This window comes from Spirulina subsalsa PCC 9445, from assembly GCF_000314005.1.
Taxonomy (GTDB): Bacteria; Cyanobacteriota; Cyanobacteriia; order Cyanobacteriales; family Spirulinaceae; genus Spirulina_A; species Spirulina_A subsalsa.
On the sequence record NZ_JH980292.1, the window covers coordinates 2,153,098 to 2,268,440 of the forward strand.

Annotated in this window: 100 protein-coding genes, 1 tRNA gene and 2 pseudogenes (2 of these 103 only partly in view); 50 read left to right on the top strand and 53 right to left on the bottom strand. The window is 48.2% G+C overall.

Going from position 1 to position 115,343, the window contains the following annotated elements:
- Positions 1 to 809 carry the 3' portion of a tetratricopeptide repeat protein gene (locus SPI9445_RS0110035; RefSeq protein ID WP_017304615.1) on the top strand. 298 nt of this gene lie to the left of the window's left edge, so only the last 809 of its 1,107 coding nucleotides appear in the window; its start codon lies beyond the left edge, outside the window; the stop codon is at positions 807 to 809.
- Positions 810 to 972: 163 nt separating this feature from the next.
- Positions 973 to 1,818 carry a class I SAM-dependent methyltransferase gene (locus SPI9445_RS0110040; RefSeq protein ID WP_017304616.1) on the top strand — a complete coding sequence of 282 codons (846 nt, stop codon included), beginning with the start codon at positions 973 to 975 and terminating at the stop codon, positions 1,816 to 1,818.
- 122 nt (positions 1,819 to 1,940) lie between these two features.
- On the opposite strand, the gene SPI9445_RS0110045 is transcribed toward SPI9445_RS0110040, so the two are convergent.
- From SPI9445_RS0110045 to SPI9445_RS25090, 3 genes are all read right to left on the bottom strand, one after another.
- Positions 1,941 to 4,298, bottom strand: coding sequence for an ATP-dependent Clp protease ATP-binding subunit (locus SPI9445_RS0110045; RefSeq protein WP_017304617.1), 2,358 nt, complete (start codon positions 4,296 to 4,298; stop codon positions 1,941 to 1,943).
- 663 nt (positions 4,299 to 4,961) lie between these two features.
- A complete protein-coding gene (gene folE / locus SPI9445_RS0110050) occupies positions 4,962 to 5,684 on the bottom strand; it encodes a GTP cyclohydrolase I FolE (RefSeq protein WP_026079673.1) in 723 nt (240 codons plus the stop codon).
- A 675-nt stretch (positions 5,685 to 6,359) separates the two neighbouring features.
- Entirely contained in the window at positions 6,360 to 7,508 is a 1,149-nt protein-coding gene (locus SPI9445_RS25090) for a diguanylate cyclase domain-containing protein (RefSeq protein ID WP_017304619.1), read from the bottom strand.
- 542 nt (positions 7,509 to 8,050) lie between these two features.
- Between SPI9445_RS25090 and SPI9445_RS0110060 the strand changes: the two genes are divergently transcribed.
- From SPI9445_RS0110060 to thrB, 5 genes are all read left to right on the top strand, one after another.
- Positions 8,051 to 8,998 (top strand): RNA polymerase sigma factor, RpoD/SigA family, encoded by a 948-nt coding sequence (locus SPI9445_RS0110060; protein ID WP_017304620.1) that lies wholly within the window; start codon positions 8,051 to 8,053, stop codon positions 8,996 to 8,998.
- 583 nt (positions 8,999 to 9,581) lie between these two features.
- Positions 9,582 to 9,779, top strand: coding sequence for a cytochrome b6f subunit PetP (petP, locus tag SPI9445_RS0110065; protein ID WP_017304621.1), 198 nt, complete (start codon positions 9,582 to 9,584; stop codon positions 9,777 to 9,779).
- Between the two features lie 3 nt (positions 9,780 to 9,782).
- On the top strand, positions 9,783 to 10,880 hold the full coding sequence (locus SPI9445_RS0110070; RefSeq protein WP_017304622.1) for a Get3/ArsA fold putative tail anchor-mediating ATPase NosAFP: 1,098 nt from the start codon (positions 9,783 to 9,785) through the stop codon (positions 10,878 to 10,880).
- Positions 10,881 to 10,951: 71 nt separating this feature from the next.
- Positions 10,952 to 11,935, top strand: coding sequence for a chlorophyll synthase ChlG (chlG, locus tag SPI9445_RS0110075; protein WP_017304623.1), 984 nt, complete (start codon positions 10,952 to 10,954; stop codon positions 11,933 to 11,935).
- A gap of 63 nt (positions 11,936 to 11,998) precedes the next feature.
- Positions 11,999 to 12,934: a homoserine kinase gene (thrB, locus tag SPI9445_RS0110080; RefSeq protein WP_017304624.1), complete on the top strand. Its 936-nt coding sequence runs from the start codon at positions 11,999 to 12,001 to the stop codon at positions 12,932 to 12,934.
- Between the two features lie 13 nt (positions 12,935 to 12,947).
- On the opposite strand, the gene SPI9445_RS0110085 is transcribed toward thrB, so the two are convergent.
- A tRNA-Arg gene (locus SPI9445_RS0110085) sits at positions 12,948 to 13,020 on the bottom strand.
- A gap of 298 nt (positions 13,021 to 13,318) precedes the next feature.
- Here SPI9445_RS0110085 and SPI9445_RS0110090 point away from each other — a divergent pair.
- The 4 genes from SPI9445_RS0110090 to SPI9445_RS0110110 all read left to right on the top strand — a co-directional run bounded on the left by SPI9445_RS0110090 (position 13,319) and on the right by SPI9445_RS0110110 (position 17,125).
- Positions 13,319 to 13,981, top strand: coding sequence for an Npun_F0813 family protein (locus SPI9445_RS0110090; RefSeq protein WP_017304625.1), 663 nt, complete (start codon positions 13,319 to 13,321; stop codon positions 13,979 to 13,981).
- Positions 13,982 to 14,396: 415 nt separating this feature from the next.
- The gene (locus SPI9445_RS0110095) at positions 14,397 to 15,353 is read left to right on the top strand and encodes a hypothetical protein (protein ID WP_017304626.1); all 957 of its coding nucleotides are present in this window, start codon (positions 14,397 to 14,399) and stop codon (positions 15,351 to 15,353) included.
- A complete protein-coding gene (locus tag SPI9445_RS0110100) occupies positions 15,350 to 16,399 on the top strand; it encodes a helix-turn-helix domain-containing protein (RefSeq protein ID WP_017304627.1) in 1,050 nt (349 codons plus the stop codon). Before SPI9445_RS0110095 ends, SPI9445_RS0110100 begins: the two co-directional genes overlap by 4 nt.
- Before the next feature lie 432 nt (positions 16,400 to 16,831).
- Entirely contained in the window at positions 16,832 to 17,125 is a 294-nt protein-coding gene (locus SPI9445_RS0110110; RefSeq protein WP_017304629.1) for an RNA recognition motif domain-containing protein, read from the top strand.
- 453 nt (positions 17,126 to 17,578) lie between these two features.
- Here the strand turns inward: SPI9445_RS0110110 and SPI9445_RS0110115 are convergent, their stop codons facing one another.
- Positions 17,579 to 18,841, bottom strand: coding sequence for an FGGY-family carbohydrate kinase (locus tag SPI9445_RS0110115; RefSeq protein ID WP_026079676.1), 1,263 nt, complete (start codon positions 18,839 to 18,841; stop codon positions 17,579 to 17,581).
- A 103-nt stretch (positions 18,842 to 18,944) separates the two neighbouring features.
- Here SPI9445_RS0110115 and SPI9445_RS0110120 point away from each other — a divergent pair, with 103 nt between their 5' ends.
- The 3 genes from SPI9445_RS0110120 (at position 18,945) to SPI9445_RS0110130 (ending at position 22,614) form a co-directional block, all read left to right on the top strand.
- Positions 18,945 to 20,036 (top strand): sensor histidine kinase, encoded by a 1,092-nt coding sequence (locus SPI9445_RS0110120; protein ID WP_017304631.1) that lies wholly within the window; start codon positions 18,945 to 18,947, stop codon positions 20,034 to 20,036.
- Positions 20,037 to 20,062: 26 nt separating this feature from the next.
- A complete protein-coding gene (locus SPI9445_RS0110125; RefSeq protein ID WP_017304632.1) occupies positions 20,063 to 21,604 on the top strand; it encodes an FAD-dependent oxidoreductase in 1,542 nt (513 codons plus the stop codon).
- A 98-nt stretch (positions 21,605 to 21,702) separates the two neighbouring features.
- Positions 21,703 to 22,614: a pseudouridine synthase gene (locus SPI9445_RS0110130; RefSeq protein WP_017304633.1), complete on the top strand. Its 912-nt coding sequence runs from the start codon at positions 21,703 to 21,705 to the stop codon at positions 22,612 to 22,614.
- Positions 22,615 to 22,726: 112 nt separating this feature from the next.
- Here the strand turns inward: SPI9445_RS0110130 and SPI9445_RS30460 are convergent, their stop codons facing one another.
- The 3 genes from SPI9445_RS30460 to SPI9445_RS30465 all read right to left on the bottom strand — a co-directional run bounded on the left by SPI9445_RS30460 (position 22,727) and on the right by SPI9445_RS30465 (position 24,628).
- Entirely contained in the window at positions 22,727 to 22,891 is a 165-nt protein-coding gene (locus SPI9445_RS30460) for a hypothetical protein (RefSeq protein ID WP_164674504.1), read from the bottom strand.
- Between the two features lie 66 nt (positions 22,892 to 22,957).
- Positions 22,958 to 24,313, bottom strand: a complete 1,356-nt coding sequence (locus SPI9445_RS0110135) for an IS200/IS605 family accessory protein TnpB-related protein (RefSeq protein WP_017304634.1) — start codon at positions 24,311 to 24,313, stop codon at positions 22,958 to 22,960.
- Positions 24,314 to 24,490: 177 nt separating this feature from the next.
- Positions 24,491 to 24,628: a hypothetical protein gene (locus tag SPI9445_RS30465; protein ID WP_017304635.1), complete on the bottom strand. Its 138-nt coding sequence runs from the start codon at positions 24,626 to 24,628 to the stop codon at positions 24,491 to 24,493.
- Between the two features lie 59 nt (positions 24,629 to 24,687).
- Between SPI9445_RS30465 and SPI9445_RS0110145 the strand changes: the two genes are divergently transcribed.
- The 3 genes from SPI9445_RS0110145 to SPI9445_RS0110155 all read left to right on the top strand — a co-directional run bounded on the left by SPI9445_RS0110145 (position 24,688) and on the right by SPI9445_RS0110155 (position 28,338).
- Positions 24,688 to 25,845 (top strand): anhydro-N-acetylmuramic acid kinase, encoded by a 1,158-nt coding sequence (locus SPI9445_RS0110145; RefSeq protein ID WP_017304636.1) that lies wholly within the window; start codon positions 24,688 to 24,690, stop codon positions 25,843 to 25,845.
- A gap of 288 nt (positions 25,846 to 26,133) precedes the next feature.
- The gene (locus tag SPI9445_RS0110150; RefSeq protein WP_017304637.1) at positions 26,134 to 26,583 is read left to right on the top strand and encodes a hypothetical protein; all 450 of its coding nucleotides are present in this window, start codon (positions 26,134 to 26,136) and stop codon (positions 26,581 to 26,583) included.
- 216 nt (positions 26,584 to 26,799) lie between these two features.
- A complete protein-coding gene (locus SPI9445_RS0110155; protein ID WP_017304638.1) occupies positions 26,800 to 28,338 on the top strand; it encodes a serine/threonine protein kinase in 1,539 nt (512 codons plus the stop codon).
- 146 nt (positions 28,339 to 28,484) lie between these two features.
- Here the strand turns inward: SPI9445_RS0110155 and SPI9445_RS0110160 are convergent, their stop codons facing one another.
- Positions 28,485 to 28,958, bottom strand: coding sequence for a hypothetical protein (locus SPI9445_RS0110160; protein ID WP_017304639.1), 474 nt, complete (start codon positions 28,956 to 28,958; stop codon positions 28,485 to 28,487).
- Positions 28,959 to 28,972: 14 nt separating this feature from the next.
- Positions 28,973 to 30,316, bottom strand: a complete 1,344-nt coding sequence (locus SPI9445_RS0110165) for an AAA family ATPase (RefSeq protein ID WP_026079679.1) — start codon at positions 30,314 to 30,316, stop codon at positions 28,973 to 28,975.
- Positions 30,317 to 30,495: 179 nt separating this feature from the next.
- Here SPI9445_RS0110165 and SPI9445_RS0110170 point away from each other — a divergent pair, with 179 nt between their 5' ends.
- Positions 30,496 to 32,559: an S-layer homology domain-containing protein gene (locus SPI9445_RS0110170; protein ID WP_033374472.1), complete on the top strand. Its 2,064-nt coding sequence runs from the start codon at positions 30,496 to 30,498 to the stop codon at positions 32,557 to 32,559.
- Positions 32,560 to 32,702: 143 nt separating this feature from the next.
- Here the strand turns inward: SPI9445_RS0110170 and SPI9445_RS0110175 are convergent, their stop codons facing one another.
- On the bottom strand, positions 32,703 to 33,806 hold the full coding sequence (locus SPI9445_RS0110175) for a nucleotidyltransferase domain-containing protein (protein ID WP_017304642.1): 1,104 nt from the start codon (positions 33,804 to 33,806) through the stop codon (positions 32,703 to 32,705).
- Between the two features lie 210 nt (positions 33,807 to 34,016).
- Positions 34,017 to 35,180 carry a GuaB3 family IMP dehydrogenase-related protein gene (locus tag SPI9445_RS0110180; protein ID WP_017304643.1) on the bottom strand — a complete coding sequence of 388 codons (1,164 nt, stop codon included), beginning with the start codon at positions 35,178 to 35,180 and terminating at the stop codon, positions 34,017 to 34,019.
- A gap of 92 nt (positions 35,181 to 35,272) precedes the next feature.
- Between SPI9445_RS0110180 and SPI9445_RS0110185 the strand changes: the two genes are divergently transcribed.
- Positions 35,273 to 35,797: a pyroglutamyl-peptidase I family protein gene (locus SPI9445_RS0110185; protein ID WP_017304644.1), complete on the top strand. Its 525-nt coding sequence runs from the start codon at positions 35,273 to 35,275 to the stop codon at positions 35,795 to 35,797.
- A 34-nt stretch (positions 35,798 to 35,831) separates the two neighbouring features.
- Here SPI9445_RS0110185 and labA read toward each other — a convergent pair whose 3' ends face one another.
- The 3 genes from labA to SPI9445_RS0110200 form a co-directional block, all read right to left on the bottom strand.
- Positions 35,832 to 36,350, bottom strand: a complete 519-nt coding sequence (gene labA, locus SPI9445_RS0110190) for a low amplitude/bright protein LabA (RefSeq protein ID WP_017304645.1) — start codon at positions 36,348 to 36,350, stop codon at positions 35,832 to 35,834.
- 203 nt (positions 36,351 to 36,553) lie between these two features.
- Positions 36,554 to 37,375: a sulfurtransferase gene (locus SPI9445_RS0110195; RefSeq protein WP_017304646.1), complete on the bottom strand. Its 822-nt coding sequence runs from the start codon at positions 37,373 to 37,375 to the stop codon at positions 36,554 to 36,556.
- A 20-nt stretch (positions 37,376 to 37,395) separates the two neighbouring features.
- A complete protein-coding gene (locus SPI9445_RS0110200) occupies positions 37,396 to 37,878 on the bottom strand; it encodes an ATP-binding protein (protein WP_017304647.1) in 483 nt (160 codons plus the stop codon).
- 159 nt (positions 37,879 to 38,037) lie between these two features.
- On the opposite strand from SPI9445_RS0110200, the gene SPI9445_RS0110205 reads away from it, so the two are divergent.
- A complete protein-coding gene (locus SPI9445_RS0110205) occupies positions 38,038 to 39,174 on the top strand; it encodes a PP2C family protein-serine/threonine phosphatase (RefSeq protein WP_017304648.1) in 1,137 nt (378 codons plus the stop codon).
- Here SPI9445_RS0110205 and SPI9445_RS0110210 read toward each other — a convergent pair.
- Complete coding sequence (locus SPI9445_RS0110210) at positions 39,171 to 39,533, bottom strand: STAS domain-containing protein (protein WP_017304649.1); 363 nt, start codon at positions 39,531 to 39,533, stop codon at positions 39,171 to 39,173. The genes SPI9445_RS0110205 and SPI9445_RS0110210 overlap by 4 nt on opposite strands.
- Before the next feature lie 152 nt (positions 39,534 to 39,685).
- Between SPI9445_RS0110210 and crtO the strand changes: the two genes are divergently transcribed.
- A complete protein-coding gene (gene crtO / locus SPI9445_RS0110215; protein ID WP_017304650.1) occupies positions 39,686 to 41,368 on the top strand; it encodes a beta-carotene ketolase CrtO in 1,683 nt (560 codons plus the stop codon).
- 84 nt (positions 41,369 to 41,452) lie between these two features.
- On the opposite strand, the gene SPI9445_RS0110220 is transcribed toward crtO, so the two are convergent.
- The 4 genes from SPI9445_RS0110220 to tsaB form a co-directional block, all read right to left on the bottom strand.
- On the bottom strand, positions 41,453 to 42,406 hold the full coding sequence (locus SPI9445_RS0110220) for an MDR/zinc-dependent alcohol dehydrogenase-like family protein (RefSeq protein WP_026079682.1): 954 nt from the start codon (positions 42,404 to 42,406) through the stop codon (positions 41,453 to 41,455).
- Positions 42,407 to 42,473: 67 nt separating this feature from the next.
- Entirely contained in the window at positions 42,474 to 43,457 is a 984-nt protein-coding gene (locus SPI9445_RS0110225) for an NAD-dependent epimerase/dehydratase family protein (RefSeq protein ID WP_017304652.1), read from the bottom strand.
- 18 nt (positions 43,458 to 43,475) lie between these two features.
- Complete coding sequence (dacB, locus tag SPI9445_RS25095; RefSeq protein WP_017304653.1) at positions 43,476 to 44,888, bottom strand: D-alanyl-D-alanine carboxypeptidase/D-alanyl-D-alanine endopeptidase; 1,413 nt, start codon at positions 44,886 to 44,888, stop codon at positions 43,476 to 43,478.
- Between the two features lie 263 nt (positions 44,889 to 45,151).
- A complete protein-coding gene (gene tsaB / locus SPI9445_RS0110235) occupies positions 45,152 to 45,805 on the bottom strand; it encodes a tRNA (adenosine(37)-N6)-threonylcarbamoyltransferase complex dimerization subunit type 1 TsaB (RefSeq protein ID WP_033373991.1) in 654 nt (217 codons plus the stop codon).
- Positions 45,806 to 46,034: 229 nt separating this feature from the next.
- Here tsaB and hemL point away from each other — a divergent pair, with 229 nt between their 5' ends.
- The 3 genes from hemL (at position 46,035) to SPI9445_RS0110250 (ending at position 48,360) form a co-directional block, all read left to right on the top strand.
- Complete coding sequence (gene hemL, locus SPI9445_RS0110240) at positions 46,035 to 47,336, top strand: glutamate-1-semialdehyde 2,1-aminomutase (protein ID WP_026079684.1); 1,302 nt, start codon at positions 46,035 to 46,037, stop codon at positions 47,334 to 47,336.
- A gap of 284 nt (positions 47,337 to 47,620) precedes the next feature.
- A complete protein-coding gene (locus SPI9445_RS0110245) occupies positions 47,621 to 47,884 on the top strand; it encodes a UPF0175 family protein (RefSeq protein ID WP_017304657.1) in 264 nt (87 codons plus the stop codon).
- The gene (locus tag SPI9445_RS0110250) at positions 47,881 to 48,360 is read left to right on the top strand and encodes a PIN domain-containing protein (RefSeq protein WP_017304658.1); all 480 of its coding nucleotides are present in this window, start codon (positions 47,881 to 47,883) and stop codon (positions 48,358 to 48,360) included. Before SPI9445_RS0110245 ends, SPI9445_RS0110250 begins: the two co-directional genes overlap by 4 nt.
- A gap of 139 nt (positions 48,361 to 48,499) precedes the next feature.
- On the opposite strand, the gene SPI9445_RS25100 is transcribed toward SPI9445_RS0110250, so the two are convergent.
- The 5 genes from SPI9445_RS25100 to SPI9445_RS0110280 all read right to left on the bottom strand — a co-directional run bounded on the left by SPI9445_RS25100 (position 48,500) and on the right by SPI9445_RS0110280 (position 53,230).
- Positions 48,500 to 50,023: a tetratricopeptide repeat protein gene (locus tag SPI9445_RS25100; protein WP_017304659.1), complete on the bottom strand. Its 1,524-nt coding sequence runs from the start codon at positions 50,021 to 50,023 to the stop codon at positions 48,500 to 48,502.
- A gap of 348 nt (positions 50,024 to 50,371) precedes the next feature.
- Positions 50,372 to 50,602 carry a hypothetical protein gene (locus tag SPI9445_RS0110265; RefSeq protein WP_017304660.1) on the bottom strand — a complete coding sequence of 77 codons (231 nt, stop codon included), beginning with the start codon at positions 50,600 to 50,602 and terminating at the stop codon, positions 50,372 to 50,374.
- Between the two features lie 249 nt (positions 50,603 to 50,851).
- Positions 50,852 to 51,547: a class I SAM-dependent methyltransferase gene (locus SPI9445_RS0110270; protein ID WP_202803673.1), complete on the bottom strand. Its 696-nt coding sequence runs from the start codon at positions 51,545 to 51,547 to the stop codon at positions 50,852 to 50,854.
- Between the two features lie 182 nt (positions 51,548 to 51,729).
- Entirely contained in the window at positions 51,730 to 52,725 is a 996-nt protein-coding gene (bioU, locus tag SPI9445_RS0110275; RefSeq protein ID WP_017304662.1) for a (S)-8-amino-7-oxononanoate synthase BioU, read from the bottom strand.
- Positions 52,726 to 52,804: 79 nt separating this feature from the next.
- Positions 52,805 to 53,230 carry a hypothetical protein gene (locus tag SPI9445_RS0110280; RefSeq protein WP_026079685.1) on the bottom strand — a complete coding sequence of 142 codons (426 nt, stop codon included), beginning with the start codon at positions 53,228 to 53,230 and terminating at the stop codon, positions 52,805 to 52,807.
- A gap of 37 nt (positions 53,231 to 53,267) precedes the next feature.
- Between SPI9445_RS0110280 and SPI9445_RS30470 the strand changes: the two genes are divergently transcribed.
- Positions 53,268 to 53,489 (top strand): hypothetical protein, encoded by a 222-nt coding sequence (locus SPI9445_RS30470; RefSeq protein ID WP_164674505.1) that lies wholly within the window; start codon positions 53,268 to 53,270, stop codon positions 53,487 to 53,489.
- 114 nt (positions 53,490 to 53,603) lie between these two features.
- On the opposite strand, the gene SPI9445_RS0110285 is transcribed toward SPI9445_RS30470, so the two are convergent.
- From SPI9445_RS0110285 to SPI9445_RS0110300, 4 genes are all read right to left on the bottom strand, one after another.
- Entirely contained in the window at positions 53,604 to 54,326 is a 723-nt protein-coding gene (locus SPI9445_RS0110285; RefSeq protein ID WP_017304664.1) for a Uma2 family endonuclease, read from the bottom strand.
- A 105-nt stretch (positions 54,327 to 54,431) separates the two neighbouring features.
- A complete protein-coding gene (locus SPI9445_RS27520) occupies positions 54,432 to 55,868 on the bottom strand; it encodes a WD40 domain-containing protein (protein ID WP_017304665.1) in 1,437 nt (478 codons plus the stop codon).
- Between the two features lie 53 nt (positions 55,869 to 55,921).
- A complete protein-coding gene (locus SPI9445_RS0110295) occupies positions 55,922 to 58,033 on the bottom strand; it encodes a cation:proton antiporter domain-containing protein (RefSeq protein WP_017304666.1) in 2,112 nt (703 codons plus the stop codon).
- A gap of 149 nt (positions 58,034 to 58,182) precedes the next feature.
- A complete protein-coding gene (locus tag SPI9445_RS0110300) occupies positions 58,183 to 60,273 on the bottom strand; it encodes a SpoIIE family protein phosphatase (RefSeq protein WP_017304667.1) in 2,091 nt (696 codons plus the stop codon).
- Between the two features lie 92 nt (positions 60,274 to 60,365).
- Here SPI9445_RS0110300 and SPI9445_RS0110305 point away from each other — a divergent pair, with 92 nt between their 5' ends.
- Positions 60,366 to 60,893 carry a hypothetical protein gene (locus tag SPI9445_RS0110305; RefSeq protein ID WP_017304668.1) on the top strand — a complete coding sequence of 176 codons (528 nt, stop codon included), beginning with the start codon at positions 60,366 to 60,368 and terminating at the stop codon, positions 60,891 to 60,893.
- A gap of 134 nt (positions 60,894 to 61,027) precedes the next feature.
- Positions 61,028 to 62,020: a hypothetical protein gene (locus SPI9445_RS25110; RefSeq protein ID WP_017304669.1), complete on the top strand. Its 993-nt coding sequence runs from the start codon at positions 61,028 to 61,030 to the stop codon at positions 62,018 to 62,020.
- A gap of 7 nt (positions 62,021 to 62,027) precedes the next feature.
- Here SPI9445_RS25110 and SPI9445_RS0110315 read toward each other — a convergent pair whose 3' ends face one another.
- Positions 62,028 to 62,453 (bottom strand): hypothetical protein, encoded by a 426-nt coding sequence (locus SPI9445_RS0110315; RefSeq protein ID WP_017304670.1) that lies wholly within the window; start codon positions 62,451 to 62,453, stop codon positions 62,028 to 62,030.
- 262 nt (positions 62,454 to 62,715) lie between these two features.
- Between SPI9445_RS0110315 and SPI9445_RS0110320 the strand changes: the two genes are divergently transcribed.
- The 3 genes from SPI9445_RS0110320 (at position 62,716) to pckA (ending at position 69,169) form a co-directional block, all read left to right on the top strand.
- On the top strand, positions 62,716 to 64,404 hold the full coding sequence (locus SPI9445_RS0110320) for an NAD+ synthase (protein ID WP_017304671.1): 1,689 nt from the start codon (positions 62,716 to 62,718) through the stop codon (positions 64,402 to 64,404).
- A 47-nt stretch (positions 64,405 to 64,451) separates the two neighbouring features.
- On the top strand, positions 64,452 to 66,623 hold the full coding sequence (locus SPI9445_RS0110325; protein WP_052646668.1) for an APC family permease: 2,172 nt from the start codon (positions 64,452 to 64,454) through the stop codon (positions 66,621 to 66,623).
- An 854-nt stretch (positions 66,624 to 67,477) separates the two neighbouring features.
- On the top strand, positions 67,478 to 69,169 hold the full coding sequence (pckA, locus tag SPI9445_RS0110330) for a phosphoenolpyruvate carboxykinase (ATP) (RefSeq protein ID WP_017304673.1): 1,692 nt from the start codon (positions 67,478 to 67,480) through the stop codon (positions 69,167 to 69,169).
- Between the two features lie 149 nt (positions 69,170 to 69,318).
- Here the strand turns inward: pckA and nagB are convergent, their stop codons facing one another.
- Complete coding sequence (gene nagB, locus SPI9445_RS0110335; RefSeq protein WP_017304674.1) at positions 69,319 to 70,104, bottom strand: glucosamine-6-phosphate deaminase; 786 nt, start codon at positions 70,102 to 70,104, stop codon at positions 69,319 to 69,321.
- A gap of 29 nt (positions 70,105 to 70,133) precedes the next feature.
- Entirely contained in the window at positions 70,134 to 71,090 is a 957-nt protein-coding gene (locus SPI9445_RS0110340; RefSeq protein WP_017304675.1) for an ABC transporter permease, read from the bottom strand.
- 266 nt (positions 71,091 to 71,356) lie between these two features.
- Here SPI9445_RS0110340 and SPI9445_RS30475 point away from each other — a divergent pair, with 266 nt between their 5' ends.
- Together SPI9445_RS30475 and SPI9445_RS30905 are read left to right on the top strand one after the other, a co-directional pair.
- Complete coding sequence (locus SPI9445_RS30475) at positions 71,357 to 71,512, top strand: hypothetical protein (RefSeq protein ID WP_164674506.1); 156 nt, start codon at positions 71,357 to 71,359, stop codon at positions 71,510 to 71,512.
- 234 nt (positions 71,513 to 71,746) lie between these two features.
- Positions 71,747 to 72,280, top strand: a complete 534-nt coding sequence (locus tag SPI9445_RS30905) for a hypothetical protein (RefSeq protein WP_193379263.1) — start codon at positions 71,747 to 71,749, stop codon at positions 72,278 to 72,280.
- A 70-nt stretch (positions 72,281 to 72,350) separates the two neighbouring features.
- Here SPI9445_RS30905 and SPI9445_RS27525 read toward each other — a convergent pair whose 3' ends face one another.
- Positions 72,351 to 74,372, bottom strand: a complete 2,022-nt coding sequence (locus SPI9445_RS27525; protein WP_017304677.1) for an adenylate/guanylate cyclase domain-containing protein — start codon at positions 74,370 to 74,372, stop codon at positions 72,351 to 72,353.
- Between the two features lie 290 nt (positions 74,373 to 74,662).
- On the opposite strand from SPI9445_RS27525, the gene SPI9445_RS0110355 reads away from it, so the two are divergent.
- Positions 74,663 to 76,045 (top strand): hypothetical protein, encoded by a 1,383-nt coding sequence (locus SPI9445_RS0110355; RefSeq protein WP_017304678.1) that lies wholly within the window; start codon positions 74,663 to 74,665, stop codon positions 76,043 to 76,045.
- A 108-nt stretch (positions 76,046 to 76,153) separates the two neighbouring features.
- Here SPI9445_RS0110355 and SPI9445_RS0110360 read toward each other — a convergent pair whose 3' ends face one another.
- The gene (locus tag SPI9445_RS0110360; protein ID WP_017304679.1) at positions 76,154 to 77,752 is read right to left on the bottom strand and encodes a gamma-glutamyltransferase family protein; all 1,599 of its coding nucleotides are present in this window, start codon (positions 77,750 to 77,752) and stop codon (positions 76,154 to 76,156) included.
- Between the two features lie 438 nt (positions 77,753 to 78,190).
- Here SPI9445_RS0110360 and SPI9445_RS27530 point away from each other — a divergent pair, with 438 nt between their 5' ends.
- Complete coding sequence (locus tag SPI9445_RS27530; RefSeq protein WP_017304680.1) at positions 78,191 to 80,452, top strand: WD40 repeat domain-containing protein; 2,262 nt, start codon at positions 78,191 to 78,193, stop codon at positions 80,450 to 80,452.
- Between the two features lie 95 nt (positions 80,453 to 80,547).
- Here the strand turns inward: SPI9445_RS27530 and SPI9445_RS0110370 are convergent, their stop codons facing one another.
- The 3 genes from SPI9445_RS0110370 to SPI9445_RS31100 all read right to left on the bottom strand — a co-directional run bounded on the left by SPI9445_RS0110370 (position 80,548) and on the right by SPI9445_RS31100 (position 81,928).
- Positions 80,548 to 81,183: a peroxiredoxin gene (locus SPI9445_RS0110370; RefSeq protein WP_017304681.1), complete on the bottom strand. Its 636-nt coding sequence runs from the start codon at positions 81,181 to 81,183 to the stop codon at positions 80,548 to 80,550.
- 102 nt (positions 81,184 to 81,285) lie between these two features.
- Positions 81,286 to 81,468, bottom strand: coding sequence for a hypothetical protein (locus tag SPI9445_RS30480; RefSeq protein WP_164674507.1), 183 nt, complete (start codon positions 81,466 to 81,468; stop codon positions 81,286 to 81,288).
- 232 nt (positions 81,469 to 81,700) lie between these two features.
- Positions 81,701 to 81,928 (bottom strand): hypothetical protein, encoded by a 228-nt coding sequence (locus SPI9445_RS31100; RefSeq protein WP_017304683.1) that lies wholly within the window; start codon positions 81,926 to 81,928, stop codon positions 81,701 to 81,703.
- 221 nt (positions 81,929 to 82,149) lie between these two features.
- Here SPI9445_RS31100 and psbU point away from each other — a divergent pair, with 221 nt between their 5' ends.
- Complete coding sequence (gene psbU / locus SPI9445_RS0110385) at positions 82,150 to 82,563, top strand: photosystem II complex extrinsic protein PsbU (protein ID WP_017304684.1); 414 nt, start codon at positions 82,150 to 82,152, stop codon at positions 82,561 to 82,563.
- Positions 82,564 to 82,681: 118 nt separating this feature from the next.
- Here psbU and tnpA read toward each other — a convergent pair whose 3' ends face one another.
- Positions 82,682 to 83,083, bottom strand: a complete 402-nt coding sequence (gene tnpA / locus SPI9445_RS0110390) for an IS200/IS605 family transposase (RefSeq protein ID WP_026079686.1) — start codon at positions 83,081 to 83,083, stop codon at positions 82,682 to 82,684.
- Between the two features lie 51 nt (positions 83,084 to 83,134).
- Here tnpA and SPI9445_RS31640 point away from each other — a divergent pair, with 51 nt between their 5' ends.
- From SPI9445_RS31640 to SPI9445_RS25130, 3 genes are all read left to right on the top strand, one after another.
- On the top strand, positions 83,135 to 83,257 hold the full coding sequence (locus SPI9445_RS31640; RefSeq protein WP_272943235.1) for a hypothetical protein: 123 nt from the start codon (positions 83,135 to 83,137) through the stop codon (positions 83,255 to 83,257).
- Positions 83,241 to 84,908 carry an L-aspartate oxidase gene (nadB, locus tag SPI9445_RS0110395; RefSeq protein WP_017304686.1) on the top strand — a complete coding sequence of 556 codons (1,668 nt, stop codon included), beginning with the start codon at positions 83,241 to 83,243 and terminating at the stop codon, positions 84,906 to 84,908. The genes SPI9445_RS31640 and nadB overlap by 17 nt, the downstream gene beginning before the upstream one ends.
- A gap of 884 nt (positions 84,909 to 85,792) precedes the next feature.
- Positions 85,793 to 87,721, top strand: a complete 1,929-nt coding sequence (locus SPI9445_RS25130) for an adenylate/guanylate cyclase domain-containing protein (protein WP_017304688.1) — start codon at positions 85,793 to 85,795, stop codon at positions 87,719 to 87,721.
- Between the two features lie 3 nt (positions 87,722 to 87,724).
- Here the strand turns inward: SPI9445_RS25130 and SPI9445_RS0110410 are convergent, their stop codons facing one another.
- From SPI9445_RS0110410 to SPI9445_RS0110430, 5 genes and pseudogenes are all read right to left on the bottom strand, one after another.
- The gene (locus tag SPI9445_RS0110410; protein WP_017304689.1) at positions 87,725 to 89,071 is read right to left on the bottom strand and encodes a Mur ligase family protein; all 1,347 of its coding nucleotides are present in this window, start codon (positions 89,069 to 89,071) and stop codon (positions 87,725 to 87,727) included.
- Between the two features lie 197 nt (positions 89,072 to 89,268).
- A complete protein-coding gene (locus SPI9445_RS0110415) occupies positions 89,269 to 90,156 on the bottom strand; it encodes a methylenetetrahydrofolate reductase (RefSeq protein ID WP_026079687.1) in 888 nt (295 codons plus the stop codon).
- Between the two features lie 205 nt (positions 90,157 to 90,361).
- On the bottom strand, positions 90,362 to 91,954 hold the full coding sequence (gene murJ, locus SPI9445_RS0110420; protein ID WP_017304691.1) for a murein biosynthesis integral membrane protein MurJ: 1,593 nt from the start codon (positions 91,952 to 91,954) through the stop codon (positions 90,362 to 90,364).
- Between the two features lie 246 nt (positions 91,955 to 92,200).
- Positions 92,201 to 93,437, bottom strand: a pseudogene (locus tag SPI9445_RS26980) (RNA-guided endonuclease InsQ/TnpB family protein).
- 385 nt (positions 93,438 to 93,822) lie between these two features.
- Positions 93,823 to 94,278, bottom strand: a complete 456-nt coding sequence (locus SPI9445_RS0110430) for an RNA recognition motif domain-containing protein (RefSeq protein WP_017304692.1) — start codon at positions 94,276 to 94,278, stop codon at positions 93,823 to 93,825.
- 695 nt (positions 94,279 to 94,973) lie between these two features.
- On the opposite strand from SPI9445_RS0110430, the gene SPI9445_RS0110435 reads away from it, so the two are divergent.
- From SPI9445_RS0110435 to SPI9445_RS0110450, 3 genes are all read left to right on the top strand, one after another.
- Positions 94,974 to 95,168, top strand: a complete 195-nt coding sequence (locus SPI9445_RS0110435; RefSeq protein WP_017304693.1) for an NblA/ycf18 family protein — start codon at positions 94,974 to 94,976, stop codon at positions 95,166 to 95,168.
- A gap of 351 nt (positions 95,169 to 95,519) precedes the next feature.
- Complete coding sequence (locus SPI9445_RS0110445) at positions 95,520 to 96,398, top strand: universal stress protein (protein WP_017304695.1); 879 nt, start codon at positions 95,520 to 95,522, stop codon at positions 96,396 to 96,398.
- Positions 96,399 to 96,527: 129 nt separating this feature from the next.
- Entirely contained in the window at positions 96,528 to 97,847 is a 1,320-nt protein-coding gene (locus SPI9445_RS0110450; RefSeq protein WP_017304696.1) for a four-carbon acid sugar kinase family protein, read from the top strand.
- A 400-nt stretch (positions 97,848 to 98,247) separates the two neighbouring features.
- On the opposite strand, the gene SPI9445_RS0110455 is transcribed toward SPI9445_RS0110450, so the two are convergent.
- Positions 98,248 to 99,564: a TldD/PmbA family protein gene (locus SPI9445_RS0110455; RefSeq protein ID WP_017304697.1), complete on the bottom strand. Its 1,317-nt coding sequence runs from the start codon at positions 99,562 to 99,564 to the stop codon at positions 98,248 to 98,250.
- A gap of 9 nt (positions 99,565 to 99,573) precedes the next feature.
- A complete protein-coding gene (locus SPI9445_RS0110460; RefSeq protein ID WP_017304698.1) occupies positions 99,574 to 100,446 on the bottom strand; it encodes a Tab2/Atab2 family RNA-binding protein in 873 nt (290 codons plus the stop codon).
- 299 nt (positions 100,447 to 100,745) lie between these two features.
- Here SPI9445_RS0110460 and eno point away from each other — a divergent pair, with 299 nt between their 5' ends.
- The gene (gene eno / locus SPI9445_RS0110465; RefSeq protein WP_017304699.1) at positions 100,746 to 102,041 is read left to right on the top strand and encodes a phosphopyruvate hydratase; all 1,296 of its coding nucleotides are present in this window, start codon (positions 100,746 to 100,748) and stop codon (positions 102,039 to 102,041) included.
- Positions 102,042 to 102,234: 193 nt separating this feature from the next.
- Here the strand turns inward: eno and SPI9445_RS0110470 are convergent, their stop codons facing one another.
- The 4 genes from SPI9445_RS0110470 to SPI9445_RS25140 form a co-directional block, all read right to left on the bottom strand.
- The gene (locus tag SPI9445_RS0110470) at positions 102,235 to 102,546 is read right to left on the bottom strand and encodes a DUF6679 family protein (RefSeq protein ID WP_017304700.1); all 312 of its coding nucleotides are present in this window, start codon (positions 102,544 to 102,546) and stop codon (positions 102,235 to 102,237) included.
- 559 nt (positions 102,547 to 103,105) lie between these two features.
- Positions 103,106 to 103,990: an alpha/beta fold hydrolase gene (locus SPI9445_RS0110480; RefSeq protein WP_017304702.1), complete on the bottom strand. Its 885-nt coding sequence runs from the start codon at positions 103,988 to 103,990 to the stop codon at positions 103,106 to 103,108.
- A 328-nt stretch (positions 103,991 to 104,318) separates the two neighbouring features.
- The gene (locus SPI9445_RS0110485; protein WP_017304703.1) at positions 104,319 to 105,038 is read right to left on the bottom strand and encodes a hypothetical protein; all 720 of its coding nucleotides are present in this window, start codon (positions 105,036 to 105,038) and stop codon (positions 104,319 to 104,321) included.
- Between the two features lie 513 nt (positions 105,039 to 105,551).
- A complete protein-coding gene (locus SPI9445_RS25140) occupies positions 105,552 to 106,340 on the bottom strand; it encodes a hypothetical protein (RefSeq protein WP_017304704.1) in 789 nt (262 codons plus the stop codon).
- A 242-nt stretch (positions 106,341 to 106,582) separates the two neighbouring features.
- Between SPI9445_RS25140 and fabG the strand changes: the two genes are divergently transcribed.
- The 4 genes from fabG to SPI9445_RS0110510 all read left to right on the top strand — a co-directional run bounded on the left by fabG (position 106,583) and on the right by SPI9445_RS0110510 (position 108,891).
- Complete coding sequence (fabG, locus tag SPI9445_RS0110495) at positions 106,583 to 107,326, top strand: 3-oxoacyl-[acyl-carrier-protein] reductase (protein WP_017304705.1); 744 nt, start codon at positions 106,583 to 106,585, stop codon at positions 107,324 to 107,326.
- 283 nt (positions 107,327 to 107,609) lie between these two features.
- Positions 107,610 to 107,768: a hypothetical protein gene (locus SPI9445_RS30490; protein WP_017304706.1), complete on the top strand. Its 159-nt coding sequence runs from the start codon at positions 107,610 to 107,612 to the stop codon at positions 107,766 to 107,768.
- The gene (gene cysC, locus SPI9445_RS0110505) at positions 107,765 to 108,298 is read left to right on the top strand and encodes an adenylyl-sulfate kinase (RefSeq protein WP_017304707.1); all 534 of its coding nucleotides are present in this window, start codon (positions 107,765 to 107,767) and stop codon (positions 108,296 to 108,298) included. The genes SPI9445_RS30490 and cysC overlap by 4 nt, the downstream gene beginning before the upstream one ends.
- Positions 108,298 to 108,891 carry a hypothetical protein gene (locus SPI9445_RS0110510; RefSeq protein WP_017304708.1) on the top strand — a complete coding sequence of 198 codons (594 nt, stop codon included), beginning with the start codon at positions 108,298 to 108,300 and terminating at the stop codon, positions 108,889 to 108,891. The genes cysC and SPI9445_RS0110510 overlap by 1 nt, the downstream gene beginning before the upstream one ends.
- Before the next feature lie 58 nt (positions 108,892 to 108,949).
- Here SPI9445_RS0110510 and glgX read toward each other — a convergent pair whose 3' ends face one another.
- Positions 108,950 to 111,010, bottom strand: coding sequence for a glycogen debranching protein GlgX (glgX, locus tag SPI9445_RS0110515; protein ID WP_017304709.1), 2,061 nt, complete (start codon positions 111,008 to 111,010; stop codon positions 108,950 to 108,952).
- 378 nt (positions 111,011 to 111,388) lie between these two features.
- On the opposite strand from glgX, the gene grxC reads away from it, so the two are divergent.
- Together grxC and btpA are read left to right on the top strand one after the other, a co-directional pair.
- Entirely contained in the window at positions 111,389 to 111,649 is a 261-nt protein-coding gene (gene grxC, locus SPI9445_RS0110520; protein ID WP_017304710.1) for a glutaredoxin 3, read from the top strand.
- Between the two features lie 276 nt (positions 111,650 to 111,925).
- Positions 111,926 to 112,801: a photosystem I biogenesis protein BtpA gene (gene btpA, locus SPI9445_RS0110525; RefSeq protein ID WP_017304711.1), complete on the top strand. Its 876-nt coding sequence runs from the start codon at positions 111,926 to 111,928 to the stop codon at positions 112,799 to 112,801.
- Between the two features lie 261 nt (positions 112,802 to 113,062).
- Here the strand turns inward: btpA and SPI9445_RS0110530 are convergent, their stop codons facing one another.
- Together SPI9445_RS0110530 and SPI9445_RS32065 are read right to left on the bottom strand one after the other, a co-directional pair.
- Positions 113,063 to 113,338: a hypothetical protein gene (locus SPI9445_RS0110530; protein ID WP_202803675.1), complete on the bottom strand. Its 276-nt coding sequence runs from the start codon at positions 113,336 to 113,338 to the stop codon at positions 113,063 to 113,065.
- A gap of 700 nt (positions 113,339 to 114,038) precedes the next feature.
- Complete coding sequence (locus tag SPI9445_RS32065) at positions 114,039 to 114,179, bottom strand: Crp/Fnr family transcriptional regulator (protein WP_017304713.1); 141 nt, start codon at positions 114,177 to 114,179, stop codon at positions 114,039 to 114,041.
- 9 nt (positions 114,180 to 114,188) lie between these two features.
- On the opposite strand from SPI9445_RS32065, the gene SPI9445_RS30495 reads away from it, so the two are divergent.
- Both SPI9445_RS30495 and SPI9445_RS0110540 read left to right on the top strand, forming a co-directional pair.
- Positions 114,189 to 114,338, top strand: a complete 150-nt coding sequence (locus tag SPI9445_RS30495) for a hypothetical protein (protein WP_164674434.1) — start codon at positions 114,189 to 114,191, stop codon at positions 114,336 to 114,338.
- A 91-nt stretch (positions 114,339 to 114,429) separates the two neighbouring features.
- Entirely contained in the window at positions 114,430 to 114,804 is a 375-nt protein-coding gene (locus SPI9445_RS0110540; RefSeq protein WP_017304714.1) for a group I truncated hemoglobin, read from the top strand.
- Between the two features lie 272 nt (positions 114,805 to 115,076).
- Here SPI9445_RS0110540 and SPI9445_RS25145 read toward each other — a convergent pair.
- A pseudogene (locus SPI9445_RS25145) lies at positions 115,077 to 115,343 on the bottom strand (RloB family protein) (its annotated part continues 198 nt past the right edge of the window); the annotation flags it as partial.

Genomic DNA, 115,343 nt, shown 5'->3' on the forward strand with positions numbered 1-115,343 from the left:
ATAATTTGGGGGTGTTAATCCTCGAACCTGTCCCCTCGGAGTTAAAATCAACGGTGGCGGAATCCTTTGCCAAAATTATTAACACCGATGCCTACACCGCCCGTTTACAGATTCCCAGTCGTGGCTGGCGTTTATATCGCACGGGCTTAATTGGTGAACTGGAATACTATGCCGACTGTTTAAAAGCGTCTCAGATTCCCTGTTTTGCCCTCGCGTTGAATCGTTTGGATTTAATCCAAGTGTTCGAGGTCAATTATTTCCAAACGGTGGATCAATCGGTGGTGGTTCGTTGTCAAAATAAGGAGCAGCAGGAGGGGAATTTTACCTTTGATTGGTCCGAGGTGCGGCAACGAGTGGATGGGCGAATCCCTCTGTTTGAATCGGTGGTGGTGTTTGATGCCAGACGCAATCTAAAGCGGAAAACCCAAACTCAAGATTATGTCCCCTTTTGTGATCTCCATATTCCCAGTCGTCATTGTATTTTGAGATTCTGCGATCGCAATTATCAATTCCGCAAAGGGATTAATCTAGAAACTGCCCCAGAAACCACCCCCCATCATTCCCCGGAACAAGAAACCGTCAGCCACCACTGGAAACAACTGACCCGGTTTTTAGATCAACACCTCCCCGACATTCCCCTCTGGTCAGACTTCAGCACCTTTGCCGACAGTGCCACAGACTTCCGGGAAATGTTAGAGCGTGTTCCGTCCTATGTCAGACTAGAACGGCGACGACCCAGTGTGTGGGATGCCGCCTTCCAACTTTATAGTGGTTTGGTCTTTTGGCGCGATCGCCTGACCCCTCCCTAAAGGTTGTTGCACTGGGGAAAGAAAAGTGGGGTAGACCCTCCCCAAACTTACGATGCTCATGGTTTTTCCCTTAGCTTCCGTCTATCATACCAACACTTTGCAACAATTTGTTACAAAGTTCCTCAGTTTTCCTGTAAGAGCCAGAATTAATCAATAATGAGTCATGACCCCACCAAACATTAACCTCCCCTACTTCGATTTAATCCTTCAAGGCTTTGCCGACGGCGACCGTGATCTTGAGCAGGCTTTTGGTCGTCATGTTCACTGGGGGTATTGGGCAGATCCCAGTCATGCCCAGAACACAGCAGAGGATTTTTGTCAAGCGGCCGAACAACTCACCCACGAAATTTACACCGCCGCCCTAGTGCAGGACGGACAAAGCCTCTTAGATGCCGGATGTGGTTTCGGAGGGACTGTGGCAAGTATTAATGAGAACTTCCAAAACATGACGCTCACGGGGTTAAATATTGATGAGCGTCAGTTAGAACAAGCGCAACAAAAAGTGACCCCCCAAGGTAGCAATCAAATCCACTGGGTCGAAGGGAACGCTTGCCAACTGCCTTTTCCCGATGCTTCTTTTGACCGGGTGTTGGCTGTAGAATGTATTTTTCACTTCCCCGACCGAGGGCAATTTTTCCGGGAGGCCTTCCGGGTGTTAAAACCGGGGGGCTATTTAGCCCTATCGGATTTCGTGCCGCAAGCTTGGTTTGCGCCCTTGATTGCCTTACAACTCCAATTCCAAAACGGTGGCTTTTATGGGCGTTCTGATGCGACCTATGCTCTAGAAGACTATCAACGCTTGGCGGCTGAGGTGGGATTCCAGACCCATATTGAGCGGGATATTACAGGAAATACCCTCCCCACCTATGACTTTTTGCTCAAGTTTGGCGCTCGCAATGGTTATGACTGGTCACAGTTCCCCGCTTTTGCAGAAACCTTGACCATTGCCTTAGTGAGTCGTCTTTGGTTGGTGAAATATATGATTCTCGCCTATCAAAAGCCCATTTAGCTCAATGGGGAACAGGGAACGGGGAGCAGGGGGGCAGGGGAGAGGGGGAGTTGATAATTATTAACTATTCCCGACTCCCGACTCCCGACTCCCGACTCCCTAGCACCTATTCTTCCTCCAGACTACCCCACCGCTTGCAGGAGTCGTCCCCTTTGACTGGCGGATAGAACTGTCACCTGACCATCATCATCCACATCCGCGATGACCGTTTCTTTGGGCAGGAGTTGACCTGTGAGGATAGCTTCCGCCAGACTGTCCTCTAACAAGTTCATAATGGCACGACGGAGCGGCCTTGCGCCTTGGCTGGGATTGTAGCCGACGTTGGCGACTAAATCCTTAAAGGCTTCGGTGACTTGCAAGGGGAGGTCATGCTGTTCTAGGAGGCGATCGCACACTTCCTGTAATAAAATATCCGCAATCTGCTTGACCTCATCTTGGTTCAGTTGTCGGAAGACAATAATTTCATCTAAACGGTTGAGAAATTCTGGCCGGAAATAATTTTTCATTTCGTCCATGACCTTCGTCCGCAGTTGCTGATATTCTGCTTCGCTGTCGTTGTCGGTCAAGTCAAACCCTAAACCACTGCCGCCTTTTTCAATCACTTTTGACCCAATATTAGAAGTCATAATGATTAAAGTGTTTTTAAAGTCCACTACCCGGCCTTGAGAATCCGTTAAACGTCCCTCGTCCAACAATTGCAGCAGGACATTAAACACATCGGGATGAGCTTTTTCAATTTCGTCAAACAGAATCACGGTGTAGGGTTTCCGTCGCACCGCTTCGGTTAATTGTCCCCCTTCGTCATAGCCAATATAACCCGGAGGAGAACCAATCAGTTTCGAGATAGTATGGGATTCCATAAATTCCGACATATCCACCCGAATCATAGAATCTGGGTCGCCAAACAGGAATTTAGCTAAGGCTTTAGTGAGTTCGGTTTTCCCTACTCCCGTCGGTCCAGAGAAGACGAAACTAGCGATGGGGCGTTTGGGGTCTTTCATGCCCACTCTAGCCCGACGAATCGCCCGAGCAACGGCACTGACGGCATCATTTTGACCAATCAGGCGCTCGTGTAAGCGGGCTTCAAGGTGTAAGAGCATTTCGGACTCCGGCTGAGTCAGTTTATGGACCGGAACGCCAGTCCAAGAGGCGACAATTTCGGCAATTTCTTCCTCATTCACAATGGGGGTGGGTAAAGTGTGGGCTTCAGGGTGCAGTTTTTTCTCAATGGAGTCTCGCACATGAACCCGGGAGCCGGCTTCATCAATCAAATCAATGGCTTTGTCTGGGAGGAAGCGATCGCTAATATACCGATCGGAGAACTGGGCGGCCGCGACGAGGGCAGCATTGGAGATGGCGACTTTGTGGTGTTCTTCATAACGCGATCGCAAGCCAAACAAAATCTCAATCGTCTCACTCACCGAAGGCTCATCAATCGTCACAGGCTGAAAACGTCGTTCTAGAGCCGCATCCCGTTCAATGTGTTTGCGGTACTCATCTAGCGTCGTAGTCCCCAGACACTGCATTTCACCCCGAGCCAGGGCGGGTTTTAACATACTGGCCGCGTCCACACTGCCCCCAATTGCTCCAGCGCCCACTAAATTATGAATCTCATCAATCACTAGGATAATATTGCCCACCTGTTTCACTTCTTGAATGATGGACTTGAGCCGTTCCTCAAATTCACCCCGGAAGCGAGTCCCGGCAATCAGCGCCCCCATATCCAGGGCAATCACTTGTTTTCCCTGTACCAATTCCGGCACATCGTTGTTTACAATCCGTTGGGCGAGTCCTTCTGCGATCGCCGTTTTACCCACCCCCGGCTCTCCCACCAACACCGGGTTATTTTTCGTCCGTCTGCCCAAAATTTGAATCGTGCGTTCCAACTCCCGTTCTCGCCCTACCATAGGGTCTAATTTCCCCCCTTGGGCTAACTGGGTCAAGTTCGTGCTGAACTCCTCTAATTTAGGCTTAGACATCGGAGCCATGCCGCCAAAAATTGACCCCTCTTGCCGACTCCCCATTGAGGGAGCGCTAGAAGTCGCCGTTTCCCCTAAACGGCGGATAATTTCGGTGCGAATTTGCAGAGGATTAATCCCCAACTTCTCCAACACCTTAGCCGCTACACTATCTTGTTCTTTAACAATGGCCAGCAGTAAATGCTCCGTGCCGATGTAGGTATGTCCCAGTTGGCGCGCTTCCTCAAAGGACTGTTCAAAGACCTGTTTTGCCTTGGGAGTAAAAGGAATATTAGAGGGCGCATAGCCCGGGCCGCGACCAATCAAGCCGTCCACCGCCTGCCGAGCCTCTTTCAGAGTAATGCCTAGAGTTCTGAGAACTTGAGACGCAAGTGCGGTTCCTTCCCCAATCAGGCCGAGGAGCAACTGTTCTGTTCCCACCAGATTATGTCCGGTACGTCGGGCTTCTTCTTGGGCAAGCATCACAGCTTTAATGGCAGTGTCAATAAAATGTTCAAACATAATAGCGGCAGTGATTAATGGACGGTGGACTGACTACTGTTAACTTTCTTTCTCTACTCTATCGATTCAGGATACAACTTCCGTAGGGGTATATTCCGTACCCATTGGGGGGGGATCAACTAACAGTCAACCGGAATCCTGGCTGATCGATCTCAATAAGCATCTCAATAACTATCGATCTCAATTGGGTTAAGGCAGGACAGGCATCGGGGTTAATACACCAAAGCAATCTAGGCAACAATTCCAGAGGCTTCCGATCATTTCTCCTTAATTCTACAATTCCCCATTAACAACTACCAATGATCACCCATCAATTTCTATTATTTTCATTTTTCCCTTACTTACAGCTTTTTCACCAGTCACCTACCACATTCCCCTGACCCTAAATCCCCCTCCCAGAAAGCGAGAGAGACTTTCAGATCCGATCGGATTATTTCTGGACAGGCTGTAAGAGTGTAGCGGAAGGCCTTAGCTTTGAAATATTGTCCACCCAGACCCTAATAACTTAATCAAACATCAAATAATTTCATTAAGATTAATGAACTAAATGACCCAAATGAGACACTTTTTGAGTTTTGCCGATTCCTGACTGGGGAGCAGGGGAGAGGTAATAGGTAATGGAGAATACTAATCAACTCCCGACTCCCCTGTTCCCTGTAGTCCCTAAAAACTGGGTTGGTGACGAATTAAACTGAGGAACTCCTCACGAGTTTTTTGCTCCTCTTGGAAAACACCCACCATAGCACTGGTGACAGTCCAAGAACCCGGTTTTTGTACCCCGCGCATCACCATACACATATGACTCGCTTCCATAACTACAGCCACCCCTTGAGGATCTAAAATCTCTTGAATCGCTTCAGCCACTTGACGAGTTAACCGTTCTTGAACTTGTAAACGACGAGCATACATTTCCACAATGCGCGCCAATTTACTTAAACCCACTACCTTCTGATTAGGGATATAGGCGACGTGGATTTTCCCCATAAAAGGTAACATATGGTGTTCACATAAACTGAACACATCAATATCCCGCACTAAAACCATTTCGTTGTGTCCTTCGTCAAAAATTGCCCCATTGACGATGGTTTCTAAGGATTGGGTATATCCTTGAGTTAAAAACTGCATGGCTTCGGCTACCCGTTTGGGGGTCTTCAGCAACCCTTCTCGTTCGGGATCTTCTCCAACCCCTTCGAGAATTTTTTTCACAGCCTCCATCATTTCGGCTTTAGCTTCTTCTGTCACCGGACGAGGTTGGGCATTTTGACCGTTGTGAGTAGCTCGATCGGGACGACTCACGATCCCGGCGGGAGAATTCACAGAAAGGACTCCATTGCTTTTTACAGAAAGAGTTGAACCGTTGGAACCATTTGCGGCAGTAATTGTCATAACAGAATTAGGAAAGAAAATCCTTTAAATTGGAGAGGACAAGGTGAGGAAAGACTCCTCAAACGAACACAGTAAACCAATCACTCCTGCACTGAGAGCGTTTTAACCCAGAGTGTTGGGGAGTGGTGCTGGGGCGCGATTCTCGTGACGAGACGCTACGCGATTCCTAGGTCATGCTAGGAGAACGCCTGAGCTACGACTACTCACGGGTTTGTTACAGGTAGTCATAAGCCAACAATCTCCCCCCTGCGCAGAGACATTCGGTTTTTGGGATGATCCCTTGAGTTTGGGAAACTGAATCAAACCAGCGCACTACAATCACCCATTACTAGCCCTGTGAGATGAACTCATCGGATGGAAATTCATGGGTCTTGGGGAAAGTGCTGTTTATACACCACAGGCATGATCTGCATTCGAGTTAAACTCTCGGGTCTTGCCATGGGATGAACATTGAAAAAATGCTCAAAACTAAACTGAATGTAAATAAATTGTTACATTCGACAGTATACCATTTTCTAGGGCGCGTCTTAGGCATTCTCAGGAAGTAGATTCCGAACTTTCGCTCCCCATTTCTCCCCCCTCTTGCTACTTGACAAATAAGCCCGTTTGGGTGGCTGGGGAACAGGTCATCGTGATGAGTGAGTCGCAGTGGGGACTTTCTCCGCAAGCCCCAGTTCACGTTCCCCACTCTCGGCGTTTATCCAATAACATGGAAGGAGCAGCAACGAGGCGATCGCGTCCTTGAGCTTTAGCGCGGTACAACGCTTGATCCGCCGCCGTGATCAGGACTTCTGGTTGTTCTTGGGACGTAGGAATTAAAGAGGCAATCCCGAGGCTTAAACTCACATAGGGACTGACTGGGGACTCAGCATGGGGCAATTCTAAGGTTTTAATCTGCGATCGCATCAACTCCGCCACCTGAATCGCCCCCTCTAGAGGCGTATTAGGCAAAATCGCCACAAACTCCTCCCCCCCATAACGCGCCACCAAATCCCCCGGACGGTTCACACTAACCGCTAAAGCCCCCGCCACCTGTTGAAGACAAATATCCCCCGCCTGATGCCCATAATGGTCGTTATAACGTTTAAAATAGTCCACATCACACAAAATCAAGGATAAGGGCTGCCGTTCCCGCGCCATTCGTCGCCATTCATCCCCCAAAACTTGATCAAAACGGCGACGGTTCGCAATTTGGGTTAAACCGTCCATCGAAGCCATCCGTTCCAAAGCCGCCAAAGCCTGTTGACGCTCCGTAATATCCACCCCCACAATAAAAGCCGCTTGATTATTGTTGTATTTTTGCCCCACAATAAGATAGGATCGGGGTTCACCCCTTATAATTGAGGTAATTTCCTGAAACGCCTCCCGCTCAGACCCCTCAAAAAACTGGCAAATAAACTTATAAAACTCAGACCCCGTTCCCATAAAGCCAATATCACGACCGATAAAGTCTTCAGGGGTTAAGTTGAACATTTGAGCGAGGTTGCGGTTAACTCCTAAATAACGTAAATCCGAACTCACCCACGATACAATCCCCGGCACCGCGCCTAAAATGGCTTCGAGTTGATCCTTCGCCGTGCGTAGTTCCTCCTCCGCTTTAGCCCGTTCTGTTGCTTCGGCTAAAAGCTGTTCCGTCAGGCTCAACAGAGCCGCGTTTTTCGTCTCGATTTTCTGCAATAAATCCCGCTTGCTGTCTTGGGTTTCTGGTTGTGAAGCCGGGGGAATGTCCTCTAGCAGACTGTCTGCTTCCTCCGCGAGTTGGCACTCTAATTCTAAAACCCGTTGACGATGATATTGGAGTTCCTGGAGCAGTTGGGTTTTCATTGCAATTTCAGGATGGAACAAAATAAGAGCTTCTCAGTTACTGAGAGTTCAGACGGATTACCCCCTGTTTTGAGCCTTGCTTGATTCCTAATGTAACCCTTCCGCCTCCTTGTTTCCTCTGTTCTTTGTCGGATTGATGGAGATCAAGAAAAATCCGTGACGAATCTCTTAAGAAATGTTACAATACTTAACATAAATGTAAAAAATTGCCATCTGCGCAACAGTTTGTTTGGAAAGGCAGCCCCTAAACTTGTTTGTAAACGTTCGGAAAGTTAACTCTATGTTGCGGAGGAATGATACAATGAGGGTTTTTGAGTTTATTTGCTCCCCTCGAACAATCGAGTTGAATCGTCCTTACCCCCTTGGTTCAATCTGAATTTTAGCCGTCTGCGGTTAACCTGTGGTTCATGTCTCTGGGAATGTGTTCTGCCCTTAGACTCTCTCTCCTAGCTTAATCATCCTTCAACAAATTTCTTTAAGAAAACGGGGGAAAGGTCGAAGCCTGAACCCATTGGTTAAAATCTCTAGTCCCATTGTCAATCATGAAAACTGCTCTAGATCCCGTCCGTACCTACTTAAAAGAAATCGGCCGCGTGCCGCTCCTCACCCACGAGCAAGAGATTGTCTTAGCGAAACAAGTGCAAGCCGGGATTGCCTTGCAGAACTTGAAAGAGGAGTTAGACCAAGAGCGTGAGCAACCCCTCACCCTCAGTGAGTGGGCAACCGCCGCCCAATTAAGCGAGGCGGAACTTCAGCGCACCCTGACCTTGGGGGACGTGGCAAAACGGAAAATGGTAGAGGCTAACTTGCGTTTAGTGGTATCTGTAGCCAAGAAGTATATTAAGCGTAATTTAGACCTGTTGGATTTAATCCAAGAGGGCACCATTGGAATGCAGCGCGGGGTGGAGAAATTCGACCCGACTAAAGGGTATCGCTTCTCCACCTATGCCTACTGGTGGATTCGTCAGGCGATTACCCGGGCGATCGCCGAAAAAAGCCGCACCATCCGCCTACCCATTCACATCACCGAAAAACTGAACAAAATCAAAAAAACCCAGCGTCAACTGTCCCAACAATTCGGACGGGCGGCCACCATTGCCGAATTGAGCGAAGCCTTGGACTTAGACCCCAAACAAGTTCGAGAGTACCTCGAACGCTCCCGCCATCCCCTCTCCTTAGATTTGCGCGTCGGGGATAACCAAGACACCGAACTTGGGGATCTCCTAGAAGATACCGGAGCCTCCCCGGAAGACTTCGCCACCCATTCCGCCCTGCAAGTGGATCTAGAAAAACTGATGGCCGATCTCACCCCCCAACAGCGTGAAGTCTTGACCTTACGCTATGGGCTACGGGATGGACAACCTCTGACCTTGGCGAAAATTGGGACTCTCCTCAACATTAGCCGGGAAAGAGTCCGTCAACTGGAACGGGAGGCCTTGAATAAATTGCGCAAGCGGAAAGGTTCAGTGCAGGAATATCTAGCCAGTTAACTAGGACTTGCTGAATCAGTCTGCTCCGGGTGGAAAACAGGGAACGGGAAGGAACAGGGGGGAGTCGGAAAAAGGTAAGCCTTTTTGATTCTTTATCCCTAAAACCTTGCACTTTCTCGCTCCCAATCGGAAGTCCTAGTAACAGTGCTTAGAGTGATATTCAACAAGGTCTAACTAACTTGGCGGGAAGTCCCCCACCCTGCTCAACAGGGTGGGTATCGGGGTCAAGCTCCCTCCTTCATAAAGGAGGGAACTGGTCTGTTGTATCAAATTCTTGCGGGTTTCTCTCTGTCAAAAATACAAGCATTATCGGGAATGTCGGGGTTAGGATTATTAAACGAGCGGATGGTTACTATGTCCAATTCTGTCTTAACGTTGATATGCAGTTCGGTAAGGTACTGTTTGGCGAATTGGTCATGGATGAAACGAGTCACGGGGGATGAGGAAAGAGGGACGGGGGTATTTTATCAGATGGGTGATTGCCCTCCTTGGCAGGAGAATGAGTCCAGCTAGCCTGATGAATCCCGCAGTTTGCTAAACTGTGTAATGGTCTAATTACACAAGAATTGGAATTGGAGTAGGAATGGAAATCGGAACCAAGGTACAAGTTTGCCGACTCAGAGATCGGGTTGCTAAAGATATTGCCGATAAATTGGGGAAAACTGGGGTCGTCGAGGGCTACAAAATGACCGATGGGAATGGGGTCGGGGCTGTAGTGAAATTTGACGATCAAAGTTCAAGCTGGTTTTTTGAAGACGAACTGCGAGCAATTGATAACTAAGGCATGGCTCAAGTTTTAACATTTTTAGGGAAAGGGGGCAGTGGTCGCAGTACTGTTGCGATCGCCGCCGCCAAAAAACTCGCCGGAGAAGGAGTGCGGGTGCTATTGATTTCTAGTGATCCTAGCCCCGCCTTTGGCTTGATGTTAGGGGTAACATTAGAATGGGATCCCCTGAACATTGGCGCGAATCTCTGGACGGTTCAACTACAGGCCACCTACCTAATCGAGAAGGCCTGGGAAGAGGTGAAGCAACTAGAAGCGAAATATTTGCGATCGCCCACCTTAAAAAACGTCTACGGCCAAGAACTAAGCCTATTCCCCGGCATGGATACCGCCCTTTATCTCAATGCTATCCGGGAATATAACGCCAGTGGTCGTTATGACGTGATTGTTTATGACGGCTCCGGCGACCTAACCACCCTGCGGATGTTGGGCATTCCTGAAAATGCCAGTTGGTATTTTCGCCGCTTCCGCCAAGTCTTCCGCGAGTCCGACTTTGGCAAAGCCCTGTCCCCCTTCGTCCAGCCCGTCAGCGCGGCCTTATTTAACGTCAGTTGGTCCTTTGATGACTTTGCCGAACAACCCACCCAAGAAGTAACCTCTTTATTGGAACAGGGGAAAGCCGCCTTGAGCGATCCCAAACAGGTTTTAGCCTATTTAGTCACAACGGAACAAGCCAGTGCGATCGCCCAAGCCCAATACCTCTGGGGGAGCGCCCAACAGGTCGGCCTCTCCGTCGGCGGCGTAATTGCCAACACAGGCGGCAACACCGGAGACTTAGCCTCCCAATTTGCCCCCTTAACCGTCACTCCCCTACCGCGAACCACCGGGGATGACTGGCAAACCCTCATGGAAGCCTTACCCGCCCTGCAAAATCCCGCCAACGTCCCCCAACCCATTAGCGTTGATGTGTCAGGCCGTCAAGTGCGGGTTTTTCTGCCGGGATTTGACAAAAAACAAGTCAAACTGACCCAATACGGGCCAGAAATTACCATCGAAGCCGGGGATCAACGGCGGAATATCACCCTCCCCCATCCCCTAACCGGATGTCCCGTCAAAGGGGCCAAATTTCAAGATTCTTATTTAGTAATTTCGGTTTGATCGATGCCTCCGCTCAAACGGCCAGGCTTTAGACCTATTTTTTGCTCAAACATTCATCGATTGCTCCTGTCATGACAAACAACGAAGTTCAAGAAGTCCAAACCGACACCGGGTCTAAAACCCGGCAACTTTTAGGCATGAAAGGGGCGGCATCCGGAGAAACCAACATCTGGAAGATCCGCTTGCAGTTAATGAAACCCATCACTTGGATTCCCCTAATTTGGGGAGTCGTCTGTGGTGCCGCCTCATCTGGGGGGTATGTTTGGGGCCTAGAAGACCTGTTACAAGCCTTGACCTGTATGTTACTCTCAGGCCCCCTAATGGCAGGGTATACCCAAACCCTGAACGATTTCTATGATCGGGAAATTGATGCCATTAACGAACCCTATCGTCCCATTCCCTCGGGAGCGATTTCCGTTCCCCAAGTCGTGACCCAGATTTTAGTTCTACTCTTGAGTGGGTTAGGGATTAGCTATCTGTTGGATCTCTGGGCAGGCCATGAATTCCCGTCCATGCTTTGTTTAACCTTATTGGGAGCGTTTTTGGCCTATATCTACTCCGCCCCGCCCTTAAAGTTAAAACAAAACGGTTGGCTGGGGAACTATGCCCTAGGGTCAAGTTATATCGCCCTGCCTTGGTGTGCGGGTCATGCCCTCTTTGGTCAACTGAACTGGACCATCGTCTGGCTCACCTTGTTTTATAGTTTGGCCGGCCTAGGGATTGCCGTAGTGAACGACTTCAAAAGTGTAGAAGGCGATCGCCAACTGGGGTTAAAATCCCTCCCCGTCATGTTCGGCGTAGGAACAGCCGCTTGGATTTGTGTGCTAATGATTGACCTGTTTCAAGCCGGGGTAGCCGTTTATTTGATCGCCATTGGTCAAAACCTCTACGCCACCATTCTCCTCTTGTTAGTCATCCCTCAAATCACCTTCCAAGATATGTACTTTTTGCGTGACCCCCTGAAAAACGATGTGAAATATCAGGCCAGCGCTCAACCCTTCCTGGTCTTAGGAATGTTGGTCGTGGGACTCGCTTTAGGTCATTCGCCCCTTTGACAGACTCCCCCGCCCGGAAAGCGGGGGAAAACGTCCTCTTTTTGTTCAAACCCCCTATCCTCTATGCCACTCATTGCTTTTGCAACGGTTCCTGCAACCACAGCCAACTTGGGACCCGGTTTCGACTGTATTGGGGCTGCTTTAACCCTGTACAATCAATTTGATTTTGTTTTGGGCAGTGAATTCTCCTCAGAACCCTTGAAAATTAACGTCGTGGGTTCTCAGTCTAGCCAAGTCAGCACCGATAGCAGTAATTTGGTGTATCAGGCCTTCGCCAAATTTTACGAACAGTTGCAACAAACCCCGCCCCCGGTGGAAATTACCGTTAAACTGGGCGTTCCCTTAGCGCGGGGCTTAGGCAGTTCTGCCACGGCAATTGTGGCCGGATTATTGGGGGCCAATCAACTCGCCGGGACTCCCTTGAGTACCCGAGAAATTATTGAATTAGCGATCGCCATGGAAGGCCATCCTGATAACGTCGTCCCCGCCATCCAAGGGGGCTGTCGTCTCTCTGCCCGCCAAGACGATGGACAATGGCAAATCTGCGAAGTGACTTGGCATAACACGATCTTGCCCGTGGTCGCCGTCCCCAACTTCACCCTCTCCACCGAAGAAGCCCGTTCCGTCCTCCCCCTAGAAGTGAGTCGCCGTGATGCCATTTTCAACATCTCCCATTTTGGGCTGTTGATTAAAGGCCTAGAACGGGGGCGGGGGGATTGGCTAAAAACCGCCCTCAAAGACCGCATTCATCAACCCTACCGCCAGTTTCTCATCCCCGGTTATCAAGTCGTTGAACAAGCCGCTTTAGCTGCCGGAGCCTACGGCCTAGTCATCAGTGGTGCTGGCCCTACCCTCCTCGCTTTAGCCGATGTCCAAAACGCCAAAGCCGTCGCCACAGCCATGACCGAGGCTTGGAATTCCCAAGGCATCCCCGCTCAATCGCGGGTTTTAGCCTTAGATACTCAAGGCGCGAGAAGTAGCCGAGAAATGCGCCGTTGAACATAATCCAAAACGTCCCCGACAGGACTCGAACCTGTAGCCCACTGCTTAGAAGGCAGTTGCTCTATCCGTTGAGCTACGGGGACTCAGCAAAGCTTAACCATCATAGCATAAATTCCCCCGGATAGCCTGTCCCCTCAGTTACATTTGCGGTGACAGAGAAGGGGAGACAATCGAACCAAGGACAGAGAGAACAACCCATCGGGCAAGACTGGAAATGAAGCCTCACGATCAACTAAGATAGCGGTTAGGATGGGGTGAATAGCGAGTCAGCCAAGGGGCTAGAATGCAGAGAATAGGTCTGTCTAGTCTAGGCTCAACGGCTTATTCATCCCACCCCGAGGAACGCTCATTCGGGCCTGTCAGGAGTCACTTACTCATACTATGTTTATTCTCAAACGGCAGGATGTTGAACTCTCTAGCATTCAGCACCCCAAGCGAGATCAAAAAATCCCCATTTTGAAATATCAAGATCAAACCTTTCGCTTGATCAGGGTTTTTTCTGCGGAACAGGCGGATGAAGCGATTAGTTTTTGGAAGGATCTGACCGATAATCAGGGGAAATTTTGCGTCTTACTACAAGAAAGCGATCGCCATAGTGTTTGGGGACGAGTTCAACTTGACCAGCTATTGGCAGAAGGAGCTACCCTTGAGGTAGTGCCAGATAGTTATGCTCAAGCCTGTTTATTAATTTTGCAGGCCGTCTATTTTGATATTGAGGAACTCCTCGGGACTCGACAAGCGAAATTATTCCAAAAAGACCTAGCCGGAGCCTTAGACGGCAGGCAATTACCCCAGGCCAATTCAGAAAAAGCGATCGCCGCACTCCTCGAATGTGACCCCCTCAACACCAATCAACTCCCCCGTTGGGAGTCTCAACATTTGGTTTTTGTCCTGCAAGCGGTTCATGGACTCGGTAAGGCCTACTTCGGGAACACCAACTTTGCTCAAGAAGTAGAAGATATCTTACAAGACCTCCCCGAGGGAGAATGTGAACAGTTCCTCACCTGGTTAAAACAATCCCCCATCGGCAAAGATTGGGGCTGAAGAGGCAGCACCCCTCCCCAAAACCGCCAAAAATTAGGCTCGGTTAGAATCGAGGTCGCTTGTGTCCAGAAAACCTCTAGAATAGAAAGATAAAAATGGGCGTAATTTAGCCTAAACCTAGTTAAGGTGGCTAAATTCCCCACCCGTTTGTCCCGTCCGGGTCGGTTAACTAGGGTTTGCGGAAAAAGTCGGGGAGTCGGGAGTCAGGAATAGGCACTCGTGCCAGTTTTAGATGATCTGTTCCCAGATCCGGTGTTTCCTTGTTGGGGCTAGTGTCTGATGTTATTCAGCAAACCCCAACTAGACCAGCACCCCAAACGCTGGGGAAAAGAGCAAGAGGGAATAATCCCGAAGCCACAGGTTGACTCTTGTGCCAACAAGAGTTATTAGGAATCAAGTGCTAAGAGGGAGAGCTATGAGTAGCCCTGTAGAAAATACAGCAGAGTCAGAATCTTGGATTAAAGGGCAAACCGTTATTTATGGCGGCATAACTTGGGGAGTTTTATCACTCGCCCTGTTTCTCAGTGGGATATTTCTTCCAGACCTTGAAGATTCTATGGTTTATCTGGTAGGAACCTATATCGCTGAGTACGTCCCCTTTATTGCGGGTGTCGCCTTGTGTTATCGTAACTGGCGCAGCCCGAAAATTGCCAGTGGTCGCAATGTTTGGCTAGGCATTGGACTAGGAATTTTGTCTTATTTTATTGCTGACTTAATCTTTGGAATTTGGGAAATTTACTGGGGTTTAGATCCAGAAATTTCCCCAGCCGATTTCTTTTATATTGCTTTCTACCTCTGTGTGGGTGGGGGAATGGTGCTGGCCGTATTTTCCAGACGCTTAAACTTAGAACTCTGGCAATGGGTGACATTATCGATCATTGCGATCGCCGGAAGCGCCCTAGCTATCTGGATTGCTTTAGCAGAACCCGCCGCATCCGCCGAGATTCTCGCCTCCCCAATCACCTCAGATCTAGCCGCCGAAGAGGGTTTAACCCGCATTCCTCCCGAATGGCTGATGTCTTTGCAAGACTTCCTCTTGCAGTTTTCTAAGCCCGTAAACTTCTTTTATATTATTTGTGACGTAGCCCTGCTGATTGTTGCCGCCATGCTCCTATTAGCCTTTTGGGGCGGCACATTTTCCCAATCGTGGCGCATGATTGCCGCCGCCGCCTTCGCCAAATATTTGGCCGATATGTGGTTTAAGTATGCAGCCACTTTGCCCACAGAATACGCCAGTGGCGGTTTTCTTGAAGTATTCTTTGTTTTTAGTGGCATCTTATTTGCCATTGGTGCGGCTCTAGAATATGACATTTCCAGTCGCCCTCGAAAAAGTCGGCGCAGACGGGCTAACAGTAGCGGTGAAGTAGCATGAGTCCTAGAAAATTAACGGAATCCGATAAACAAGAAATCCTGACCCTGTACCGGATGCCCCAAGAAACAACCTCGACCTTGGCGGATCGGTTTCAGGTGAGTAGTTCCACCATTAGCCGCTTTCTCAAGAGTAATCTTGCAGAAGACGAGTATGAAGACTTGATTCAACAAAAGCGTTTGAGTCGAACGCCAACCGGGGCAGCCCAAGTCATGAGTTTATACGAACAACAACAGGATCCCGAGGATTCGGGAAACGAAGATAACCCGGAAAATCAGCCTTTCCCAAGCACTTCCGGGAATCAGGTCTTGAACGGAACAGAGGAACTGGACTCCGACCAAACCGAGGAAACCGATAAACCGTTGCGATCGCGCCCGATCCTCACCAAGAGCAAAACTGAAAGTTCATCGGAGCAACCCTCCGAGCGGTCACCCTATCAATTAGAGTTACTGGCAGAGCGCCCCTTAGAGAGTGACTTTGAGCAACCCCCCTCGGAATCCACCGAGCAACGGAAACCTAAACCCATCCCCAAAAAGAAAATAACGGTCGGTGCCGTCGTCTCAGAAGAAGATTACTTTGAACTCGACGACGAAGAAAACGATGTCCACACCCTAGAAGAAATGCTCGGGGAGGATATTGGTGATCTCGATGAAGATGATTTAGACGACTACGACGAGGAAGATTGGGATGAGGACGACGATGAACCCACCATTCCCCATGCTTACGGGGATAAGGTCAACGTGCTTCCCCTCTCTGAGGCCGCTTTCCCGAGAACTTGTTACCTCGTTATTGACCGTTCCGGGGAATTAATCACCCGTCCTCTAGAAGAATTTCGGGATTTGGGCAATATTCCCCTAGATGAAATACAACAGGAAACCTTGCCTGTCTTTGATAATCACCGGGTTGCGAGACGGTTTTCTAAGCGTTCTCAACGGGTGATTAAAGTTCCCGACAGCAGTTTATTCCAAAAAACCCAACCCCATTTACACGCTAAAGGGATCACGCGCTTATTATTGGATGGTCAAGTTTATTCTTTGGGCTTAAATTGACCAAAATTCAAGGGATACAAGCCCCGCCCTTCTAGGGCGGCTTCCTCTTGGCTAATTCTGTGGAATCCCTCCACAGGCCTCAAACTCCCTGACCCGCCGCCTATCCCTTGATAATTGATCACGATAGCCTGTTGCTTCTTGCCTCTTGCCTTGACAAGCAAGGACTATCCCCTCTAGCCCCCCCAATGAATTCAACATCTCTGTGAGGTATTATAAACAGGGCAATAAGTGAGCAAATCTTAAGCAGAAAAAAACTTATCCAGAAAACGACACTACCTAGAGCAGAAAGTGTTAGAATCAAGCTGAAGAATGAAGAAAGATCGGTAACAAGGTTTGTTTTCAGTATTGCTTGGTTTTGTCCGTAAGATATTGACAGTCTGTTTTCCGAAATCTTGGTTCTTTTGTACTTGTACCGGTTGAGGACAACACCCCATGTCAATTTATGTTGGTAATCTTGATTACAAAGTCACTTCTGAGGATTTAACGGAAGTTTTCGCGGAGTATGGCACAGTTAAGCGGGTTTATCTGCCTGTGAATCATGACACTGGCACCCTGCGCGGGTTCGGGTTTGTGGAAATGGAAACGGAAGCCGAAGAAGCTAAAGCCATTGAAGATTTAGATGGCGCTCAATGGATGGGACGAGAGCTTAAGGTGAACCAGGCGCGTCCTCGGGAAAATAATAACAAAGGGGGAGGACGGAATTTTCAGAAGCGGAGTCGCTACTAAATCAACCCCTCAGTGAAATGGCTTAACGCTTCTGGGGAGTCATTAAACTAGAAACAGACTCACCAGAAGCTATTTGTTGTGTTAATGGAGTAATGTATTTTGGCTAAACGTCGCAACTTGAAAAAAGAGAAAGCCTCTCGAAATCAATCTTACGCTCGACAGTTTCGGAAACACTCCTATCGTTCTTCTTCGAGAAATCAGCGTTTCTCTAGTCGTAATAGCACTAGCAATGGACAGAATGATGCTGAAACCAGCAATAGTTCTGATTCTTAAGTAGAGCGACTCTCGGAGTATTGCTCTTGTCTAATTGTGATAAAAAACTTGTGATGAAAAACTCCAACTCAGCGAATTTGAAAGTTGGAGTTTTTGTTTGTTTTGGGATGTAGGAGGAATTTATGAATTATTTACAGCAATGTTGCGTTGAAAGCCCCATCCCCTCGTGGGTGGGGAGCTTCAAGAAGCCCTATCTACTGTTCCCTGATAAGCTAATTGAGCCGTACCGTAGGCGGCCTCTGTTTGCTGGGAAGACTGGACAGGAACGCAGAGATGGCGCTGTCGAATGGTCGTCCATTGGGGGTTTCTTGCCCCACCTCCGGCTGTATAGACTTGAGTGAGGGGTGTTGCACCCAATTCCTTTAACCGTTGGTAGCCTTCCGCTTCAAGGCGTGCCATACTCTCTAGTAAGCCGTGGAGGAAAGTTACCGGATCATCGGGACGGGGACTGAGTTGGGGGGATAAATTGGGGTCATTGCGGGGGAAGCGATCGCCTTTCCTCAACAAAGGGTAATAGTGTAGAGGACTAGCCTGATGGGGGTTAATTTGCGCGCTGAGGCGGCTTAACTCGTCGGGAGAGAAAAAATGAGCTAAAACCGCTCCCCCGGTGTTAGATGCGCCTCCTGTGAGCCACAGAGAGCCTAAACGATGGGAATAGACACCTGATGCTGCTTGATCAACTTTCTGGGAACTGAGCAGCTTTAAGACGAGGGTAGAACCGAGGGAAGTCACAGCGTCACCCGGCCTAGTTGCCCCACTCGCAAGGAATGCTGCGATACTATCCGTCGTTCCGGCACAGATTTGACAGTCAGGGGGCAAGGAAAAGCGATCGCACCACTTCCTCTGAATTGACCCCACAGGGCGACCGGGTGACATAATACGAGGTAATAGCACCCCGAACGGAGAACAAGATAAAGCGGGGGGATAGGTGAGAGTTACCACGTCATATCCCAATTTAAGCGCGTTGTGATAATCACTGATGCCTAGTTTGCCGTGGAGTAAAAAAGCTAACCAGTCCGCTTGGTGGAGAAAATAGGCCCCCTGTGTAAAATAGGGCTGTTTTTGCCACCAGAGCAACTTCGCTAAACTGGACGTGGCACTATGGACAACGGGACAATAGGGTAACAGTTCTCGGACTCTATCAACTTCCCCCTTAGCTCGCGGATCATTGTATAATAAAGGCTCTGTAATGGGTACGCCTTGGGCATCACAGAGTAAAACGGTCGCCGATGTGCCGTTCAGTGCGATCGCCTGAATCTCCCGACAGTAAACTGGGGGAATCTCTGCCAGTAGTGCAATCAGGGTTTTCTGCCAAAGTTGGGGAAGTGCATCTTGACCCGAAAAAGTGATTTGAGCTTGATAGGCCATTGTCCCCGTTGCGTCAATTACACAGCTTCTTGCTCCTGACGTACCGAAATCAAGCCCCAAATATAAACCTTTCATACACTTTTCTCCTTTTCGCCCCCTTGTCACTCTACACTTTGAGGAAGAACCCCAATTCACTCAGGCTACTCCACTTTTGACCATACTCCTGCGGACAGGACTCATGGATATTCAATCCCACCAATTTATTTCTTTCTTTGAACCCGAACAAGCCCATGAACTCTGTGAAATTGCCATTATTGAGCAGTTTAAAGATCCCGCGATTATCTTTGAAGAAGGAGAAGTCCCGGACTTTTTATATTTAGTCCTAGAAGGGACAGTTCTGTTTCGGAAACAAACCCAAAACGGTCATTACCAAATCGTTGCTAGAGCCATCCCCAATGAGTTTTTTGGCGAATTCGGTATCTTGGACGGACAGCCCCGCAGCGCCCAAGCCGTTATTCAAGAAGAAGCGGTTTTAGCCAAAATTCCCCGCAGTATCCTGATGGAACTCCTCAATAATACTAAAAGTGGGGTAGTTTTAAAATTGTTTGGCTATGTGATCCATCGACTCCGCGTCACAACGGAAGAATACGTCAAACATCTGGCTCATAAAGAAAAAATGGTGTTAATGGGGGAAATGGTTAACACCATCATTCATGATTTTAAAAGTCCGTTAAGTGGGATTCATTTATCGAGTGGGATGATTCGAGAAATCCATGAGGACGAGGAAACTTTAGAATGGTGTGACTTGATTCAAGCTCAAGCTGAACGCATGACAGCCATGGCGGAGGAATTGTTAGACTTTGCCCGAGGGAGTGCCGTTTTAGAAAAGCGTCCGGTTAATCTTTTGCGAATGTTAGAACGGTTTGAGAAACTAAATCGAGTTTATTTAACTCAACAAAATGTGAAATTTACGGTTGAGAGTGAAGCCTATTTAGTGATAAAAGCTGATGAAAATAAGCTATTGCGCGTGATTCAGAATTTAGTCATTAATGCGGTTGAATCCTTCTGTCATCGTGGAGGACAAGTCCTGATTAAAACCATTGAAACTCCCACAGGGGTACAAATCCAGATCCAAGACAATGGTCCGGGGATTCCTGAATCTATTCGAGAAACCTTTTTCGAGTCTTTCGTGACTCATGGCAAAAAAGGAGGAACTGGATTAGGAACAGCCATTGCTAAATCTATTATTGAAGGTCATGGGGGAAATATTCATTTTGAATCGTCCCATGAAACAGGTACGATTTTCTTTATTGATTTACCTTGTAATTAATTTCGCGGTTTTTGTAGTACCTCATTATGGTATCCCTCACTGAACAAATTTTAGGTCAACATCCTGATTCCGTGTTACAACGTCTCCGTCAAGCGGATCAGGTTTGGCAGAAACTGCGCACTCAACCTGCTAAAATACCCCAATTTGTCAAGGAAAGTTCACAAAACTTAGGAAACCTCCATTGGGATGTTGTGGTGAGTGGGGGGACTTTAGGCATCTTAATCGCGGCATCCTTGCAACAAAGGGGGTTTCGGGTGGTGGTGTTGGAACGAGGGAAGTTGCGAGGCCGAGATCAGGAGTGGAATATTTCCCGTCAGGAATTGCTGAAGTTGCGGGAAATCGGGCTGTTGAGTGAGGAAGAGTTAGAAAATGCGATCGCCAGTGAATATAATCCTACCCGTGTCACCTTTCATCAAGGTATTGAAATCTGGGTGAATAATGTCCTAAATATTGGTGTAGATCCTGTTTATCTCCTCGAAACTGTTAAGCAAAAATTTTTAGCCGCCGGGGGGACTTTGTTAGAAAACACCCCGTTAAAAGGGGTAACAGTTCATCCCGATGGAGTGGCATTAGACACAGGAGAAACGCCCCTTTCTGCCCGTTTATTACTGGATGCAATGGGACATTTTTCTCCCATTGTTCAACAAGCGAGACAAGGGGAAAAACCCCAAGGAATTTGTTTAGTGGTGGGCAGTTGTGCCACCGGGTATTCTGAGAATACAACCGGGGATCTTATGGCATCTTTTACCCCCATAGATCATCAATGTCAATATTTTTGGGAAGCCTTTCCCGCTAAAGATGGACGCACTACCTATTTGTTCACTTATTTAGACGCAGATCCTCAACGGTTTAGTCTAGAATTCCTGATGGAGGAATATTTAAGACTGCTCCCTCAATACCAAAATATTGAACTCTCGCAACTAGAGTTTAAACGCTTTTTATTCGGTTTTTTCCCCGCTTATCGCAACAGTCCGATCACATTTCCCTGGTCTAGAATCCTCCCCATTGGAGATAGTAGCGGGGGGCAATCTCCTGTTAGCTTTGGAGGATTCGGCTCAATGGTGCGTCATCTCAAACGGCTCACGTTGGGCATAGAAGAAGCCTTAACGGTGGATTTATTGGATCAAAAATCCTTAGCACTTTTACAACCCTATCAGCCGAATATTATGGTGACATGGCTCTTTCAAAGAACCATGAGCGTTCAGGTGAATCAAGAAATTGACCCTAACCAAATTAATGGATTATTAACGGGTGTTTTTCAGGTGATGGATGAATTGGGAGAAGGAGTTTTAAAGCCGTTTTTACAAGATGTTGTCCGCTTTTCTGGCTTGGCGAAGACCTTACCCCGTGTTAATCCTAAATTTGTTTTACCGATTCTCCCTCAAGTGGGTTTAGGGTTATTGCTAGATTGGCTATTTCACTATATTAATCTCGCCCTTTATACCGCGTTTTATGCTCTCAGTTTGCCTCTAGAGCCTTGGGTTAAAAATTTATCCCCTCGGTGGCAATATTATTATCATCGCTGGCGGGATGGGTGGCAATATGGCGCAGGTTTGGATGAGGAATAGTGAAGTATTGAGGGGTTACTGTTTTGTTGGGTTGCGCTTCCTCTGCCGAACCTACAACTACAACTTACGGATGGAATTTGTCAATCAGGGGGGAGGGGATGCCCTTAAATTGCGGTTGGGTGTATCGGGATAGGGTTCGACCTGAATATGGGGGATGGTCGGTGTTAGATTACTATAGCCAACTCTATCGCCATTCTAGTCGGGAGGTTTGGGGCGATCGCATTACCCAAGGACAAATCCGCCTCAATGACCACCCCACCACCCCCCACACCCGCTTAAAACCCGGACAACTCCTCACCTACCACCGCCCCCCTTGGGTAGAACCCGCCGCCCCCCTCAACTTCACCCTCCTGGCCAGTGACCCAGATTTTCTCGTCGTCGCCAAACCCTCCGGTTTACCCGTCCTCCCCGGCGCTGGCTTTTTAGAACAAACCCTCTGGTTTCAACTCCAGCAACAATACCCAGAAATTGCCCCCATCCATCGCCTAGGACGCGGCACATCCGGGGTGATATTATGGGCGAGAACCCCCCAAGGACGGCAAAACCTCAGCCGTCAACTGCGACAAGGGCAAATGGTCAAAGAATACCGCGCCCTCGTCCCAGATTGGACCCACGGGGACTCCCTCACCATTACCCACCCCATCGGCAAAGTCCCCCACCCCACCCTCGGCACTGTCTACGCCGCTACACCAGAAGGAGGGATGAGGGCAGAAAGTCGGGTGCAATACCTAGGGAAACAGGAAACCGGGGTACTTTTAGGGGTCATTATTCCCACGGGTCGCCCCCACCAAATCCGGATTCATTTAGCCACTGTTGGTCATCCCTTAAAGGGAGATCCCTTGTATCAACCGGGAGGAGGCTTAAACCTGACCATTAACCCAGAAACCGGGACTTATGCCGTACCGGGAGATGGGGGTTATTGCTTGCACGCCCACCGTTTGAGCTTCTTTCATCCCCAAACGGGTGAACGTCTGACCTACCAAGCGCCTCCTCCGTCTTGGGTTTGCTGAATTAGGGAACAGGGAACAGGGAACGGGGAATAGGGGAGTAGGGAATAGGGAATAGGGGAGAGGGGGAGAGGGGGAGAGATAGTGGCTAGTGAATAGCCAAAACTCTTTTATTTTAGGGAACAGGGAACAGGGGGGGAGAGTTCCCGGACTCCCGATTCCCGACTCCCGACTCCCGACTCCCGATTCCCGATTCCCGGACTTTTTCAGCAAGTCCTAGACAATTTCTAAGCGTGGCGGTTAATCTCCGCTTGTAGCCATTCATCCACAGGCTGACCATCCTTGCGTTTTAACTCGATTTCCACATGAAGCTCACCCCACCTGCCTACGGCGAGGTGGGGGTGTCCTATGCTAATCCCGGACTCTTCTCAGTCCACAGATCACACAAACAAGCCCAGCTTCTAGGCGAACCTCCAGAACATTTGCTGGAAGGCTCCTCACTGTCCTTTCGGCGAGTGAGCTGAAGAATCCCTCTCGCGGCAATATTTTGACTCCCATTCAGGTCGCAGTTATACCGCTTCCCATTGGCAAACACCGCCAGAGCATAGTTTTTTGCGTCTCGCTTCACCATCCCAGACCCATCGTAAGCCAGTTTCGAGGTGTAGGCTGCCTTAACCTCCATCACATTTCCACCCCTTTCTTGCCACTTCATTTCCGTATAATCGCGGATTTTTGCCTTGAGCCAGCCATGAAACCGTTGGCGCAATGTTGAGCGTTTCCGCCCCCCCTTTGCCTTCCAACCCTTCAGGTTCTCAAAAACAATTGCCTCCGCGTTGAACGCACTGGCAATTTGGACAATCCGCTTAGAAACGATGTGACTGATCTGCTCATTGATGTTGGCGCATTGGCGATAGGTCTGGGCACAGAAGCCCTTGTGGAGCTTCCCTCCCTTTCCCATCGTCTTTCTTGCCCGCATAGCAACGGACTTAAGTCTTTGGTCTCGACGGTCTATGTCTCTGCCAGGGTGAATAAATTCACGATGGATTACAGTGCCGCCAAAGGTTACAACTGTGACTGTTGCGGTGGTGTTGATGCCCAAATCGACCGCCACAACATTTTTATCCGGGTTCCGTTTCTCTGGGACACAATCAAACGGAACGGAGAGATGACAAGCTCGGTTATTGAAGATTAGGGCAGGGGACAACATTTTGTTGCCTGGTATCCCATGGCGTTCCCGCAACCCGGTGATCTGCACCTTTGTCCAAATCCAGTCTGTTCCGGTAAATACTTTGATCTCAACGGCATGATAGCCATGGAGTTTGTAGCATTGACCCCTGTACAGAACTGGATAACAACCGGCTTCAGCATTGAGAATGGGGGGTTTTGCCTGCCGACGCTGACGCGATCGCCCACATTGCCATTCTCGATAACGGGTGATGTAGCTACTGACCTGCCCCATGGCAAAGCTGATGGCGGCTCGCCGATAGTAGCTGGGGAACTTGTAAAATATCCCATCGATGGACGGGTACTTGACCACAGGACGTTTAGCTGTTGCGTGGATTAAACGCTCTACCGCAGGGATTTGTTGCTGTGAGGATAAACCCCCTAACGCTGACCAATGGGTGAAGACAATGCCTACCACATATCGACAGAGCCGACGGTAAACTTTCACCGTTTCGCCAAACAGAACACGCTGTTGGGCGGTTGGGTTCAGTCTCCACTTATCGGTTCTGATGATTTTGGTGGGCTTCTTGACTTTCATTGGAGGATTATAACATAGTGACCCGGCATAATGGCCATCAAAAAGGTTGATGTATGGTAACTACGCTCAGGTCGTTCTCTCACAGTGTTGCGCTCATCAGTGTCATCTCTTCTGGTGGTGCTCCACTGTCTGTTCTCAAACAGTACATCGAGAATCAAGGCTATGACGACTAAGACCCTACCGCTCCTTGACCCCCACCTGCCTACGGCGACGTGGGGGAGTGCGTCGCTCTTTTTGTTCAACAAAAAAGGTTTGATTTTGCTCAAACATCCGAGTGATTTGCATTCGCAGGGTGTAGGGATTAATGGGGGACATCGCGAAAAGGGGAAAGAAGAACAATCCGATTATAATGGGGTATTTCCCCGAAACCCCCCATGAAAGTGATTGGCTTAATTAGCGGCACCTCCGTTGATGGCATTGATGCCGCCCTCGTAGACCTCACAGGCTCCGATTTCGACCTCAAGGTAGAATTCATCGCCGGAGCCACCTATCCCTACCCAGAAGACCTCAGAGCGCAAATTCTGACCGTTGCCGGAGGGGGGATGCTATCTATGACCCAGTGGGCTGCCCTCGATGATGCGATCGCCCTACAATTTGCCCAAGCCGCCCAAAACCTCCAACACCACCACAACACCAGCGCCGCCCTCATTGGCTCCCACGGTCAAACCGTCTTTCACCGCCCCCCCCAACACCCCCAAGCCGCCACCCCCCTCGGCTACACCCTCCAACTGGGACGGGGAGATGTGATCAGCTACTACACCCGCCTCCCCACCGTGAGCAACTTTCGCGCCGCCGACATCGCCGCCACCGGACAAGGCGCGCCCCTCGTCTCCCGCATTGATGCCTACCTCCTTAGCCACCCCCACCAAAAACGCTGTATCCAAAACCTCGGCGGCATCGGTAATGTTACTTATCTCCCCCCCCGAGAACAAACCCGTTGGGAAGAACAGATCATCGGCTGGGACACCGGCCCCGGCAACATCTTGATTGACCTAGCCGTGCAGCAACTCACCCAAGGGCAAAAAACCTATGATGCCGATGGCACCTGGGCCGCCCAAGGGACCCCTTGTTTAGAATTAGTCCAGCAATGGCTACAACAGGACTTTTTCCAACAACCTCCCCCCAAATCCACCGGACGGGAACTCTTCGGCCGCGACTACCTCCAACAGTGTTGGCAAGAGGCCCAAACCTACAGCCTCAGCGATGCCGACTGGTTAGCCACCCTCACCGAATTAACCGCCGCCTCCATTGCCCATAGTTATCAAAACTTTCTCCCCGCCGTACCTGATACGGTCTTAATTTGTGGGGGAGGCAGTCGAAATAGTTACCTCAAACAACGACTACAAGCCCATCTTGCCCCCACCCCCCTCCTGACCACCGACGAACTCGACCTAAACTCCGACTACAAAGAAGCGATCGCCTTTGCCATCCTCGCCTACTGGCGCTATGTTGCCCAATGCCCCGGCAACTTACCCAGCGTCACCGGAGCAAGTCAAGCCCTACCCCTCGGCGATATTCACCCTGTTTATTAACAGCCTGTGAACTGTCTACAATCAACGCCAAACTTTGATAAGATGGATAAGCACGGGTCAACTCGCAAGTTGTTCCTTGGCTCAGTGTTTAGGGTGTATCGCCTTCGCCGGAAAGTTTCCCACAGCATTCTGGTGGGCTGCCCTCTAAGCCAGATCCGATCTCTACACTTGGGAGCTTGCCCCATCCATGAAACATCCCATTCTCAACCCAGATCAGGGTCAATCTGAAGTGGGTCTAACTCAGAACACCGTCCCTCAATCTGACATCTCAAACTCAAGGATAAGACCGTGGCTCACACCTTTTTACTAGAGGAGGGGCGTTGGACTCTCCAAGGAAATTGGTTGGAGCGTGACAGCTTGCCAATTCCTTTGAAAGGAAAGACTATTATTGCTTGGAGCCAGGAAAATTGGTTCACTTGGGTGACAAAACTAATTTTTCCCGGTGGCGAGCGAGAAGAAATTGCATTTCAATATCGGGGTCGTCTAGAAGCTGGTGAACGTCAATATAATTTTGTTCTCCAGCAAAGTCTTTTAGGTCGAGTAGAAGGAGAAGGCTGGGTTGCACCAGAGTCCATTGTGCAGCGTTATATTGTCCTGAGTGATGATGATCGTCAACGGCGAAGTGGCTTTGAAACCCTCTATCGACTGGATGATAATACTTATTTCTTATCTAGTGGGATTATGACTGGGTATTCTTTAACCAGTACAATGGAGGCGATTTTACAGCGACAAGGTTAAGCCCTACCAATTGAGTGTTACCAATTGAGCGCTATAAATTAAGTGCCACAAATTGAGTGCAACGGTGCAGTATAAAAGATAAAGAATTCAAAAATGAACCCTGAAAATAAACAACTTGGTAAAGCCGTTATTTTGCCCGCCAGAATTCTAGGGACATTTCTGGATTCTTTGGAAGTTTGAGCAGACAATTCTGTTCTCCGGAATTGGAGCCGAGTCATGACGAAAGACCCGAAAAATGCTCGTATAGCATCAGACCCGAATCAAGGGCGCGTGCTTGCGAATCGCTATCGCCTCGTTGAATTAGCAGGGAAAGGCGCGATGGGCCATGTCTATCGTGCCGAGGATATGTTATTGGGCAATGTGACCGTAGCCGTTAAATTTTTGGCGCAAACGTTGCTTAACCAAAAAATGCGCGATCGCTTTGAACGAGAAGCGACCATTTGCGCACTCTTAGCCGAAAAAAGTATTCATATCGTTAGGGTGCGGGATTATGGAGTAGATGAACATGGTGTTCCCTACTATGTCATGGAATTTTTAGAAGGTGACAACCTCAGTGATATTATTAAAACACAAACCATCAACCTCCCCCGCTTTTTAAGCATTGTTCGGCAAATTTGTCTAGGGTTAGATTGCGCCCATAAAGGCATTGTTTTTAAAAAAGAACCCAGTCAAATTATCCACCGAGATATTAAACCGAGTAATATTTTATTGGTAGAAGATGTTACCCTAGGGGAATTAGTTAAAATTCTCGACTTTGGTATTGCAAAACTGGTAGAAGCCAATCGAGATCAGACCCATTCTTTCATGGGAACATTGGCCTATTGTTCTCCCGAACAAATGGAAGGGAAAGAACTAGACAACCGTTCCGATATTTACAGCTTCGGGGTCATGATGTACGAAATGTTAACCAAAGATATGCCCCTATTACCGGAAAATAATTCCTTTGGGGGCTGGTATCGAGCGCATCATGAATTCTCCCCCGTTCCCTTCCCCCACGACCTCAAACTCCCCGTAGAGTTAGAGAAACTGATCATGTCTTGTCTGGCCAAACACCCCCAAGAAAGACCCCAAAATATGGCGGACATCTTGCGGGTGATTGAACCCCTTGAAAAGAGATTTGAGAATAGGGGTTCTCCCAGTAGCAACCGGGTTAAAAGTTCCGAAGAAAAAGAGTCCCCCACGCAATCTTCTTTAGAGGATTTGTGTTTACAGATGCCTTGGCCAGAGAATAAACCCCGGCAAAAAATTGTTTTTCCCCGTTTATTGCGCACCAGTCAGGGGGTGTTTCCCACATTGTGGAGTATGTTAGATCGTCAGGACATTCTCAATCGTCGTTTTAGTACCCGTTACAATCAGTTTCTGTTTTTGACGGCACCCCATCCGATGTTGTTATGGATTACAGTGCTTTATAACCGGGAATTTGGCCCCCGTTGGCTACCTTGTTATTTAGACTTAAAAACCCCGATGGGGCAGCGCACAACTCGTTTATTGGGAGAATCGGGCAGTTATCGGCTATTATTTTTTGCCGTTGATGATCCGTCTAATAAGTGTCAGTATGTAATGCACTCGACAATTGATCCGGATCAGTGTAAGCGTTTGCTGCACTGGGCAAATAATAGTCACGGGATGAGGGGGAGTAATCAATCCGCCATGAGTAAAACCTTATTACGTCAAGAGTTTGAGAAGTTGAAACCGAAGATTTTAATTAAATTAGAGTCGGTGAATACGGATCATCTGGATAATTTACATTTGTAGGGAGTTAATTAGGGCTTGCTGAATAACTCTGTTCCGGGTGGGAAACAGGGAACAGGGAACAGGGGGGAGAGAGTCGGAAAAAGGCTAGCCTTTTTGATTCTTTCCCCCCAAGGTCAATCCTTAAAATGCAGCATCCAGATTCCCATTCAAGATTTTCGATGAGAACTGTAGCCTTGTAAATGCTGATCTAAAGACCAAATAAAAACCCGTTGATTAGGGATTTTTTCCCTTAACTTATACCATTCCTGAATAATCGATAGATCGGCCATTCCTGCCCCCTTCATGGCACTATCAGGAAACTTAGTGAGCCAGTCTTTAATCTCTTGTGTAGTTGGAACTTCGAGGACACGCCAAGGTGCATCCCCTGTAATGGCCATTTGTACTTGTTGCACAAAAGTCTCTGCAAGTTTGCGTCTTTTATTGCCGTCTAAATTTGCCCCCTTAGCGTTAGCAATATGATTTCCCGTTTCATAAATTACCGCCATTGGCAAGAGTAATTTAGTATTACTTTCTAGGTAAGCTTTTAACTCTTCCATCACCTGATCTCGATTTTCATTGCGCCGGGGAATATCGAGAATATTGCAAAAAATAGAAGTATCTACAATGGCAACATCTTGCATAGTTATCTCATCATTTAACTATTTAAACTCGCGAACCAATCCAGAGCTTTTTTCCGCTTTTCCTCAGCACCGGGATATTCTTTAACAAATCGTTCTAATATCCCTGTTGTCATTAAATGCCCCACAGTTCCTTGGGCAATTAATTCAGGATAATCTGGAATATTTTGTAACGTCACTAATTGACTTGAACCATCTGTAGGACTGCGATAACAAAAGACAGTATTAGGAATAGCAAAATCTGGAATGGCATCTAGTAATGCGGGGTTATGGGTGCTGATTAAAACTTTTAAATTGCGCTGCCCAGCCAGAAAAACAATTTTCTCTAACAGAGAGTTGACACGACTGGGATGTATACCATTGTCGATTTCTTCGATCACCACTAGACTTTTCTGAGGTGCAGAACAAAGAACAGCAACAATCGCTAAAACTCGCAGTGTTCCATCCGATAACATGGTGACATCATAGGCTGTTTCTTGTCCCCCAAAGGTTTCTATTAGTTGTAACATGACTTCTCCCCTGGGGGTTTCAATAAACTGAATATCCTTAATATTCTGTTCCGGTAGGCTACAAATGAACTCTAAAATCAGGTCTTTAAAATTAGCTGGAGACAGATTATTAGCTAAAATAAGATCATAAGGTTTGCTAAAAATATTATAAATAACGCCAGATAAATTTTCTCCATTCTCTGTTAACACTTTATCCGTTTTATGACTATAATTCCGCATTAAACTGGGTTCAGGTTGCAAAAAAATGATATTGTTTAATGTGTTGACATATTTTTGCGCGATTTTTGGGATTCTTTGACGACTTTCTTTGTTCTCTTCACGAAAGCGAATCTCGCTCAAAAGTTGGGTAAAAATAGCCATTTGACTACTACAAACAATCTTCGGTTTTTTTCCACCTCGGGCAAAATTATTATAGGCAACATAAACATCACTGCCCGCCCCTTGAGGGGGACTAATTATTTCATATAATGGTACGTTAGAACCTAAATCTCTAATGGATTCTTGTTCAATATATAGTTCTCCGTCAGGCGTTAAACTGACCTGAATTTCAAAAATCCCCCATGAATCGGGACAAGTAGCTGATTCGAGTTCACATTTTAAACTAAAAGGTTGAGAACGCTGATAAAAAAGATCCTCTACCTGACCCCGAAAGGGTTGTTTTGGGCGGGGATTGTTGGGGGAATTGATGAACCCTAGGCGTTCCCCTTGGGCGATTTTGGCTAAAAATCTTAAAGCCTCAATCAGGTTGCTTTTCCCAGAGGCATTGGCTCCAATTAAAACGGTTAATTCAGATAGTTGTAATCTGGCGGAACGATAACTTTTAAAGTTTTTTAGGGTAACGCTGTTAATCATAATTGGCACTTGCCCCCATTGCACTCCAGTCCCAGTTTAATCTTAACTCTTCAGGTTCTCTTGATCTTGAGGCCGTTAAGCAAAGTTCAGGACTCTTGATGTCGGTTTGACCTAGGTCTGGGAATGGTTGGAGTATGATGGGCAAAGGAAAAATTTTCCACCCCGACGAAAACTGCGTTATGACTACACTTTACGTCAACCCGGCAACGGGTCGAGATCAAGGCTCCGGCGCTCAAAATGCCCCGTTTAAAACGCTCACCTATGGCCTGACTCAGGCTGCTAAAAATACCATTATTCGCCTATCTCCGGGGACTTATGATGCCCAAAGTGGGGAAAAATTCCCCCTGATTATTCCCTCGGGGGTGATGGTGATTGGGCAGGAAAATCAACAGGGACAAGGGGTGATCCTCTCTGGGGGCGGGGTTTATCAAAGTCCCACGTTCCAACAACAAAATATTACGGTTTTACTCCAAGACCAAGCCCAGTTACGGGGGGTGACGGTGCGCAATGGTCGGGAGAAGGGGATCGGGATTTGGATTGAGTCTAGCGCTCCGACGGTGGCTCAAAATACGGTGACTCAATGCCCTCTGGCGGGTATTTTTATCACGGGCAACGCTAAACCTGTGATTCGGGATAATCGCTTGGTGGAAATGCCTGCGAGTGGGATTTTCCTGCGACGGAATGCGAAAGGGGAAATCCGCCGCAATGTCTGCGAAAAAACGGCCTATGGGATGACGGTGAGTGATGATAGTGCGCCGTTGTTGGCGGATAACCAGTTACGGGGAAATCGGGTGGGGATTTATCTGACTCATCGGGTGAAACCTGTGTTACGGCGCAATTTACTGGAGTTTAACGCGATGACGGGGTTGGTGGTGCGGGAACAGGCTAAACCGGATCTCGGCCATCCCCAAGACCCGGCCTTAAATATTTTGCGGGACAATGAACAGGGGGATTTGAGTAATGAAACGACTCAGACGCTGATTTCTGTGGGCAATCAGTTGAATCCTAGTCGGGTACAAGGTCGGGTGGATTTTGTGGCAGCCCAGGTGGCGACGGGGGGAATGGGGCCTTTGGCGTTTCGGGATTTAGAACAACATTGGGGGGCGGATTTTATCCGGGTGTTGGCGGCTAAGGATTGGGTGCGGGGGTTTGGGGATGGGACGTTTCGACCGGAGGGGAAGTTAACGCGGGCGGAATTTGCGGCGCTGTTGGCGAAATGTTTTGATCTGCCGCGTCAGTTGGGGACAAGGTTCACGTTTCCTGATGTGCCGGAGAGTTTTTGGGGGGCCCAGGCGATTGGGAAGGCGGCGGCGATGGGCTTTTTGGCGGGGTTTGGGGATGGGACGTTTCGACCTCAAGCGAATTTAACTCGGATTCAGGCGCTGGTGGCACTGGTGAATGGTTTGGGGCTGACGGGTGGGGCGTTGGATGGGTTGCTGTTATATCGCGATCGCGCCCAAATCCCCAGTTATGGCAGCCAAGCGGTGGCGATTGCCACTCAAAAGCGGCTGGTGGTCAATTATCCCGACCTCAAGGCCTTAAATCCCCAACGGGAGATCACCCGGGCGGAAGTGGCGGCTTTTCTCCATCAAGCGCTGGTGGTGACGGGGAACACAAGCGCCCTCTTTTCTCCCTACATTGTGGATGCGGATTTCTACCTCTCTTCTTTTACGGATATTGAGGGACATTGGGCGGAGGCGTTTATTCGACGCTTGGCGGGTTTGGATTGGATTAGTGGCTTTCCTGATGGCAGTTTCCGCCCCAATGCTCCCATTAGTCGCGCTCAATATGCGGCTTTGTTGGTGCGGGTGTTTAATCCTCAACCCATGCGCCCTGCTACCCAGTTTCTTGACCTCTTGCCGGATTATTGGGGATGGGGGGCGATTCAACAGGCCTATCAAGGAGGCTTTTTATCTGGGTTTCCCGATGGGACGTTTCATCCTGAACAACATTTACGCCGGGTGCATCTCTTGGTATCTTTAGTGAGCGGTTTGGGGCTACCTGGTGGGGATTTAAGTCTGCTGGAATGCTACGGGGATCAAGGGGAGATTCCGAGTTATGCGGGAAGTGCGATCGCCGCCGCCACCGAGGCCGGTTTTGTGGTCAACTACCCCCAAGTGACTCACCTAAACCCCAAACAGGAAGCCACCCGAGGGGAAGCGGTGGCGATGGTCTATCAAGCGCTGGTTTATCAAGGCAAGGTGAGTCCTATTGATTCTGAATATGTGGTTAGGGCTTGCTGAATCAAAGGGAGTCGGGAATTGGGAATCGGGAGTTGATTAGTATTCCCCATTACCTATTACTCAATCTTGACCAGTTAAGGCTCTCCGTTAGAAGTCAAGATTGCCTCTTGCCTCCCCATTTTCAGCAAGCCCCAATAATCAAATCAACAAAAGAGATTACGCTTTACATCCCGGGCGTGTTTAGCCATTAAGCGGAGTAAACGCAGGGGATAGTAGAGGGGAAAGAGAAGTGGGGGTAAATGAATGGATTCTAAATCCCGCTCATTAATGGGTAGAACCAGTTTGGCACAATACATGAGTTTTTTGAGCCATCCCGGTTGGAGTTGGAGGGGGAAATAGGCGCGTTCTAATAAACTCAATTGGGGGGGAGTGGGGGTGAGAAAGCGCTGGTAAATGGTTTGAGTGAGGGTGGGAATCATGCGATCGCACTCGATGGCCTCTTTGATCCCAACAGGTAGAGGCTGATGGAACAATAACTGAGTGAGAGATAACCCCAATAACACCATCCGTAAACAATCATAACTTGTGGCTCGTTGGAGCAATTCCCCCCCGTCCAAGTGGGGATACTTTTGCAGACAGTAGAAGACATCACACAGACGCTGTAATTCTAACCAACCATCTTTAGAGCCATTGACACATAACACGAGTAATAAATCTACGGGATCTAAGCTAGGTAGACAGCTTTTTCCGATGGTGTAGGGTTGACTACGACTTAATAAGTCGGCCACGGAAATTCGACAGGGGAAAAACGGCGGCAATAAATTCCAGTGTAAATCGAGGGGGGTTTGACTCTCAGGATGCAGCCAAACGTCCTCATAATTCGATTTAAGGCGTAAGACTTGTTGAGGAGGGGTGAGAACCTGTGCGGGGAAGAATCCAGCCTCTTGGAGCAATTTCTGGGCGATCGCAACCTCAGATTTTTCTACCAAAATATCAATATCGCTCACCTGTCGCAGTCCCAAATTCCCATACACTTGTGCCGCTAAAATCACCCCTTTAAAGGGAATCGCCCGGATATCCTGCGCCTGAAACTGCCCCATGATCTTTAATAAAATGGTGGTCAACAGGAAATTATTTTGCAAATTTTGCTGAAATTGTTGGCTTAAATGCGATCGCACCTCATCCCCCAATTTCTCCCATCCTCCCCCTTGCTTGATGTGCCAATAAAACAACGGTGTCACCCGATGCCATTGTGCCAACGCTAAGAGAACATCCCAATTCAGAGCAGCTTGGAGCAACTGTGTCACTCTCCCCTCAGTTTGTGGCAGGGTAGGGGTGCGAAGACAACACAACAGCAGTTCAATTTCCGGCGACATTGTATAGTGGATTGGCAGTTTTAGCAGGATAGGGGAGAGTCTTCACTTTAGCCCATAGCACTCAATCAGAGGCAATCAAACCGCGAAAAACGCCAATCTTATCGAGCAGATTGGCGTTTTTCCACAGTTCTTAACCCAGCATTATTTACCCATCCCTAACTGTTGAGCCTTTTGGTAAACTTTGCCTTCCGTCAATAGAGAAGGCGCAATCACCACCTCCACCTGCTGCATTTCCTTAAGATCCTTCGCCCCCAAGGTTCCCATACTGGTTTTCAGCGCCCCCAGTAAATTATGAGTCCCATCATCCAACTTGGCCGGCCCGGTCAGGATTTGGGCTAAAGTTCCCGTAGTCCCCACGTTAATCCGGGTCCCCCGAGGTAAAACCGGGCTAGGCGTTGCCATTCCCCAATGATACCCCCGCCCCGGAGCCTCAGCCGCCCGAGCAATAGGAGAACCAATCATCACCGCATCGGCACCACAGGCGATACATTTACAAACATCACCCCCGGTTACAATGCCCCCATCGGCAATCACAGGCACATAGCGCCCCGTTTCTTGGGCGAAAGCTTCCCGCGCCGCCGCACAGTCTGCCACGGCCGTTGCTTGGGGAACTCCTACCCCTAGCACCCCTCGGGAGGTACAAGCGGCACCCGGGCCAATGCCCACTAAAATGGCGGCCGCCCCTGCCTTCATCAAGTTAAGGGCTACATCATAGGTGACACAGTTTCCCAACACCACAGGCATGGGCATTTCTTGGCAAAACTGGATTAAATCCAAGGGAGTTACGGAATCCGGGGAGAGGTGCGCCGTGGAAACCACCGTCGCCTGAATAAACAATAAATCGGCCTGAGCTTGAGCCACCACAGAGCCATACTGAGCGGCCCCAGCCGGAGTTAAACTGACGGCGGCAATACCCCCTTGTGCCTTAATGTCCTGAATCCGTTGTTGAATCAGTTCCGGTTTAATCGGTTCTGCATACAGTTCCTGCATTAACCCCACAAACTCCTCTTTTCCCACCGAAGCGATGCGGTCTAGAATGGGGTTGGGGTCGGTGTAACGAGTTTGAATCCCTTCGAGGTTCAAAACTCCCATTGCTCCCAACTCTGTCAAGAGGGCTGCCATTTTCACGTCCACCACCCCATCCATCGCACTGGCCAGAATTGGAATTTCTCGCTCAATTCCGCCAATGGTGACACGAGTATCCGCCAAAATCGGATCTAGGGTGCGTTGCCCCGGTACTAGGGCAATTTCATCAATACCATAAGCACGTCGAGCCGTTTTTCCTCGACCAATTTGAATATCCACTCTATTTTTCCGCTCCCAAAGCTATTTATCTAGGCTATCAAATTTTGGGGGGCAATTTTCGAGAATCAATTATCATCTCCCCTTCCCCGGTCATGGCGCGTAAAATTTTGCTGACATCCTTTCAAACTTGGTTGCCTCATCAGGTGTCTAACTCCTCGGATGATTTATTGCAGAAAATCCAAGGGCATCCTCCCCAAAACCTAGAGTTGATCTATCTCCGACATCTCCCTGTTGATACCCACCGAGCCAGTCAACAAGTCCAGCAGGCGATCGCACAATATCAACCCCATTGTGTAGTCTGTTGTGGGATGGCGGAGTCTCGGGAGAATCTCACCCTAGAATCTCATGCCTGTTGGGGAACCGAACAATTTTTCACGACCCTCCCCTTAGAGTCTCTAATTGCCCCACTGACGGCTACAACGATTAGTCATGATGCGGGAAAATTTGTCTGTGAAGGGTTATATTTTCACGTTTTAGAGTATTTACACCGCACCCAGTCCTCTTGTGGGGGGGTGTTTGTTCATGTTCCCCGGCTCGCCCCTAAAAATGAAGCCAAAATAGTCCGAGATTTCCAGCACTTGTTAATGGGTTTATCGGGCTTGCTGAGTACAATTTGATACTAGAGGCAACAGGCTGTCATACTCTATCTCTTTAATAATCCATTTTTTCGATATCCTCACGAATATCATTTAAGTCAATATAACAATCCGTTGCATTGCGTAGTTCTCGGGCAATCATTCCCTCGGTAGAAACGACGGTAATATGAGTATTTTTCGATCTTAATAACTCAATTGCTCGCTCAAAATCACCATCTCCACTAAATAAGACAACCCGATTATACTGTTCGCAGGTGTTAAACATATCAACCACAATTTCTATATCTAAATTCGCTTTTTGAGAATAACGACCGGAGACATCATCATAATATTCCTTTAAAATTTTGGTGCGGACGGTATAGCCCAGGCTAATTAGGGCATCCCGAAAGCCTCGCTGATCTTGGGGATCTTTTAATCCGGTGTACCAAAACGCATTTACTAATGTCACATTATTGCGGTTTTTGAAATATTCTAAAACTCGTCTGGGGTCAAAGAACCAACCATTCTTTTGTTGAGCATAGAACATATTATTCCCGTCTACAAAAATAGACAGACGATTTTCTGTTAAACGCATAAAAATAAGACCTAATAAAAGGATTAGGAGATTAGAGTTTAGATTTTAGGGATAAGATAAACATTATACAGGAGAACTCTACCTGTGAAAAAAAACAGGAGAACCCTTCCCTAAAATGTTCCATCATAACGGACTGAATAAGGTCGATCTTAAGGGGATCGGGAAAGGGTTTAGTTGAGCGAATCTAATAAGAAGTTAAGAGGTTAGGGCAAGAGGTGATAAGAACACCAATCACTCCAGCCACCGACATAAAGTTTGGCGTTGGGAATACCCGCTAATTCTAACGATAAGAGATTCACACAAGCGGTAACTCCAGAACCACAGTAGACGATGATCTCCTGTTCAGTCCCGATAGTTTGCCAGCGTTGTTCTTGTTCTGCGAGGGGACGGAGATAGCCGTCCGTTGTACAAACATCTCGCCAAGGGAAGTTCATCGCACCAGGAATGTGACCCGCTTGGGGGTCAATGGGCTCCCGTTCTCCTCGATAGCGATCGCCTTCTCGTGAGTCAATTAAGGTGACAGTAGGCTGATCCTTGCGCTTGAGAAGCTCTTGATAGTCCACCACCCAATGGGGTTGAACTTGGGGGATAAACTCTCCGGTTTTGGCGGCCGGACCATCGGTCGTGACAGGATAGGACTGATTAACCCAACCCGACCATCCCCCATCAAGAATGGCGACTTGCTCATGACCAAAGTAGCGTAAAAGCCACCACAGACGGGCTGCAAAAGCCATTGCAGAATCGTCATAGGCAATGACCCACGTTTTCCCCCATTCGACCCCCATCGCGGCCATTTTGGCGGCAAAGGAGGCGGCATCAGGCAGGGGATGACGACCCCCATTTTCCCCGACTGGGGCTGATAAATCTAGATTTAGATCGAGATAATAAGCGCCAAGAATATGACTTTCTTGATATTGATTCCGCCCCAATTGGGGGTTTGCCAATTGGAATCGACAATCCGCGATCGCGATTTGTGGATTGTCCAATTGGTTCACCAACCACTCAGCAGAAACCACTGGATTCATAACGTATAACTCATAACAGTTTAACAGGTTTCCTCATCACAGGTTTCATTCGCCCTTGAATATTCTTTCACAATCAACAAGCAATTGCGCTGGTCTTCTGTGCGATTATATTCCAACACATCGGCGATTTTTTGTAAAATCGCCAAACCCCGCCCGCCTCCAGCATGGGTATTCATGGGGTCTGCTTGTTGCTGGAGATACTGCTGGAGAGAAAAGGGCGCGCCAGCATCCCAAATCCGTAGAATAATCTGTTGCTCATCAACCCTGACTTCAAGATCAATGGGGGTTTCTGGGGGTTTGTCCCGATGAGCATGACGAATAGCATTGGTCAGGCCTTCCGCTAAGGCGAGTTCGCACTGCAACCAATCTTTTTGCTCAATTTCAGGGAGATAAAGGGAGTTAAACCAGGCCAGAGTCCGCTTGAGGATTCTGAGTTCCGTGGGGACTTGACGATAAGCTTGTTTGAGAATAGTCAAGGGAAGCCTTTGGGTAAGCAGAAGCATTTCTAGTGTAGCTCAATACCTTCGTCCTTGTTCTGTTCCTTATACCCGTTAGGGTTGCTGGGAGAGTCTGTCAATTTCCTTGGTCAAGTCGCCAAAACTAACATAGGATTGCTATAAGAACCTGCTGTCGTCTAACGTTCCTGAACTGATCACCGTGCCATGACGCATATTCTAATCGTTGATGATGATCCTGCGATTCAACTCCTCCTCAAACGTACCTTAACGCGCCAAGGGTATGAAGTGACCGTAGCAGGAAACGGAGTCGAGGGACTGGCCAAAGCTCAAGAACTTTGTCCGGCGATGGTAATTTGTGATTGGGTCATGCCTCAGATGAATGGCCTTGAGGTTTGTCGTCATATTAAAGCCACGCCCCAACTTTCGACGACTTTTTTTATTTTGCTCACGTCTAAGGGATCTGTGGAAGACCGGGTAGAAGGTCTAGATGCTGGGGCTGATGATTTTCTTTGTAAACCGATTGAAATGTTTGAACTCAAGGCGCGCATTCGCTCTGGTTTGCGTCTCCATCAGTTAAGTAGTGATCTCCAACATCAAAAGCGCATTCTAGAGGCTGAATTAGCGGAAGCTGCTGAGTATGTATGTTCTATTCTGCCAGAACCTTTTTCCGATGGGGGTTTAGCGGTGGATGTGCGGTTTATTCCGTCCAGCCAGTTGGGGGGGGATAGTTTTGATTATTTTTGGCTGGATGAGGATCATTTAGCGGTGTATTTGTTGGATGTGTCAGGGCATGGTTTGCGGGCGGCCTTGCCCTCACTGGCCGTAATTAATTTACTGCGTTCTAAGGGGTTGATTCAGGTGAATTATCATCAGCCTAGTGAAGTTTTGCGTGGCCTGAATGATACCTTTCAAATGACCGCTCGCAATGATAAATACTTCACCATTTGGTATGGAGTTTATAATCGGCGATCGCAGCAGTTAATCTATGCCAGTGCCGGACATCCCCCAGCCCTTTTGCTCAGTGGCACAGCCCAAGGGGAAATTCTCGTACAAAAGCTCAAAACCCCCGGTTTTCCGGCCGGAATGTTCCCCGATGCGGAATACACCGATGCCACCTGTCCAATTGAACCAGACTCCTGTCTCTACATATTTAGCGACGGCATTTATGAGATTAACGCCCCCGATGGGACTTTGTGGGGCATCGACCACTTCATTGAGCAGTTGCAGTCTTACTTTACCCAGCCTGACCGGAATTTAGATTGGCTGATCGAAAAAATCAAACGGATGAATGCCCTCACCTATTTTGAGGATGATTTATCCTTGATGGAAATTAAATTCTAAGATAAAGAGCTTTCCTCTGAAGACGTAGCCGTGACCTGAGAATCCGCAATATCCTCATGGAAAGCGTCCCGATCCCCATAAATATGAAACACCCGATCCATACTGGTTAGCTCAAACAGCATCTTAATCTGTTCATTAATCGAACAGATAAATAGCTTTCGATTTTCAGCCCGCACGGTTTTCAACGCCAGAACGAGAGCCCCTAAGCCAGAGCTATCCATAAACGTAACATCCTTAAAATCAATCAAAATAATTTGAGCGCCATTTCTGACACTCTCATTGATTTCTTGGCGAAACTCGGCCACTTTGGTGCTATCCAAAATTCCAGACGGTTGAACAATTTTAATATTGGGACTCATAACTCCAGGGCAAATGGAAATTAGATCAGTTCTGATAGTATAGCCTGATCGTCTCTTTCCATCATCTCTGACCCCCCGAGGAATCCCCGATCCTCAAATCTTCCTGCTTCCATGATTTAATGAAAAGCGCAACCGTAGCGGGAAGTCAGGTCATGGAAACCTACGATGTGGTGATTATTGGGGCGGGTCATAATGGGCTAGTTTGTGCGGCCTATTTACTAAAAGCCGGGTATCGGGTGGTCTTGTTAGAAAAACGCCCGGTTCCAGGAGGGGCAGCCACTACCGAGGAAATCATGCCCAAAGAAGCACCGGGCTTTCAATTTAACCTTTGTGCTATTGACCATGAATTTATTCACCTAGGTCCGGTGGTGCAAGAATTAGAACTGACGAAGTACGGTTTAGAATACCTGCCCTGTGATCCCGTCGTCTTCTGTCCTCAAGCCAATGGGGATTATTTTCTCGCCCATCAGTCCGTCGAGGCCACCTGTCGAGAAATTGCGCGCTATAGTCACCATGACGCGGAACAGTACGCCGAGTTTACCCGCTATTGGCAACAACTAGCCCGGGCGATCGCACCCCTCTTTAACGCCCCCCCAATGGCCTTGTTAGAAATCGCCGGAAACTTCGACTCCGATAACTTTAAAGACCTGCGCGCCCTCCTCGGCTCCAAAAACAAAGTTCTTGACTTCATCCGTACCATGATCACCTCCCCCACTGACCTCCTCAACGAGTGGTTTGATCATGAAGTGGTGAAGGCCCCCCTTGCCCGTCTCGCCGCCGAAATCGGCGCGCCCCCCTCCCAGAAAGGCATCGCCGTAGGATCCATGATGATGGCCATGCGCCACGCCCCCGGAATGTCTCGCCCCAAAGGAGGAACAGGCGCACTGACGACCGCCCTCGTTAAGTTAGTCCTAGCCCTCGGGGGGAAAATCTACACAGACCAAGCGGTGGAGCGCCTACTCATCGACAACGGAAAGGCCGTCGGAGTCGCCGTGGCCACAGGCCAAGAATACCGCGCCACCCAGGGCGTTATTTCCAACATTGACGCCCAACGCCTCTTTCTCCAACTGATTGACCCACAAGACACGGACCCCCAACTGCGCCAACGCATCGCCCGCCGTATTGTAAATAATAATGAAACCATCCTCAAAATTGACTGCGCCCTCTCAGAAGCCCCCCGTTTTGAGGGCTATGGTCATCAAGACGACTACCTCATTGGTTCCATCCTGATTGCTGATTCTGTGGATCATGTAGAACAGGCGCACTCGCTCTGTTTATTCGGGGAAATTCCTGACCAAGACCCCTCCTTGTATGTGGTCTGTCCGACAGTTCTTGACCCCACTATGGCACCGGAAGGCCATCACACCCTCTGGATTGAATTCTTCGCCCCTTACCAGATTAGAAACGCGGCGGGGACGGGTTTAAATGGTACAGGCTGGACGGATAGCCTGAAAAACCAAGTGGCTGATCGGGTAATTGATAAACTGGCCACCTATGCCCCTAATTTAAAATCCTCTATCCTCGCCCGTCGGGTAGAGAGTCCGGCTGAACTCGGAGAACGTTTGGGGGCTTATAAGGGCAATTATTACCATTTGGACATGACGCTAGATCAGATGGTATTTTTACGACCTTTACCGGAGTTAGCAGACTATAAAACCCCCATTGAGGGCTTATATTTAACCGGAGCCGGCACCCATCCGGGAGGGTCTATTTCGGGGATGCCCGGCCGCAACTGCGCCCGCGTTTTCTTGGCACGTCAACAACCTTGGGGTCAAAAATTAGGAGATGTGCGGAATTCCTTACAGTCTTTTGTGCGAGCCACTTTGGGAATTTAAAAGTTAAAGGTTAAGCCCTTATCGAGGATTTTTTAATGATTTTGTGTGATCAAGAAACACCTCACCGTTCAATGCCAGTGTATCTCATTCCATGGTTAATAATACTTTTAAAGCCCCTTTTTGTTGGGCAGCATCAAAGGCGGCTAATCCCTCACTGAGAGGATAGCAGGTTTGGATTAAAGGCGTTGGATCAATAGCGGCTTTATCTAATAAATCAATGGCTTTAGCAAAAGGGCCACAACGAGAACCAATCAGGGTAATTTCATCCACCACTAACGCCGAAGCATTTATAGATAAATTACCCGCGTAGGTACTTTTTAAAACTAGCGTGCCTCTGGGTCTTAATCCCTTGAGTGCTAACTCAAAACCGCTCGGATTTCCCGTACATTCTACGGCAATATCAAAGCTTCTCTCTTGGACAATATCGGCAAAGCCTGTATGAATGCCTTGTTTCTCTAAATTTGCTAACTTAGACCGATGACGACCTACGACCGATAAATCACATCCCGTTAAAGCTAAGGTTTGACCAATCAATTGACCAAGCTTACCATCGCCAATCACTAACACTTTTTGACCGGGATGAATCGGAATTTGTTCTTGAATTTCTAAGGCCGCCGCGAGGGGTTCTATAAAGGTTGCAGCATCGGTTGAAATATGATCGGGGAGGGGATAGAGATTTTTATTTGGCAGGGTTAAATATTCGGCAAATGCCCCATTTCTGTTGACAATTCCTAACACGGTTCGCTTCTCGCAATGAGTAGGTTTGCCTTTTTGACAATATAAACATTCCCCACAGGAGGCGTTAATTTCGCCTACTACTCGTTTATGTTTTAAATGACCAAGGCCTTGTTCCACAATCCCTACAAATTCATGACCTAACACCCCCCGATAGGGATAATAACCCCGCAAGAGTTCTAAGTCTGTATTACAAATTCCGGCGCGTAAAACCCTTACTAGGGCTTCATCTCTACTGGGTTCGGGAAGGGGTAAATTAGATTTCAGTTCCAGTGTTTGGTTTTCTAGCCAAATGCCTTGCATCATTTTGGATCATCCTGTTTTTTGACACTCTCACCGCCCAGCTATGCTGTGGTGAGAGATTCTTGTTTCATTGAGCGCTGCTTTCTCGCCGTGAGGATGGCAGAAATTCTAGCAAGACATCCTCAACGGGGCGAGGTTGCCAGTTGAGGGCTTTTCTGGCTTTGCTGCTATCTACACGCACACAACGTTCATAAACGTAGTGTAATCGCTCCCGACCGATGGGGGGATTCCAGTTAAAAAGCTGTCCGAGGACTTCTAGAATAGAAGCAACGACCACAACGAGGGGTTTGGGGGCTTCTTGGGGGGTGGGGATGCCTGTAGCTTTACTCAAAAGGCGGAACATTTCCCGACTGGGGAGTTCTCCGGCGGAAATGATGTAATGTTCTCCTGTGGGGGCTTTTTCGGCGGCTAGAATCATGGCGGTGACGAGATCATCTACATGAACAATGCCTGTAATGCGATCGCCCCCTAACCAGAATTTTAACCGCTTTTTCAGGAACAGGTGAATCACTGGCCCAAAATGGGGATCGTCGGGGCCGAAAATCCCGGACGGCATGACACTAACGACGGGAAACCCTTGGCGGGCGGCTTCGTCTACCAGTTGCTGGGCGAGGTATTTGGTGCGGTCATAAGCGGAGGAAAAGCCCTCTTGTTGTCGTTGGAAGGTTTCGTTAATAATCTGACCTCGGGTGTCCCCATAGATGCCGATGGTGCTGCAATAAACCATTTTAGACACTCCGGCGGCTTGGGCGGCGGCCAACAGGGTGCGGGTGCCTTCTACGTTGACTCGTTCCATTTTCGCCCCGTCTACAATGCCCAGTTCAACATAGGCGGCGGTGTGGAAGACGGTATCGACTCCTTGCAGGGCGCGGTCAAGGGCGAGGCGATCGCCAATATCCCCATAAACCCACTCTACCTCAACTCCGGCCAAGCGTTCGAGGTTACTGGAAGCCCGCACATAGGCCACCACCTCCACCCCTCGCCCCACTAAGGCCTTGACGAGGTGAGAACCAGTAAATCCGTTTGCCCCTGTGACCAATGCTCGTTTCATGGTTGTTTTTGAGTCCCCCTAACAATCTTGTAAATCCCACAATAACAAGACGATCTCATCAATGGCGGCTCGTTGGCGACTAATCCCTTGTTCGGATTGATTCACCATGATACTAAAAACCACCGTTGAGCCATCGGGTTGATCCAAATACCCCGCGAGGGTAGAAACCCCGGTCATTGTCCCCGTTTTTGCCAAGAGAACCCCCGCTAAGGGCGTATCCTGAAAACGGCCCTGTAGGGTGCCACTCACCCCGGCCACAGGTAAGGATGCCCGAAAAACCTCACGGTGGGGCGTGGTTTCCATCCCTTGCAGGGTTTGGACTAGCCCCAAGGGACTCAGGAGATTGTGGCGAGATAACCCGGAACCATCCCGGAGTTGGTGGGTGTCTGCTTCTACCCCTAACTGACTTAGGGTGGTTGTTAAAGCCGCTAGACTGGACTCCTGACCCACCCCTAGACCCAAGGTATGAAGGAGGACTTCGGCATATAAATTATTGCTGGCTTGGTTCGTCTCTTGGATTAACTGAGATAAAGGGGGAGATTGCAATAAAAAGGTTTCTTTGCCTTTGTGTCGTTGGGGAGTCCGGTCAATCTCAGCCCGTTGGACGGTAATCCCTTCGGCCTGCAAACGTTGCTCAAACTGGGCGAGGAAATAGGCCCCAGGATCTCGTAGCGCCATCCGCCACTGTCGGGGGGCTGCATCCACCGGAAACCGCCCGCGAAAGGCTAAAACGGGTTCCCCTACCCGTCCGGTCATTTGCAGGCTGTAGGGAGTCTCTGGGGGGGCGCTGCGGGCTTGATTGTCAATCTCCCACTGGGCGAGGGCTAAAGCATCCTCGCTGGTAATGGCGACAGGTTGACCGGGTTGTTGGGGGGTGATGGTCAGGGGGAAGCTATTCTCATTGAGAATCAAGCTATTAACCACCGTGCCATAGTAAAAATAGAGGTCGGAAAATTCCCAAGTGGGATGGGTGGCTGGGGCGGGTAAATAGCCATCTTCAACAATCAGGTGGTCAATCTCTGTCACCCCACGTTCTCGCAAATATTGGGCGAAGGTTTGCAGGTCTTGGGGGGTGAGGGTGGGATCTCCTTTCCCCACGAGGCGTAAGGTTTGCAGACGGGGCGGCCGCCCGGTGATTTGGATGGGGGTGAGGATGGGATAGTCGGGGCCAAAATGGTGGAGGGCGGCGGCGGTGGTGAGGAGTTTGGCGCTGGAGGCGGGGTTAAAGTAGGCGGTTCCGTGGTGGTTGTAGAGGGGGGTGTTCTCGTTGAGGGCTTGAATGAGCAGCCCCCAGCGCGATCGCTCCCACTCAGGACGGTTGAGAATTGACCGAATGGCGGCGGGGAGTTCTGCACGGCACAGAGGGGCGGCTACAGTGGGCAGGGGGGCAAGAATGCTCAGGGTTGCGATTGCCGATAAAATCCATTTCATAACAGGGAACAGGGAACGGGGAACGGGGAACGGGGAACGGGGAGTTGGGAGAGGGGGAGAGGGGGGGAGGGGGAGACGAGGAATTAAGACCTATTACCTAGGGTCTGCTGAATAACACCAGATGCTAGGCTCAACAAGGGAACAGGGAACTCTTAACAGGGAACAGATCATCTAAAACTGGCACGATTGCCTATTCCCGACTCCCGACTCCCGACTCCCGATTCCCCAACTCTCGGACTTATTCAGCAAGCCCTACCTATTACCTATTCCCTGCCCTCAACAGGATGCTGTCCATAAAAAGGCAGGGTTTCTGACCAGTGGGGGCGCTTCCCTTGGTTATAGGCTAATCGGGCTAGGTTAAACACACTGATCACACTCTTTCCCGAGGGCTCCGCGATTTCGAGGAGGTGGTGAGGGTGGGGCAGTTGGGCGCGGGTTTCCTGCCATTGGGGGTGAGTCATGGCGACATCAGCCAGAAGGGTTTCTAAACCGGAGAGTAGGGGCTGATACACCGCTACAAAATACTGCTCTCGTCGGGCGACTTGTTGAACCGCGATGGGAGTATGGGGGGGAACTTCGCCCCGAATATCCCAAGCACTGGCTGCTAAACTAGAGACGGGGAACAGAGGGAGGTTTAACTGCTGGGCTAAGGTGCGCGCTGTTACCACCCCAATCCGAGTGCTAGTGAAACTGCCCGGCCCAATGGCCACCGCCAAAAAGGTTAAATCTGACCAAGTTTGAGGGGGGAGAAAGGATTGTAGAAACTCGTGGAGATGACTGGATAACTCCCGCCCCAAATCCCAGACCTGAAACCGGATTGGGGCCTGATGATCTAAAGATGCGATCGCCAATCCCAATTCCGACCCACAAGTATGGAGCGCCAAACCATACCCCACCTCAGAGGAAATACCCGACATTCTCAACATCCCCAATTCACCGCCCCCATTGTCGCAGATTCTCCCCCCGCCTTTGTTAACTTTTCTCTACAGTTTGGAGAGTCTGACCCCGCGTAGGATAATGAAAAAGTATCTGAACCGAGACATGGCGGATCTCAACGTTGGACAGAAGACCCCCTTTCCCAACTCAACCGAGGAATTTATCCCCGCCATGTCCCGTTTGACTGTTTGACTATGCAAGGAGAAAGTTTTGGTCGCAACTACACCATTGAAAACTACTAAATCAGAAGAAATTTTTGCCGCCGCTCAAAAACTCATGCCGGGGGGTGTGAGTTCCCCTGTTCGGGCTTTTAAATCCGTTGGAGGACAACCCATTGTTTTTGATCGGGTCAACGGGGCCTATGTTTGGGACGTGGACGGCAATCAATACATTGATTATGTCGGCACTTGGGGCCCCGCCATTTGTGGTCATGCCCACCCAGAAGTTTTAAGCGCCCTACAGGAGGCCTTAGTCAAAGGAACCAGCTTTGGCGCTCCCTGTGTCTTAGAAAATGTCCTCGCAGAAATGGTAATTGATGCCGTTCCCAGCATTGAAATGGTGCGTTTTGTCAATTCTGGCACCGAGGCCTGTATGTCCGTTCTGCGCTTAATGCGAGCCTTTACAGGACGGGAAAAAATCATCAAATTTGAGGGCTGTTATCACGGCCACGCGGATATGTTCTTAGTCAAGGCCGGATCCGGTGTCGCGACTTTGGGTTTACCCGACTCCCCCGGTGTCCCCAAAAGCACCACCAGCAGCACCCTAACGGCTCCCTACAATGACTTAGAAGCGGTGAAAGCCCTCTTTGCCGAAAACCCAGATCAAATTGCTGGGGTGATTTTAGAGCCTGTGGTGGGGAATTCGGGCTTTATTCCCCCGGATGCGGGCTTTTTGGAAGGATTGCGCCTAATTACCCAAGAAAATGGGGCGTTATTGGTCTTTGATGAGGTGATGACCGGGTTCCGCATTGCTTACGGGGGCGCACAGGAAAAATTCGGCGTAACTCCGGACTTAACGACGTTGGGTAAAGTGATTGGGGGCGGTTTACCTGTGGGGGCCTACGGTGGCCGCAAGGATATTATGTCTATGGTGGCTCCGGCGGGTCCGATGTACCAAGCGGGAACCCTTTCCGGGAATCCTTTAGCCATGACGGCCGGGATTAAAACCCTAGAGTTGCTGCAAAAACCGGGGGTTTATGAGCAGTTGGAACAGGTGACAAAAGGGTTGAGTGATGGATTAATGGCGATCGCGCAGGAAACCGGACACCCCGTTTATGGGGGCAGTATTAGCGCCATGTTTGGGTTATTCTTCACCGGAGATCCCGTCCACAATTATGAAGACGCGAAGAAATCCGATCTCAACAAATTTGCCCGTTTCCATCGGGGAATGTTAGAACAAGGGGTGTACCTTGCCCCCTCCCAATTTGAGGCCGGATTCACCTCTTTAGCCCACACTGAGGCCGACATTACCAAGACCTTAGAAGCGGCCAAGGTGGTGTTATCTAATCTGTAGCGCCCTAGGTGAATGGTTAGGCAACCCGGTTTCTGACCTCAAGCTAGAAACCGGGTTTTTAATCAGGGTTGGAGATACTTAGGGTCTGCTTAATATCCCTCTAAGCACTGTTAATAGGGTTTTCCGTTGGGAGCGAGAAACTGTAAAGTTTTAGGGATAAATAATAAAAAAGGCTCGCCTTTTTTTGACTCCCCTTCTTCCTCTTCCCTGTTCCCTGTTCCCTACCCCCACGAGTGGTCACTGAGCGTTAGTCGAAGTGTAGAGTTATTCAGCACGCCCTAATTATGCAAATCACGATTGAACTTCCCGACAACATCGCCAATCAATTACAATCGGTCAATATTTCCCGACGAGTTTTAGAACTTATCGCGGCGGATCACTATCGTCAGGGTCGTATTGGAGCCGCCGAAGTGCGACAAATCCTTAATTTTTCCTCTCGTTGGGAAACCTACGAATTTCTTAAGCAGGAAAAAGCCTATTTGCCCTATACTGAGGACGATTTAGAGCAGGATGTCCAAGCCATTCGCAATGTTTTGTCGAGGGAATGATTATTATCTCCAATACCTCCCCTATCAACTACCTAATTCTGATTGGGCAGATCGACTTACTGCTTAAATTGTTCCGGCAGATCATTATTCCCCAAGTCGTTTATAGCGAACTATCTGATCCGGAAGCCCCTAACCTTGTCCGAACTTGGATAACAACCCCACCCAGTTGGCTCAAAATTCAACCTCAATCTGTCAGCGAAGCTTCGGATACAATCATTAATTTGCTTGATCCCGGAGAACGTGCAGCTATCCTTTTAGCCCAAGAACTGAAAGCTAACTTGCTTTTACTGGACGACATGAAAGCGCGACGCACTGCGATAGACAGGGGTTTGAGGATTACGGGTATCCTCGGGATTTTGGATCAGGCAGCAACCCTAAAACTCATCGACCTACCTGTTGCCGTCCAAAACCTTCAAGCGACATCTTTTTGGGCATCTGACAGTTTGTTTCAAAAGTTATTAGACAAGCACAGTTAACCCCTCAATTGCGCACCCAGAGGTTGGAGATACTTATGAGAGGATGAACGCAACCCGGTTTCTTTTTCTTCACCCCAGAAACCCGGTTTCTTGGTGAACCAGCTGTAACACATTAATCAAGTCTGGCGGGACAAATCGCTCAGGGCAAGAGATCAGCAAGATTGGGGTCGAGTTGGATAGCCCGTTGGAAAGCAGCACTCGCTTCTTCTACTTTCCCTTGCTCTCTCAGGACAAGACCAAGATAGTAGTGAGCAACAGCGAAATTGGGGTCGAGTTGGATGGCTTGTTGGTAGGAGGCGATCGCGTCTTCTAGTTGTCCTTGGTAATACAGGATACCACCGAGACCGTAGTGAGCAAGAGCATAATTGGGGTCGAGTTGGATGGCTTGTTGTAAGGAGGCGATGGCTTCTTCTAGTTGTCCTTGACCAGATAGGGCACCACCGAGACCAATGTGAGCAGCAGCATTATTAGGGTCGAGTTGGATGGCTTGTTGGAAGGAGGCGATGGCCTCTGCTACTTCCCCTTGACCATATAGGGCATTACCGAGACCGATGTGAGCAGCAGCATTATTGGGGTCGAGTTGGATGGCTTGTTGGAAGGAGGCGATGGCCTCTGCTACTTTCCGTTGGTCATACAGGGCAAGACCGAGATTGTTGTGAGCAGCAGCATTATTGGGGTCAAGTTGGATGGCCTGTTGGTAGGAAACGATGGCTTTTGTTAGTCTCCCTTGACTATATAGGGCAAGACCAAGATTGTTGTGAGCCGCAGCATTATTGGGGTCGAGTTGGATGACCTGTTGGAAGGAGGCGATGGCTTCTTCTACTTTCCCTTGACCATATAGGGCAAGACCGAGATTGTTGTGAGCCGCAGCATTATTGGGGTTAAGTTGGATGACCTGTTGGAAGGAGGCGATGGCTTCTTCTACTTTCCCTTGGTCACTCAGGGCAAGACCGAGACCGATGTGAGCCGCAGCATTATTGAGGTCGAGTTGGATGACCCGTTGGAAGGAGGCGATCGCTTCGGCTACTTTCCCTTGGTCACTCAGGGCAAGACCGAGAAGGACGTGAGCAGGAGCATAATTAGGTGTTAGTTGGATAGACCGTTGGAAGGAGGCGATCGCTTCTTCTAGTTGTCCTTGCTCTCTCAGGGCAAGACCGAGAATGTAGTGAACAGGAGCATAATTGGGTTCAAGTTGGATAGCCCGTTGGAAGGAGGCGATCGCTTCTTTTACTTCCCCTTGTTCTCTCAGGGCAAGACCAAGAAGGACGTGAGCAGTAGCATAATTGGGTTCGAGTTGGATAGCCCGTTGGTAGGAGGCGATCGCTTCTGCTAGTTTCCCTTGGTCTCTCAGGGCATTACCGAGATTGCCGTGAGCCGCAGCTAAATTGGGGTCGAGTTGGATGGTCCGTTGGTAGGAGGCGATGGCTTCTGCTACTTTCCCTTGGTTATACAGAGCAAAACCGAGACTGTGGTGACCAAGAGCATTATTGGGGTCGAGTTGGATGGCTCTCCGGAAAATCCTTTCTGCTTCCGCATATCGCCCGTCCTCCCAAGCCACACGCCCCTGCTCAAAAAGTTGATCAAACGTCTGAGCGCTCACCCCTTGGGGGGCAACAAGTAAGGACACACTTAAAACCAGCGCGAGTAACTTGCGATTGACCATAGCAGGTTTCCTTTAGACCATCTTCTCCAGTTTAACCCACCTTTCCGGGGGTGGGATTAGGGATGGGTTGGTCTTAACGTCACCTTAAGCAACCGGGTTTTTTCTTCCTCACAATCCAGAAACCGGGTTTCTTCCATCCCCTCGTTTTTGGAGGTACTCATGAGAGGATGAAAGCAAGGTTTCTTTTTGAGGTCAGAAACCGGGTTTTTAATCGGGGGTGGAGATACTGATGAGAGGATGAACGCAACCCGGTTTCTTTTTGAGGGGTTGACGGTTTATCTCCTAATGGGGGTGTTGGATTGCGCCTTTCCTATGCCTAACCGACGAAACCGCCTCAATCGAGCCAATCTATTCAGCAATGGAGAAAAACGCTACTTTATCTCCATTGCGCACCCAGTCGGTCATATTTACCGTTTCCTCTGTTTGGTAGTCTGTAGGTGTACCAAACTCAGTTTCAATGGCTTTCATTTCCCGATGACTGACGCGAGGCAGGAGGGCTAACCAGAGGGTTAAGCGTTCTTCTCTTAAAACGGTGCGAATGGTATCACGAATCAGTTCTTTAAGGTCTTGTGTTTCCATTGTTTTGACTCGGTTTTAATAGTGCCATCATAACCCTAGCACCCTAGAAACCGGGTTTCTTCTATCCCCTCGTTTTTGGAGGTACTCATGAGAGGATGAAAGCAAGGTTTATTTTTGAGGTCAGAAACCGGGTTTTTAATCGGGGTTGGAGGTAATCATGAGAGGATGAACGCAACCCGGTTTCTTTTTGAGGGGTTGAGGGTTTACCTCCTGATGGGGGTGTTGGGGTGCGCCTTTCCTCTGCCTAACCTACGAATTGGGGGGTTTGGGTTTTGTTCCTTCAAGACAAATGCCATCTAGAAAACTTTCGGGATGTTCGACTTGCGCAAAACGATTGTCTGACCATTCCCCATACTGACGAATCTGCACATTTTTAAAGCCATGTTTCTCAAAAGCTGCACTTAATGAATCCCCGTCCCACATCCACTGATGGCGATAATTAGAAAAGATTTCTCGACAACGCACTAACAAACTTTTCCGAGTGCCTGTATGTCCCATTAATGAATCCTGCATCAGGTTAAATGACGCTTGGGCGGCTAAGTTGGGGTCTTTTTTTTGTTCAATATAAATCTTGACAAAATGCTCAATATTTGGTACAATAGCGCGAAATATTCCACCCGGTTTAAGATAGGAATAAATATGCTCCATTGCCACCGCAAAATCTAATAAAGCGAGGTGTTCTAAGACATGGGAAGCGTAGATTAAATCACAACTATTTTCAGGAATATTTAGACCTTGAATAATGTTGCCATACATCACTTCATCGGGCCACTGAGGGGCTTTGAGTAACTTGGCTAAAGGTTGACCAATGAGGGGGAGTTGTTTAATTCTCAGACTCGGAGAAGCGTCGAGATTTTGCCAACCTTGGGCTACCACCAAACCACAACCAACATTAAGACAAACCCCAGTATTTTCCATCTCAATTTTTCCCCTCAAATAATCCATAGTCCATAGTCCGTAGGTTCGGCACAGGAAGCGCAACCCAACAAAGTCGGGAGTCGGGAATCGGGAGTCGGGAGTCGGGAGTCGGGAGTCCGGGAACTCTCCCCCCTCTCCCCTGCTCCCCTGCTCCCCTGCTCCCCCTCTCCCCCTCCCCCCTTCCCGTTCCCCGTTCCCTCTTCCCTAAATCAACGCACAAACTGAGGCATGAGATCCGCTGCCGTCAATAAACCATAGAAACCCCGACGATGGAAATTCACCCCGGCCTTCAGATAGCCAAAAGCGGGACCGCAGACATTGGCCGCCATGCTGGTTTCATCCCCCAGCGTAAAGGTATGGGTGGAAATTTTGCCCTCAAAGGTGCGTCCTGTGACCTGAACATTGGTACTTAATGGCTTTTTGGGGTTGCGGGTATCCACCACACCGCCGACTGTGACTTGATGGCGATCGCAAATTCCCGCCAACTCCAACATAATGTCATCGGCGTGTTCCATATTCTCCAAGGCCAGAATCCCATTGGTTTCGTCCAACAACGCCGCCACCTCTTCATCACTCATCGCCTGGGCCTTGTCCACACTATAGCCCGGTAAATGGGCAATATCTTCCCGAATCGTAGCCCGGTAGGCCTCCCAGTTGGCAATCCCCACCCCAAAGGTAATTTTAACCCTGTGGATTTCGCTATAACTTTGAGCCGCTAACGTGGCCGCCGCCGTTAATAAGCCCGGAGTCGCCCCACAGCCCGTTAAATAGGTGATTCGGGCCCCTGCTAAGTCCTCCCGTAGCGTCAGGAGTTGTTCTACCGCGCTGGTGCGTTTAAGCGCATCCACCAACACCCCACGCCACCCCGACTGAATAAACTGTTGGGCGACTGAAGCCATAAAGGTATTGGGCAAATTCGGCAACGCCAGAAAATAACCATCCACTTGGGCATTTTCCAGTAAATCCTGAATACTTTGCTGGCTGAGGGTGCCATGAGGTTCTAAATAGCCTACAGTCCCTTGGGTTTGATAGACCGCACGACAGGCCTGGGGGTCCAACCCTGCCGGATTGTAAGCATAGCCTTTATGGTCGGCAACCGCCACCCATTCCATTTCTTGTTTCTGGGCTAAGATTGTAGCGGCTGCTTGCCCTAATCCTCCAAATCCTAAAACACCAACTCGGATTTTCCCTTGCACTGGGTTCATGCTGACTTTCTCCATCTCAACAGATTTCTATTATCTGCCTTTCTGGGTCGCGTCTTAACCCAAAAATGAATATTAACCCTCACGTGACATTATTCCAGAGTTCCAAAACCTGACGGCAAAACTGTTTCAGCTTATCGGCCACATCGGGAGAAGGGAGTGCCTGACCCACAAATTGCCAATTGTCCACTGTTGACAAACGCCACGCTTGACCTTGATGATTAAAGGCCGCCGTTTCCACACCAATCAAACGGTAACAGTCCTCAATGGGGTCTTGATGAAAGCGAATTTGGACTAAGATACTACGACCCTGAAAGCGGGGACTCCATCCGGGGAGGTGGAAGCCAATATCAATGGAGTCTGGGTCTACCCATTCTTGGGTGTCTGGGTCACTGTGCCAAGGTTTAAGATCGGCTTTAGCATCGGGAAATTGACTTTTAAACAGGTTGACAATGGCCGCGATTTTGCTGGCAACGGTTAAGCTAGTCGCTTGTTCAGATGCGTTCACTTTCACCTTCCTTGTGTTCGAGTTTCTCAGGAGTTTTTTGGTTTCTCTAGTTGTAGCGCAATGTTGCCAGAAGTCTCCCACTCTTTTAGGGGATAGGGAACGGGGAACGGGAGTCGGGAGTCGGGAGTCGGGAGTCGGGAGTCGGGAGTCGGGAGTCGGGGAGAGGGGAGCAGGGGAGCAGCGGTTCGACTTCGCTCACCGACCGGGGAGCAGGGGAGAATTTATAATTATTCCCTATCACCTATTCCCTATTCCCTAGGGCTTGCTGAATAAGTCCGAGAGTTGGGGAATCGGGAGTCGGGAAACGGAACGCTACGCTGTGAGGAAAGCGTAGCGTCTCGAAACAAGAATAGCGCGACTCGTCGGGAGGATGTCAAGACAATGTATTAGGATCAATGCCTAATTCTTGCAATTTTGCCATAGCACGCTCTAGTTTCTGTTGGGTTTGTTCTTCCCTTTCTCTGGCCTGCTCACGTTCAAGCCTTGCTTGATCTCGTTCAAGCCTTGCCTGCTCACGTTCTAGAATAAATTCCCCCGGCTCTTTAAAAGATTCGCCATCGGGATAGAATAGGCTTAACCCATCCTCAAATAACTCAAAGCGAATCTGTAATAGGGGAGAAGTCCAGGGCAAATGCAGAGGACTCACTAAGATAAAACCTTCCTCGGTGGTTTCGCGAGTATAGCCCCAAAAATCATAAGTTTCTGGGTCATAAAAATACATCTCTAGTACCCCATATTTTTCGTAAAACATCTGCTTGGCGACCATTTCTTTCATGGTGTTACTGGGGGAAAGAATTTCAAAAACAACTTGAGGGGCTATGTTGTCTTCTTCCCACTGTTTATAACTTCCTCGATCTCCCGGTGGACGACCGAATGCAACCATCGCATCGGGGGCTTGAGCGGGTGCTGGAGGTGTTTTCACCTGCACTGGATACCACAGTAAATCCCCCGCCACAAAAGCGACTTGCTCCCTTAATAAGTGCTTAAGATTGGTCACTAAACGCACAATCCAGCGATATTGTAGGGTATTTTCTGCCATAGGTTTACCGTCGGAATCAGGATAAAGAATTTCGGAGCGAATGGGTGCTTGAACCATGATTTTTAGGAGAATTTATAAGAATTCCGATAGATAAATTATAGCGAGGTTTGAATCTCTCACCATCTGCGAGGGCGCGAGGGGGAATCGTCGCCCTATTTCCTCCTACTGTTTAAACCACCAGATTTTAATAGTATGATCGGCGCTGCCACTGACAATGGTTCGACCTTCTGGATTAAACCCTACGGACAGAACCGAATCCTCATGACCTTCTAAAGTGTCCAATAATTGCCCCGTCTGACTATTCCAGACGCGAATGGTTCGATCTAAACTGCCACTGACAAGGCGCTTTTCGTCCTCACTCCAAGCTACTGCACAGACTTGATTCTCATGACCTCGCAGGAGTTGACGTTCTTGAGCGCGATCGCATCCCCACACCCGCAAGAGATCATCGGAGTCTGCCGTCACGAAATAACGCCCCGTTGGACTAAAGGCCACCGCTAAACTTTTAAATTCCTTACGCACTGCCCGCAATAAACGACCATTCATCAGGTAACGCAACTTGACTATCTTTTCCTGTCCCACCGTTGCTATAATTTGCCCATCGGGACTCACATCAACCCCTGTCACCACATTGGAATAGGCATCAATTTTGTACAATTCCCGCCCCGATTGGAGATGCCACAAGCGCACGGTTTGATCTGCCCCCCCACTCACTAAACGCTTGCCATCGGGATGGAAGGCCAGGGATAACACTGTGTCTCGGTGTCCCTTCCTCAGCCACCGTCCAAAGGCCTGTACTTCTCGCCCGGTGTGTAAATCCCACAGGCGAATGGTTGTATCTTCCCCCCCACTGGCAATATACCGCCCATCGGGACTCACGGCTACACAATAGACCCGACCACAACGGCTATCAATGCGGCGCAATTGTTGCCCTGTGCTTAATTGCCACAAACGCAGGGTTTCGTCGAAACTGCCACTGACAAATGTATAACCATCGGGACTTAAGGCGATCGCACTCACCACATCATCATGAAGGCGCAATGTCCCCGCACAGACCCACTGGGCTTGTTCATCCCTAGGAGTTACAGAACCCGCCTGATTCGCCCGAGGAGTGGCAGAATAGGCGGAAGATTGACCCGTTTTTTGCCGCAACTGGGCAACCTTGCGCAAATCCGCGTTCGCTTCCTGATCCCGTCCCAAAATAGAATAAACAAAACCCCGATATTTATAAGCCTCTATATAGTCAGCATCCAAAAAAATAGCCTGCTTAAAATCCACTAAGGCCTCTCGATACTGCTCATGTTTGGCTTTTTCTACCCCCTGTTGATAATAAAGGCGAGAGAGGGCTAGGTTCTGCTGTTTTTGATCCGATGCCGAAGGAGAGGGGGGGCCCGAAGTTTGGGAGCGAGCCTTAAGATATTCGTAGGCCTCATTAATCCGTTTAATCTGCTCTTCTGCCTGTTCTTGCTTTTCGGGAAAACCTGCAAACTGGTCAGGATGCCATTGTTTTACTAATTTCCGATAAGCGCGTTTCACCTCTTCCGGTGATGCCCCGGCCGGGATTTCTAAAATCTCATAGTAGGTGTGCAGATTAGTCATTCAATGAGCATGAAGCAAAAGTTGATACCTTATTAGTGTTCCTCATTCCCCCCCTAAGAATGAGGCTCTCCGAACATGACTAGAGAACAGGTTAATTCCTTAACCACCCGCGTTGCTACATTGCTGACGGTTAATCCCCCCGCCGTGCGACGACGAAATGACCGTAAAACAACCATATCAAAGGATTGCGCCATGCGTAGAATCACCTCGGCCGGATCTTCAGCAATCACCGTCTGAATATCAAACCCAACTGTCGGTCCGGCTTGGGATAAAATCTCAGACAGTTGCTGCTCAAATTGTTGGATTTGTTGCGCATCAGGGCCTTGAGTTAAGCCAAACACTTCCTGAACAAAAATATGTAGTAAGGTGACAGAGGCTTGATTTGCATTGGCAAAAAGTTGAGCAAAACGAATGGTTTGAATGGTCAGAGGGGTGATGCTCTTGACCGGAACTAGAATTCTATAGATATTACTTGGCTCTGTGAGAAGACGCATCGCCGCAACGGGACAGTGGGAAGACCAAAACACTTGATCTAATATTGTGCCGAATAATCTGGCTCGAATGCCTTGATTTTGACTCCACCCCATGACGACTAAATTGGCGTTCACTTCCCGGGCTGTGCGAGTAATGCCTTGGGCAACATCATCATCTATGCGCAATTGGGGGTAAGCGGTCACTCCCAAAATTTGAGCGGTGTTGGTGGCTTGATTCAGCATTTTCTGGGCTTTTTGTATGCCCACTTCTAACTGGGGATCATCCATGTGAACATGAGCAAGGGCGATGGAGAGGGGGACTAAATGCCCTGACTCATGACCCGCTAAAAAGGCTCCCATTTCCATTAAATATTTTTCGGTCAAGGGGTTATAAATGGGAACGACAATGGTAAAGGTTGAAGCGGATATAGCTTTGCTGGGATTAGCTGCTCCTAAGCCCCAATCGGCAAGACTTTCAGGGGTTAAAGTGGGTTGGGGAGGGCGAATTTTGGGGGCGAATTGGGCGGTGAGAATAGGACCGAAGAGGGATGTCACCAACATCAGGACAATCACGCTGTTGAGGACATTTTCTGTGATGAGGCGATCGCCTACTCCATTTATAGCCTGATAAGCGGCGAGGGCGGCCGCTAAGGTAGCCGCTACCTGTGGCATGGAGAGGGACCACATAGTAAAAAGTTCGGCTTTACTATAACCGTATCTTAATTTAGTCACCAAGGCCGCTAAAAATTTACTCCCGAGTAGAGCGAAAACAATACTCGCTGTTAATGCTAACCCTGAAGTTAAGGTAGAAACAAACGCCGGAACATTAATTAATAACCCCATTCCCACAAAGAAAAAGGGAATAAACATCGTACTGCCCAAAAATTCAACTTTCTCCTTAACCGGGCCCCGTCCCACCACATCATTCACCGCCAGTCCGGCTAAAAATGCCCCCACAATTTGCTCAACATTGACCAATTCTGCCCCCACACTCGCCAGAAATACTGCACTGAGTACAAAGAGAAACTGATTCCCTTCTGCATCACCTGTGCGGCGAAAATATTCTTTCCCTAACCAATCAAAGCCGAATAAGACAAACGCTGCATAAAGAGCTAAATTAACCAGTTGTAAAATTAACGTTTCTGCCGAGAAATCTCCCCCGTGAATGGACACACAAATAGCCAAAACTAATAAAGCGGAAATATCGGTGAAAATAGTCGCCCCAATTGTAATCGTTACCGCTTCATTTCTTACCACTCCTAGACGGTCTACAATGGGATAGCCTAACAGGGTATGAGAGGCTAATAATGAGCCGATTAACACCGAGCTATTCCAGCCAAAACCAAAGGCTCTACCTACTATTAGTCCTACTATTAAGGGAAACAAAAATGTAGCTAGCCCAAAGCTTAACGAACGGTTTCTCTTTTGACGAAAATCCTTGAGATCAATTTCTAAGCCAGCCACAAACATTAAATAAATTTTGCCAATATCTGATAGTAATTTAATCGTTTCATCACTGGGATTTAGAACCTGTAACCCATTTTGTCCTAATACAACCCCAGCCACTAATAACCCCACTAATCCGGGTAGGCGTATCCGCTCAAAAATGGGCGGAATCAGTAATACTACTAATACAAGGATGGTAAAAGAGACTAAAGGAGTGTCGGGGATTAAACTGAAAATGGATTCCATTGGATTCAAGTAGAAGCGGAGGATCTATAAAAAAATAGCTTGCTATTGGCAACCGTAATTTTGAGAGATTTATTGGGGGTTGCTGTCCCTCCACACAGCCTACAGACCGCCCTCTTTTTTTATTCTATCTAATCTCAGCATACAATCAATTAAGCTTCTTGTTTCAAAACTAATAGGGTGATATCATCAAAAATTTGCTGTTTGCCAATATGTCGCCGCACATCCTCAATCACAGCCTCCTTAATATCATGGGCTGAAGCTTGCCAATGTTGGGATATTATAGCACAAAGTTGGTCAAGTCCGTATTGCTTTTTATTAATATCTTTTGCTTCGGTAATGCCATCCGTATATAGCACAATACTATCCCCCGGTTCTAACTCGACAACGGTATGCTTGATAAAATCGGCAATATCATCATCTAAGCCTAACGGTAGCCCTAATTCTGTGGTATCAATTCGTTCAATTTCTCCCCCGTTTCTGATCACTAGGGTTTCTTCATGTTGACCGCTAATGCTGACGGTTTTATCACTATAATTCAATAAAACAAGGGTTAAGTTTTTGTCGGACTGCATCCGTTGTAAATTTTTGTATAAGGTGCGATTTAAAATATCTAAAAAACGCACATGATCCTGTTCTCGAATTTCTTTTAAAGTGCGGACAGCCGTCTGAGTCATTAACATTAAAATACCACTTTCTAACCCATGTCCGGTCACATCTCCCATACTAATGGTGACAACGCCATCAATTTCTAGAACATCGTAATAATCGCCGCCTACTTCATCGGCAGGTTCCATAAATCCGGCAATATCTAACCCATCAATGTTTAATTCTTCTGGTCGTGGTAGAATCATTTTTTGCATTTGTTGCAGCAGGTCTAATTCAGCGACCATGCGGAGATTTTCCGTTTTTAATTTTTCATTAAGTAGGTTAATTTCGGCGTTGGCTTGGACTAAATCAGCCGTGCGTTCTTCGACTTTCTTTTCTAGGGTATTAAAGGCTGTTTCTAACTGTCCGGCCATTGTATTAAAAGCTTTTGCTAAGGTAGCTAATTCCAAAATCCGTCGAGGTCGAATGGATTGTTTTAATTTTCCGGCCGCCATTTGTGCGGAGGCGGCGGTAATTTCTTCGATGGGTTGACTAATGCGACGGGCGGTAAGAAAACCGACGATTAAAGCGAGGAGAAAGGTGAGAAAACAAAGGAGAATTGTGTTGCGGTTGCTGGCGTGAATGTCCTCCATAAAATCGGCTTCTGGGATGATAACAACGACGAGCCAATCTAAACCTAGTTTATCTTGCCAGGGGGTGACGGAAACAAAGGCGGGTTCTTTACTGAGTTGGAGGAGGAAGTGCTGGGGGGTGTCAATGTTGGGGAAGTCTCCGAGGCGATCGCGTACTTTCATCGCTGTATCCCGCATCAGCCTATCTGGACTCTCTAAAATACTCAGCCGTTGTACTTCCCCGTCTACTTCCTTATAAGCGGCTTCTGGACTAGAACTGCCCACAATCATCCCATCTCGTTCAATAATAAAAATTCGACTGGAGGGACTCACGTTTAATTCCCCCAAAAAGTCGCTAATTTGAGATAAAATAAAATCGACTCCCACCACCCCGATTAACTCTTGCTCTTCGTTATAAACGGGGTAACTAGCGGCAATGGAAATAATATCCGGTCGATCTTCCCAAGCATAGATAGAACTCCAGAGGGGCTTTTCTGCTAACACAACGCTTTGATACCATTCATCCTCCTGAAAAGGGTATTCTTCACGGGCTAAAAATTCAGCCCGATTTCCTTGCTCATCAAGGGCATAGCGTTGATAAATAAAGTCATCCGCTTCTGTCATTTGTTCCGTATAAAGGGAGCCATTATCTTCTCGACCCACCCCAATAAATAATCCGGCTTCGTTACCGAAATTGATATAACTGAGATTGTCAAAAACCTTCATTTGTCGCCAAAAAAAGCGGGTGGTAATCTCAAGATCCTCGGGATTCAAAATCCCTAAGTCAATGGCCTGTAAGTTCATCTCATTGACTTGTCGTGGGATGTCTAAATAACTACTTAACTGTTCACTCACGCGATCGCTGGCTTGGGTACTCAATTCCGAGGCCAATTCTGTCACCGCTTTTTGTCCATTGCGGAAGGAAAGATAGCCGACAAGTCCCACGGTGGTGACGATTTGCAAAACAAAGGGGACAATCAATGTAGTCCGCAGGCGGAAGGTCGTCCGGTTGAGAAAGGTCATAATATAAGGGAGAACAGTAATCTTTTGTTTGCTTGTCTATACAGATGCACAGTCTTCCTGACAGCAATATAACCCGATGTTTTAGGATCTTTATGAATATTTTTCCCCTTTCCCCCCTAATTCGCCTAACCTTGCTCACGTTCTATGTGGCGCTGACGCTTCCTCTCCCCTTTCTGGCCGAAGCAACAGACGCACCTGTTCCCTCTTCTTGGCTGTGGGTGGCTTTAGGTCTGGGTTTCGTGGTGGTTTATGGGTTTTTGAGTGAACGGGTTATCGTGGATGAGGAGCAAATTCAAGTCACTTATCCCCGTTGGGTGCGGGGGGTGTGGCGTCGGGGGTGGATGTTGCGCTGGTCGGAGATTCAGGACTTAAAAATGCGCACGACTGGACAAGGGGGACTGGTGTATTATTTCACAACCCATCACCAAGAAAGGGCTTATTTATTACCAATGCGGGTGTTAGGATTTGCGCGGTTGGTGCGTATCGTGCAGGAGAAAACGGGGATTGATACCCAAGATATACGGCCTCTGGCTCAACCTTGGATGTATTTGATGCTGTTGGGTTGTGCGGTATTGTTGTTGGTGATGGATGGTTTGACGATTTTAACGGCTTTGGGTTAGCTCATCGTCGGGAGGCCCCTAAAAAGACATCTAGAGCCTCCCGTAGAAACAGGAAAGCCTCATAGTAATATGGGGAAGCCCGCACCGTACCCCTAGGGTCGGTGTCGGGAGGATGTCACAGAGCGGCCTCAGTGATGATACATTACCAAGTCTATGGTCTAGAATTATGTTCCGATGCCCCCATTCCGGGGGTTGCCCCTGTTACTTCAGTCCTTCTTCCTGAGAATTTAATTCCAGTGTCTTGGGGTCAACCTCTCCCCCAGGTGCTGAATCATCTTGCTCCGTGGTATGTGAGTCCTACTCAGGATTTAGCTGGCTTTCCCCTGTTAATGGTTTGGCGTTCCTCTCTCAAGGAATCGACCTCCTACCCCCCTGATTTTTTCCATTTCCGCTACAGTGAGGGGGTGGATTTTCTGGTGCAATGTCGCCCCAGTTGGCGGATTTGGACGACTTGGCAACCTCCCCTAACCCTAGAAGACGCAGCCACCTACTTATTGGGCCCTATTTTGGGTTTTATTTTGCGCCTCAAAGGGGTGATTTGTTTGCACGCCAGCGCTGTGGCTATTGGGAATCAGGCGATCGCATTTTTGGGCAGTAGTGGAGCGGGTAAGTCCACTACTGCCGCCGCTTTTGCCCAACAAGGTTATGGCATTTTGTCTGATGATGTCGTTGTCCTTACCCCCCAATTTTTAGTAGAACCTGCCTATCCCCGACTGCGTTTATGGTCGGAATCTGTTCAACACCTCTACGGTTCACCGGAACACTTACCCCGGATTGTACCCAGTCATCCTACTTGGCATAAACAATATTTAGACCTTACCCAACCCGGTTATCAATTTCAACCCAACCCTTTACCCTTAAAAGGTATTTATCACCTACAACCTCGAAGTGAAGAAGATCATGCACCTTACTTAACTACAGCTTCTTTGCGTAGTCATTTAATTTCCCTAGTTACAAATACTTATACCAACTATTTGTTAGATAAACCCCAACGGCAACAAGAATTTATTCTGCTCAATCGGCTATTAAAAACAACACCAGTGAAAAAAATCACTCCTCACCAACACCCTGAACGTCTTCCTCAACTCTTAGAGTTAATTCTGAGCGATTTAGCTGATCCCACTTAGAAAACCATTAATGGACCCGTTGGGCGAGTAATTGTTCTTCTAGTGCTGCAATCCGATGATAGGCTGCCGTTACTTGAGCCGTTAAACGCCGAATCTGCAACTCTGGCGCTAAATCTTGATCCGACAGATTATAGTCAGGTGGGATATCCCATCCTTCCTCATCTTTAAGAATATCTTTGTGCATCATTTCTAGGTTTTCTGACTCTTGAGGATTGGAGGGATAAACAGGCAGATCATTCCATGACCAAGGGGGAGATAATGCGTCAAAATCCCCGGAAAGCCGTTCATGGGGGGAGGTCACAGAACGAGGATTCACATGAGGATTCACATATTGATGCAATTGATGTAGTTGACGGGTTAATTGTTCTACCATTTGATAAAGGGCATCCACTTTATAGTTGAGTGTTAGCAGTTGTTGCTGTAGACCGTCCATAAATATTTTCTCTCTTAATTTCAGTCCTCTTGCTATAAAGTCCATCCTAGGTCTTGTCTGAGCCGTCGCTAAACTATATCCTGATTCATTTAAGAATTGTTGTAATTCTTGTTATGACTCCTTTTGGAGATAAATGTATTAAAAAATACATTGAAAAAATCCGTAAATAATGACCGAGAGGGAAAAATGCTATATTAGCTTTTGATCCCTGGGCTTTAACTCCGGTCTTTGCCTGCTTTTCCCGTTTTTTGAGCTATTCTTTATGAAAATTGCGATCGCCCAACTAAACCCCACCATTGGAGATTTATCCGGCAATGCCCAAACTATCCTACAAATGGCTCAAGTCGCAGCAAATCAAGGTGTTCGTCTCTTATTAACCCCAGAATTATCCCTCTGTGGCTATCCCCCCCGTGATTTACTCCTACGGCCCCAATTTATCACCGCTCTTGCGCAAAAACTGCTCGATCTAGCCTCAGAATTACCTCCCCAATTAGCGGTATTAGTTGGCACGGTGGAGGCGAATCCCTACGCTACCGAAAAGGGAGAAAAAAGTCTATTCAACAGTATGGCTCTCTTACAACATGGAAAAATAGAACGGGTGTTTCACAAGCGATTACTTCCCACCTATGATGTTTTTGACGAACACCGTTATTTTGCCTCCGGGGAAGAGGCCAATCTCTTTGTCCTGTATGGACACCGTACCCCGGAAACTCATCTCAAAATTGGGGTAACGATTTGTGAGGATCTCTGGAATGATGAGCAGTTTTGGGGAAAGCGCACCTATCAGGTTAATCCCCTTGAAGATCTAGCCAATGCACAAGTTGATCTCATTGTCAACCTTTCCGCATCTCCTTATACCCTCGGAAAACAAGGCTTGCGGGAGTCGATGTTAAAACATTGTGCCACTCGTTACGCCATTCCGATTATTTATGCCAATCAAGTGGGCGGTAATGACGATTTATTGTTTGATGGGTGTAGTGTAGCCATCAATCGTCAGGGTGAGGTAGTAACTCGGGCAGAGGCGTTTAGGACAGAGTTAGCGATCGCCGAATATGACTTAGAAACCCAAGATTTAACCCCCAGCACCATCCAGGCCTTTCCTTCCTGCACCGAGGCCGAAATTTGGGCAGCCTTAGTCCTTGGAGTCCGCGATTATGCCCGTAAATGTGGGTTTTCCAAAGCCGTGTTAGGGTTAAGTGGTGGCATTGACTCCGCCCTAGTCGCGGCGATCGCCGTCGAAGCCTTGGGAGCAGAAAACGTCCTCGGTGTTTTAATGCCCTCCCCCTACAGTTCCGATCACTCCATCAGCGATGCAGAACAATTAGTCCAGAACCTAGGCATTGAGAGCCAAACCCTCCCCATTGAACCCGCCATGAGTGCCTATGATCAACTCCTAGATCCCCTCTTTGCCGGAACAGAATTTGGCATTGCCGAGGAAAATATTCAATCTCGAATTCGGGGCAACTTATTAATGGCGATCGCCAACAAATTTGGCTATCTTCTCCTCTCCACAGGCAACAAATCAGAAATGGCCGTCGGCTATTGCACGCTCTACGGTGACATGAACGGCGGTTTAGCCGTCATCGCCGATGTCCCCAAAACCCGAGTCTATGCTCTGTGTCAATGGCTCAACCGCGAACAAATCTTGATCCCCCCCACCATCCTCACCAAAGCCCCCAGCGCCGAACTCAAACCCGGACAAACCGATCAAGACTCCCTCCCCCCCTACGAAATCCTAGATGATATCCTCGCCCGTCTCATCCATCATCACCAATCCCCTCAAGATATTATTGCCGCCGGACATTCCCCCCAAATCGTCCAAAAAGTCAGCCGTCTCGTCAATCGTGCCGAATTCAAACGCCGCCAAGCCCCCCCCGGACTAAAAATAACCGATCGCGCCTTTGGGACAGGTTGGAGAATGCCTATTGCCGTTGTTATCGGCAACTGGTGAACAACTCTGCCCACAACAAAACTGTCAATAATTGTTATTTGGAGATCATGACAAAATCATCTGGTTTGGGAACATTTGGCGGCGTTTACACCCCGTCGATTTTGACCATTTTGGGGGTGATTATGTACCTCCGCTTTGGTTGGGTGGTAGGGAATGTGGGCTTATTGGGAACCTTAGCCATTGTCACCCTCGCCACCTCTATCACCTTTTTAACCAGCCTGTCTGTGAGTGCGATCGCCACCGATCGAGTAGTGCGGGTAGGCGGAGCCTACTACATGATTAGTCGCTCCTTGGGGCTAGAAACCGGGGGAGCCGTGGGAATTCCCCTCTACTTCGCTCAAGCCCTCTCCGTTGCCCTCTATACCTTGGGGTTTGCCGAAAGTCTCACCCAAACCTTCCCCCACCTCAATCAAGTTTATATTGCCCTCATCACCACGATTGGGGTCGCCATCTTAGCCATCACCTCCGCCAATATCGCCATCCGAGCGCAATATTTCATTATGGCGGCGATCGCCCTTTCCCTGATTTCCTTCCTCTTCGGAAAGCCCATCGAACCCACCCACATTGAACTCTGGACCAACAAAGGAGAACCCTTCTGGGCTGTGTTTGCCGTCTTTTTCCCCGCCGTCACCGGAATCATGGCCGGAGTCAATATGTCCGGCGACCTACGAGAACCCACCAAAGCCATCCCCATCGGCACCCTCGCCGCCGTTGGCACCGGATACGCCATCTATATGATACTGCCCATCATCCTCGCCCTCCGTGCCGATGCCAGCACCCTACGGCAATATCCCCTAATTATGGAACAAATGGCACTCTGGGGCCCCGCCATCTTATTGGGAGTGTGGGGAGCCACCCTCAGCAGCGCCATCGGCAGTATTTTAGGCGCGCCCCGAGTCTTACAAGCCCTCGCCCGGGATGGAGTCCTCCCCCAGTGGATGGGGTTTCTGGGTCAAGGCAGCGGTCCAACCGATGAACCTAAAATCGGAACCGCCGTCACCTTAGTTGTTGCGATCGCCGCCGTCTCCATTGGCGACCTCAACCTCATCGCCCCCGTCCTCACCATGTTCTTCCTCACCACCTACCTCGTCCTCAACATCTCCGCCGCCATCGAAGGATTCCTTGATAGTCCCTCCTTCCGCCCCACCTTCCCCGTCCACTGGCTCTTCTCCCTCCTCGGCGCCCTAGGCTGTTTAATCGTCATGTTTTTGATTAACCCCATCGCCACCACCGTCGCCGCCATCATCGTCCTCGCCATCTACCTCTGGCTACAACAACGAGAACTCATCACCACCTGGGGCGACGTGCGACGAGGTTTATGGATGAACCTCCTCCGCGTCGGCCTCCTACAAGTAGGCCACACCGAAGACACCAAAAACTGGCGACCTCATATCCTCGTCCTCTCCGGCATCCCCCGCAAACGCTGGCCCCTCGTAGAACTCGCCGATGCCCTCACCCACAACCGAGGCCTCATCACCATCGCCAGCATCCTCCCCCCCGGCTCCCGGGACATGGGTCAACAAACCGACCTCGAATTAACCCTGCGCGACTACATCGAAAAACGCGGCGTTCAAGCCCTCGTGCGCATCATCACCGCCGACAATCCCTTTGCCGGGGCAGAACAATTAGTCGAAACCTACGGCCTCGGTGCCATCGTCCCCAACACCATTCTCCTCGGAGATAGCGAAGACCCCAACCGCCGAGCGCAATATTGCCAGATGATTCAAACCATCTACCGCGCCAAACGCAGCCTAATCATTTTCCGCGAAAATCCAGAACAGGGATTCGGACAACGAAAACGCCTTGATTTATGGTGGGGGGGGATGCAAGCTAACGGGAGCTTAATGTTGCTCTTAGGCTATCTTCTGCGCAGTCAAATTGACTGGCGCAACGCAGAAATCTACCTCAAATTAGTCGTCGGAGACACCCAAGCCGCCCAAGCCGCTCAAATCAACCTTACCCAAATGATTAAAGACCTGCGGATTCGAGCCATCCCCAAAGTGTTAGTCTCCAATGGTCGTTCTTTTGAGGAAATCCTACATCAATCCTCCGCCCAAGCCGATTTAGTCTTTCTCGGTATGGCCAAACCCAGAGACAACTTCGATTTTAAAACCTACTATGAAACCCTCCAACAGCGAGTTACCGGACTACCCACCACCCTCTTAGTGTTAGCCGCCCCCGATTTTCCCTTTGCCGAAGTTCTCACCGAAGGAAGTTAACATCCCTGAACCTCTCAAAAGTGAACTGAACAACTGGGGAAAGTCTGAAACATTTTTTAATTCTTTCCCCCAGATTTATGCCTTACAATTAAAATCTGGAAGGTGTTTTGAACCATTACTTCAATCCTTTGCTCACCCCCAAACGGTAAACACCGTGCAAACTGTAAACACCGCAATTTTAGGGCTTCTATCTGAATCACCTCGCTTCAGATCCCTTGTTTATGGTGCTTTTCTGAAGAAAAGATTAACTTTACTCGAAAAGACTTTTAAAACTTAGAAAAATTTGGTAGCCTAATTAACAAATGCACCGAGAGGTACCCAAGCAAGGTTGCCCAAGGAGAACTGACCTGAGTTAGTGCTAATGAGTTAAACTTCTTGAACTCATTTCCTAAAGTAGGTTTTCTGAACTTGAGTTTTCTGAACTAGGTTTCTGTAACTAGGTTTCCTAGAATCAATTCCCTAAATTTTCGTTTTTTTACGAAAGATTGCAGGATAATATTGCAGGGTAGATATTCCAGAATAAAGGTTATACCCACTTTTTCAGTCTATTGTCAAGTAACCCAAGCGTGGTTTAATACCCAAGTCTTAACCCTTGATTTTTGCCCTATCTTGTAATTCTATCTTGATAGATGGGGATCAAGTAAACGGATTAATCAAACAGCAAACTCAACGAAAAAGCCTGTTGACTCACACGCTAAATTCAAAGCCTCACTATTGGGTAGTGTTGGGGATTTTCAAAATGCAAGGTTTCAAGCATAAGCGGCAATAGCCAAACCGAAAAGGCAAAAGCTACAAGCGTAAATGCTACAAGCAATTGGTAGGGCAAAGCTCATTTATTGACTGGAGTGTTCATTATGACTCAACAAAGCAGTGCTTATCAAGACAAAAATGACTATCAAGAACTCGTGGTTGACAAATTGCTAGATAAGGATCTTGACGACACTGAATCTCTCAGCAATGAAGCAACCCCAACCTATGGTTTAGAGTCTTTAGGCATTAAAAACGTTCGCCACATCTACCGCAACCTTTCCATTCCTAAACTAATTGAACATACTTTAGCCCGAGGTCAAGGGGTTTTAGCCAGTAATGGCGCATTATGTGTTCAAACTGGGAAATATACAGGGCGTTCCCCTAACGACAAATTTATTGTAGAAGAACCGACTTCCAAAGAAGAAGTTCACTGGAATAAATTAAACGTGCCGATTTCAGAAGCTAACTTTGATCTGTTATATCGGCACGCTTTATCCTATGTACAAGGTCGGGATCTGTATATTTTTGATGGATTTGTGGGGGGAGATCCGAAACATCGCATGGGTGTGCGGATTATCAATGAATTACCTTCCCAAAACTTATTCTCCCATCAACTGTTCATTCGTCCGAGTGAAGAAGAATTAGCGCACCACAAAGCGGATTTCACCGTTTTGGCTGTTCCCGGATTAAAAGGCGATCCAGAAAATGATGGCGGGATTAACTCAGAAGCCTTTATTGTGGCACATTTGGGTAAAAAACTGATCATTGTGGGGGGGTCTTACTACGCTGGAGAAATCAAAAAATCCGTCTTCTCCTTAATGAACTACTTTATGACCAAGCAGGATGTATTACCGATGCACTGTTCCGCTAACATGGATGCAGAGGGCAATACAGCCTTATTCTTTGGTCTGTCGGGTACTGGGAAAACTACCCTATCGGCCGACCCGGAACGCCGCTTAATTGGGGATGATGAACATGGTTGGTCAAAAGATGGCATCTTCAACTTTGAAGGGGGATGTTACGCCAAAACCATTCGGTTATCCAAAGAAAATGAACCCCAAATTTGGGAAGCCATTCGCTTTGGGTCATTAATGGAAAACGTGGTGCTAGATTGGGCGGAACGGATGCCTGATTATGATGATGATAGCATCACAGAAAACGGACGGGTGGCTTATCCGATTGATTACATCCCCAATGCTGTAGTTCCCAGTGTGGGACAACATCCCAACACGGTTATTTTCTTAACGGCGGATGCGTTTGGTGTGCTGCCTCCGATTTCCCTGTTAACGAAAGAACAGGCGATGTATCATTTCATGTCTGGTTATACTAGCAAATTAGCCGGAACAGAACGGGGCATCACGGAACCCGAGGCTACTTTCTCCGCTTGTTTTGGTAAACCGTTCTTACCTCTTTCTGCCACAGTTTACGCTGAAATGTTGGGCGAACGTTTAGACCGTCACGGCACGAAAGTTTATCTGGTGAATACAGGTTGGTCTGGTGGGCCTTATGGTGTGGGTCAACGGTTTGCTATCAAACACACACGGGCAATGGTTTCTGCGGCGTTAAAAGGTCAATTAGACGATGTGAAGTTCAAACCGCACCCCATTTTCAAAGTGTTGATTCCTGAGTCTGTTCCGGGTGTACCTGCTGAGGTGTTAGATCCTAAGAGTACGTGGAATAATCCGGCGGCTTATGACCAACAAGCTAAGGATTTAGCCCGTCGGTTTGTGCAGAACTTCAAGCGCTTTGAAACAGCGCGGGAAGAAGTGATTGCGGCGGGGCCTTGTGCCGATTGAGCATCACCTTTGTGAGTGAGTGCGACCATGATTGATAATTAAGTGAAAGACTGAGTTACAGTATTTTCTGTAACTCGGTTTTTGTCATGGTTTTGGGTTTTTTATATAGGGTTTGCTGAATAAAACCAGTTTAAAGACTCGGGCTAAAATCATGAGGTCATTTCCGCCAACTCTTTGAAATATTTCACGGTTTTAACTTTCAATTCTAGCGTCGCATCTTCATCACAAACAATTAAGGCTTTGGGATGAATTTGCAAGGCAGAAATCGTCCACATATGATTCACACAGCCCTCTATGGCGTGTTGTAATGCCACCGCTTTATGATAGCCTTTGACTAAAACCATCACTTCTCGCGCCTCTAAGATTGTCCCTACCCCTACCGTTAACGCCCGTTTCGGTACTTGCTGGGGATCATCGCCAAAAAAGCGAGAATTGGCTAACAATGTACTATAGGTTAGTATCTTAACCCGGGTGCGAGACTCTAAAGAAGATCCCGGCTCATTAAAGGCAATATGACCGTCTTCTCCCACTCCACCGACAAATAATTCAATTCCTCCAAGGGCCTTAATTTTTTCCTCATAGTGGGTGCATTCTAGTTCTAAATCCTCCGCATTGCCGTTTAGAATATTGATTTGCGCTTGGGGAATGTCAATATGATTAAAAAAGTTTTGATACATATAAGAGTGATAACTTTGGGGATGATCTTCTGGTAAGCCTACATACTCATCCATATTAAACGTGATGACGTGGCGAAAACTGATCACGCCTTTTTGATACCATTTAATCAAGTTTTGATAGGTGCTGATGGGTGTTCCTCCTGTGGGTAAACCAAGGACAAAGGGACGTTCTGAACTAGGAGAAAACGCTAACATCTTTTTTTTAATATAATTAGCCGCCCAGATGCCGATATCTTGTTCACAAATCACCAGTTGCATTGTCCCCCCTTGATCTCTTGCTCCCAGAGTTAATAACGCACTCTTGGATCTAAGATACCATAGGTAAGATCGGCGATTAAATTAAAAATAACAATCAGAATGGCGTAAATAAATGTAATGGCCATAATGACTGGGGTATCACTGCGATAGATGGATTCAATCAATAAGGCTCCAATGCCGGGGACGCGAAACACTCGTTCTGTAATTAATGCTCCGGTGAAAACGGTGGGAATGTCTAGGGCGACTAAGGTAATAACAGGAATTAAGGCGTTGCGTAAAATGTGACGGTTTAAAATGATCCATTGTTGCAGTCCTTTGGCTTGGGCTGTACGGACATAATCTTGAGGTAATTGTTCTAAAATAGAAGCCCGTACAAAGCGCATTAATACGGCGGATTGATAGAGGGCAAGGACGGTTACAGGCATAATAGACTGTCTAATTTGCTCGATGAAGGTTGCCCAACTATTGACTTGTAATGTGCTGTTGTAGATGAAGGGAAACCATTTGAGATTAACACTAAAGATGATGATAAAGAGTAACCCGGTGAAAAAGGTGGGTAGGGAGAAGCCTAAAAACGAAAAGGTGGTGACAAGTTGATCTAAAAAGGAATAGCGTTTGAGGGCGGAAATAATGCCTAATGGCAGGGCTAATAGGACACTAATAATATAAGCGCTGCCGACGACCCACAGGGTTGTGGGCAGGCGTTGTAAGATGAGGTCTATGACGGGGCTGCGACTGGTGAAGGAATAGCCGAGGTCGCCTCTGAGAAACGCCCAAATCCATTTGAAATAACGGATGTAGATGGGTTGATCTAAACCAAGCGATCGCCTGATATTTTCCCGCACCTCTGCACTAATGGAAGGATTGGAGGCAAACTCTCCCATAGGATTCCCGGGGGCTAAAGCAAGAATCAAAAACACTACGGCACTAATAGCAATCAGTGTGGGAATTGAGAGGAGTAGGCGATTAATGAGATAGCGTGTCATGGGGTATAAGGTCACTCTGTCCACGCACTATATCACAGGGCATCTCAAGGCGGGCTGCACTATGGGAATTCTTTGACCGGGGGCAATTTCTGGGATCTGTCGCTTGGGTGCAGCAACAGGGCAATCTAACGCCTCACGCTATGCTTTTTATTCAAAACACTACAGCTTTCAATAAGTTTTATTGCTTTATTTTTGATATTGATAGAATTTTTATTAGAATTAGTAATCATTGCTTAATGCACATTAAAAGTTAAAGCTTCTCAGTTATGTTATCTCCCCAGACTGCCCCGAAAGTGTTCTGCCCTTGGTTGAGCGTCTCTGCACCCATTCCTCCCACCGGACACAGTGAATTTAAGTTGGTGGATGAGTGCGATCGCCCTTCATATTATTGGCTGCAATTCTTCCTATTTACTCTACTCTAGTCCAGCATTGGGCTGATCCTCTATTGGGGCAAGCTAATAATCGACCCAGATTTAACCTTTGGCTTCATCTGGATAGGAATCCTATGGATTGTCTACAAAAGGATTTTCTGGCCACTATTTCTCATCGCTTGCGGTATACCTTGGCATTGGCTTTGGAAGAGATCTCCTGCAAAAGCAAACATATACGCCTTTTCCGTTAACTTCAAAAGGCTGATCCTCTTCTTATGTCTCTTCGTGGCAGCGATAATCTTTGTCGCTGCAAACTATCGTTTTGATTTCCTGTGGTCAATTCTACAATGGTTAGTGAATCGTGACTGGATCCTGTGGTTAATTGCCGCAGAATTGGCTGATGTCACCTCTGTTCCTATGTGTAATTGGATTTGGCAGAAACAACAATCTCAGCGCAGCAAAAACAAAAGAGGGGGTAATATATCTCGTTTCCACTGTGCTGTTTGTGAAGAACCGATGCAAAAGGTCTTTGAACCGCAATTAATGCCCTTGCTCACCAATATTGAACGGGCGACTCATGGCCTTAACTCAGTGGTTTATGAGGGGTGGTGGTGTCCTCATTGTTATCCTCAACGTCGTCGGGACAGCATTCACTTGCGCGGTTATGCCCTGAAGCGACCTCGCAACGTGGAGAAATGTCCCAATAGTTATGGCGGTGGTGCTGGCGTGGGAGGTGGTAGTGGTAGTAGCGGCGGCGGGGGTGCGGGCGCAGGTTTTGGGGGGGGTGGTTGTAGTGGTGGCGGTTGTGGGGGGTGTTAAACCCAGAAGAGGGGTTAAACAACTGGGTTTAACCCATTAGACATCTCCCATCATTGGGCTGACTCGATGCTCAATTCAAGGCACAACGCTGTAAACAACGACTTAGAACGATATCCTCGGGACAGTGGGCGAGGAGTTGCTGTAAGATGGCATGGGCTTGAGTGTAATCCCCTTGATCAAACAATGCGATCGCCTGTTCAAATTCTGCCTTAGTCGCCGTCTTTTGCACCTGCAAGGATTCAGGATCACAATTGTACACCTCATAAATCCGAACAGCGTTTTTCTTGCCCTTGACGGTAATCTGCCCCAAATAACGAGTTAAGTAGCGATCGCACTCCTGCAACCCCAATAATGTACTCTCACTGACAATCACTTTCGCCCCAAACTGTTTCGTAGATTCTTCCAACCGAGAGGCTAAATTGACTGCATCAGCAATCACCGTCGTTTGTAAGCGTTCCTGTTCCCCAATCGTCCCTAACATCAAATTCCCCCGATGCAAACCAATGCCAATATTCACCCTCGGATACCCTTCCCCATGACCCATTTTATTAAATTCTTCCACTTGAAACTGCATCGCAATAGCCGCATTCAAGGCATTATTTGCATGATGGGGAAATAATGCCATCACCGCATCCCCAATGTATTTATCAATAAACCCCCCATTGTGCCGAATCACCGGACTCACATAACTGAGATAAGCATTTAAAAATTCAATATTTTTCTGAGGGGACATACTTTCAGAAATACTGGTAAAGGAGCGAATATCGGCGAATAAAACCGTCATATCTTCCTGAACTTGATCCCCCAAACCGACATAAATAATACTCTCTCGTTGGAGGAAATTCAGAAACTCATGGGGGACAAACCGTTTTAAGGCTAAATTGTAAGCTTTTAAGCGTTTTTGGGCTTCCACAAAACGCCATTCTAATAAGTAGGCAATGCAGCCAATAAAAAAGAGCATTCCCCAATAATAGAGTTGAAATTGTGCGCTCAAGGGCTTAAAGAAAACATAGGTGATAATGTCATAAATCATAGTCACCATTAAGACCATAAAACCTAGGGCAAAGATTCTCGCTTCTTGATTACCTTTGATAGCCGTTCTCAGGACGAGAAAGAGCAAAATTACGGCACTTGTCACTCCTAACAGTTGGGTGGGGTGGGAGGCGAGTTCCCAGAATCCTAGGAAGCCAAAAATCAAGGCAATGGGGGCATAACTTAGATGAATTTGCCATAAACGCCGAACAATGCCATAACGCCGTTGACCAAAAATATGTTCAAAAAATAGGCACAAACTGGGCGCGATAAGATGAAAAGCCGTGTGATGAATATAAGTCCAAAAAATACTATAATTTAAAAGTAAGCGAATAATTTGGGTTGGAGTAATCGTGTATACTCCAATAAGCAAGACAAACCAGCCGAAGGAAATATAATAGCTTTTAGTTGAGGTAAAAAGGGCAAAAAGAAGCGGCACTAAACCGCAAAAAATAAAAAGCAGACCTAGGGTAAATTGAACACTATCTTTTAAAATTAACGCCTTAAATAATTGGTCAGAGTTGCCAATTTTAATTAACGGATCATAGCCTAATGTAATACTTTTACCCGGAACATAAACTTGCAAATAAAGGATTTTTTGGGCAAAATCTGGGGGTAAAAACACTAGGGGAAATTTGCCCTCATTGGGGATTAACTCTCCCGTGGGGCTTAACTCGTCATAACTATAAATTAATTGACCGTTTAAATAGGCATTGAGGAGATGGGGGATAGTTTGAAAAGATAGGCTGGGGAACGACCAATCTCCGGGGGGAAGGGACACCGCTAACCATAGGATTTGGGTGTGGGGGGGAGGTTCTAAACGTTGGGGGAGGGTGAGGGGAGTCCAATTCCCTGGGGGAGATTCTAGCACCCAGAGGGGGAGATTTTCTGGGGTGTAGGGGGAGTTTCCCCAACGATAAAGCCAGTTTGTACTGAGGGGGGTGGGGGTGGGGGCGGCCTTCTCAAGGTGGTTGGTTTGGCTGAAACTGAGAAAGATGAACAATACTGCGAGGAGGGGCAAGAGGAATCGCAGGAAAGTCATCGGGGGCAGTAATTTCATAAATTAAGGCCGTCCCTTGTTGCGGGTGGAGTGTTAAACAAGATTGAGCCAGACACAAGGCAAAACTTGGGTGAGTGCTAGGTTATTATGGCACAACTCCTGATGCTACAGGAGTGATCTGGAGTGGGGACTGAGGACTTTTCTCCTCTTTTGTGGAGTGGGGAGGGGAGGGAACTTAAGGGGCTAACCTGAAGGGGTGCGCTAAAATTCTTGCAAAGATCCGTGGATAACCGACAAACTCCCATTAAACTTGTAGGAATATGGCTGAGGCACAATAAAGTTAAAGTCTGATGAGTAAGCCCACTCGGTTGACTTCCCGTTCAACGCTGGGGGATCTACCCTTACATTTTTTCCAGGTGAGTCCCAATACTCTTGGGCAATTTGTCGCGCAACAATTTCATCAGGAGCCTTGGCTACCGGGGGTGATTATTGCCGAGGAGGGGAGACTGTTGGGGATGATTTCCCGACGAAAGTTTAATGAGTGGATGAGTTCCCCCTATGGGCCTGATATTTTTTTAGAACGCCCCATTGAGGTGTTTTTAAGTATTAGTCAGCCCCAGAAGAGTTTTTTGTTGTTCCCGGAGGAGGAAAAGATTACTCGGGCGCTGGTGAAAGCCCTGGAACGGACGGCGGATAATGTTTATGAACCGTTAATTATTACTTCGCGGGATGCGGTGAATCCGGAGTTGGGGAATCATTTTTTGCTGGAATTTCAAACGCTGGTGCGCGCCCATTCGGAGATTACCCAGAATTCTATCCATGAGGCGAGTCAGCACCGTTTAGCGTTAAAACGTTCCTCGGAAAAGTTGGAACAACAGGAACAGAAGGTCAAAAAAATTAGCCAACTGCTGGAAAGTCAACAGGGTGCGATCGCAGAACATCAACAACTGGCGGCGAAACAGGCGGAATTAGAACAAGCTTTACAAGATGTCTCCCATCTGAATCAGCATTTACTCCAAATGAGCGCGACGGCAACACAGGAAGGAAAGGCGGCCTTTGGGGGGACTTTTGCCGGAATTAATCTGATTGTGGAAAATACCAATGATATTGTCGAGATTGGGCGCTTATTGAGTGAGGAACTTGATAAGATTTACACGACCTCTCACTTGATTAAGCGCATTAGTGAGCAGGTGTGGTATTTGTCGGTACAGGCGGCGATTGTGGCGAATCAGTCGGATACGGAAATTTCCCGCTTCAGTCAGATTACTAATGAGATTGGCAATATGGTTAATCATAGCCTAGAAGCCAGTCGGGAAATGAACCGGGTGGCCAGTGCCTTTACCGAAAAGTTAGCCAGTTTGACCACTTCAGCCCAAACCGGGTTAAAATCAGCGCGATCGCTCATTAAAAAAATTCAACGAGCGCAACAAGCCTTAGAAGACTTAGAAATGCTGATTGTCGAGGCCGGAGTGGATCTCACGAACTTTATACCCGATGACTTAGCCACGGAGATTTCCGATTTACCCGATTCAGGAGAAATGTTACTCGCCAGTTATACCGAAGGCGCCCAAACCTTAGCACAAAAAATCGCCCATACTGAAATCAGCCTTTCAGATTTAGGAACAATTCCCCAACACCCTGATTCTACCTTCCTCATCCAGAAAATCCAGCGCACCCTCAAGCGTCATCGGGATGCCATTTTGGAAGGGGATAGTTTTGATGATGGTGAATAATCTTCTTCTCTCACTCTCGAAGATTTTCACGAATCTTCGCCATCACAGCCCACGAGAGAATCTGGGTTTGAACCTGATCTGACAGAAGAGGGATAATCTGGGTTAGGGTTAATAGGCGATCGCACACCCATCCGCCCGAGGCTCAGAACCTGCAATCAGCGCGTCATTATGCCGTAAAATCATCTGACCTTTGCCGAAATGATCAAACCCTGTCACCGCCACCTGATGCCCCCGCTTTTGTAGGCCGCTGGCAATCTCCCCACTCACCCCTGACTCAATCACAATATGATTATCCCGCAAAAACCGCCAGCGTGGGGCATTTAACGCCGTCTGAGGATTCATCCCATAATCCCGCAGGTTCACCACCAGTTGTACATGACCTTGAGGCTGCATTTGCGCCCCCATCACCCCAAATGGCCCCAGCGCTTGCCCCCCTTCGGTCAAAAAGCCCGGAATAATCGTATGAAAGGGGCGTTTTTGCGGCGCTACTTGGTTAGGATGTCCCGAGGTGAGGGTAAACGCTGATCCTCGGTTATGCAGTGCAATTCCCGTGTCTGGAATTAAAATCCCACTGCCAAAGCCATTAAAATTAGATTGGATCATGGAGATCATCAGTTCTCCATCCGCCGCGCAGAGATACACGGTTCCCCCTTTGGGCAAACCGGGATTCGCTAAGGGGATGGCATGATCTTGGATCAATTGACGGCGACTCTCGGCATAGGATTTAGAGAGTAATTCCCCCACCGTCACCGACATATAGCGCGGGTCCCCAACGTGGCGGTAAACATCGGCAAAGGCCAGCTTCATGGCTTCGATTTGCAAGTGATAACTCTCCACCGACTCCCGAGGATACTGGGCTAAATCAAAGCCTTCGAGGATATTCAGGGCGAGTAAAGCGGCGATGCCTTGGGTATTGGGGGGCAATTCCCACACCGAGAGGCCGTGATAATCACTGTGGATGGGATTCACCCATTCCGAATGGTGTTCCGCCAAGTCATCAAAACTCAGAAGTCCCCCGGTATCATTGGCATAGTGAGCAATTTGTTCCCCGGTTTCCCCGCGATAGAAGTTTTCGCCCCCATGTTTCGCAATCCCTTTTAGACTGTAGGCATGGGCTTCACTGCCCCAAATTTCCCCCGCTTTGGGCGCACGATTTTGAGGGAAAAAGATCTGTTTAAAGGGTTGAAATTCTCGACCTTGGAGGGGGAGATATTGCTTTTCGGCTCGTTGCCACGCTTGGGCGGTAATGGGAGAGACGGGAAACCCTTCCTCGGCGTACCGGATAGCAGGTTCAAACAGATGAGCAAAGGCGAGGGTTCCCCAACGGTGCCAGATATCGTACCAAGCGGCCACGGCACCGGGAACCGTAACCGAAAGCCACCCCAATTCAGGAATTTTGCCCAATGGGTCAAAATGGTTGAGGTCTAAGGCTTTGGGACTTTTGCCAGAACCGTTAATGCCGTGTAATTGACCGTCCCAAACAAGGGCGAAAGCATCGGAGCCAATACCGTTTGAGGTAGGTTCAACGACGGTGAGGGCGATCGCCATAGCTAAGGCGGCATCTACCGCATTGCCCCCAGCGAGCAGCATTTCCACCCCCGCTAAACTTGCTAAATGCTGACTGGTAGCTACTGCGCCCCGTTTCCCCATCATCACATAACGGGCGGCAGAGTAGGGAGAATGGGACAAGTCCAAGGAATTGATCATGCTATCTAGGGCGTTTTGTCCTGTCGATGGACTTCTCCGGAGAACAAGACAAGGAAATTCTGAATTTAAAAGGTTGGTTGCTGATGCTTACCCCCTCTTGTTGATAATAGCAAAGGTTGTCTAGTTTTAACTTTTGAGGGGTTTGGGGAGCTATAAGTCCCGCGCTGTACCTGCTCATGTCAGCCAACAAACCGTTAAACTGGTGTATGGATATCGGGCAAAGAGAGAGAGCAGTTTGTAAGCTTACCCCGCTCTAAAGAGACGGGGCTTTCGCCCTAGTTTCCGAAGTCCGGCAACAACCCAAGTTGCCCCTCTAATTGACAAACGAAAACCGAGCGTTCGGGACAGCTTACAGATGTTCACGGCGGTTAAAACCGCCGAGTCGATTTTCCTCTGCCATTTGAAAATGGCAGTTTCCCATCTCCCGGAGGATTTTACATGAGTAAACGTCACTGGCTAGAAATTACCGAGTATGTCGGCATCGTCGCTTCCCTGTCGGGGACTGTGGCGGCGGTGGCGACACAACAGGCCATCTATGCGGCGGCTCCTTTAACGGTGACGTTGGGGCTAAATACCCTGAATCGTCAACGTCTCGCCGCACAAGTGGCGCGCCTTTTACCCCTTGAAACCCAGTTGGTGGAATTGACGCAACAACAAGGCCAACTGGTGGAATCGACGGCACAAATTGAACCCCGCATTACGGGACAATTGGAGGAGTTACAGCAGTTATTACTCGCCATACAAGCCAAGTTTGAACCGATTACGACGCAATATCATCAACTGGAAACCCAATATCAGGCACTGGAAACCCAAGCGCAAGGGTTTTCCCAATCCAGTGAGGAAAAATGGGGGGTGATACAACAGGTTTTAGATGGCGTGGTGGGAGAATTACCCGCCCTGCGGGAGCAGTTTAACTCGGTGTGGGATGAGTTACGCCCTCTGCGGGAACAGTTGCCCTCGTTACAAGAAAAACAACGGGAATTAGCTATGACTTTAACGGAGGTGAGTCAGCAAACCTCCCAACGGGTGGCGGCGATACAAGGGGAACTCTCCCCCCTACAAGGGGAAGTAAAGACCCTGGCACAGCAGCAAATTTCCAGTCAATTTGTGCGGGACCAATTGACTCCAATTCAGGAGAAATTAACCCAACTAAACGACCAATGGGAGGCCATAACTCACCGTCAAGGTCTGTTGAATGGTCTGCAAGAACGCCTAGAGATGATCACTGGGGAAATTGGCCACCTGCATCAACAGTTGAATAGTCTCTCGGTGTCTGCTTTGGGAACCGATGAGGCTCAAGCTAATGCAATTTTGACTCAATTAGAGGCTTTAGACCGTCAATTTAAGGAATGGCAAGGGCAAGCCCTTCCTGCGCCTTCTCCGGTGGATTTAAGCCCCTTGGAGCGCGAAATTAGCGACCTCAGAGGGGCGTTGCAAGGGGTACAAGCTCAAATAGAACCTCTGTTTAATCCTCCGGTGGTGGAAGAGTTGGCGAGTTTACGGGAGGCGATTCTCTTCCGCGAGGCTGAACAGGACGCTGGGTTACAATCTCCCCCGACTCCTCCCGTCGTGGAGGAGGAGGCTGAGGCCGCGCCAGAAGCCCCCCCGATGGCGGAGGAAGACCCCCCAGTTGAACCGGAGGTTGAATCAGAACCAACTCCCCCAGAACTTCCCGATTTGGAGGAATTGGGGCGAGATTTGACGGAAGGGGTGCGCGGTCTGGGGGATAATTTAGCGGGGTTGGGCAGTACCTTACGGGATGCTTTTGGCCGTTTTGCCGCTTCTCGTCTCAATCCGGAGAAAGAGGCCGCTTTGTTGAAGGTTTGGCATTGTGTGGAGACGTTGCCTAGTGAGTTGGAACAGGTGCGCACGGTGGCGCTGAGTGGGCTGTTTATCGCCTGTCCTGACGCGGATTATGGGATTAAATTATGGGATAGGGAGAGTTTGAATCCCCGACGGATGTTTATGGGACACCGGGATGAGGTGTTTTGTCTGGCGTTTAGTCCTGATGGCCACCGTTTAGTAAGTGGCAGTGCGGATAATTCTCTGAAACTCTGGGATGTGAATACGGGGCAACTCCTGCACACTTTTGAGGGACATTTTCATGGGGTGAGTCAGGTTCTGTTTAGTCCTCACGGTCAAACGATTGCTAGCTGTAGTTATGATAAGACGGTGAAACTTTGGGATGTGGGGACGGGGCGAGAGTTACGGACGCTCAAGGGTCATTGGGATCGGGTTTATGCGATCGCCTTTAGTCCCGATGGTAAAACGTTAGTCAGTGGCAGCAGTGACGGCACCCTAAAAAGTTGGGACGTGCAAACGGGGGAAAAATTAAGGAGTCAAGCGGTGGGGGGAACTTTACATAGTCTGGTGTTTAGTCCCGATGGTCAGACGTTAGCTAGTGGGGGAAGCGATCGCAAAATCCGCCTCTGGACGGTTCCCTCTCAACAGGAGTTAAACAGTCTTCGCTTACTCAATCAAGTCTACAGTCTCGCCTGGCACCCCTCCCAGCCTATTCTCGCTAGCGCCACAACCTACAAAACCATCACGTTCTGGGATACCACCACGGGGGAGAAGGTGGCACTGTTGGCGGGTCATGAAAATCGGGTCAATGCGATCGCCTTTTCTCCAGATGGTCAGCAGTTGGTGAGTGCCAGTCAAGATGGCACCGTTAAGCTATGGGAAAAACGGGAGGAATAGGGAGTCGGGAGTCGGGAGATTGCCTCTCCCCCTCTCCCTCTCTCTCTCCCTCTCTCCCCCTCTCCCTCTCTCCCCTGCTCCCCATCAAGACATCCCTAACGATTGGGTTGGGGAGTCATGCGTAAATAGGGTTTAATTTCATTGACCCCTTTGGGGAATTTTTGTTTGGCTTCTTCCGTGGGGATAGAAGGCACCACCACACAATCATCCCCATCTTTCCAGTTAACAGGAGTCGCCACCTGATAATTGTCGGTTAATTGTAACGAGTCAATCACTCGCAGAATCTCATCAAAGTTGCGCCCGGTGCTGGGGGGATAGGTAATGGTGAGACGTAATTTCTTGCTGGAGTCAATGACAAAAACACTGCGCACCGTGATATTAGAACTAATGCTGGGGTGAATCATCCCATACAGTTCAGACACTTTTTTATCGACATCCGCCAAAATCGGATAGTTAACGGTGGTGTTTTGGGTTTCGTTGATGTCTCCAATCCATCCCTGATGAGAGTCCGCATCATCAATGCTCAAAGCAATAACTTTAACGTTGCGTTTCTCAAATTCCGGTTTCAGTTTCGCCACTTCCCCTAATTCTGTGGTGCAAACGGGGGTATAGTCGGCCGGGTGGGAAAATAAAACAACCCAACTATCTCCAGCCCAATCATAAAAAGAAATCTCCCCTTCGCTGGAAGCTTGCGTAAAGTTGGGGACGGTATCGCCTAGTTGTAATGCCATATTTACAAATTCTCCTGTATGAACACACTTGCTTTGACATCCTCTCCCTGCACTAGCGGGTATGCAGGGAGAGTCCTTGGGTCGCCCCAAAGATTTTCTGCTTCAACGGGTGCCAGCTAGACTGAGTGACCTCAGTCCCCGCCGCATCGCCTCCCCAGCCTGTTTCAACCACCCGTTGCCCACGGGCAGAGATAACATAGGGTGCAATTGAACATCATGCCATAAAACTACGGTATTCCGATCGGGTTTTTGTAAATTATTATTACCCATCCTGAGAATGGACACTCTCTCTCGGATGGGGAACAGGGAACGGGGAACGGGAAGGGGGAGGGGGAGAGGGGGAGCAGGGGAGCAGGGGAGCAGGGGAGCAGGGGAGCAGGGGAGAGGCAATCTCCCGACTCCTGACTAGATTGCTTCGTACCTTCCTTCGGAACGCTACGCGTTCACTTCGTGACGCTCCGCGTTCGCGAAGCGTTGCGTTGCAAACGCGTAGCGTTGCGCAGCAAACGCAATGACATTACTTCCGACTCCCGACTCCCGACTCCCGATTCCCGACTCCCGATTCCCGACTCCCGATTCCCGACTCCCGACTCCCGATTCCCGACTCCCGACTCGACCCTCTTCCGGGGTTGCCCATCCCTGATAGAATGAGAAAATCGGAAATAAAAGTTAACCAGATTAGATAATTCTGAGAACCTGACTCCTCAAGCTGGGGGGTGAGGATGACCGGAAAAAAGAAGTCCATGGAAGCGGGGCAGTCAAAGGAGTGTGTCTAAACCTGTATAATTGCCCTGATCACTAGGCTTCTGTAGAACTGAGTATCCCCGAGCGTTCCCGTTGGGGACAGTCAAAAAAATACAGTGCCTGATTGCACTGGTACTTTCCCATTCAATCTCAATCATGGGGGTGGGGTGGGATTTGATCCATAAATGATAATGAGCAACGGTTTAGGAGGACTTTAATTCAATGAAAAAATTGGTGAGTGTAATTGCTGTAATTGCTTTAGTATTAGGATTTTGCGGTTTTCTCGGACAACAACAGGCGATCGCAGGAGGTTTAAACCTGAGTTCTCCGACGATGCTGTTGGCAGAATACCAAAACCCGGCCGATGCCATGCTACAAACTGAATTCGGCAAAAAAATTGATCTCAATAACACCAACGTTCGGGCATTCCGTAAATTAAAAGGGTTTTACCCCTCCTTAGCCTCCAAAATTGTGGAAAATGCGCCCTACCAAAAGGTGGAAGATGTGCTGAATATTCCGGGTCTGTCTGAAGGGCAAAAAGAGCGTCTACAAGCGAATTTAGAGAACTTCACTGTGTTAGACCCGGTGGATGTATTCGTGGAAGGAGGCGATCGCTTTAATAACGGATACTACTAAAATTCAGAGCGGGATTCAGCCCAGATTGACGCTGGATGCCCTTCCCTTGAGCCAGATTTCTCTAACCCACTCCCCAAGAAGTGGGTTAGAGAAAAATTCAGTCTAAAACCCCGTCCTTCTAGGACGGCTTTTCTTGTTCCTGAATATAGCGTTTAAGCACTTCGAGAGGTGCGCCTCCAACGGAACTCACAAAATAACTCGGACTCCATAGCGCATCTTTCCCATAGGGCTTAGGATATCCGGCTTGACCGTATTTCCTACTGGACACACCTTTTAGAGTATTAACCATCTGAGACACTGAAAGCTTTGGTGGGTACTCAATTAAAGTGTGAATATAGTTCGCTTCACCGTTAAATTCTTTGATTTCAAAATTCATTTTAGCCGCGACTTCTTTGAAGCTGATTTCAAGCACATCAAGGCTTTCAGTCGTCAGAATCTTAGATCTGTATTTGGTCACGCAGACCAAATGGATCAGAAGACTTGAGACACTATGCCTTTGCCTGCGTAAAGTGCTTGTCATTTGTTGTAAACCCAGCTAGAATGAAACAACAGACCTATCTTAACATAAGCCGTGAAATCTCGGTATAAGTATCGTTTGTATCCAACAGACCAACGGCAGCAAAGTGTCAGCCCGGTGAGTATGTCCATCTATCCTGAAATTGATTTTTTCTGCCAACATGACCCTATCTTCTGACCAGGCCTCCCTTCCCTCCCAGTTTGATGTATTAGTTGTCGGGAGTGGTGCGGCGGGTTTATATGCCGCCCTCTGTCTCCCCTCCCATTATCGGGTGGGTTTAATTACCAAATCGACGCTACAAGTCGGGGCGAGTGATTGGGCCCAGGGGGGCATTGCGGCGGCCATTGATCCCCAAGACTCCGCCGCCCTCCATGTAGAAGATACCCTCAAGGCGGGGGCGGGATTGTGTGATGTTCCGGCGGTAGAATTTTTGGTGGAAAATGCAGCTGAGGCGATCGCCCGTTTAGTCGATTTAGGGGTAGCCTTTGACCGTAAAGGGGAAAAGTTGGCCATGACCTTGGAAGCCGCCCACTCCCGCCCCCGCGTCCTCCACGCCGCCGACACCACCGGACGCGCCATTGTCAGCACCCTAGGGGAAAAAGTCCTCGCCCGCCCCAATATCCAAGTTTTCGCCCAGGCCTTCGCCCTTAAACTGTGGCTGAATGATCAAGGCCATTGTGAGGGATTGGCCATGTGGTATCAAGGCCAACTGCACTGGTTAAAAGCCTCAGCCGTAGTCCTCGCCACAGGTGGGGGGGGTCAAGTTTTCGCCCAAACCACGAACCCCACAGTTAGCACGGGGGATGGGGTCGCACTGGCTTGGCGGGTAGGGGCAAAATTGCGGGATTTGGAGTTTTTCCAATTCCACCCCACCGCCCTCATGAAACCGGGCGCACCCCATTTTCTCATCAGTGAAGCGGTGCGGGGGGAGGGGGCGCATTTAATCGACGAGGCCGGGCGGCGCTTTGCTTTTGATTATCACCCCCAAGGGGAATTAGCGCCCCGGGATGTGGTCAGTCGGGCGATTTTTAATCATTTAGCCCAAACTAGCCCAGATCCCACTCAGGCTCACGTTTATCTGGATTTATCCCCCATTCCAGTAGACCGTTTACAGTACCGATTCCCCAATATTATCCGGGTCTGTCAACGGTGGGGGATTGATTTATTTAAGGAACCCATTCCCGTGACTCCGGCCGCCCATTATTGGATGGGTGGGGTGGCGACGGATTTAATGAACCGCACAACCATTCCGGGCCTCTATGCCATTGGGGAAACCGCCAGTACGGGAGTTCACGGGGCCAACCGTTTGGCGAGTAATTCCCTCTTAGAATGTTTGGTTTATGCGGGACAGTTGGCCCGGTTGGAACTGACTCCCCCTAGCGCCCCCTTTGACCCTCCTAGGGAGTCTTTACCCCTCCCTGAGATGCCAGACTTGGAGGAATTACAGGCCTTACAAGGGGAGTTACAACGCTTGATGTGGCACAGTGCGGGCATTTCTCGCCGTCAAGAAGTGTTGGCAGAGGCGATCGCGCAAGTCCAAGTTTGGCGCTCCACACTCGCCCCAATCCCCCTAGCCCAAACCCTCCAACAACTCAATCCTCATCATTCCCTTAAGGATATCAGTGAAAAAACGGATATGGGTTTCCGTACTTTCACAGAAACCCTAAACCTGCTGGACTTAGCCTATTTAATTCTTCAAAGTGCTTTGTTTCGGACTGAAAGTAGAGGGGGACATTTCCGCAGCGATTTCCCACATCCTTCAGCCGCTTGGCAAGTTCACACTACGATTTTGTTAGAAAACTGGCACACAGAACCCTGTGCAACCTGATGGGCGAGTGAAAATTCAAATTGTCATGAAGTAATTGTCATGAATTCTTGAAAACTAGCGTTGATTTAAAAGTAACGCTTATCAATCTTATAGTTTCAGCTTAAGTCTTAGCTTACATCCTAATATTTGGGTCATAAATGCCCCAAATCTGATCCCCATTCTCAATGTTTTAATCCCACGCTTGAACCCTTAAGAATCCATTCGGTAGCGCGTTCCAGACCCTTCTGAATTATCGGGGCCTCCTCGGTCTGGGGGTTCAAAACCACCCGGTTTCTGTTCAGGGAAATTAGACCCAGAAACCAATAGACTCGAATCACTTAGGCCATTTTCAGAGACTGGATGAGAGAACAAGACCTCTGAATTAAGCCCTTTTGAATTGACCGATCCGAGAGTGATTTTGTTTTCCACCCCCAAGGTTTCAGGAGAAACCCCTAAATACAAACTCCCTAGGAATGGCATTCCTAGAGCGACTGTTACAATACCAATAGAACAAAGACCTCTAAACATGACCTTAGCCAGCAACACCTTTCTGCGATTGTTTACTCTCTGAAATTCGATTTCTGCGACCTTCTATCTTGAGTATATTCACGGAAGGATCATTTGGTCAAAAAACTTAATGATTGTTTTTTCCGCGTCTTTATGTTACTCACAGGAAAGAACAGAGGCTAAATCGAAGTTAGTTGGGGGATAAAACACGCTAAAACTCTGTTATACAGAGGGTTGCCGCCGTTGATTTAACAAAAATCAGGACGATTAGACTGGAGATTTTCTTTATACGTCTTAACAATGTACAACTTAGGCGTACTTTTGACAACGGTTATGTTACAATTATTGATTTTGCTTCTGTTCGCCCTCCAATGCTCATTTCAACCTGATGTTATCTCATGTCTTTAGCTTTTCCCACCCCTGAGCGCCCCTTCCGTTGGACTCATCTGTTACAGTCGCCGCGATTGCGCTGGAGTTTGATTGTTTTGTGGGCTGTGGGGGCGGGATTGCTCACGGCCGGGGATGACCGGGTGACACAAAGCCTAGAACGCAATACCCAGAGTTTATTTTTTCAAACCCGGCTTGTTTTAGATCCCCCCGATGTGCCAGAGGAGATTGTGATTCTGACCTTAGATGATGCCTCTCTCTCGGTCGCTCAACGGTTTGAGGGAGATCCCCAACGGGTCGAGATTACCGAATTACTACAAAGCTATCCCTGGCCTCGTCGTACCTATGGTTTAGTGGTTGAGCGCTTGCTGGAGGCCGGGGCGAAAACCGTAACCATTGACTTACTGTTTGACCTCCCTAGTGGCTACGGAGAGGAGGATGATCTGGCGTTTCAGGAGGTTTTAGAACGCTACACGGGGAAAGTGACCTTGGGGGCGGCCTACTTGGAAACCATGACGGAGGAGGGGTCAGAGGTGCAACTGTTTGAACCTTTCGGCACACTGAACAGCCCAAACTTATCTTTGGGGTCGGTGAACTTTCTGACGGAGGCCAATGAGCGGATTTATCGTTTGGGGGCAGTTTATCAAGAACAGATTGCCAGTTTCCTCAACTTGCCTATTATTCCCTCTCTTGCTGAGGCTAGTTTAGAGAGTGCGGGAATAGATGTTCCTCCAGCGAGGGGGGAGGGGATCTTTTATTGGGGTCTGCCTCATCGGACGTTTCCCCATGTTTCCTTTTGGCGGATTTTGGATCCCGAAGAGTGGCCGCGACTGGCAGAGGCGGGGGTTTTTCGAGACAAAATTGTTTTGATTGGCACCACTTCGGCCACCTTTACGGATTTCCAACGGACTCCGGTTTCTGAACGGATGCCGGGGGTAGAGGTTCATGGCCATGCGATCGCCACGTTATTGGAGAATAAGGCGATGGCTACTCTCATCCCGCACTTTGGGCTAAAGGGTTTTCTGGTTACTCTAGCGGTTCTTAGTTTAGGCTGGGCGGTGGATCGTTTGGTTCAACGGCCGGGGCGACAATTACTCTGGGGTTTAGGGTTTACGGTTTTGTGGGTGGGGGGGAGTTATATCCTCTTCAGTTATGGTCAATGGATTATTCCGACAGCGCTCCCGGCGATCGCACTTTTCCTGAGTAGTTTCTCCAGTTTCGCCGTCGCTGCCATGAACAACCAACTGGAAAAACTGCGCTTGCGTCACACTCTAGAACGTTATGTGGCCGAACCTGTGGTTAAAGAAATCCTCAAACACCCGGATAGTTTTTACACCATGTTACCCGGCCACAAACTCAACGTCGCTGTCCTGTTTTCTGACGTGCGGGGATTTACCACCCTCTCCTTTCAACTCCCCCCCGAGGAATTAGTTGCCCAACTGAACACCTATTTTCACACTATGGTTGAGGCCATCGTGCAGAATAACGGCACCCTCGACAAATTTATTGGGGATGCTGTGATGGCTGAATTTGGCTTTCCCCTCTCCCAAGGCCCCGAAGAAGATGCCCTCAACGCCATTCGGGCCGCCCTCACCATGCGCCAAGACCTCGCCCTCCTGCGCACCTATTGGCAAGCAGAAAACCGTCAACCCCTATTTAACGGTATTGGCATCAGTTACGGGGAAGTGATTGCCGGAGATATTGGTTCATGGCGACGACGAGAATATGCGGTCATGGGGGACACGGTAAACATTGCCAGTCGGGTGGAAGGATTAACCAAGGAGTTGGGGACGGATATTGTAATCACGGAGTCTCTCTATGAACTGGTGAAAGATAAGGTAGAGGTGACGGACTTGGGAGAACATCAACTGAAAGGTCGAGCGCTGCCTGTGCGGTTGTATGGTTTAGTGGGGTTAAGAGAAAAGGCCAAGAAACCCTAACGCTTACAGGATTTTGCGCCCGGTGAGGAATTGCCGCACTTCTAACATGGCGGAATAGGTGGGTAGAATGTGTAAGGTTTCTTGGGGGGGGGTGTGGGTGAGGGCGGTGGCAATGGCCTGTTCTAGGTTCTCTTGGATGATTAAATTGAGGGGTTTTGCGGCTTCAGAAAGCTTGTCCTGACTGTATTGGAGACGTAACGCCATATCATAAACGCGATCGCCACTCACTACAATAGTTCCCCCATTGGCGACTAACTTCTCCGTATCAACATCCCAAATCCAAGAAACATCCGTGCCATCGGGAATCCGATCATTTAAGACAATTAAACTCACGGAAGATTGACCTTGGGCTTGAATATCATTCACCGCCCGGATGGTTTCATTCATTCCCACAGGATTTTTAGAGAGTAAAATCCTAACGTGCTTGCCTTCTACGGTTAATTCTTCCGCCCGTCCAAAGGCTGCCCGGAAGTGTTTAATTGTGTCATCAATGGCACTCCGTTCTATACCAATTTGTTGGGCTAATGTCGCGGCCGCCAGCGTGTTGTACTTATTATAAACTCCGATTAAAATTTGTCCCCATTCTTGACTTTCTAACAGTGGGGGACTTTTTTCAAAGCCACAACTCGGACAGTGATAATCCCCTAAATGGGACAGGTAAACGCCTTGATAGTCTAATAAATGACCACAACTGGGGCAATAAATAGAGTCTACCGCGTGGGGAATTTCTCCTAAGTATAAGTCCGGTTCATTTAAGCCAAAAAATAGCACGTTTTGGGGTAAGTTCTGCCCAAGATAAGCCAAGGTAGGATCATCAGCGTTTAAGACTACAACGGTATCCGTCGGGAGAGGAGAAATGGCTTTTTGCCACCGGAAGCTAATCGTATCGACTTCCCCATACCGATCTAGTTGATCTCGAAATAAGTTTAAGCCTAAAATGTATCGGGGGCGGCAGTCTTTTAAAATAAGGGGTAAAATGTTTTCGTCAACTTCTAAAATGGCGTAATCTCGGTTGAGTTGTCCGATCAGGTTTGTATCGGCTAACAAGGCCGTAATTAACCCATTAATTAAGTTCGCCCCTGTAGCATTGTGGGTCACACGATAACCTTGATTTTCTAGAATAGTTCGTAGGAGGAGGGAGGTGGTGGTTTTCCCGTTAGTGCCAACAATAAGAATTACCCCAGATTTCACTTGTTCAAATAAGAGAGGCAGTAAGCGGGGGTGAATCCGTCGAGAAATTTCACCGGGTAAGACGCTAGCTGCACCCAATTTAAGGGTTTTAACTAATGCCGTGACACTTTTGGCAATTCCGACGGCTAATCCTAGGCGAATTTGGTCAAATAGGTTCATGTTTGGTTAGGGAAAATAGGGGTAGTCTTGCCGATATTTTAGGGAGTTTGGAAGGAGATTAAGTGTTATGATTTTCCGTTGTTTGTTGGGTTTTACTTTCCCTCCACCCAACCCACAGGACTACTATTCAGGGTTTACTGTTTGGTTGGGTTTCACTTGCGTTCCACCCAACCCACAAGAGGGAAGTTTAAGGGGATTTAATCGATAGGGGAAACTCCGGCTAGGTCTAAAATTTGGGGGATTAAGTCCTCTCGTTTGACGGCCATCATGTGGACCCCTTGACATAATTCTCGGGCTAATTTGACTTGTTCGGCGGCAATTTTAACCCCTTCGGCTAGAGGATTTTCGGCTTTAGCCAATCGATCAATGGTGGCTTGTTCAATGTGAACACCGGGGACACAACGGTTAATAAACTCGGCATTTTTGGCGGATTTCAGCAGAAAAATTCCGGCTAAAATGGGTTTATTATAGTGGGATGCGACATTGTGCATAAATTTATCTAAGCGTTCAAAGTCGCTGACTAATTGACTTTGAAAAAATTGCGCTCCGGCTTCGATTTTGTATTCAAAACGACGTTTAACACTCGACCAACTTTTAATTTGAGGATCGACGGCACCTCCAGCAAATAAATCTAAATGACCATCAACGAGGGGTTTATTATTAAAGTCCTGGCCTTGGTTGAGTTTATCAATCAGTTTTAATAAGCGGACAGATTCGAGGTCAAAAACGCCTCGCGCTTGTTTGTGATCTCCGGCGCTGACGGGATCTCCGGTTAGGGCAAGAATGTTATTGAGTCCGAGGGCATGGGCGCCCATTAAATCCGCTTGTAGTCCGATAACGTTGCGATCGCGGCAAGCAATTTGATAAATCGGTTCTACCCCATTTTGCAGCAGAATGGCAGAGGCCGCCAGAGAGGACATCCGCAACACCGCCCGACTGCCATCAGTGACGTTAACGGCGTGAACTCGACCTTTCAGCAGTTGAGCCATTTTAATCATGTGGCTGGGATCTCCTCCTTTGGGGGGCATTACTTCAGCCGTTACTAAAAATTCTTTATTGTGAACAGCACGACGAAAACGAGTCATTTTAGTTAAAAAAGGTAAAGGAATTAGCGGTTTTAAAGGTTATTTTTAGCCTCAAGTATGCTGCCCCTCCCCTTGTTCCCCCACATTTTCCCCCCTTCCAAAGGGGGGCTAGGGGGGATATTGAATAGGGGGGCTAGGGGGATAATATTCCCCCCTTCCAAAGGGGGGCTAGGGGGGATAGTCCCTTGCTTATTATCAATGACTATTAGCGCCGACGGAACAATTTTTGCGTAATTCGGGCTAACAGGATATTTAATTCTGGGAGTTTGAGCAAACTAGCCAATCCCAGAAACACCCCAAAGGCAATTCCTGTCCCCAGAATAACCTCTCCGGCCAACAGGAAAAGATTGTCACTCCCGAAATGCTGTATCCAAAGGGTACTAAAGCCCCAACTCACTCCAGAGGCGATCGCACTACACCCCATCAATCCTAACAAAATCCCCCCCCATTCCCACAGGGGCAGGCCATTGAGACGACGATGCAGCAGCCACAAAAACACCCCCATTGAGATGACATTCACCCCCACCGTCGCCAAAACTAACCCCGGAGTCTCAAACTGTTGGACTAACCAATAATCCAACAGGGCGTTTAAAAAAATATTGGCAATACTCACCCGAAAGGGCGTTTCCCCATCCCCTAACGCATAGAACACTCGCACTAATACATCTCGCCCCAAATAGAAAAACATCCCGAAACCGTAGGCCATTAACACCGGGGCCACTAAGAGGGCGGCCTCTTCTTCAAAGGCGAAGCGTTTATAAATTAAATCAATAATCGGTTTCGCCAACGCGACAAAAACGGCCGTCAGGGGGAGCATCGAAAGGGCGCTGAGAAGCAATCCTTGGCGAATCCGTGCTTTTAATTCCAGATGGTGTTCCGGTGCGGCCAAGCGCGAGAAAACGGGCAGCATGGGAACTAGAATCGTGTTGGAGAGAATGCCCAAGGGGGTGAGGACGACAAAATTGGCGTAACGCATGGCCGCCGCCGCCCCTTCAATAAAGGAGGCAAAATATAAATCGGTGTAAACGTTAATATGGAGCATTCCCGAGGAGAGAGTGGCGGGGATCATCACCCGCATAACCTCTTTTACCCCCGGTAACTGCCAAGCAAAGCGCAGACGCATTCCCCCCAAACCTGAACGCCATTGGGCGACTTGTTGGGCAATCCATTGTAAGATCCCTCCGGCTAAGGTTCCCCCAGCGAGGACTAAACTCCCCAGGGTAAAATAGGCGGGGGCGTTGATTTGCTCGCCTAAATACCAGAACAGAAAACCAATTCCTGCGATCGCCGTTAAACTGGAAAACAGGGGGCTAATACTGGGCAACCAATACTGATCCGCCGCGTTCAAGGTGCCAAAACCAATCCCAATTAACCCCGCAAACACCGCCAAAGGGGCCATAATTTGCAACTGCAACACCGCCAGACGATGATCGACTGGGTTTAAACCGGGGGCAAGTACATCAATACAGAGGTTTGCCCCTAACGCCACAACCACGGCCACCACCAGCAAGATTAGGCTAACTAAGGTCGTCACTGTCTCCACAATAGGAGCCGACTCTGATTTATCCCGCTTGGCCAACACACTCACGAGGGCGCTGTGAAAAGGGCCATTGATACCCCCTAACAGGATTAAAAGAAACCCCGGGATCACGTAGGCGTAAGCGTAGGCATTGACCACCGGACCCACGCCAAAGGCCGCCGCGATCGCCTGTTCCCGAAATAAGCCAAAAATCTTACTAATCAGCGTCGCCAGGGCTACAATTCCCGCAATTCCCGCTAGTGAACGTTGTTTGGTCATGAAACCATCCTAAAAAACAGGGTAGGGCAAAGAACGCGCAACACGCGCAATGATCTTAGCCCAGAAAGCCACGTTCTAGGCGTGCAAAGGGGGTTTCTTCGCTCAGAAGTCCCCAGCGCGGCCGTAGGTTTGTGAAGCGTCCCCTAGGAATGACCACGGGGCTAACCCCGAGCTAATATGAATTGATTGGTAGTGACATCCTCCCGACACCGACCCTAGGGGTACGGTGCGGGCTTCCCCATATCACTATGAGGCTTTCCTGCTTCTACGGGAGGCTCTAGATGTCTTTTTAGGGACATCCCTGATAACCTCTTCCTCTACAGGCAGCTTGACCCCCAGTCCAAGGGCTGCAAGTCCACGCTGCTCGACTATCATCGCCGCCGCAACGTCCCTATCCGTTACAAACCCACAATGAGAACATTTATGCACTCGTTGAGACAAGTCTTTCTTACCAGTCACTACACCACAATTCGGACAAATTTGGCTAGTGAAATTAGCATCAACTTTCTCAAAATAAACATCTCGTTTCCAAGCCACGTGCTTTAATACCTCTAGAAAACCCCCAAAGCCAGCATCAAGGGTAGGTTTACACAACATTCCCCTAGACATGGCTTTGACGTTTAAATCTTCGGCAAAAATGATATCGGCTTGGTCACAAAGATGATGAGCGACTTGATAATGAAAGTTTTTGCGAGTGTTGTAAATATGTTCATGAAGTTTAGCTACTTTTTCCCGGGCTTTATGCCAGTTTTTTGACCCTTTCTGTTTCTTTGATAATCTTCTTTGTAGCCATTTAAGCTGACTTTGAAGTTCCAAGAAAAACTTAGGTCTAGCTATTAATTCCCCCTGAGATGTTGCTATAAACTTCTCAAGTCCCAAATCAATCCCTAGAGATTTTCCTTGAGGTTTTGGAGAAGGAATATTAACATCCGACTGAATATAAAGGACAGCATACCAACCCGAAGCTTTTTTAACGATCTGAACTTGTTTAACTACAAATCCATCGGGGATGGGTCTGTGTAGATTAATGACCACAGAGCCTAGCTTAGGGAGTCTCAATTGATATCCAGTTACAGGGTTTTCCCTGAATTGAGGAAAGTTAATCGACCGAAACTGACCATATTTCTTAAACCTAGGGAAAACCAAAACTTTTTTTCCAGAAAAAGTTAAACGCCTTGTCTAAACGCCCCATAACCTCTTGCAAGACCTGAGACTGAACTCGTTTTAGTTCTGGGTATTGCTGTTTGGCTTGAGTTAAAGCTTTTTTCTGTTTATAATAGTCGGGAAAAGGTTGATCCGCAGGTATAATGTACTCAGAATGAAGGCTACAAGCGTTAACCTGACACTTGCGAGAATTTATCCACTCTTTTCGTTCTGCCAAGGCATAATTATATACACCTCGACAGATTTCTAGCCAGTCAAGTAATTCTTTTTCTTGACTGGCATCTGGATAAATTCTGTAGCAATAGTTGAGGTTTAACACGAATAGTAGCTGATTGACCTGAACCGATTATACAATATCTAGGGATAAATCGTCACTCCCTAGTAAATGATTGTTGGTTAATTTTCGGGGCATCGAACCCCTCAATTAACCGTCTTTCATCCCGACACTGACATTTGCTACGCAACGCTTTGCTACGCAACGCTTTGCGTTCACTTCGTGACGCTTCGTGAACGCGAACGTACAGTGCGGGGCTTCCCGACGATGAGCTAAAAAATCTAAACTTCCCATCCAGATTAGATCACGAACGAAGCCTAGGGCAACACGCTTCCAAATACAGATATGGGAAGACTATCCGGTTGGTGTCAACCGAAAAAACAGGTCAAGAGTCTAAACCACCTTGCCGTTAACCTTATACTCCCCAAGCTTAGGAATTATTAGTAGTTTGAGCCGCTAACATTTCTTTTAACTTAGCGAGATCATCCGCCCAACGGGGATCCGGTTGTACTCCTCCTGTATCCGCCGTTTTGGTTGTACCATTGCGACGAGAAGCATTGTTAGGACTCCGTTTCCGACCACTAGGAGTCGGAGCAGGAGCCGCTTCACGGGGTTCTTTTTCTGACTTACCCTTACTACGGGGTAAAGCCTTCTCAATTTTTAACGGACTCTCCATAAAGGTTTCGCCGTTGTGCTTCTCAATCAGTTGATCGGCTACTTCATCATTGGGAACTGTAACGAAGGCAAACCCCCGACATTTCCCGGTTTTACGGTCTTTAATCACCTTGGTTGATACATCCTGCCCTACGTCGGCAAACACCGCTTGTAAAGCTTCACGATCCACAGGTTCTTTGGGCAAATTACCCACATAAAGACGAATAGGCATACTACTCTTCTCCCGACTTTTGTAACTCTAATCGTTGACGAGGGATCTTCAGCCCAGTATCCTGCATCTTCCCCTAAAATCAATGATCCGCACCAACAAATAAAGGAGGGGAATCGGACAATCTCCAATTTCCTCCGGCTGTGGTGCGGTTTTCGTTCATGGGGCCTTGCACAATTCAAATAGGTTTCCCGTTTCGGTTTAATCCTAAGACTGTAATCCCAAGACTGTTATTGTTAGGGCTAACTCGCGTTTTTCGACAACGAGCGAGATGGTGGAAAGTTCCCTCAATCCTAATTATTACAGAATGTTTACACGATTCGTCAAACTATTGCTTTTTTATTGTCGCACATCACGGACTCTAAAAAAATTCAGAATGTCTCTACACTAGACCCGGTGAGGCTTTGAGTATATTTACTCAAGTTTTTGTTCATTTTGAGCATTTTTTAGAGAGCATACTTGGTAGAAGTATTACAAGCATAAGTCACAAAACTTAATGTTTTGTTTACGGATCAGCCATAAGTCAGGCTGAAGACTAGCTCAAAGACTGGCGATTTTGTCAAACAATTGTTATATTCTGTAATATATAGCAAGTCAACCTTGTTTAGACAAAGCCATCTAAGCTTCCGCTCTCGTCTGGCGAGAAAACCGTTAGAGTTTGAATCTCACCGTCGTTCGTAGTTTGGAGTTTATTCATTATGTCTCAACCCATTGAATTGTCCTTGGAACAGCAGTTCAGCATCCGCTCCTTCGAGGATCAAGTGAAAAAGATGAGTCGCGAACAAGCGCAGGATTTTCTGGTCAAGATGTATGAACAGATGCTGGCTCGTGAAAATATGTATAAAGAATTCCTCAAACATGAATGGGGAATTGACTCTATGGTGTCTGAGTAGAGAATCTCCTTGAAAGGCGACCTCTTTCTCTTGCTTTCTCCCCCTCAGCAGATGCGGAAAAAGCTGGGGATCGCGGGACGCAATCTTTTCCCTTAACCTTTAGTGCTTACCCCAAAATCCACAGGTTCAGTTGTAGCGTGAAACACTTCAGAGTCCAACACAATCAACAGGACAAGAGATCCTCCCACTCCATTTTCTAGGACACTATCCTCTTTCTTCATCCTCTGTGGGACACCTCACGCTCATGACAGCCTTGTCTGGTTTTCCCTTCAATTCGTTGTTACCTGACCGTCTGTCAAGTCTTCCTGAAACGATACAATAAGCGGAAGTTTAGAGAAATCGGCCGAATCAATGTTTGAAACCAGTCTAATCTGCACGGACTTTTCCGACGGTCTACACCGCCTCATGGATTTTATTCCCCATTTAGCGGCAGGTGGCCTGAAAAATATTGTTTTTGTTCATAGTGTCCCCCTCTGGGAAGAGGGGAATGTTCCCCGAGTGAATGAAAAGGGAATTGAGAAGGGTAAAAAGCGTTTAGCGCAGGCTTTAGAGAATATCCCGGCGGGGGTCAATGTTCAGGTGGAAGTGCCGTCGGGTAAACCAGCCGATACGATCCCTAAGTTGGTGCAGCAGTATCAGGCCGAGGTGGTTTTTACGGGAACTCCGACCCGGAGTTTAATGCAGGAGCAAATCTTTGGCAGTACGACGGCGGGTTTAACCCGTAATATGAATGTGCCGTTGATGATTTTGCGACCCCAACTGATTTCAACTTATACGCGGGAAGAATTAGAACTACGCTGTCAGCATTTATGGCGTTATTTGCTGATTCCCTATAATGATGGGCCGTCGGCACGGTATTTGATTGAACAGATTAAGGAATTGGCTCAAAAGCAACGGGAGAATTTTCCCCGTCAGTGTATGTTGGTGTGGGTCTTGGGAGATGTGGGACGGAAGGAATTATTACAGGATTATAAGTTCCAAGCGGCTCAGGAGCGTCTGGCCGAAGTGAAGGCGGAGTTAGAGGGGGTAGGTTTGGAAGTGAATACGGCGTTGCGGTCTGGTAATCCGCTACAGGAAATTTTAGAGGCGGCGCTGACGTTTGATATTACGGCGATCGCCACTTCTACCCGCAACCGGAACGCGCTGTTAGAATTCACGGCTCCGAGTTTCTCTAATGAAGTCCTCCGACGCTGTTGGTTTCCGGTGTTGTTCTTCTCGCCGAAACGGTGAGAAGATGGGGGAGTTTCGGGTATGGGGAATCAATTAATTGGCCTAGGGGAGCATTGTTAGGTTCCCCTTAGTCGTGAACAATGAGTGATGAGTCCCTGAAAATTGAGAATTGATAGTTGATCCTGAAGCATGACCACTCAACCGAAAATAATTGTTCTAGATGATGACCCCACCGGATCCCAAACGGTGCATAGTTGCTTGTTGTTGATGCGTTGGGATGTGGAAACCCTGAAACTGGGTTTAACCGATGCCTCACCGATCTTTTTTGTCCTGACGAATACCCGCGCTTTAACCCCAGAGAAGGTGGCATCTGTGACCCGCGAAGTCTGTCAGAATTTAAAAATTGCGATCGCCCAAACCCAAACCCAAGAATTTTTAGTCGTCAGTCGTTCCGACTCCACCCTCCGCGGCCACTACCCCATTGAAACCGATGTCATCGCCGAGGAACTAGGCGGTTTTGATGCTCACTTCCTCACCCCCGCCTTTTTTGAAGGAGGCCGCATCACCCAAGACAGTGTACATTACCTGTTCATTGACGGCGTAAAAACCCCCGTCCACGAAACCGAATTTGCTCGCGACTCCGTATTTGGCTACAGTACCAGCTACCTCCCCGATTATGTCGCCGAAAAAACCCAAGGTCGCATCCCCTCGGAGCAAGTGGAGCGCTTTCTCCTCGCCGATATTCGCGCCGGAAGTCAAGAACGATTAAAAATCTTGACAAATAACCAATGTTGTGCAGTAGACGCAGAAACCCAAGGGGATTTAGATCAATTTGCCCAAGATATTCTAACCTGCGCCGCCCAAGGGAAGCGCTTCCTCTTCCGCAGTGCCGCCAGTTTGCTCACCTCCCTAGCACAGTTAGGCCCCCAACCTGTTCCCCCGGAAGACATGGCACAGTATGAACGAACCCATCAACCGGGGGTAGTATTAGTGGGTTCTCATGTGCAGAAAACCACCCAACAACTCAGCCAATTATTGCAAGAACCCGGGGTTGCTCCTTTGGAAGTTGATGTTAAACGATTGCGGGATAATTTAGGGGAAAAAGCGGCGTTAAAAGAGGAGATTTTGCAAGAGGTTCAAAGGGTTTATCAAGAGGGCAAAAATCCAGTTATTTATACCAGTCGGGAAGAGTTACAATTTGCCGATATTCAACAACGGCTTGATTTTGGGATTGCGGTGTCAAGTTTGTTAATGGAAATTGTCCAAGGGTTGCCGAGGGATATTAGCTTTTTGATTAGTAAGGGGGGGATTACCTCTAATGACGTTCTCAGCACAGGATTAGGGTTAAGATCCGCCCGTTTATTGGGTCAAATTTTACCCGGTTGTTCTATGGTGATTACCTCAGAAGATCATCCCCACTTTCCCAAGTTACCTGTGGTTTTATTCCCCGGCAATGTGGGAGACGCTCAAGGATTAGCGACGGTTTATCAGCGTTTAACTGCTAACTAGGGAACAGGGAACAGGGAGTCGGGTGTCGGTATAGGGGCGCAATGCTTGCGCCCTAGGGAATCGGGAATCGGGTGTCGGGTGTCGGGAATCGGGTGTCGGGAATTGGGAATCGGGTGTCGGTGTAGGAGCGCAATGCTTGCGCCCTAGGGAGTCAGGAATAGTCAAGAGTTTCGGCTATTCACTACCCACTATTCCCCTGCTCCCCCTCTCCCCCTCTCCCCGTTCCCCGTTCCCTATTTAGGGTCTGCTGAATAACACGCCTATGCTAGGCTCAACAAGGGAACAGGGAACTCTTAACAGGGAACAGATCATCTAAAACTGGCACGATTGCCTATTCCCGACTCCCGACTCCCGACTCCCGACTCCCGATTCCCCAACTCTCGGACTTATTCAGCAAGCCCTATTTATTGTTACTCACCACCGATAAACTATCCACAATCAGGGAGGGAGTATAACAAAAACCTTGCCATTGGGCATCTCCTCCGAGTGCGATGACTTGTTTGAGTGCGGTGTAAACATTTCCGGCCACCATTGTATCTTTAACCCGTCCCACAATTTGCCCATCCCGTACCCGATAGCCTAATTCCACATTAATCGAAAAGTCCCCAGAAATATCGGCTCCTTCTCCTAACATTTGATCCACAATCAAACCGTCATCTAAATGACTGACCAATTCATTAAATGTGCTTTCTCCCGGTTCAATGATTAGGTTGATTAAGTCCGGGGTGGGGTAGCGGCCTAAACTGGGGCGGAATCCATTTCCGGTGCTGGGGATGCTCAGTTTTCGCCCTACGGTGCGGTCAGTGTAGATTTGGTTTAATTGCCCATTGACGACTAAGGCGACGGTTTGGGTGGGGGTGCCTTCGTCATCAAAAGGACAACTATAGGGGCCAAAATCCGGTTTTTGAGACAGAGTGAGCAGGGGAGAGAGTACCGTTTGGCCGTCTTGCTGACTCCAAGGAGAAGAACCTTCTAAAATGCGTTTGCCGTTGGTGGCTTCGCAAATGGTACCCCAGAGCATGGTGGCCGCCTTGGTGGTGAAGAGAACGGGAACACAACCTTGGGGGGGGAGGGTATTTTTTTCCGCCCAGGTTAAGCGCTGCCAAATGGCTTGGAGAAGGCGCTCCATCTCTAATTCATTGCGAGTTTCTTGGTCTTCGTAGATGCCGAGAAAATCCTCCCCCCGAACCCATTCCACCCCAAGGGAGGCGCTCAGGGTGATGTCGGTATATTGACAATGGAGGTTTTGGGAGTTGATCAACAGGGTGGTTTCTTGTTCACACTGTAATTCAGCACTACAGAGGACTTCAGGATAACGGGCGCGAATTAAGGCGATCGCCTCTCGTCCTAATTTCACCAATTCCCCCACCTCCACGCTATCCCCAAAGTTGGGAAAAACCCGTTGCTGCTGACTCGCTAATTCAATGGGTTCTGGGGGATTGAGTTGAGACAAAGCTAAGGCCTTTTCTACCAAAACCTGCGGCTCCACGCGACCATAGGCCACCGCCAAACCCGGGCAGCCTTCCCGCCAGAGACGTAGAGCCGTGCCTTGGGCTTGGGCGCTTTCGAGTTGTTTTAAACGATTCGCCTCAAAAAAAACCGGACGGGCGAGGGAGTTAGACTGATACACCTCTGCACAACTCGCCCCGGCTTTGAGGGCTAAGTCAATCAGTTGTTCTGCTAACTCAGCGCTGGATTCGCTCTTGATGTCTCCCATCTCCCCCCTTCACTCTTGTTTCAAGAGCCAAAATCCCGCAAAAGATTCCGACTCTGGATTGTCTTGTACTGCCAAAAAGTGAATATTTTGGGCTTGTTGTTTAGCTTGCTCAAAGCCTTGAGCTTCGGCGAGGGTTTGGGGATCTTTGAGATCCGCCAAAATCCAGCTATCACTGGCCCCGGTTTCTAAGCGTATCCGAGGGAGTGGCTCGGTTTCCAACTGAAGAAACCCTAACTCAATCCCCGATAACCACCCGGCCAAGGGCATAGCCCGACGGGAGAAAATAATCAAGCCCGGAATCCGCATTTCTGGGGTGACACCGAGGAAATCGAGGGGGAAGGCTTCACTAAAGGCAATATCCCAGTCTTTCATTTCCCCAAAAGCCTCTGCTTCCAAGGACACAAAAGCCCAGCGATCGGCTTTATCCCCTCGTACTGCTTCGGGTAACGGGGAGATATTCAAGGGGGGATACTGTACCGAAGCGGCTTTAGCGGCCGCCGCATCATAGCCCGGTTGACTGGGATAAAAATCCGTCATCCGCTCCTGAATCCACTGGTTTAAGCTATAAGTCCGACGACTTGGCACCGCCGGAACTCCAAACTCCTCACAGGCTTTCGTGATCATATTATTCATCTGACGACGAAAGAAGCGGATTCGCCTTGGGGCTTGAGGGGCTTGGGCTAAGGCTTCTTCTAGGGCTTCTTTTAACCAGAGGGAGTTCACGTTCTGATTATTGGTGAATTTGGAGAACCGAAAAAGGGTTTCGGGCGATCGCGTCACCTCCAAAGGACTCTCACAGATTAAAACTTCCCATAATTTTTTTTGATTGTCATCAAAGACCGGACGTGAATAAAAATCGAGTTCCCAGATCGTTGTTCCCATACTCCTGTTCCCATACTCCTGTTCTCATACAACGTAGCTTCCCCCGTAGCTCCTTGGGGCTAGAGAAGTTCGTTAGATCCCTAATATCAGGTACTTTCTTGCGGGTTAAGCATATCATTTTTTGGGCTTGCTTTTGAGAAGAAGAGGGAATCGGGAGTTAGGAATCGAGAATTCCCGATTCCCGATTCCCGGACTTTTTCAGCCCACCCTAAATGGAGGTCACGAAAACATCCTTAAAGAAAAAGAAGATCGACCATTCTGGGCTTATTCTTAATCCGTAAGGTTAAGGGAGTATAACGATGCTCAATAAAACAGAAGCCACCATTGAAGCCATTACCGCCCGAGAAATCCTAGACTCTCGCGGTAGACCCACCATTGAAGCCGAAGTCTTGTTAGAAAGTGGGGCTTATGGACTGGCACAAGTTCCCAGTGGGGCTTCCACCGGAACCTTTGAAGCCCACGAATTACGCGACGATGAAAGCCGCTATGATGGGAAAGGGGTTCTCAAAGCAGTCCGTAATGTCAAAGAGAAAATCGCTCCTGAACTCGAAGGCCTCGACGCTTTAGACCAGGTGTTAATTGACAAAACCATGATTGCTCGGGATGGTTCGGCCAATAAGTCCAACTTAGGGGCTAATGCCATTCTCGCCGTCTCCCTCGCTAACGCCAAAGCTGCCGCCGATGAATTAGCCATTCCTCTCTACCGCTACTTGGGGGGACCCTTAGCTAATGTTCTCCCTGTCCCTTTCATGAACGTGATTAACGGGGGGGCCCACGCCGCCAATAACGTAGACTTCCAAGAGTTTATGATTGCTCCTGTGGGTGCGCCCACCTTCGCTGAAGCGCTGCGCTGGGGGGCGGAAGTGTTTGCTTGTTTAAGCAAAGTGTTAGCCGCCGATGGACTACTGTCCGGTGTGGGAGATGAAGGGGGATATGCTCCCAATTTGAAGTCTAATAAAGAGGCTTTAGATTTGTTGATGGCGGCCATTGAAAAAGCGGGCTATAAACCGGGGGAACAAGTGGCTCTCGCTATGGACGTGGCCGCTAGTGAGTTTTATAAAGAGGGGCAATATGTCTATGATGGTAGTCCCCATAGTGCCAGTGACTTCATTGATTATTTAGGGCAATTAGTAGCAGAGTACCCGATTATTTCTATTGAAGACCCTCTTCATGAGGAAGACTGGGCTAACTGGAAACTTCTGACGGAAAAATTAGGATCTAAAGTGCAATTAGTGGGTGATGATTTATTTGTCACGAACCGCACTCGTTTGGAAAAAGGGATTCAAGAGGGTTGTGGGAATGCCATTTTGATTAAGTTAAATCAAATTGGTTCGTTAACGGAAACCCTGGAAACCATTGATTTGGCACTAACTCATCAGTTTAACTGCATGATTTCCCATCGTTCCGGTGAAACGGAAGATACGACCATTGCTGATTTGGCGGTGGCAACTCGGGCGGGTCAAATCAAAACGGGTTCTCTTTGTCGGAGTGAACGGGTGGCGAAGTATAACCGTTTATTGCGTATTGAGGAGGAATTAGGCAGTCGGGCTGTTTATGCCGGTGCTATCGGCATGGCACCCGGTTCAAAAGCGTAAGATGGCGATTTAAGCTAATTTAACCGGAAAAACCGGGTTTCTGGCGACCCATGGTCGGGTTAACAGAAACCCATCTGCTTTTGAAACTGTTTTTTCCAATCCTTGCGGGTTAGTTGCAAGCCCCATCCTCTTGTGGGTGGGGCAGTTGACAAGACTTTCAACCTTCCCGACTAGCAAACTTCTTCAGCCCGTCCTAACTCGACTCCCCCTCTGAAGATTGAGGGCGAATCTGTTCCGCCTCGGGACAATCCTCCGCTATCAGTAACTCTGTATCCCCCCGAGGCACAGAGGCTAACTTACGCTGAATTGCGCCGATACTCTCTAAACGAACTAATTCCTCCCAAGAACTAATTTCATCATCATCCTCAATTTCATAACGCATGGTAATTAAATCCCCTTCCACATCAACAATATGAGCCGCTTCTATCCAGCGTTGTTGATCTCGCAAGAAAACACATACCTCACGACCCTCTTCATAAAGCTGATAGATCTTGCGGTGTAACATTGTTTACTTTCTCCTAGGCAGATCATGAATGGTTGAAATGTGCAGAACCCCGAGAACTGTTGCATTGACACCCAGCACAAAGAAGGTAGAGAACCCCCTTGGCTGGTTAACCCTTAATTGGGCAATGATTCACGTGATCCAGTTCGGACTTGCCTCAGCACAAGCCCCTCGGAAGGCAACAGTCAGGTGGGAAGATAAAAGAGCCGAAAGCGTTATGAAATGGGAGAAATTCATGAGCAATAATAACTGAGCCATCCAAATGGGCTGGTTAAAAACGAGCTTTGAACGTATCAACATGAGAGGATTGACACTTTCACCACATGAGCTTAATTAGGGTCTGCTGAATATCCATCTAATCACTTTTACTAGGACTTTCGATTGGGAGCGAGAAACTACAAGGTTTTAGGGATAAATCATCAAAAAGGCTTGCCTTTTTCTGATTCCCCCTGTTCCTTCCCGTTCCCTGTTCCCTAGCCCCACGAGTAGAGTTCTTCAGCAAGCCCTAATTAGATATATTTTAGTCTAACCTGTGTAGAACTGGATTATTCACCACCCTCTTTTACTTCTTAGAAGGCAGAGAAACCGACGATACTTTACAATACTGGTCTAAAATCCCCCGAATTTGGTCATAGACCGCCTCCGTTTGTTCCACCATGGATAAATGCCCACAATTGGCAATTTGCATCACATTCGCCCCAGTCATTTCAAACAACGGATGGAAACTGGCAAGATGATTGACATATTTGGGTTCCATTACCATATCTTGTTCCCCTGCCAGAAAATACACAGGCTGGGATAAACGGGCGACCACTTGGGGTAATAAATGCACCTCCGATTCAGTAGTAGATTCCAAAAGAGAGCCTAACGCGGCTTGATAGGAGGCCTGGACAAAATCGAATAAACGTTGTCTTCCCCAAAGGCGAGGTAAGGTTTGATCTACCATGGCTCGACAAAAGACTAAATCTAAAAAGGGGATATAACAAAGCCATTTCGGGCGACGTTTGACAATTTGTTGTCCCGCCGCCCGAAATCGCTCAAATTCTTCTTTAAGATAAATCCCGCCCCCAGCATTTAGACAAACTACGCCCTCAATACAGTTTGGATAACTTTGGGCTGTCCAGAGGGCAATACTGCCGCCAAGGGAGTGACCCATCAGCCAAGCTTGTTTGATCTTAAGGGTTTCTAGGAGAATGCCGAGGTCTTCCCCGTAGGCTTGGAGGCTGTAATTTCGGGGATTGGGGGATTCCCCTTGGGACTCCCCAAAGCCTCGTAAATCGTAGAGCAAACATTGATAATCAGGGGAAAGCTTTTCCACCAGAGGCCGCCAGTAGTGACGACTTAACAGCCAGCCGTGAATAAAGACTAGCACTGGACGATCTGTCTGGGAAACGGGAGGAGTTAACTCATAGGTATGAGGCACTCCTAATATATTTACGGTTGCCATAATCCCATCGCGCTAAACCATGAATTCCAACTTAAGATCCCTATTATCAATGTACCTGAAATGTGCCAAATGAAGCTCTCCCATCTGGCGTAGCCTATGTGGGAGTGTCCTATGCTAATCTTGAACTATCCACAGTCCATAGATCACACAAGCAAGCCCAGCTTCGGGGCGACCGTCCAGAATGTTGGCTGGAACAGTCCTCACTGTCTTTTCGGCGAGTGAGCTTAGTCGAACTCTTCCCTGTTCCCCGTTCCCCAAACCTTCCCCTACCGCACACAACTCAAGTTAAATTGGTATTAGATTGCGATCGCCATGAACAGAGGGGGTGTCACTCGCCAAGAAGTCTTTGCCGGACACTTTCGGCAATTTTTTGTCCGAGATATTCAGGAATTAAGCTTTCATTGGGACCAAGTAAGTACAGAATTAAGCGAGTCCGTCCCCGCCAAACCAATAGATTGGCATTGACCACCAGCAAATCTTCTTGCCAAATGGCATACATAACCTTATAAAACAAACCGGGCTGGTTATCAGCTTCGATTAACAGGGCCGGTAAGTGGAACACAGGATCTACATAAAATTCTGTTTCCACTTGTTCGAGTCCTGCATCTAGATTAAATTCGACCGCCAGCATTTCCTCGACCTCGAAACGTCCGGCTAAGGCTTCTCGGATGGCGCGACAGACGTTTTCAGAGGTTTTCTCTGTTAAGGCCTTATTGCCCCTTGAAACAACCAGTTTGATGAAAACTAACATAGGGGGCTTGATTTGACCATAGAGGCTCAGACTGTGGATGGTCAAACCGTAGGCGGCCAATACGCCAAAAATATCACTCAGCAAAAAGGACTGATTGCGATAGGCGAAATGTAGGGCGCTTTTGTTGCTTTCGGGTTGAATCTCAATGACTGCTAATTTAGTTTTGTACAGCCGATAGGCTAATCGGAGATTTTGCAGTTGAATCTCACTGCTGACAAACTGCTCATAGAATTGAGGAAACGCCTGATTAAAGCGTTTTAAGAGTCCCAACGTTGATGGTTTTAAACCCGCAGCCATAGGTAGAAGAGGATATCGTACTCAATAAAGGGGTGTTGATGAAGCAACTGCTGCTTTAAGCTTACTCGTAACCAGTCTTTACCATTGACATCTTACCCGCCAAGCTTACCCAGATGTTTCTCTTTTTGAGCAGACAAGGTGCAACACTTGGGCTGCAAAACTGGGGCAGAAACCGTTTACAGACGGGAAACAACCTTTTTGGTGCGGGTGGATCCGTTAGGCTTGATGTTGGAATATCTACATTCTAGTATCTCTTGGACAGTTCTCTTTACCAAAATATGGCGCGGGTTGGGTGGAGATGCGCCGTGTGCCTAGCTTCCTTGTTCAAGCGTTTGCTACGCAATGGGTCTCCCAGAGAATGGTTTTTTCAGCCACCAGACCATCAATAGTGACTTCCTCCCGACGCTCACGGCAAGGGGTACAGCGCAAGTTTCCCTGTGTCACTAGGGGGCTTTCCGGTTCTACGGGCAGGCTGTGTCAACGGGAGAGCGCGGGGCAACTGGCGCGGATTAGCTAACTCAGTTTACTGTGCTTTTTCAAGGGTTTTATGGGGGGGCTTTCCTGGGGATGTATGAACTCGTTTTGGTCGGGGCGGCTGGGGTGATTAAAACGGCTGCGACTACCTCCTTGTCCCTTGATATTGCGACTTCTGGTGATGCGCTTTTTGGGGATAAAACCTAGATCGTGGGCTTCCTGTAATAATAAATTATTGCCCCGTCGTAGGATGTGCAGGTCCCAAAAATGACCGATGGCTCGTTCTGTGAGTAACAGTCCTTGGAGATGAATTTTAAAAAATTTCCGCTTTTCGGTCGGTTTGCGGGGGATTTGTTGAATACGGACAATAATTTTTTCTTCGTCGTGGGAGTAAAAGACTACTTCTCCTCGCACGGAAAAATAACCATCTTTCATTATGGTTGGAGCAATTCCAGCAGAAGGGCTTTCTGCTGACTCTACCAGTTTGGGGTGCAGGAGTTCAGGATTCCATAATCCTGAGAGTTGAACGTGCAAGGTTTGCTCTTTTTCACGGGTGCGGGGATAAACGACCCAGAGATGACTGTCCTGTAAGTCAATGTGGTTTTTCACTAGGCTAATCATTCTGCCAAGGAGAACCGCATCAATTTCTGTTCCGTCTTCGGTTAATAAAACTCCTCGGGTGAGCAGGTCATCTACAGGTTGATAAATTCCTTTGACTAAACCAATGGCGCGGTATTGTCTGGGTTCACTGGGGGGGGGGATTGGGTGTTTGCGGGAGGTTTGAGAGAGGAGGTCGGTTGAAGTTAAGCGGGAATGAGTGGTGTTCATGGAGATGGATTCCACACTGAATGGCTGGTTACGGAGCAGAGGTTTTAGACCCAATTTTTTGGGAAATAAACCGAGTTCGGAAAATGCCCTCGGCCGATTGGTTATTGTAGGGGCTTCACACCCTCCTATTCTACTCAATGCAGTGACTCGGACGGTTGATCCGCATAATTTGTCAATTCGGCTTCCCAATCATTGCATAATAAGGGGTTGTTCTGGTTTGAAAACAGTTAGGAGGGAATATTTTGCAACAACTCAACGGACAGGTGGCGATTGTCACGGGGGCATCTCGGGGGATTGGGCGGTCTATTGCGTTAGAATTGGCGGCCGTGGGGGCGAAGGTGGTAGTTAACTATGCCCGATCTAGTGAGGCGGCGGATCAGGTGGTGGCTGAGATTCAAGGAACTGGGGGAGAGGCGATCGCACTACAAGCCGATGTCTCCCAAGAAGACCAAGCCGAAAGCCTGATCAAGCAAACTAAAGACCAATGGGGTCAGGTGGATATTTTGGTGAATAATGCAGGAATTACCCGAGATACGCTGTTACTGCGCATGAAAACCAGTGAATGGCAAGAGGTGATTAATCTCAATTTAACGGGGGTGTTTCTCTGTACCCGTGGGGTCAGCAAGTTGATGTTAAAGCAACGGAGGGGTCGTATTATTAATATTGCTTCGGTGGCGGGACAAATGGGCAATCCGGGTCAAGGCAATTACAGCGCGGCTAAAGCGGGGGTGATTGGTTTTACTAAAACTATCGCCAAGGAGTTAGCGAGTCGTGGGATTACGGTGAATGCTGTGGCACCAGGATTTATTGAAACGGATATGACTCACGGGTTACAAGCTGAGGAAATTCTCAAGTTTATCCCCCTCGGTCGTTATGGGAAACCGGAAGAGGTGGCGGGTTTAGTGCGCTTCTTAGCGGCTGATCCGGCGGCGGCCTACATTACTGGACAGGTGTTTAATGTCGATGGTGGGATGGTTATGGCCTAATTTTGACGGGTTAGGGTAGGGGCAACCTTAACAAGTTAGGCTTGTGTGCATTTTATCAAGTCCCCTTTTCCCTGTTCCCCGTTCCCTGTTCCCTAATTTTGGACACAACCGCATTTTCCCGACTCCCGACTCCCGACACTTTGACTTCTAACGTTGAGCCTTAACTTGTCAAGATTAGGGTAGGGGAGCAGGGGGAATAGTGGCTAGTGGCTAGTGAATAGCCAAAACTCTTGACTATTGCCTTTTCCCCACCGACTCCCGTTCCCCAGTCAAAAGGGAGTCGGTGGGGAAAGAATCCCCACAGCTTTTAGCTCATCGTCGGGAAGCCCGCACCGTACCCGTAGGGTCGGTGTCGGGAGGATGTCACGTCAGAGAGTGCCAATGTTATAAAATGGGATCCGCAACCCAAACCTATTTTATTTTTCAGCAGTTTAAACAATGAATCAACGTGGTGTCACTTTATGGTTTACAGGTCTGAGTGGTGCAGGCAAAACTACGATTAGTTCTGCTGTGGCCGAAGAATTGCGATCGCGCCAATGTAAACTAGAAGTCCTAGACGGCGATATTGTACGCCAAAATTTAACCAAAGGCTTGGGTTTCAGCAAAGAAGACCGAGACGAAAATATCCGTCGGATTGGTTTTGTTTCCCATCTTCTCACCCGCAATGGGGTAATAGTTATTGTTTCGGCTATTTCCCCCTACCGGGAGATTCGAGAGGAAGTGCGGGGCCGCATTGGGGATTTTGTGGAAGTGTATGTGAACGCTCCCCTAGAAGTCTGTGAAGCGCGGGATGTGAAAGGACTCTACAAAAAAGCGCGGGCTGGGGAAATTAAACAATTTACTGGAATTGATGACCCCTATGAACCCCCCCTCAATCCCGAAATTGAATGTCGCACGGATCAGGAAACGTTGGAAGAAAGTAAAGCTAAAGTCTTGAAATACTTAGAAACCTCTGGCTATCTGACGGTGTAATGCTCCATCTTCCCCATCTGATTCAGGTGGTCAAGGAGGAACAAGAAACGGATTCATTCCTCTACCACCACGTTGAGTTTCATCTCACTCCCCGCTCCCTCAGTCAGCTTGAACAAGTCCAACAAGGGGGATATCCCCTGCACCTGCCCCCTGACTGTCATCATGACCTACGCGCCTATTTAAGGTCGGGTCGAGGTTGTGGGGGGGGATTGACCTTTGTCACCTATTACGGGGGTGAGGGAGGCTCTGAAGCCCTGCTCCGGAGCTATTTAGGGGAGGATGGGGAGATGATTCATCAAGTGTGCGATCGCTGTCTGACGAACCCGACCTTGGCTCTATCCCTCAATCGTGCGCACCACTGGCTCATTCAGCAAGTCCTCCAACACCAGCAACCGTCACCCTTCCCCCCTACCCGGCGACTAGAAGCCATTGCTTGGGGGGGAGCCGTCCTGATTATCATGGTTTACAGTGTCATCCACTTAGCCACCGGACACCCTTTCTCAGTGATTACCCTCCTCTCCTTGGGGATTATGCTGTGGGGGGTGCAACGGTTGCTGATTTGGGGGTTGAAACGCTTTCCACTTTTCGCCTAACCTAGCCTAACCCCCCAGAAACCTCCCGTGAACCCTAGGGGGATAGGGTGGGTAGAGGTCACGCCATTAACACCACAACGGAACGGGGGGTGGTCTTATAGTGATCTTCTGTGATGGGAGAGGCTAGAGCGCGATCGCAATAATCCAGTGGAGACGGGAGCGCCGTGTCAATAATCCGATGCCATCTTTGACCCTTAGCTAAAGGTGGTAACTCAAACGTTAGAGACTCCCAATAGGCATTCAAAATCAAAAATAGATTTTCCTTCGCCTCCGGATGGGTCAACGTAAACGCTAAACTATGAGCATCATAGAACCATTCCGGTTGATTGACCTTCACCCCATGCCAATACAAATGAGGCTTAGAACTATCCTGAGCCACCACTAATAAATCCTCCAATTGAAAAACCTTCAATCGTTGAGTTAAATCAATAATGCCCTTGACAAAATTCAACATATCGGCATTCTTTTCCACCAAACTCCAATCAAACCAACTGAGTTCATTGTCTTGGCAATAAGCGTTATTATTCCCCTGTTGAGTGCGTCGCACCTCATCCCCCATCAACAACATAGGAGTCCCCTGAGAGAAAAATAAAATCGTGAACAGATTTTTAATCTGACGAGTGCGTAACGCTAAAATTTCCGGGTCATCCGTTTCCCCTTCCTCCCCACAATTCCAACTGAAATTATAATTACAGCCATCCTGACTATTCTCCCCATTAGCCTCATTATGTTTTTCGTTATAAGCCACCACATCATTAATAGTAAACCCATCATGACAAGTCACAAAATTAATACTGCGATAAGTCTTAAAATCAGGACGATAGTATATATCAGGACTGCCTAAAATTCGAGCCGCAATACACCCCACCGCACCCGAATCACTTTTCACAAAACGCCGCACATCATCCCGAAACGGTCCATTCCATTCCGCAAAACGTTCACTACTACGGATAAATTCCCCCACCTGATATAAACCGGCCGCATCCCAAGCTTCAGCAATTACCTTAGATTCTACTAACATGGGATCGGTTTCAATATCCCACAACACAGGAGCTTGTTCTACAGGTAATCCTTGAGGATTTCTCGACATAATAGAAGCCAAATCAAAGCGGAATCCATCAACGTGCATTTCATCCACCCAGTAGCGCAAACTATCGAGAATCAAACGACAAACAATCGCATGATTGGTATTAACCGTATTCCCGCATCCTGTATAGTTACTGTAATACCTTGGATCATCTTCCAATAAATAATAAGTTGGGTTATCCAAACCTCGGAACGAAAGCGTTGGACCTTCCTCATTTCCCTCCGCGGTGTGATTAAACACCACATCTAAAATTACCTCAATCCCCGCTTTATGGAAAGCCTTGACCATATCCCGAAACTCATTCACCGGACCGAGCGGATCTTTTTGGGAGCTATACTGCCAATGGGGAGCAAAAAAACCTAGGGTACTATAACCCCAATAATTCACCAAACCGGGTTTAACATCTTGTTCATCAAACTGATGAATCGGCAAAATTTCAACCGCCGTAATTCCTAACTCTTTTAAATAAGGAATTTTTTCAATTAACCCCGCAAAAGTTCCCCGTTTTTCTGGGGCAACCCCAGAATTGGGATGGCGAGTAAACCCCCCAACGTGTAATTCATAGATCACACTATTTGCATAGGGAATTCCCAGAGGAACATCTTCCTCCCAATCATAAAGACTTGAATCTACAACCACACTTTTCAACGCTTGGCCGCAATTATCCCCCGGATAAATAGCCGCTTCTCGGTCATAGTTTTCCCAGCCAACAATGGCTTTAGCATAAGGATCAAGAAGCACTTTATCCCCATCAAACAATAGGCCTTTTTCTGGCGAATAGGGGCCATAAACACGATAGCCATAAATCTGTCCCGCTTTTAACCCTCGGATAAAAATATGCCAGTAAAAGATTTTACAGTTAATTTTCGGGTCTAGGGGAATAATACGAGCCGGAACTGCATCCTTGGGAGAGTCAAACAGTAAGAGTTCTATGGCAGTGCAGTTCGCCGAAAAAATACAGAAGTTAACTCCATCCGGGTACACTGTTGCACCAAGGGGGAAACTCCGGCCGGGTAAAATATCCGATTTCATCATCAAGTGTATAGTGTGTGGTTGTAGGAGAAAAGGGGCATTCAGGGGGGCAAAACGTTAGGTCAAGGGTTACAGATTTACAAAACGGCAAAACTGACAGGAGAAAGACTTACAACAGGTAGAGAGTTTACAACAGGGCATTTAAGGGGCGCACAAATACCATTAGGGAAAAAGGTTAAGAGCGGACTCACCCAGGGCATCACAAGGATCTGTCCGAAAAGGTACAACTTAGCTATTCTAAGGCCAATCTTGACCGGCTTCTTGCAAAATCAGGAAAACTTTAGTTTTCTCAGAAGAATGAATTATTAATTCTCAATGGGTTTGAGGGGTAAAGCGTTCGGTATAATTGAAACATTACTTAACATAACTTAGAGTTTTATGGCATCAAAGGTTGAAATTTACACTTGGAGTGCTTGTCCTTTCTGTCTGCGTGCAAAAGCACTGCTCAATCGTAAGCAGGTTGAATATATCGAGTATTGTATTGATGGAGACAACGAAGCACGGGATAAAATGGCACAACGGGCTAACGGAAAGCGTTCTGTCCCGCAAATCTTCATCAACGATCAACATATTGGCGGATGTGATGATATTCACGCCTTAGAGCGCTCTGGTAAATTAGATCCCCTTTTGAGTGCTTGATGTACTGAGGACAGCAGAAAAGGTCTTTTTGTCGAGCTTTCTGAGGAGCGGCAATAGGGAATAGGGGGGTGTGGGGTTTGAATGACCCCGACTCCCGACTCCCAGACTTATTCAGCAAGCCCTAGATAAATTATTCTCCTGCTGTGAGCGGGATACTTCGCGATAGAATATTCAGGGGACGTTGAACCTGTGGTTTATCCCCGTTTTTGTGAGAATTGCCCTAGGTCAGCCCCCGGCGTTATATCAATTAATCGGACTGTTATTTTTTAGATTTAAGTGGACTTAACACAGATTTTCCAAACCCGAAACCCAGTCATTGGCGTGGTTCATCTCTTACCCCTTCCGAGTTCTGCTCGTTGGGGTGGAAATTTGCGGGAGGTGATTGACCGTGCAGAACAAGAGGCTACTGCTTTAGCGGCGGGCGGGGTTGATGGCATTATTATAGAAAACTTTTTTGATGCCCCCTTTACTAAGGATAATGTTGATCCGGCGGTGGTGAGTGCCATGACATTGATCACCCAACGGATTCAAAATTTAGTGATGCTCCCGGTGGGGATTAATGTGTTGCGGAATGATGCCCTGAGTGCCATGGCGATCGCATCAGTCTGTCAATGCCAATTCATTCGGGTTAATGTGTTAACAGGTGTGATGGCAACAGATCAAGGCTTAATTGAGGGTCGCGCCCATGAATTACTACGCTATCGTCGGGAGTTAGGGAGTGAGGTCTGCATTCTAGCAGATGTGTTAGTCAAACACGCTCGACCGTTAGGGACTCCCAATTTAACCACAGCCGTACAGGACACCATTGAACGAGGCTTGGCCGATGGTGTGATTCTGTCAGGCTGGGCAACGGGTAGCCCCCCCAATTTAGAAGATCTAGAGTTAGCCTGTAGTGCCGCGAAAGGGACTCCGGTATTTATTGGCAGTGGGGCCGATTGGGATAATGTCGGGACATTGCTACAAGCCGCCGATGGGGTCATTGTCGCCAGTTCCCTCAAGCGTCGAGGCAAGATTACTGAACCCATTGATCCCATTCGAGTTCAGAATTTTATCGAAGCAGCCCGTCAAGGATTTGCTAATCCTCCTGATTTGAACAAAATTAGCGACGCATTCCCCCACCTCGAAGTGGGGGTTAAGGAGCGGCGGGGTTGAGTCATCATAGCCCGGGTTCTCAATGTACTACTTGAGGATGGAAAGATGCTTCCATGGGTGGCTCAAAGCCAAGATCCGGGACTACACAGAGATGAAGTGGCAGGAGTTAGGTGGCGAAGTGATTGATGTTGTTGCTGCCTATACCTCTAAATCTGATCTAATACCTCCCCACCCAGCAGACCTTAACTTCTTGCGCCGCTCATGAATGCTCCGCCACCTGCGTTCCGCGAGGTGGGGGTGTCTACAAGGATTTATCCCTCTTCAAAGACCTAGCAACATTCGGGACATGGGGAAGTAGGTTGCCCAACGTTGGGGATCGGGTTCTCGTTGCCAGAGTTGGCGAGTGACTTGTAGGCGAAGAATAGGGACGCTAGTCCCGCCATTTTTCCCAACAATAGTAATGGCAACTTCTGTCACGACAATATCCTGATCAAAGACACGCTGGACAGCAGAGCGGGCTACTCCTTCGGCGCGTCGTAACAAGACATCGTAACTTTCATCTTGCCGACGAGACAGTTCAATTTCTTGGCGCGGCATTCGAGCTTGAACGGAAGTAGTAATGCCTAAAACGAGGGGTAGAGTAACTCCGATTACACTCGAGAGGAAGATTCCTCCCCATAAGGAAGAATGAAATCGAATAGTGCGGTAACTCATTGTAACTAGAGGAATAGGGGATTTGACACTCCATCGGGCTAAAGCCACGAGGATTTTTTAGAGGGGATCACCAACAAATATTAGTTATTGCTCCTAACAACCACATTGTCGTACCGTACCTTAGCACTAATACAACAGCAGTCCACAAGGCGGTGTCAATTGCCGCTACACTGTTAGCTTTTGCTTTCAGTTTACTTTAGATTTATGCTTTTCACTCGCTTAACGTCTTGGCTTGTGGGGGCTAGGCATTTGATTTATTTGTACTAACTGCTATTTCGGTCAGTCATCTTTTCAACAGGTGTCCCACCACCCTTGAGTTTCACCGTACAATTCAGGTCTTAGTGGAATGCTTCATTTTGCGAGATTTCAGCCCTATTTAGTCAAGATTTGTGAATAATTAGGCGCATTGGGTTGAATTTTTGAGCATTTTTGTAAAAATGGATACAGAAATAAGGCGGCTTTATTTTTTCGTCAGAGCCGGACCAATATTTATTTACACAAGTCGGCTGATCGGGATAACAGTTAGCCTCAGATGTGATTGCACATTTTGCCAACTTCAAAGCAAATCCTAATTATCAATTATTCATTCCCCAGTCTCAAAAATCTTGAGGATTTGTTCTTTGCCTGTTGGGGAAACATTAAAAACTTTGACCCGTCCAGATTTGACAATAAAAAAGCCAGTGGCGGGTTCTCCCTGCTTAAAAATGACTTCCCCTTTCTTCAAAGATGGACGGTGTGGTTACGGATTCCCGGTGACATCATGTTTGCCATCGGTGCAGTAGTGTTAATATATTGCGTTGCTCAAGCCCTGTTTGGCATTTTCCAACAACCCACCCAAGCGCAGCCCACAGACGCTTTAGTAACGTCGTCTTCGGCTCCCTAACCCGTCTGTAAGCCTGGGTCAGCTTGAGCTATTCTAACGACCCAGGCTAAACCCAATTCGTCCTTTTTACCCATTCTGAGAGAGAAAAACCATGGCAACCCTATACGAAAAACTCGGTGGAGCCGATGCCGTTAATTTAGCGGTTGATAAGTTCTATGAACGAGTCCTGCAAGATGACCGCATCAAGCACTTTTTTGCTGATGTAGATATGGTCAAACAACGGGCGCATCAAAAAGCATTTCTCACCTACGCCTTTGGGGGTACGGATCAATATGACGGTCGCTATATGCGAGAAGCTCACAAGAAACTCGTGGAAAAGCACGGTTTAAGTAGTGAGCATTTTGATGCCGTGGCGGAAGATTTGATGGCAACTTTACAAGAAATGGGAGTTTCAGAGGAATTAATGGCAGAAGTGGCCGCCGTTGCTGCTGCACCTCAACACAAAAAAGATGTTTTGAATCAATAAATACAATCGTAAGCTGTTAGCAAAATGCTTAAAAATCCCCCTTCTTTTGCGGGGGGATTGAAGAGATAAATACTTTTTTACTCAACAGTCCAGTTTTTAGGAGTCTAACCATGACCACTTTCCAAATCAGTGACACGGTAGGGGCGATTGTTCAGGATCACCCCGCCCTTTCTCGGCTCTTTGAACAAGCCAAAGTAAACTATTGCTGAAGAAAAAATCTACCTTCGCTCAAGAGAATAAGCATCACGATTCAAGGTTTGCCGCTTCTATTATCATTTAACAAACCTGTTGAGTTCTTGCACCAATAAATGCACTGTTGTAGAAGGATTATCTATAGCAGGAATATGGGGATCATATTGATTGAGCAAATTTATAGCATTTCTAATAGCAGTAGGTTGCCTATCAAAAAGCTCATCATATATCTTCTCGCTATTTTTGTGATACTTGTGATTAAGAAGACGGTCCAACTTTTGAAGATAATCATTTCGAGGAATTCCAGTATTGAGAAACTCAAAGTGAAGAACATACCATAATTCAAA

What these genes read in the sequence shown, in the direction of transcription:
- SPI9445_RS0110510 (WP_017304708.1), top strand. Translation starts at nt 108,298, where the DNA reads ATGCTCCATCTTCCCCATCTGATTCAGGTGGTCAAGGAGGAACAAGAA.
- SPI9445_RS0110540 (WP_017304714.1), top strand. Translation starts at nt 114,430, where the DNA reads ATGGCAACCCTATACGAAAAACTCGGTGGAGCCGATGCCGTTAATTTA.
- SPI9445_RS0110455 (WP_017304697.1), bottom strand. Translation starts at nt 99,564, where the DNA reads ATGGGAGACATCAAGAGCGAATCCAGCGCTGAGTTAGCAGAACAACTG.
- SPI9445_RS0110485 (WP_017304703.1), bottom strand. Translation starts at nt 105,038, where the DNA reads ATGGCTGCGGGTTTAAAACCATCAACGTTGGGACTCTTAAAACGCTTT.
- SPI9445_RS0110270 (WP_202803673.1), bottom strand. Translation starts at nt 51,547, where the DNA reads ATGGATTATTTGAGGGGAAAAATTGAGATGGAAAATACTGGGGTTTGT.
- SPI9445_RS0110155 (WP_017304638.1), top strand. Translation starts at nt 26,800, where the DNA reads ATGACGAAAGACCCGAAAAATGCTCGTATAGCATCAGACCCGAATCAA.
- grxC (WP_017304710.1), top strand. Translation starts at nt 111,389, where the DNA reads ATGGCATCAAAGGTTGAAATTTACACTTGGAGTGCTTGTCCTTTCTGT.
- SPI9445_RS0110220 (WP_026079682.1), bottom strand. Translation starts at nt 42,406, where the DNA reads ATGCAAGGCATTTGGCTAGAAAACCAAACACTGGAACTGAAATCTAAT.
- SPI9445_RS0110370 (WP_017304681.1), bottom strand. Translation starts at nt 81,183, where the DNA reads ATGGCATTACAACTAGGCGATACCGTCCCCAACTTTACGCAAGCTTCC.
- SPI9445_RS30460 (WP_164674504.1), bottom strand. Translation starts at nt 22,891, where the DNA reads ATGGTCAGCCTGTGGATGAATGGCTACAAGCGGAGATTAACCGCCACG.
- SPI9445_RS0110355 (WP_017304678.1), top strand. Translation starts at nt 74,663, where the DNA reads ATGAGTAAGCCCACTCGGTTGACTTCCCGTTCAACGCTGGGGGATCTA.
- SPI9445_RS0110300 (WP_017304667.1), bottom strand. Translation starts at nt 60,273, where the DNA reads ATGACCTTTCTCAACCGGACGACCTTCCGCCTGCGGACTACATTGATT.
- SPI9445_RS0110125 (WP_017304632.1), top strand. Translation starts at nt 20,063, where the DNA reads ATGGTATCCCTCACTGAACAAATTTTAGGTCAACATCCTGATTCCGTG.
- folE (WP_026079673.1), bottom strand. Translation starts at nt 5,684, where the DNA reads ATGACAATTACTGCCGCAAATGGTTCCAACGGTTCAACTCTTTCTGTA.
- SPI9445_RS30475 (WP_164674506.1), top strand. Translation starts at nt 71,357, where the DNA reads ATGTTATCTCCCCAGACTGCCCCGAAAGTGTTCTGCCCTTGGTTGAGC.
- SPI9445_RS0110165 (WP_026079679.1), bottom strand. Translation starts at nt 30,316, where the DNA reads ATGATTAACAGCGTTACCCTAAAAAACTTTAAAAGTTATCGTTCCGCC.
- SPI9445_RS0110480 (WP_017304702.1), bottom strand. Translation starts at nt 103,990, where the DNA reads ATGGCAACCGTAAATATATTAGGAGTGCCTCATACCTATGAGTTAACT.
- pckA (WP_017304673.1), top strand. Translation starts at nt 67,478, where the DNA reads ATGACTCAACAAAGCAGTGCTTATCAAGACAAAAATGACTATCAAGAA.
- SPI9445_RS0110450 (WP_017304696.1), top strand. Translation starts at nt 96,528, where the DNA reads ATGACCACTCAACCGAAAATAATTGTTCTAGATGATGACCCCACCGGA.
- glgX (WP_017304709.1), bottom strand. Translation starts at nt 111,010, where the DNA reads ATGAAATCGGATATTTTACCCGGCCGGAGTTTCCCCCTTGGTGCAACA.
- SPI9445_RS30465 (WP_017304635.1), bottom strand. Translation starts at nt 24,628, where the DNA reads ATGTCCCCCATTAATCCCTACACCCTGCGAATGCAAATCACTCGGATG.
- psbU (WP_017304684.1), top strand. Translation starts at nt 82,150, where the DNA reads ATGAAAAAATTGGTGAGTGTAATTGCTGTAATTGCTTTAGTATTAGGA.
- nadB (WP_017304686.1), top strand. Translation starts at nt 83,241, where the DNA reads ATGACCCTATCTTCTGACCAGGCCTCCCTTCCCTCCCAGTTTGATGTA.
- cysC (WP_017304707.1), top strand. Translation starts at nt 107,765, where the DNA reads ATGAATCAACGTGGTGTCACTTTATGGTTTACAGGTCTGAGTGGTGCA.
- SPI9445_RS0110145 (WP_017304636.1), top strand. Translation starts at nt 24,688, where the DNA reads ATGAAAGTGATTGGCTTAATTAGCGGCACCTCCGTTGATGGCATTGAT.
- SPI9445_RS0110320 (WP_017304671.1), top strand. Translation starts at nt 62,716, where the DNA reads ATGAAAATTGCGATCGCCCAACTAAACCCCACCATTGGAGATTTATCC.
- SPI9445_RS27520 (WP_017304665.1), bottom strand. Translation starts at nt 55,868, where the DNA reads ATGACTAATCTGCACACCTACTATGAGATTTTAGAAATCCCGGCCGGG.
- SPI9445_RS0110205 (WP_017304648.1), top strand. Translation starts at nt 38,038, where the DNA reads ATGACGCATATTCTAATCGTTGATGATGATCCTGCGATTCAACTCCTC.
- SPI9445_RS0110315 (WP_017304670.1), bottom strand. Translation starts at nt 62,453, where the DNA reads ATGGACGGTCTACAGCAACAACTGCTAACACTCAACTATAAAGTGGAT.
- SPI9445_RS0110210 (WP_017304649.1), bottom strand. Translation starts at nt 39,533, where the DNA reads ATGAGTCCCAATATTAAAATTGTTCAACCGTCTGGAATTTTGGATAGC.
- SPI9445_RS0110265 (WP_017304660.1), bottom strand. Translation starts at nt 50,602, where the DNA reads ATGGAAACACAAGACCTTAAAGAACTGATTCGTGATACCATTCGCACC.
- SPI9445_RS0110120 (WP_017304631.1), top strand. Translation starts at nt 18,945, where the DNA reads ATGGATATTCAATCCCACCAATTTATTTCTTTCTTTGAACCCGAACAA.
- crtO (WP_017304650.1), top strand. Translation starts at nt 39,686, where the DNA reads ATGGAAACCTACGATGTGGTGATTATTGGGGCGGGTCATAATGGGCTA.
- SPI9445_RS0110445 (WP_017304695.1), top strand. Translation starts at nt 95,520, where the DNA reads ATGTTTGAAACCAGTCTAATCTGCACGGACTTTTCCGACGGTCTACAC.
- SPI9445_RS25100 (WP_017304659.1), bottom strand. Translation starts at nt 50,023, where the DNA reads ATGGTCAATCGCAAGTTACTCGCGCTGGTTTTAAGTGTGTCCTTACTT.
- SPI9445_RS0110070 (WP_017304622.1), top strand. Translation starts at nt 9,783, where the DNA reads ATGGCTCAAGTTTTAACATTTTTAGGGAAAGGGGGCAGTGGTCGCAGT.
- eno (WP_017304699.1), top strand. Translation starts at nt 100,746, where the DNA reads ATGCTCAATAAAACAGAAGCCACCATTGAAGCCATTACCGCCCGAGAA.
- SPI9445_RS0110460 (WP_017304698.1), bottom strand. Translation starts at nt 100,446, where the DNA reads ATGGGAACAACGATCTGGGAACTCGATTTTTATTCACGTCCGGTCTTT.
- SPI9445_RS25110 (WP_017304669.1), top strand. Translation starts at nt 61,028, where the DNA reads ATGATACATTACCAAGTCTATGGTCTAGAATTATGTTCCGATGCCCCC.
- SPI9445_RS0110225 (WP_017304652.1), bottom strand. Translation starts at nt 43,457, where the DNA reads ATGAAACGAGCATTGGTCACAGGGGCAAACGGATTTACTGGTTCTCAC.
- SPI9445_RS0110095 (WP_017304626.1), top strand. Translation starts at nt 14,397, where the DNA reads ATGAGTAGCCCTGTAGAAAATACAGCAGAGTCAGAATCTTGGATTAAA.
- SPI9445_RS0110130 (WP_017304633.1), top strand. Translation starts at nt 21,703, where the DNA reads ATGCCCTTAAATTGCGGTTGGGTGTATCGGGATAGGGTTCGACCTGAA.
- SPI9445_RS0110160 (WP_017304639.1), bottom strand. Translation starts at nt 28,958, where the DNA reads ATGCAAGATGTTGCCATTGTAGATACTTCTATTTTTTGCAATATTCTC.
- SPI9445_RS0110430 (WP_017304692.1), bottom strand. Translation starts at nt 94,278, where the DNA reads ATGCCTATTCGTCTTTATGTGGGTAATTTGCCCAAAGAACCTGTGGAT.
- tnpA (WP_026079686.1), bottom strand. Translation starts at nt 83,083, where the DNA reads ATGACAAGCACTTTACGCAGGCAAAGGCATAGTGTCTCAAGTCTTCTG.
- SPI9445_RS0110195 (WP_017304646.1), bottom strand. Translation starts at nt 37,375, where the DNA reads ATGAATCCAGTGGTTTCTGCTGAGTGGTTGGTGAACCAATTGGACAAT.
- SPI9445_RS0110110 (WP_017304629.1), top strand. Translation starts at nt 16,832, where the DNA reads ATGTCAATTTATGTTGGTAATCTTGATTACAAAGTCACTTCTGAGGAT.
- SPI9445_RS0110200 (WP_017304647.1), bottom strand. Translation starts at nt 37,878, where the DNA reads ATGCTTCTGCTTACCCAAAGGCTTCCCTTGACTATTCTCAAACAAGCT.
- SPI9445_RS25130 (WP_017304688.1), top strand. Translation starts at nt 85,793, where the DNA reads ATGTCTTTAGCTTTTCCCACCCCTGAGCGCCCCTTCCGTTGGACTCAT.
- SPI9445_RS0110245 (WP_017304657.1), top strand. Translation starts at nt 47,621, where the DNA reads ATGCAAATCACGATTGAACTTCCCGACAACATCGCCAATCAATTACAA.
- SPI9445_RS0110115 (WP_026079676.1), bottom strand. Translation starts at nt 18,841, where the DNA reads ATGAAAGGTTTATATTTGGGGCTTGATTTCGGTACGTCAGGAGCAAGA.
- thrB (WP_017304624.1), top strand. Translation starts at nt 11,999, where the DNA reads ATGCCACTCATTGCTTTTGCAACGGTTCCTGCAACCACAGCCAACTTG.
- SPI9445_RS0110100 (WP_017304627.1), top strand. Translation starts at nt 15,350, where the DNA reads ATGAGTCCTAGAAAATTAACGGAATCCGATAAACAAGAAATCCTGACC.
- SPI9445_RS0110040 (WP_017304616.1), top strand. Translation starts at nt 973, where the DNA reads ATGACCCCACCAAACATTAACCTCCCCTACTTCGATTTAATCCTTCAA.
- SPI9445_RS25140 (WP_017304704.1), bottom strand. Translation starts at nt 106,340, where the DNA reads ATGAACACCACTCATTCCCGCTTAACTTCAACCGACCTCCTCTCTCAA.
- SPI9445_RS0110305 (WP_017304668.1), top strand. Translation starts at nt 60,366, where the DNA reads ATGAATATTTTTCCCCTTTCCCCCCTAATTCGCCTAACCTTGCTCACG.
- bioU (WP_017304662.1), bottom strand. Translation starts at nt 52,725, where the DNA reads ATGAACCCAGTGCAAGGGAAAATCCGAGTTGGTGTTTTAGGATTTGGA.
- SPI9445_RS31100 (WP_017304683.1), bottom strand. Translation starts at nt 81,928, where the DNA reads ATGGACTTCTTTTTTCCGGTCATCCTCACCCCCCAGCTTGAGGAGTCA.
- SPI9445_RS27525 (WP_017304677.1), bottom strand. Translation starts at nt 74,372, where the DNA reads ATGAAATTACTGCCCCCGATGACTTTCCTGCGATTCCTCTTGCCCCTC.
- SPI9445_RS0110295 (WP_017304666.1), bottom strand. Translation starts at nt 58,033, where the DNA reads ATGGAATCCATTTTCAGTTTAATCCCCGACACTCCTTTAGTCTCTTTT.
- nagB (WP_017304674.1), bottom strand. Translation starts at nt 70,104, where the DNA reads ATGCAACTGGTGATTTGTGAACAAGATATCGGCATCTGGGCGGCTAAT.
- SPI9445_RS0110470 (WP_017304700.1), bottom strand. Translation starts at nt 102,546, where the DNA reads ATGTTACACCGCAAGATCTATCAGCTTTATGAAGAGGGTCGTGAGGTA.
- SPI9445_RS0110340 (WP_017304675.1), bottom strand. Translation starts at nt 71,090, where the DNA reads ATGACACGCTATCTCATTAATCGCCTACTCCTCTCAATTCCCACACTG.
- chlG (WP_017304623.1), top strand. Translation starts at nt 10,952, where the DNA reads ATGACAAACAACGAAGTTCAAGAAGTCCAAACCGACACCGGGTCTAAA.
- SPI9445_RS0110285 (WP_017304664.1), bottom strand. Translation starts at nt 54,326, where the DNA reads ATGGTTCAAGCACCCATTCGCTCCGAAATTCTTTATCCTGATTCCGAC.
- dacB (WP_017304653.1), bottom strand. Translation starts at nt 44,888, where the DNA reads ATGAAATGGATTTTATCGGCAATCGCAACCCTGAGCATTCTTGCCCCC.
- SPI9445_RS0110415 (WP_026079687.1), bottom strand. Translation starts at nt 90,156, where the DNA reads ATGACTCGTTTTCGTCGTGCTGTTCACAATAAAGAATTTTTAGTAACG.
- SPI9445_RS0110410 (WP_017304689.1), bottom strand. Translation starts at nt 89,071, where the DNA reads ATGAACCTATTTGACCAAATTCGCCTAGGATTAGCCGTCGGAATTGCC.
- SPI9445_RS0110060 (WP_017304620.1), top strand. Translation starts at nt 8,051, where the DNA reads ATGAAAACTGCTCTAGATCCCGTCCGTACCTACTTAAAAGAAATCGGC.
- SPI9445_RS0110250 (WP_017304658.1), top strand. Translation starts at nt 47,881, where the DNA reads ATGATTATTATCTCCAATACCTCCCCTATCAACTACCTAATTCTGATT.
- SPI9445_RS0110325 (WP_052646668.1), top strand. Translation starts at nt 64,452, where the DNA reads ATGACAAAATCATCTGGTTTGGGAACATTTGGCGGCGTTTACACCCCG.
- SPI9445_RS0110090 (WP_017304625.1), top strand. Translation starts at nt 13,319, where the DNA reads ATGTTTATTCTCAAACGGCAGGATGTTGAACTCTCTAGCATTCAGCAC.
- murJ (WP_017304691.1), bottom strand. Translation starts at nt 91,954, where the DNA reads ATGACCAAACAACGTTCACTAGCGGGAATTGCGGGAATTGTAGCCCTG.
- petP (WP_017304621.1), top strand. Translation starts at nt 9,582, where the DNA reads ATGGAAATCGGAACCAAGGTACAAGTTTGCCGACTCAGAGATCGGGTT.
- SPI9445_RS0110170 (WP_033374472.1), top strand. Translation starts at nt 30,496, where the DNA reads ATGACTACACTTTACGTCAACCCGGCAACGGGTCGAGATCAAGGCTCC.
- SPI9445_RS0110360 (WP_017304679.1), bottom strand. Translation starts at nt 77,752, where the DNA reads ATGATCAATTCCTTGGACTTGTCCCATTCTCCCTACTCTGCCGCCCGT.
- SPI9445_RS0110435 (WP_017304693.1), top strand. Translation starts at nt 94,974, where the DNA reads ATGTCTCAACCCATTGAATTGTCCTTGGAACAGCAGTTCAGCATCCGC.
- SPI9445_RS0110135 (WP_017304634.1), bottom strand. Translation starts at nt 24,313, where the DNA reads ATGAAAGTCAAGAAGCCCACCAAAATCATCAGAACCGATAAGTGGAGA.
- SPI9445_RS0110185 (WP_017304644.1), top strand. Translation starts at nt 35,273, where the DNA reads ATGGCGCGTAAAATTTTGCTGACATCCTTTCAAACTTGGTTGCCTCAT.
- tsaB (WP_033373991.1), bottom strand. Translation starts at nt 45,805, where the DNA reads ATGTCGGGTATTTCCTCTGAGGTGGGGTATGGTTTGGCGCTCCATACT.
- SPI9445_RS25090 (WP_017304619.1), bottom strand. Translation starts at nt 7,508, where the DNA reads ATGAAAACCCAACTGCTCCAGGAACTCCAATATCATCGTCAACGGGTT.
- SPI9445_RS27530 (WP_017304680.1), top strand. Translation starts at nt 78,191, where the DNA reads ATGAGTAAACGTCACTGGCTAGAAATTACCGAGTATGTCGGCATCGTC.
- SPI9445_RS0110045 (WP_017304617.1), bottom strand. Translation starts at nt 4,298, where the DNA reads ATGTTTGAACATTTTATTGACACTGCCATTAAAGCTGTGATGCTTGCC.
- SPI9445_RS0110530 (WP_202803675.1), bottom strand. Translation starts at nt 113,338, where the DNA reads ATGCCGCGCCAAGAAATTGAACTGTCTCGTCGGCAAGATGAAAGTTAC.
- labA (WP_017304645.1), bottom strand. Translation starts at nt 36,350, where the DNA reads ATGCGTTTAACAGAAAATCGTCTGTCTATTTTTGTAGACGGGAATAAT.